Raw genomic sequence first — 115,343 nt, forward strand, 5'->3', positions numbered from 1 at the left:
GTACAAGGTCATGACACAAGTGTTTGAGTTGTAATACATAAAAAACCGGGCTTTTGGCCCGGTATTTCGTGTTAAGGCTTAATGGCTCTGGATATCGGATTTTGCAGGCTAATCAAGGTTTCTGTTGATTGGATTTCATCAATGGACTGGATGCGGTTTATGAGCACATGTTGAAGTCCTTCGATTGACTGGCACATGACTTTAACAAAAATGCTGTAATTGCCTGTGGTGTAGTAGGCTTCTACCACTTCTTCAAGGGCATTCAACTTGGCCAGTGCCGCGGGATAATCACCGGCGCTCTTGAGGTTAATGCCGATAAAACAGCAGACATCGTATCCCAATGCTTTGGGGTTGACCGTAATCTGGGCGCCGGTAATGATACCGGCCTGCTTCATTTTTTCTACCCTGACATGTATGGTGCCGGCGCTGACTCCAAAACGTTTTGCCAATTCAGCGAAAGGTGTTCTGGCTTCCTGCATCAGGGCTTCGAGAATTTGATTGTCCAGTTGGTCACGTTGAAATGCTGTATCCACAGAAATAGGCTCATAATTTCATTTAATGAGCACTAATTTACGCGTTTAACTGCAATTTTGCCAGAAAATGCTCACTGTTCACCGATTGCTTCCCAAAAAGGAACTGGGGCACTGAACTGCATGGGCTGTTTGCTGAAGGGGTGAAAAATACTGAGTTCTGCGGCATGCAACAATAATCTGTCCGCCAGTGAACGCGCCAGGGGATCGGCATAGAATCCATCACCCAAGATAGGATGGCCCAGAGCCAACATATGCACCCTGAGTTGGTGGCTGCGTCCGGTTACGGGCATCAAGCGTACCAAGGTCGAGCGTTTTCCATAGCTCACCACTTCGTAATGCGTGAGGGAGGGTTTGCCCACCTGCAAGTCCACTTTCTGTTTGGGGCGATTTGGCCAGTCACAGATCAATGGCAGGTCTACGGTGCCTGAAGCCTTCATATGGCCGGCGACCCTAGCGTAATATACCTTCTGGGTCTCCCTGTCCCTAAATTGGCGTTTGAGTTCGCTCTCGGCACTGCGCCTCAACGCCAGGACTATGACACCTGAGGTGGCCATATCCAACCTGTGCACTATCTGACTATGGGGATGAGCTTCTTTAACCCTGGACCATATGCTGTCGTGGTGCGCCGGATCCCGACCTGGGACGGACAGAAGACCGCTGGGCTTATTGAGCACTATGATGTCTTTATCCTGGTACAGCACATCCAGCCAGGGAGTAGTCGGTGGGCTGTAAATAAAGTCGTTCATAATTCAACCAGGGCAGGGATGGGGGCGCTAAGATACCCAAGAGTATCTTTAGAGGCAAGTGCAGGCAGCTTGTTGTTACAGTTCGGCCCTTCCACTACAGGCCGGTAATTGATTAAATACACATCCATAAAAATTGGGTAACACAGCGAACGGCATGTTTAATAATAAAAAATACCAGTTAGGTGATTACCTCATAGTCCCTGAACGCTGCGTGATCGACAGAGACGGTATCGAAAACAAACTCGAGCTTCGGGTTATGCAGGTATTGGTGTGTCTGTTGGAACGTGCCGGACGTCCTGTCAGCAGGGATGAACTCATTCAGGAAGTCTGGCGTGGTGGCATAGTTTCGGACAATGCCATTAACAGGATTATTGGCATATTGCGTACCAGTCTGGGCGATGATGCCAGAACACAGGCGGTGATAAAAACACTGCCCAAGGTGGGCTATCTATTGGTGTCAGACACACTTCAGCCTTTAACAATGAAGCTACTTAGTGAGTCGGAGTTAGCTTCCAATGAGACCATGATTCTCGGAAGTGATGCTAGCAGTCTTATGCCAGATGGGAGTTCGGCGTCATCTGAACCGGGAAATCGCGTCAGAAACAGACCAAATAAATATGTTATTGGCGCCGCGCTCTTGCTGTCGTTGTTAACCTGCTGGTATTGGTTTATTCCTTTCGTCTCAAGTCTACAGAACAGCAATCATGTGGCTGACAATATTCTTACTCTGGTACCTCTGACCAGTCTTGATGGTCAGGAAGTTGATCCCATACTTTCTCCGGATGGTAAAAAGCTGGCCTTTTCGTTTCGGGAACGGGATGGTTCTTTTTGGCGCATCATGACTCAGGATGTGGCTTCAGGAACTATTAATTTTGTCGAATCTATCCCTGAACCAGGAATGAACCAGCGCTATCCCGCCTGGAGTAATGATGGCGGACATCTGGCCTTTCTGAATTTCGATGGCCAAAGTCGCTGTGAAATGGTGCTATTGGACATGCTGACTCGCACCCGTAAGGTGTTGACGACATGCCATCCATCCTTGCAATCCGGTGCATTGGCGTTTCGTGGTAAAGAGTTGATTTTTATTGATACTGAAGGACTGGATAATTATAAGAAAATATATCGCATTAACATCGAAACCCTCAGGCGTGAGCAGCTAAGCCAGCCCCATAATATAGGTCGTGGTGACTATGGGCTTACCCTATCGCCAGACGGTGAAAAATTAGCTGTGCTGCGAAACTTTGGTTGGTTTGATACCTTGGTGATGCTTTTCGATTTCTCTACCGGAGAATGGCAGCAACTGTTCAAGGTTGGCTATCCATTAAAAAGTTTGGCATGGCATAAAGAAAATCATGGGTTAATTTATCGAGCCGAAGAAGGACAACTTCACCTATTTGATATTAATACTAAAAAAGTGGCTCGCCTTACTCACGCCTCTCAGGAGATCAACTCTCCCAGGTCCAGTGACAAAGGTGAAGTTGTTGCCGTTTCTGGTGATCTTATAAAGGAAGAATTGTGGCTCTGGTCATCGCCATTTATTAACGGAACTAAACCTGCACCTTGGGTAACATCTGACAGGCGTGATTTTCGTGGAGCAATCAGCTCCGATGGTACTTTTACTGCCTTTATATCTAATCGTACTGGTCTGCCTCAGATATGGCTTAAAAAACAAGAAGGACAAGAGCTTCAATTAACAAAATTCTCAAGTTTTTCCCATATCGATGAGTTAACTTTTTCACCGAGCAGCAAATTTTTAGCCGGCAGTATCAATGGTGCTGCTTTTAGACTGAATGTCGCCAGCAATGAAGTTGAATTTGTTCCCAATAGAAATTCCGTTAAGAATATTTCGTTTGGCATGACAGATGAAGACTTGGTGATCTTAACCTTGGATAATGGTAAACGCCAATTGCTGTTGATTGATGCTGATACAGGAAATACAAAGAAGCTATTAAGTGCAGATGGTTTTTCAGGGAAGTATGATAGGGAAACCGGATTGTTTTATTATTCAAAAATGCACCAGCAAGGAATATGGACGTTGAGAGATGGAGCCGAAGTGTTGGTGACGGATAAATTTACCCCATTTTTTTCCTGCAGCTGGCAAATTATAGATAATAGCATTTGGTACTTGGATCGAATTGATGAACAATTTTATCTAGCAATGATATCGATTTCATCAGGGGAGGAAAGACGTCAAAAAATAGAGGTGAAAAATCTTTCGACCAGAATCCTCTCTATGACCAATGATCATCGAATACTGTTGTCAGTGCTTGATGACGCCAATACTGATATTGTATTTTTAATGTAAACAGTGTGTTATGGGTTACTAACGTTTTCATCATCTTTCCATTATCGCCTTGATTACACTTCGAGGCTAATCTCTTTCACATCAACTGGCTCGGCAAAGCGCTAGCTAAAAGAACGACACCATACCCTGAGTCGCTAAATAGCATTGCTTTTTATCATTGGTCGCAAAGCAATGGCGTAACAGCGCAGCCGAGTCAGTTGAACCTTTTTAATTGATTTTTCGAACTGAATTTTGACGGAATAAGAGAGTAAAACCCAGTGTTGTGTATTCCGATGAATTCCAGTCGAGAACGTAAATAGTTTAATCGTAGCGATATCATTTGGAGAATATTTTATGAAAAAGCATACCACACTTGCCGCAGCCTTGGCTTTCTCTACCGCATTGGCTTTGCCATTCTTCTTGAATACGACAGAAACTCAGGCTCACGATGAGTCACAAAACACTTCTATTTGTGAGCCGTTTCCAGATTGTGTTATTTACTATGCAGATGAAGCGCCAGAAGGTAGCACTGAACTGTAAGTTTGCGTTGTGGTTTGAGGTAATACTTATGTTAACTATCGGTCTGTATTTCCTCGGTGCTTTCAGTGGCTTGATATTTATCTACTACGTGTTCTTAAACTTGGTTCTTGCGTCCGAAGAATCCAGTTTGCTTGACCAACAGGACGACTAAATCTCCCTTTCCGTCAAAGTGGGCACCTTGATTAATCAAGGTGCCGCTTTTTTATTTGATGCTTACACCACATCAATCATTGTTTATATCTGAGATTTATTCCTGATGTGCACTTGTGTCGCCACATTTTGCTGTCGTGAAGCATTTTTCTGCGGATGACTTGTGAGACTGGGGACAAGTTTTCACTTTTGCCCTACACTCGCCAGCTTTAGACTTGCCTAATGGGCCATGATTTGGGCGTGAGGGAGATTATGAGAATCGGCTTTTTCAGTGCCAAGCACTATGACATTCAGCACTTTGACAAGGTAAATAAGGCCTTTGGTGCTCACATCGAGTATTTCGATGCCAGGCTTTGCTCCCAGACGCTGAAGTTAGCCCAGGGATTCGAGGTTATCTGCGCGTTTGTTAACGATGAACTCAATGCCACTGTGCTGCAACAGTTGCATGAGCATGGCACGCGGTTGATTGCCATGCGTTGCGCCGGTTTCAATAATGTGGATCTGGATGCCGCGACCCGTCTGGGCATGACAGTGGTCAACGTGCCGGCCTATTCCCCAGAGTCCGTGGCTGAACACGCGATTGCCCTGATGCTGACCCTGAATCGGCGCATTCACAAGGCGTACCAGCGTACCCGCGATGCCAATTTTTCCCTCGAGGGTTTGGTTGGTTTCAATATGCATGGCAAAACCGTCGGGATTATCGGCACGGGGAAAATCGGTCTTGCCACCATCAAAATCCTGCTGGGATTCGGTTGTAAGGTGCTGGCCTACGACCCTTATATCAATGCCGAGCTGAGCAAGCTGGGGGTGCCCTATGTCGGCCTTGATGAGCTTTTTGCTAATGCCGACATCATCAGTCTTCATTGTCCGTTGACCAAGGACAACCATCACCTGTTGCGCGCCGAAACCTTTGCCCAAATGAAGCCCGGCGTCATGGTTATCAATACCAGCAGGGGAGGATTGCTGGATGCCTTTGATGCCATGGAAGCCTTGAAGCATGGACAAATTGGCGCTTTGGGACTGGATGTGTACGAGAATGAGAAGGAACTGTTCTTCGAAGATAAATCCAGCGAGGTGATTCAGGACGATGTATTTCGCCGCTTGTCCGCCTGCCACAATGTGGTATTTACCGGTCACCAGGCCTTTCTCACCGAAGAAGCACTGGATGCCATAGCCGGAACGACCTTATCCAATGTGCAGACTGTGTTGTCGGGTAAGGTCTGTGGCAACGAGCTCAGCTAATCAGGTACTTGCCGGACAAAGTCCAATCGCACCAATGCAGGAAATCAAACAGGAGAGTACAGATGCGGATAATTCAACACACTGAATGTTTACCCACGGCCACAGGCCCCATGCAGACAACTGTCTATCGCCCGGCTGCTGCCGGGGCGTATCCTGCTATCCTGTTTTACTCGGAAATTTTCCAGGAGACGGCGCCCATCAGTCGCATGGCCAGCATATTGGCAGGCCACGGTTTTGCCGTATTGGTGCCGGAGATCTTCCACGAACTCAATCCCATGGGCACAGTGCTGGGCTATGATGACGCCGGCAAAAACAAGGGTAACAGCGATAAGGCGTCAAAGCCCTTGGAGCAACATGACAGCGACACCGAGGCTATGCTGGCTTTTTTGGCCGCGCAGGATTGGTACTCGGGAAAAGTGGGCGCCATGGGCGTTTGTATTGGTGGCCATCTGGCGTACCGAGCCGCAGTCAATCCGGGGGTAGCCGCCGCATTTTGCCTCTATGCCACCGACATTCACTCGGGCACCCTGCCAAGCGCGCCCGGCAACGATTCTCTCAGCCGCACACAGGATATCCGGGGAGAACTGGTGATGGTTTGGGGCAAGCAGGATCCCCATGTCCCCCGTGCAGGCCGGGAGCTGATCCAGGCTCGCCTGGAAAAGTGCCACACTTGCTATAGCTGGCTGGAGGTCAATGCCGAGCATGCTTTTATGCGCGATGGTGATGCCAGGTACGATCCTGCCCTGGCGTTGCAGATGTTCCAGAATGCCATTGCCCTGTTTCAGCGTTGTTTGCGCTGAAGGTCCTCTAGGGTTTCGGAAGGCTGGGGGGGACCTGAGTTGGTGATTTTGGATTGTTGGCGCTTTCCTGGCTCAGTTTGAACACGGCTTTTTGCAGTATTTGGTTATTGGGATAATTGATCAAGGTGCCGTCTTCGCGACGAATTAGCACGTGAAAAAGTGCTATGTCTACAATTTCACCACTGATATCTTCGTCTTTGTCGACAACTTTGATTCTGTCACCTATTCGATATGGGAATACAAAAAAGATCAGTATTCCAGACGTAATATTACTTAAGATCGACCACTGTGCGACCAGTGCCACGCCCAATACAGCGAAGGCTGACGACACAAAAAGCGATATATCCTGATAGCCCAGTCCCAGTGATAAGGCTACCAACACCAAGGTGATAAAAAATAACAGGCCGTTGATGAAGCGCGTTACCAGAGTGGTTCTGGCTGCATTTACCTGCTTTCTTTGTGCCAGCAGTGCGATAGCCTGCTTTAAATGCCGGCGAATAAATACGAACGCGATGAGATAAAAACAGGCAAGCAGGATCTGATTTGTCATAATAGCTCCTTTGTCATGGACCCAAGCATTTTACCGTGATGGTCATAAGTCACCAAGGGTCAGAAAGGAACAGAATTTATGTCGCATTATCGCCTCTTGTGTCAGCAAGAAGACTCCCTTGGCCCCATTTGGGTGCTGGAAGATGATGAATACCGGGTGCTTGCCTTTGCCGAAAACGATGAGCAAAGTAAAATCAGCAAGAAAAGTCCGCACATCCCGGCCCATTCCTATGTCCAGGCCATGCTGCAGGTGCTGTTGTTCAGTGAGCCGCGCAGCGCCATAGTGCTGGGGCTGGGTGGTGGAGCCTTGGTGCACGCACTGCGCCGCTTTGATGCCGCCATCAAGATCACGGCCGTGGAGCTGAGGGAGCAGGTGATTACCCTGGCCCAGCGCTACTTTTATTTGCCCATTGGCAAAAAGGTGACCCTGTTGAATCAGGATGCGATGCAGTTCCTGAGCGAAAAGAGTCATAAAAGGGTCGATATAATCTTTGCCGATATCTACGGTGCCGAGGGCGTTGACGCCAAGCAGTTGGATCCAGACTTTCTTAACAATTGCGGTGGTTTACTTAAAGATAATGGCATCTTGGTGCTGAATTGTTGGCGTGAGCACAGCCAGAATGAGGCGCTCTATCGGCAGCTCAAGATGTTGTTTCCCGAACTGTACGGTTGCCTCACCAGTGGCGGAAACTGGATAGTCTTTGCTGCCCGCAGGCCTGGGCAATTGTCGCTCGACGGCATCAAGTCCCGTAATGCCGCGCTGTCCGAGCGCTTGGATTTTCAACTCGGCAAGACCAATATCCGCTTTGGTGTCTGGGACGGCCCACTGACCTGAGCCCCAGTGCTGGGTCGCCTGGGGCGGATTTTCATTGCGGTTCGTCATGTGTTTTTGAAAAAGCGATTAAGGCTATAGTTTTTATTCGTTATAAAAGATGATTTTTCTTGATTAGTATGCAGTTCAACAACAGAGCGCTGCCCATGGCCACGGTCTGAATGTACTGAACTGATAACTAACCAGGAGTAAATCATGACTCAATCCATCATCAACAGCACCATCAAGCCCTTCAAAGCCACTGCATTCCACAAGGGCGAATTCGTGCCTGTGACCGAGCAGGATCTGCTGGGCAAATGGTCCGTGGTGTTCTTCTACCCGGCTGACTTTACCTTTGTCTGTCCCACCGAGCTGGGCGACATGGCAGATCACTATGCCAAGTTGCAATCCATGGGCGTGGAAGTCTATTCGGTGTCCACCGACACTCACTTCACCCACAAGGCGTGGCATGACACGTCAGACACCATCAAGAAGATCAGCTTCCCTATGGTTGGCGATCCTACCGGCACCATCAGCCGCAACTTTGGCGTGATGATTGAGGAAGAAGGTCTGGCCCTGCGTGGCACCTTCGTTATCAACCCTGAAGGCCAGATAAAGGTCGCCGAAATTCACGATTTGGGCATAGGTCGCAGCGCCAGTGAACTGCTGCGCAAAATCCAGGCCGCTCAATATGTTGCTACCCACGACGGTGAAGTGTGTCCTGCCAAGTGGCAGCCCGGTGAGGAAACCCTGGCGCCGTCTCTGGATCTGGTAGGCAAGATTTAAGCCTCCAACGCCTTGCTCCGGGCCTTGCCCCTGTCCTGGCCCGGAGCCCTTGTCCCTCTTACTTTGCTTGCATCTGGAGTCACTATGTTAAATGCGGATTTAAAACAGCAGCTTGGAACCTATCTGCAAAATTTACGGCAAGACGTCAGGCTCGTGGTGTCTGCCGATGACAGCAAAAAATCCCAGGAGTTGCTCGAGCTGGCCAATGACATTGCTTCCTTGTCGCCCCTGGTGTCAGTGACCAGAGCCAAACTCGAGCTGACCCCGGCCATGCAGGTGACCAATGCCCAGGGAGCAGACATACGTTTTGCCGGTTTGCCAATGGGCCATGAATTTACCTCCCTGGTGATGGCGCTGTTGCACACCGGCGGCCACCCCCTGAAACTGGAGGCCGAGATCATTGAACAGATTAAAGCGTTGCCGGAACAGCTGAGGTTTGAAACCTTTGTTTCCTTAAGCTGCCAGAACTGCCCCGAGGTGGTGCAGGCGCTGAACATGATGGCAGCGCTCAACCCCGGGATAAGCAACACCATGATCGATGGTGCCCTGTTCCAGGACGAGGTGGAGTCGCGGCAGATCATGGCAGTGCCATCGGTTTACCTCAATGGTGAACTGTTCGCTCAGGGGCGCACCAGTCTCAAAGAGATATTGGCCAAGGTGGATAAGCATGCCGGCGCCCGCGAAGTTGAGGCCCTGGAGCGGCGTGAACCCTACGAGGTCTTAATCGTCGGCGCCGGCCCCGCCGGTGCATCGGCGGCCATCTACGCTGCCCGCAAGGGGCTGCGTACCGCGCTGGTGGCAGACCGCTTTGGCGGTCAGGTGACTGAAACCGTTGGAATTGAAAACTTTATTTCGGTTAAGGCCACCGAGGGACCCAAACTGGTGGCTAACCTGGAGGCCCATGTCCGCGATTACGAGGTGGATCTGATAGAAAATCAGAAAGCCATCCGCCTGACCCAGGATGGCCTCTATCAGCTGGATTTGGCCAGTGGCGCGCGGCTCAGCAGTAAGACGGTACTGATTTCCACCGGTGCCCGCTGGCGCGAAATGAATGTGCCAGGCGAGAAAGAATACCGCGGCCGCGGTGTGGCCTACTGCCCCCATTGTGATGGTCCCCTGTTCAAGGGTAAAAGGGTGGCGGTTATTGGCGGTGGTAACTCAGGTATCGAAGCGGCCATCGATTTGGCCAATATAGTTGAGCATGTCACAGTGCTTGAGTTCGACACCAAGCTCAGGGCCGACGAAGTATTGGTCCGCAAGGCGCGCTCCATGGGCAATATTGATATCATTACCCAGGCGCAGACCACAGAGGTGACTGGTGATGGTAACAAGGTCACCGGGCTGGTGTATACGGACCGCAGCAGCGGCGACAGTCACAGCATCGCCTTGGCGGGGATTTTTGTGCAAATTGGTCTGGTTCCCAACACCGAGTGGCTCAAGGAAACCCTGGAGCTGACTGCACGGGGCGAGATTGTGGTGGACCAGCGTGGCCAGACATCCTTACCCGGCGTGTTTGCTGCCGGTGATGTAACCAACGCGGCCTACAAGCAAATTATCATTGCCATGGGCAGTGGTGCCACTGCCAGTCTCGGTGCCTTTGATTTCCTTATCAGGCAAGGCGAAGAGCAGGCATCCCAAGCCGCCTGATATTAAAGTTCTGTACAGTAAGCCCCCGTATTGCCGGGGGCTTTATTATTTCCGCGCAGCAGAATCATAGGCTTAATCTTACATGCAGCGGTAGCGCAATAGCGGGCTTTGGTCTGTACTGAATCCAGAGATGGGTTTCTATGCGTGCACCTACGGCAATGGATCAGGATATTCCCGAGTTTAAAAGTCAACTGCGGCTGGAGTCTGCCCTGTACGTGCAAAATGGTCTGCAGTGGGTCAGTGCGGCCAGTTTGCTGTTGCTGGCGGCCATCACGCTTAACTGGCGCCTCAATGAGATAGGTCCGGCGGATTGGGGATTTTTCATGGCGGTACTGCCGCTGGCCTTTATCTGCCTGTTGGGGGCAATGTTCCTTGGCCATGGTGCCGTGCATCCTTATTCCCGCTGGTTGCTGCTGGTATTCCTGATGTTACTGGTGTGGTGCTGGCTGTTGTTTATTGCCGAGCTGCTGCAAGTCGCCCCCCAGTCCATTGCCGCCATGGAAGCCGTGGCGGACATCCTGGTGTTGCTGTTGATGATGGGACTGTTTCCGGACGCCCTGATGATAGCCGCAGGTCAGGTGCCCCTGGTGTGCTTCATTTGCCTGAGTCGCTACCAATCGATGCCGGAGAACCTGGCGTTTCCGCTGTCGAAATTTATCTGTCTGCTGGTGATCATAGCTGTGGGGCAGCAGGTGCTGTTCAGCTGGTTCAGCCGGGCCATTGCCGGCAGCGTTGAAAAACAAAAGTTACTGAAACAATTCAGGCGTTTGGCGTTGGTTGATGGTCTAACCAATCTGAGCAACAGGCGCCATCTGGATGAACTGCTGAAACAGGAGATCCGCGCTGCCCAGCGCAATGGTAGACCCCTGTGCCTGTTGCTGCTCGACATAGATTATTTCAAACGCCTCAATGACAGCCTGGGACACCAGGCCGGTGATGACTGCCTGGTTCAGGTGGCGGCCCTGTTGTCCGACGCCGCCTGTCGCCCGCGGGATCTGGCGGCTCGCTACGGGGGTGAAGAGTTCGTGCTTTTGCTGCCGGAAACACCCTTGGAAGGCGCTCTGGCCAAGGCGCAATCCGTGGCCGCTTTGTTGCATCAAAGAAATATCAGCCATCCCGACTCCCCCATTGCCGACCGGGTGACAGCGTCGCAGGGAATTTGCCAGTGGCAGCCGGGCATGGATGCCGACGCCCTGTTGCAGAGCTGCGATCGGCGTCTTTACCAAGCCAAGGGCCAGGGCCGTAACTGCATCATTGCCAGTGGCTGATATCACACATTTGTTATAAGGATGCTAAAAAAGCTTGTTTTAACGCAAGGAATCCACCAGGCATTGTTGCTAATTTCGGATTGTCAATTAGGCTTTAGTTCGGATGCACCTGACTATAAAAGGGTTTTCTATGAAACAATCGTTGGCAATATGTCTTGGCACTCTGTTGCTCAGTACAGCAGCGTCGGCCGAGGTTCACATTTCCGGGTTCGCCTCTGTGGTTGGCGGCCAGGTACTCGAGGGCAGTGGGGTGGAAGAGTTTGGCCTGGAGCCGACCTTTCTGGCCGATTATCCTCTGGTGGGCGCTTATACTGAGGAATGGAGTTTTGAACCCGACACCCTGTTCGGCTTGCAGTTCAGTGCCGATCTGATGGACGGTTTGTCTGCTACCGCCCAAGTGGTGTCCCGGGGCGCAGATAATTTCTCCGCCAGTTTTGAGTGGGCCTATCTGTCCTATGAACTCAATGAACACTGGACCTTGCAGGCGGGTAAAAAACGTTTACCTCTGTACTACTACAGTGACTTCTTTGATGTGGGTTACGCCTATCCCTGGATCAGGCCACCAGCAGACAATTACACCTGGCAGATCTTCAACTACACAGGTGCCAGTGCCCTCTATAACTACCTGATCGGCGATTGGACCATGACGGGCCAGATTTATTATGGCCGCGAAGACGATGAGCCAAACAAGCTGCTGTCCGAATTTTTCTTCGGGGCTTCCACCCGGGAGATCTGGAAGGACATTGGTGGTCTGGTGGTGCAATTCAACCGTGATTGGCTGGATATCCGTCTGACCCATATGCAGTACAACAACGAACGCTTCATCGGTGGTGAGCAGCGCATTTGGGATAATGGCAGCACGGAACGCAAGGGTAAGTTCTACGGTCTGTCGGTGAACGTCGACTGGAATAACCTGCTGGTGTTGACCGAACTGAACCGTTTGACCCTGGAGGGCTCAGATCTCGATACCTACCTGGTGACCCTGGGCTATCGCTTCGGTGATTTTCTGCCTTATGTCTCCTATTCAGACTTTGACGATGGTTCGGAAATTCACAATACCGCCTCTGTGGGCCTCAGATGGGACTTCCATCCATCGGCGGCATTCAAGATCCAGTACGATGACGTGACCGATGATGGTGTCGGTGCCGGTACCCCCGATTCATGGCGGGTGGCGGGGGATGCCAAGGCCATCAGTCTCGGCGTGGATCTGGTATTTTAGGAGAGCACTATGAAAAAACTATTGGGTTCTATTCTTCTGTGTTTGTGCTCCATGCAGGTCTTTGCCGGCGTTGCCGTGATTGTGCACCCCAGCAACGGCGATAGTCTCGACAAAAAAGACATAGAAAATATCTATCTCGGCAAGACCAAGTCCTTCCCTGGAGGAGGCCAGGCTGTGCCTGTCAACCTCGAAGGAGGGGCGGTCAGGGAGGCATTTGACAGCAACGTGCTGGGCAAGTCAGCCAGTCAGTTGAAAGCCTACTGGTCGCAGAAAGTCTTTACCGGTAAGGGCACACCACCCAAGGAAGTAGCCAGCGACGCGGAAGTCATAGGCTTGGTGTCATCCAACCCCAACATAATCGGCTATATTGATAGTAGCCAGGTAAACGGTTCGGTCAAAGTGATTGCCGAGTACTGAACAATTGGTGCCGGGAGCAATCCCGGCGCCCTTTTAGGGGCTAAGTATGAGATGGTTCAATAATCTCTCCATTTTCAAAAAAGTCGCCGCCATCTTCGTGTTGTCGGTGATTATCTTCGCAGTCAATCTTGGCATCAGCATAGTCTCCATCAATAAAAACCGTACTACCCTGAACTTCATGGGGGAAAAGGTGTACCAGAGAGTCGAGCTGGCCAACCAGAACGTGCTGTTGGTGCAGCGTTTGGATGAGGTCTATACCCAGGCCGTGTCTTTTGCCGACGAGGAATTGCTGGGTAATGCCGGTAATTTATACAGCTCGCTCAAGGCCAATTTGACCCAATTGCAGGATCTGGATGGTCCCAATGCCGATGCCTTGGCTGCCATGTTGTCAGCCCTGGATGCTTATAATCGTATGACGCTGGAATTGGCGCGGGGCATGTTGGACGGCACCCTGGACATGGCCAATATTGGTGGCATCAGCCAGAAAAAGTCAGCCGCGTACGATGGCTTACTGAAAAAAATCCAGGGATTCAAGAAAGATAAGGTCGCAGAATTCAAGGACACCATCCAAGAAGCCAGCGACAGATCCGAACAAAGCCTGTGGTTGACCCTATGGATTGGGGTGGCGCTGCTGGTCTTGATGGCAGTGGTCACCATTTCCATTGCCCGAGCCATAGGCCAATCGGCCGGCAACCTGGCTCATTCCCTTGGGGAACTGGCCGACGGCAAGGGCGATCTTAGCCACCAGCTTGAGGTGCACAGTCGTGACGAGCTGGGGCAGGTTTCCAGTAACTTCAACCGCTTCCTGCATCTGTTGGCCGAGGCGATTCAGCGGGTCGTCAATGTGACATCGCCGTTGCTTGACAGCGCCCACAGCCTCAAGGAAAAAATGGATATTGCCAGTGGTGCCACAGAGCGACAAAGTCGGGACGCGGGTACTGTGCAGCATTCGATGGAAGAAATGCGTCACTCGGTGCTGGATATTTCCCACAGTGCCAATCAAGCCGCCGAAGCTGCCCAGATTGCTGAACGGGAGGCCATGGAAGGGATGGCCGTGGTGCAGCGTACCATGGATATCTCCAAGGAGCTTAACCGGGAAATCGCCCTGGCGGCAGACTCAATCAACGAGTTGGCCCGGGATACTGAGAGCGTGGGGTCCATTCTCAATGTCATCACCTCCATTGCCGAACAAACCAACCTGCTGGCATTGAATGCTGCCATTGAAGCGGCCCGTGCCGGTGAGCAGGGCAGAGGTTTTGCCGTGGTCGCCGACGAGGTGCGGGCGCTGGCGTCCAAGACCGCCGATGCCACCAAGGAAATCCGTGAAGTGCTCACCCGGCTCAAGCAGGCTGCCGAGTCATCGGTCAGCACCATGGACGTGGCCATGAGCAAATCCAGTGAAAACGAGACCCATGCACAGCAAACGGGTCAGGCGTTGAAGACCATTCAGCAACAGATCGTCAGTATCAATGGAATGAACACCCACATAGCCAAGGCCACCGATGAGCAGTCCAAAGTGGCTTCCCAGGTGGTGGACAATGTGGTGGACATGAACGCCTCCTTCGAGCAGACCCTGGCTATTCTCAATCAGGTGCAAACCGTCTCGGACAATATGTCGGCCTTCGCCGATGAGCTGCAAAACGCAACCTCTCAATTCAAGCTGTAATCTCGCGACTCAGGGATGAGTTTCTCCCTTCTCCTTTTTTGGCCCACTCGGGACTTAAGTCGGCTATGTTTTCTCTCTAGCTTCAGGGTCATGCCCCGGGGTATGTGCGCGCTCAAAATAAAAAGCCCGGACAGGATCCGGGCTCAATGTTAGCTGTGTAACGGGTCAGGCCGTGGTGTCGATATTGTGGCCTGTGTTGCCCACCGGCGCGGATTTGGCAGGTGCGCTGGCCGCGTTAATGAGGTCGATAGCTATCTGACCTTCAGCTTCCTGCTGTCCCTTGGCGAGTTGCGCGACCTTAACGCCTATGGAGCCATTGGCGAGATTGGGGCTGATATTGGCTGAATTGACAGTGATTGCCATGCGTTACCTCTTGTTGGTATGACTTTCTGGTATGAATCGATACCTTTAATCGGCATCCTGTTCGGTTACTTTAATCGAAGGCCTGCCTAATTCAAGGACTATTTACCCGCCTTTTGGGTCGGCAACGGGGCTTTCCACTGAATTCAGTTGCTTATTAATTGGTCTGTCCACTGGGGTCAGCGATCGGCCACCAGGCTTTTGGGGGCGGAGTCGGATTCTTCACACCAAATCAGCTGCAGATTGCGGCTGGTGTCTGTCGCGGCGGTCCGGATAAGGCTGACCACAGGGGCAGCAAAGCCCTTGTTGCCCAGGTATTCCCGGACTCTGTCGATACGGCGCTGCGCAAGCCACAGATTGTATTGTCGCAGCTGTTCATCACCCTCATTGCTGTTAATGGCGAATTCCAGCCGTAAATATCCCGGCGCTGTGGGATCTAAGATGGCGTCCAGTAACTGACTACCGACCTTGCCGAAGTAGGAGCTATTTTTGTCAAAACTGATGCCGCCCAGGTCATTATTGCTGTCGCAATTGGCCCAGCTTTTTAGGCTTATCAGCATTAAAATCACAGCTAAAATTCTCATACCAACACCCTGTCGAAGAACAAAATCCTGCCAACGGCCCTAAGGCGGGCGCAAATGTAAGCCAATTCCGGGGCCATTGCAATTTTGCAGGGCTCATCCGGTGAAATTAAAGCCTAGTCGCTGCGGCCCTGAAGTGACAATTTTCTGCTTTGCTCCGCGTCATGCGGCGACCGGGCTCGCTTTTCATCCTCGGGGAAAGTATCTTGTGTACAAGATGATTGCCTGGCAACCAAGGCATGGAGACTCAGATGCACGATCCGCTGGCACTGGAAAATCAGGTGTGCTTTTCCCTTTATACCGCCGCCAATGCCATGGTGCGCGCCTACCGCCCCTTGCTCGACAAGTTGGACCTGACCTATCCCCAATACCTGGCCATGATGGTGCTGTGGCAGGAGGAGGGGATCAGCGTTAAAACCCTGGGGGGCAAGTTGCACCTGGATTCGGGAACCCTGACCCCCCTGCTCAAGCGGCTGGAGGCCAAGGGATTGCTGCTGCGGGAGCGCAGCAGTGAAGACGAGCGTCAGCGGGTCCTCAAGCTCACCGACGCGGGAAGGCACCTGAGACAACAGGCCGAAGGCATACCCCAGGCCATGCGCTGCCTGGTGGGCGGGGCCGCCGAAGAGTTGCAACAGCTTAAACTGTTGTGCGACCGCGCCAGTAAGCTACTTGACGGGAGCGACAGCTGATGCAGCACCTGGATCTGGTCGTTATAGGAGCAGGTATCAACGGGGTGGGGGTGGCCCAATTTGCCCGGGCTGCCGGCTATTCGGTGCTGTTATTGGACAGGGGCAAGGTTGGCGGTCAAACGTCGGCCAATTCCAGCAAGCTTATTCACGGGGGCTTGCGCTACCTGGAGTCCATGCAGCTGGATCTGGTGCGCAAGTCCCTCAAGGCCAGACGCGATCTGTTGCGTCTGGCGCCTGAGTTGGTGCGTCCCGTTCCCTTCTATATTCCCATTTATCGCCACAGCCGCCGCAGCGTCTTCACCATAGGCGCCGGTCTCAGCCTCTATGGTCTGCTCAGCGAATTTGATCCCCTTGGCCGCTTTCAGCGGGTTCCCAAGCTTGAATGGGCCAGGTTCAATGGCTTGAGGCAAGATAGCCTGCACACAGTGTTCCAATACTGGGATGCCCAGACGGACGATGCCCGTCTGACCCGGGCGGTCGCCGCCAGCGCCCGTGAATTGGGGGCTCTGGTGCAGGAAGATACAGAAGTGACTGCCATTCGCCATTCGGCAGCGGGCTGTGAACTGGAGTTGAGCTGCCATGGTGAAACCATCAGTGTGGCGGCCTCTGCGGTGGTCAATGCCGCCGGCCCTTGGGTCAATGAGCTGTTGCATCGGGTGCAACCTCCGGCACCCAGCGAACGCCTGCAGTGGGTGCAGGGCGCGCATCTGCTGCTGGATATTCCGGCATTTGACGGCATCTTTTACCTGGAGTCCTGCTTCGACAAGCGGGTGGTGTTTGTCATGCCCTGGTATGGCAAAACCTTGATTGGCACCACGGAAACGCCAATCGACAGCTTAGCCTCAGAGCCGCAGGTGACGGCCGCAGAGCAGGCTTACCTGTTGGGAATTTTTCGCCATTACTTTCCGGACGCCGGCAGTGAGTCGGAGCTGGCGCAAAAAATTGTGGCGCGTTTTTGTGGGGTTCGGGTCTTGCCCCGGGTGGCCAGCGATGCCTTCGATGCGCCCCGTGATACCCTTATCCATACCAGTCATTCCCATCCCAGGTTGTTGAGTCTGTACGGCGGCAAGTTGACCACCTTCAGGGACAGCGCCGCGGAGGTGTTGGGTTGGGTTCATGGCCGACTGGGCGCGAGAACTGAGCTTGCAGATCCCGACAAACTGATGCTGCACCCGGCGCCCGAGTGCCATTGGGATGATTTGTGTGTGCAAACGCGTTAAAGTGTGCGGCTTTTGATGTTGGAGGACTGCTCAGAGCAGGGCTCTGGCCTCCAAGCCGGCATCAAAGTCGCCAAGTTGTGCACCCTTTTACACTGAGGAGTCAGGTCTGTGCGTTGTGACTACTATTCCCAAGGTTTGTGCCGTTCGTGCAACCATTTGCCCGAGCCTGTTTCGGCGCAACTGGCCGCCAAGACGGCAACCCTGACTCAGTTGCTTGAGGGCTTGGCCGTGGAGCAGTGGCTGCCCCCCGTTTCAGGTCCCGAGCATGCTTTTCGTAACAAGGCCAAAATGGTGGTTATGGGGGCGGCCCATGCCCCTGTGCTGGGGATCCCGGGGCCCGATGGCCAACCTGTCAGCCTGTGCGATTGCCCCCTGTATCCCGCCGATATGCAGGCCCTGCTCCATGAATTGCAGGACTTTGTTCGCCGCGCCGGTATCCCGCCTTACCGGGTCGACAAGGCCAAGGGGGAGCTCAAGTTTATCCTGCTGACCCGCTCCCAGGTGCGCGGCGAATTTATGCTGCGCTTTGTGCTTCGCAGCCGTGACGCCATAGCCCGTATTGAGCGCGAGCTGCCGGGACTGCTGGCCCGTTGGCCAGGCATCAAGGTGGTGTCGGTGAACTTGCAACCCGTGCATATGGCAAGGCTGGAAGGGGAGGAGGAGATTTTTCTCACCGAGGCCACCCGGCTTGAGGAAGTGTTCAACGCCGTGCCGCTGTTTATCAGGCCCAAGAGCTTCTTCCAGACCAACCCCACAGTGGCTGCGGCCCTCTACCGCACGGCGGCCCGGTGGCTTGAGGAGATCAAACCTGCCAGTTTGTGGGATCTTTTCTGTGGGGTGGGGGGCTTTGGCTTACACTGCGCCTCGCCCAATGTCAGCCTGACCGGCATTGAAATCGAAGAAGAGGCCATCGCCTGTGCCCGCATGTCGGCCAAGGCGTTGGGGCTGGACAGGATCAGTTTCAGCGCCCTTGATTCCACCGGCTTTGCCGAAGGTCAGGACGCCACCGAGGTGCCCGATGCCATTATCGTTAACCCGCCCCGGCGTGGCATAGGCGAGAGTCTGTGTGCCCAGCTCAGTGCCTTTGCCCCCAAGGCAATACTCTATTCCAGCTGTAACCCCCACACCCTGGCCAAGGATTTGCGTGCCATCGAGGGATATAGGATTGCCAGGGTACAGCTGTTTGATATGTTCCCCCACACGGATCACTTTGAGGTGCTGTGCTTGCTGTTGCGTGAGGCGCGGCCGTAAAGCTGGAGGTCGGTCTGGCGGGCTTAAAGCGCCGGACGGCGCCAGCGCAGGCTGATGGCGGCGCCACCGAGTTCCACCGAGTCTTCCACCCTGAGTTTGCCCTGGTGCCAGATGGCGATTTTGCGCACTATGTAGAGCCCCAGGCCAAAACCGGCGCTGTTTTCACTCTCGCCACGGCGAAAGGCCTTTTTCAGATCGGCCTTTCCCTCACCAAAGCCCTGACCATCGTCTTCGATCATCAGGGTCCAATGGCTGGCATCGGCCATCAAGCTGATGCGGATCTGCTTTTGGGCATATCTGAGGGCATTGGCAATCAGGTTTTGCCCGGCCAACTCCATGCCCAGTGGGATGAGCCAGACCTTGCCGTCTGAGGCACGGCAATCGCAGTGGGTCAGCAATTGCACCTGTTCACCATAGATACTGAAATTTTCTGCCAGGGTTTGCAGCCAGTCGTCGGCATCCACCCACAGGCCCTGACTGCCGCTGTGGTGCTCCACCCTGGCAAAGGTCAGGTAGCTTTGGCTGAGGGCCTCTATCTGATCTATGTCCTCGGATAATCTGGCGGCGTAATTGGCCGGCAGCTGGCCCTTGGTCAACTCCAGCACAAAGCGCATCCGCGCCAGCGGCGTGCGGATTTCGTGGGACATGGTGCGCGACAGATCCCGATGCAACTGAATGAAGTCCACTATCTGGCGGGTCATGGTTTCAAAGCCCTGCGCCAGGGGATAAATGGCCGAGCGTTTGCTGATGTGGCTGTGCATCCGTTTCGGTTGACGGCCAAAGTCTATGGCCTGACGCTGCAGCAGACTGAGATCCCGGAATACCCGCCCAATCAGCAGCAAAATTGTCAGCGCCAGGCTGGCGTACAACAGGGGGATCAGCAAATTAATGGGGGAATCGCCGGGTCTTGGGCTCACAGGTCCCATTTCCCTGAGCTTGTCCCCGATAAGGGTATAAAAGTACAGCCTGTCATCGGCCTGGCGCAGGGCGATAACCTTGCCTTCGGCCAGCTGCGCCTTTAACTCGGGCGCAAAGGCAATACTCTCGGGAGCCAGATCGCGAAACCCCAACTGTCCTTGTTGCAGCAGCTCTTCGGCATCCAGGGCATAGCCATAGGCCTGATCCGACGCGCTGTAAATCAGGTTGAAAGACCAGACGATCAAACCACAGGAGGCGACTATCAGAATAAACAGCCGCAGCAGTTGTTTTTTCATGGGCGGGGGCCGTCGTGGTAACTGAGCAGATACCCCCGGCCGTGCACCGTTTTTATGGTTAAGGGGATGTCCAGACCGTCGAGTTTTTTACGCAGGCGGCTGATCTTGAGATCTATGGCCCGGTCGAGGCCATCATAGCTGCGACCGACAAATTGCTCGAACAAGTACTCCCGGCTTAGTACCTGATCCAGGGCGTGGACAAAGATCCACAGCAGGGTGGTTTCCTGGGTGGTAAGGGGGAAAGCCCGCTCACCGACGGTCAGTTGTTGCAGGCTGAGGTTCAGGCTGACCTCATGGTGTTGCCACTGTTGCGACTTGGGGTCACTGCCGCGTCTGAGTCTGGCCTTGATCCTTGCCAGCAGCAGGGCGGGCACCACGGGTTTGCTGATGTAGTCCACGGCACCCAGTTCCAGACCGCGGATCTCATCCTGGCTCTCCGCCAGGGCGGTCATAAAGATCACCGGTGCCTGGGTCAGGCGAGTTAAGGTCGGGTAAAAATCAAAGCCATCCTGCCCAGGCAGCATGATGTCGCAGATGATCAAATCAAATTCCTGTGCCGACAACAGGGGCATGGCGGCCTCAGCGGAACCGGCCAGCACCACCCGAAAACCCTCGGTCTCCAGGAAGGTGGCGATCAATTCGGCCAGGGCCTTGTCATCTTCAATCAGCAGAATAGTTACAGCAGATCCCAATTGAGCCCCCGTCGTTTGCGTTTTGGTGCCGGGTGATAAAGGGCGACCGACAGGGGCATGGAGGCCAACAGCTTGGCATTGGCGTCTCTCAGCTCCAGCGCGGTGTCCTCCTCCAGTGCCAGGGTGAGTTGGTCATTCAATTCGCTCAGGGATTGATAGCAGCGCAGCGGCTGGGAAGCATGTTTCAGCCACAGGCACAGATCCTGCTGTTGCTCACCCTGGAAATGAATGTCTATCTGTATCTTGCAGGGCAAATTTTCCTTGGTGGTGGCACAGGCCTGGGGATTGACGCTGAATTCATCGGCAAGCAGTGGCTGGCCAACCAAGGCGAACATCAAGATAAGCAAGCTTCTCATCCCCATGGCGGCCCCCTAGAATCCGTAACTTATGCCGATGAAACCGGCAAAGTAATCATCCTGATCGATAAGGATGCTGTTGCGGATCTCGCTGCCGAGCCAGGTGTGTTTGGCGGTGGCAACCAGGGTCAGGCTGTCGGTCAGAGGGACATTGAACACGGCCTTAACATACCAATTGCTGCTGGCATCCATGCGGCCACCGCGGGGAACCCTGCCGGCAAACTCCTTGGGGCGAATGCCATAGTAATAGGTCACCAGTTCTTCGCTTTTGTAGACTCCACCGGCTTCTATGCCGGCAGCGCCCCAGGACCAGGCGAAGGCTTTTTTCAGGCTCAATTGCCACTCGTAACCATTGTGCACACCGGTGACGTCATACATCAGTGCCGTAGTCATATCGAAGGCCGGGGTATACCAGGTGGCACTGGGGCCGCCCATATAGGACAGCTTGCGTTTGATGGATTCGGGTTTGAATTTGGCCCCTGGGCGCACTGTATCTCTTACCGGTGTAAAGCCCAGCACATCGGCCACCAGGAGTTTGCCGATACCGTCGTATTCGTAAAAAATGCCGTCCTCATTGAGCTGGCCCTGAATATCCAGGCTCAGCCAGTCACTTTCGAACAGGCTGTAGCCCAGGGTGAAGTTTTCGGCATAGAAATCGTCACCATAGTAATACCAGCTGGGCAGCACCCAGGTGGTAATGTCCTCGGTCTTGGCTCTGGGGTTTTCAAGCACGCCATAGCCCACAGCCACCGAGATCTGCCAGTCTCCCGGGCTCACTGTTTGCAATTCATCGGCCTGAGTAGCAAAGGCCAACGACAGCATCAGCAGTAACAGTTTGCAGCATTTCATCGTGAGTTGGTTTGGTTATCCGTTTGCCGTCAATGGCGGGTAATTATTGTTCGTCTGTGAGCACAGACTAGCATTTGAGACGTTTGTCTCCATCAATTTTCTGACAAAGGCTACAAAATGCTACAGGCTTGTTTGGTGTTTCTTTGTTGTTAAGTATGTAAACCAAAACTACAAAATGCTACATCAAAGTGCTGACGTTTTCGCCGTTTCCGGTGCTTAGATTGGTCTCCCGTCCGCGTCTCAACCCCAGCGTGGCTCGGAGCAGACAATCTAACGATAGTGGAGAAAACGTCTTGAAACTGAACCTGATAACAAGTGCTGTGGTGGCGACCCTTTACGGGGCCAGCAGCATGTATGCAGCCGCAGCGCTGCAGCATCAACAAGTCAACAAGCTTGAACCTCTCAAGCTGAGTCCCGAACAAATTGCCAATCTGCAGGCACCTGCCCAGATGACAGAAGATGCCCTGCCACAGGGTGAAGGTGTCAACCTGCAGATCACCCCTCAATATCGTAAATTCGAGTACGAACAGGGGCTGACCGGTGAGCATGTTTACATAGTCCGCCTGAACCAAAAACCACTGGCACAGTCCAGTATTGGTCAGCAGGCCCGCAGCGCCAAGGGCGGCAAGGGCAAAATGTTTGTTTCCGGTAAGCCGGTAAACAGTGAGGTTGCCGCCTATCGTGCCCAGTTGTTGGACAAGCAACAGATGGTGCTGTCCGAGGTAGCCGCCAAGGTGGGCCAGGCACCTGTGCGTCAGCAGTTCACCAATGCCATTAACGGTTTTACCATGTCCCTGACCCAGGAGCAGGCCGAGGCCGTTTCCAAGCTCGCGGGTGTGGCAAGCGTACAGCGCTCCAAGATCTATGAGCTGCAAACCGATGCGGGTCCTGAGCTGATCCAGGCCGACAAGATTTGGACTGGTGAAGTGACCCAATCAGTGCCTTACAAGGGTGAAGGCATCATCATGGGTATAGTGGATACAGGTGTGAACACCGACAGCCGCTCATTCGCCGATGTGGGTGATGACGGTTACGATCACACCAATCCCTGGGGCTCAGGTAACTATGTGGGTGACTGTACCCTGGAAGGTTTTGAAAGCCTGTGTAACGACAAGCTGATCGGTGTCCGTTCATACCCTGTTATCACCGACAACTTCACCAATGGTCTGTTCGGTGCCATAGTGCCGCCCGTGGGTGAAGATTATCAGGGCCATGGTTCTCACACCGCCTCTACCGCCGCAGGTAACGTGTTGCTGGATATGGACTATATCAGTCCTGAGCCAGGTGTTGCTTCAGACGGTGTCGTCATCAAGGAAAACCTGTTCCCGCACATGAGCGGTGTGGCCCCCCATGCCAACATAGTGTCTTATCAGGTGTGCTTCCCATCCAACAATGTTCCCGGTTACCAGGGTTGCCCCGGTGAGGCCCTGATTGGTGGTATTGAAGATGCCATTACCGACGGTGTTGATGTTATCAACTTCTCCATCGGTGGTCAGGATTCCCATCCCTGGACCGACGATATCGAACTGGCGTTCCTGGCCGCCCGCGAGGCCGGCATTTCTGTCGCCGTAGCGGCAGGTAACTCTGGCCAACCTCCAGGATACAAGGAATACTTCGGCGCCATCGACCATGCGTCCCCTTGGTTGCTGAACGTGGCGGCCAGTACCCATGGCCGTGAAATCGAGATTGAAACTAAACTGACCGACCCCATGGGTGGCGCCGAAGCGCCCAAGTGGAGCGAGATAGTCGGCGGTGCGGTCAACAAGGAATCTGTTACCGGTATGGTGGTACAGGCCAAGAACTTTGGTGACGAGTACTGCGGTACCCCATTCCCGGCGGGCACCTTTGATCTGACCGACAGCGGTGGCAACCCGGTTGATGTGATCGTGGTCTGTAAGCGTAACAGCCTCAGCGATCCAAACGGTATTGCCCGCAGTGCCAAGGCCGACAACATCAAGGCCGGTGGCGCCGATGGCATGATCATGTACAACTATGCCAATGCCGATGCGATAGTGGCGACTGCGGCCTACTCTGTGCCCAGTGTCCATATCACCAAGCAGGAGTGGGATGGCCTTTCCGAAAATGCTTACTATGGTCTGGCCGATTGGCTGGCCAAGGGCACGGATCATATGCTGACCATCAGCGCCACCGCCATTGATCGGATGATTGACCCTTCCAAGGCAGACTGGCTGGCAGCCTTCTCCTCCCGCGGTCCAAGTCCATCGACTCCTGAGGCACTGATCCCTGCGGTTGCCGCTCCAGGTGTTAACATCTACGCCGCCTATGCCGACGAGCATCCGTTTACCGGTTCTGCTTCAGGTGACTACGCCTTCCTCAGCGGTACCTCCATGGCCTCGCCACACGCCGCCGGCTCCATGGCGCTGCTCAAGCAAGCCCATCCGGACTGGACCGCTACCGAAATCCAGTCAGCTTTGGCCATGACTGCAGAGAACAAGGTGCAATACCATCGCCTTAACGACGCAAACGGTGATGTGGGTCTGGCCTCTACCTATCGCGCCGGTACCGGTCGTATCAACGTTGCCAATGCCGTGCAGGCGGGCCTCATCATGGATGAGACCGCGGATAACTTCCGTGCCGCCGATCCGCTGAACGGCGGTGCCGTGCACAAGCTGAACATACCTCAGTTGGTGAACTTTAGCTGTAAGCCCAAGTGTCAGTGGATCCGCACAGTAAAAGCCACCAAAGACGGCAGCTGGACCGTGACAGCGGACGATGTGATGAACTGGGCCTATGATATGCGTTCGCAGATGAAGCAGAACGGTGTCAATATCAAGGTCAGCCCAAGCGAGTTCACCCTGGCTGCCGGTGAGACCCAAGCCATAGTGGTTGAAGCCTCCATTATGGACACCCAGGAATGGTTCTCCAATGCCGAGGTGGAGCTGCACTCCAATCTGATCTTCACCGAAGCCAGTGGTAAATCGCCCGAGGCTCACTGGCCCGTGGTGTTCAAGTACGACATGAACGACATGCCGGCCCGTCTTGAGGCAACTGCCCATCGCAACGAAGGTGATGCAGTGCTCAAGGGAATTAAGCTGCCGGAAGGCGACAGCATCCATGGCCGCATATTTGCCCCGGTTAAAGCCGATGTGCAGACCCTGGTATTGCCCAAGGACAATGATGGCTTCTTCCCATGGACTGCAGGTGGCGAAAATGCCGCGCCCATGGAAGATCGTCTGGATGAAGCCACGGCAACCGTGCTTATCAACGTGCCGGCCAATGCCCGTCGTCTGATCGTGGAGTCCCTGGGAACCACAGAATCTCCGCTGGATGGCACCCTGGATAAGGGTAACCTGTTGGTGTATGTGGGCAAGGACTACAACGGCAACGGCCAACCTGATCCGTTTGAAGAGCTGCTGTGCGTCTCCAACCACATTGCTTACAACAACTTCTGTAACATCAACGAGCCGGAAGAAGGTCAGTACTGGGCTGTGTTCTATAACTCCCGCAAGGGCAGTGCACAGAACAACTACCTTGATTTCCCTGAGGAAACCTTCCAGTATGCCGCTGCCGTTGTCACCGATGACCTGGCTGGCAATATGAGTGTTGACGTGCCTGCCAGCAACGGTAAGGAGCCGGTAGACATTCAGGTGAACTGGAATATGCCGGAAATGCAGGCAGGGGATCTGTACTACTCCCTGATTGACTTCGGCACCTCAGCGGTCAATGCCGGCAACATAGGCAAAACCGCGTTCAAGCTCAACCGTGGCAAAGATGATGTCAGCCTGGATGTGCCTGTAACCGGAGCCACAGAAGGTGACTGGGTACCCTATACCTTTACCGTACTGCCCAATGACTCGGGTGCTGACCGTGCCTTTACCATTACTGCTGATGTACCGGCCGATCTGAGCCTGAGCGCCGAGGATATCCTGGCTTCCTCCAGCGCCATTGTGACCGACATCAGTCTGGAAAATGGCAAGCTGACCATCAGTGGTGTTCAGCCTGACACCCGCGATCTGGAGCCATCCTACAAGATCAGCACCAACGTTGAAGATGCCATGTGCCGTACGCCGAACTTTGGCAACAGCAACCCTGGTGGTTATGTGAACCTGGAAGAGTTCCGTCTCTATCCTCAGTTCGGTGGTTTTGCGCCGGTGGAATACGATGCCAATGGCAATGCTGTCAGAAACAAGGACAACCAGCTTCTGTACCGCAACGGTATTGAGCTGCCAATGGATGTGGTTTTCCGTGGTGCTTACGATGCCTTCCACCTGTACAACAATACCGACAACCTGAACGCCGGGCGTGAGAACTACCTGGACATCCGTGCCCATGGCTTTGTGTCTCTGTGGGGTGGACAGCCGCTGTTCTACCCATGGCATGACATCTTCCCGTACCAGAACTTCCCCTATGAAAGCATAGGTATGCTGTGGCGTGGGTTTGGATTGGGTGCCGGTGCGACCCAGGCCATTATGGCTGCGCCGCTGGTGAATAGCATGAATGAGCGCTCGGGTATGACCATCGCCAGTACCAATACCGGTTGGGCGATTCTGGAATATGACAATGCCCGTTCCTACAAGCCTGCCGGCCGTGACGCCAAGCGCGTTTACCAATGGGAGGAGCAGGATGACAGGTTCGACTTTGAGCTGATCTTCAATGCCAACACCCGTTACGGTGACGGTGAATACGAGCTGATGATGGCCTACGACAATATCGACTTCGGTAGTCAGGATGCTCGTGGTTCCATCGGTGTGCAGGGCTTCCGTGGTGGTCTTTATGCCTACGGTCCACTGGAGTCCTATCGTGGTGAGCAATTTGCCTTCAACGATCTGGATGAGAAGCTGAAGAACGGTCTGGTGATCTGCTATGACTACCAGGGCCCTGAGTCATCTCAGTTTGAAGTGACTGCCTGGACCAAGGTGAAGCCGTCTGCCGCAGGCAAGACCCTGGCCTTCAACGCCGTCAGTCAGGTTGAAGGTATGGCCGATATCGAAATTAACCACGATATCACAGTGCCGGGCAACCTCAGCATCGGTGGTATTGCCGACCAGAGCGTGGCCGAAAACACCACTCTGGAAGGTATCGAAGTGCTCTATGCCGATGAGCAGAACAGCGTCAACCAGATCACTGTGACCGGTGAGCACATCACCGCCACAGTATCCGGTAACACTTCTGGCAGCACCTTCAGCATCACCCCGGAAAAAGATTTCCACGGTGAAGTGGAAGTGACTGTGACCGTCAGCGATGTGGAAAACCCAAGCGATGCCTCGTCTACCAGCTTCATGCTGACCGTGGTATCCGATGGTGTTGAGCCACAGCCACCGGTTGTCACCCCTGAGCCTGAGCCAGCTCCTGCCGACAGCTCCGGCGGTGGTAGCACAGGTCCTCTGGCCCTGGCCCTGCTGGCCCTGATGGGCGGTCTGCGTCGCCGTCGCTGAGCCTGCAACATCAACCCTGGCACCGACGGAGTTTGAATATTTGACACAAGGATGTGTCACCCTTTTTGCCCCTTGGGGCTAACAGGGCGAGCCAGGCATGTATTCCCAAGACCAGGGCTTTGTCCCTGGTCTTTTTTATTTCCCCGCCGTCACTCTGCTGTGTTAAAGATGTCATAATCTGCCACTCTTTCCCCTTTGGCAGTTCGGTGGAGACCTAAGCTATGTGGTTAATCTTTATTCGCTTTTTGATGCTGGGGCTGACCAGCTTCGGTGGTCCGTCCGCCCATATAGGTTATTTTCGCCGCACCTTTGTTACCGAGCTTGGCTGGCTCGATGAGCGCCAGTTCGGTTCGCTGGTGGCCCTGTGCCAATTCCTGCCGGGACCGGGTTCCAGTCAACTGGGCTTTGCCATAGGCTATGGCAGGGCGGGATTGGGCGGCGCCCTGCTGGCGTTTCTCGGTTTCACCCTGCCATCCTTTACGCTCATGTACCTGCTGGCGGTCACCAGTGCCAACGCCCTGGGATTGGACTGGTTCGAGGGTGTGATCCACGGGCTCAAGTTATTGGCCGTGGTGGTGGTGGCCGATGCCTGTCTTGGTATGTACAAGCAGTTCTGCCAACGGTCGCTGACCCGCGGCATCATGCTCGCCAGTGCCCTGACTTTGCTGCTGGCTGGCGCCCTGTGGAGCCAGATGTTGGTACTGCTGCTGGCGGCGCTGCTGGGCAGCCGCCTGTTGGTGGGCGAGGTGGGTGAACCGGCTCCCCCGACCAAACTGCGCAGCCATTACCTGGTGATCTTCGGTCTCTTGTTGCTGGGCGCCTTTTGGTGTTTGTTCAGCCCGGTGGACCCACTGGCGCAACTGGCCGCCGGTTTTTACCAGGCGGGCGCTCTGGTGTTTGGCGGGGGGCATGTGGTGTTGCCCTTGCTGCAACAGACTGTGGGCGCCGAACTCAGTGCCGACCGCTTCCTTACCGGCTATGCCGCCGCCCAGGCCATGCCGGGTCCCATGTTTACCCTGGCGGCGTTTCTGGGGGCCGACAGCTGGCAACAAAGCCCGTTAATGGGCGCCTTGCTGGCCACAGCTGCCATCTTCCTGCCGGGCTTTTTACTGCTGCTGGGATTACTGCCTGCCTGGCACAGCCTCAGCCGCAAACCCGCCATTGCCGGTGCCATTGCGGCGGTCAATGCGGCCGTGGTGGGCTTGCTGGTGGCCGCTCTGTATCAGCCGGTATTTGTGTCTGCGGTGGCCGGTCCCCGCGACATGGCCCTGATACTGCTGGGGTTTGCCTGCCTGCAGTGGTTTAGATTGCACATAGTGCTATTGGTGGCGGGCTTTGCCCTCGCTGGCCTTGGATTTGAGTTGTTGGCATAAAACCTCTTATGAAAATTCAACAGATACAAGCTTTTGTGTTGGCCGCCGAACTGGGTTCGGTTTCTGCCGCGGCGCGACGGCTGGGCAAGCGTCAGCCACAGCTCAGTCAGTGGATTGGGGATCTTGAGCTGGATCTCGGGGTCGAATTGTTTGTGCGCAGCCAGAACCAGATTGTCCTGAGCCCGGCGGGGGAACAATTGCTGCCCAGGGCAATCTTGGCACTGGGCCAGTGTGATCAGTTACAGGCGGAGGCTATGAGTCTGGTCCAGCACGGCACCGGGGTCATCACCCTGGGGGTTGAGAACTACATTCCCATGGACAGACTGAGTCCGGTCATCGACAGTTATCTCAGGCAACTTCCCCAGTTGGATCTGGTTATCCGCAGTGGCTCCCAGGAGGCGCTGACGACGGCATTCAGTGATGGGGATTGCAACCTTATTCTGTTGCATGAGAGCCTGGCGCTGCACCAACCCCAATGGGGTTATTGTCGCCTGGGCGAGTATCAGGAGCTGATGCTGGTCAATGCTTCGCACCCGCTGCAGGGGGAGCCTGTTCAGGACCCGTCACGGCTCGCGGCCTATCGCGAGCTGGTGTGGGCCAGGGGTATGCCACAGGGAGACGAACTCGAAGTGGGTTACTCAGGCCGCTATTGCCTCATACCGGATCTGCATACGCTGTTGTCTGTGCTCAAGAGCAGTGACGGCTTTGCGCTGCTGCCGGAGGATCTGGTGCGTGGTGAACTGGATGCCGGTGAGCTGCGTGAGTTGAGGCTGAGCACAGAACTGTCGCCACGCGCACGCCGCCTGGAACTGCGCTGGCATCACGGTTTTGATACCAGCGCCCTGGGGGCGCCACTGCTGGCGCTGCTCAGGCAACACCTGGGACAGCCCTAGCCATGGCTTAGTTATCCGTATCGAATACCACTTCTCCTTCCAGCAGCGTCATCAGTATTTTGGTGTTGGCTATCTGCTCCGGTGCCAGGTGGGTGATGTCTCGCTCCAGTACCACCAGATCTGCCGACTTGCCCAGGCTCAACGAACCCGTGATGGTCTCGATTCCCAGAGCGCGGGCGGCATTGATGGTATAGGCCGCTATGGCGGCGTGCACATCTCCAAGACCGGCCTGCTGTAGATAGACGGCATTGGCAATGCCGACCAGGGGATTGATGTCGTTGACATTCCAGTCGCTGCTGAGGGTGACATTGGCACCGCTCTCGAACACGGGATTGATGGGCAGCAGGGCATGTGCCCGGTTTTTGCCGATGAAAGGCTCGGCCCAGCTGTGGTCCTGTGCGGCAATATAGTCACTGCCCAGCTGAAAGTCCGCATCCACATCCAGTTGGGCAAAACGCTGGATATCTGCCTTGTCTATCATCTCAAGGTGCGTCATGCCGTAGGGACGACTGACGCCTCTGGCACGCAGTGTCGCTATGGCATTCAAGGTGTTGCGCACCCCCGCATCGCCTATGGCATGGATATGGGCACCGAACCCCAGCTTGTCGAGTTCGGTGAGCCACCAGGCCATCTTGTCGGCGGCAATGTATTCCAGACCATAGGGAAGTTCAGGGGTATAACTCCAATCATAGGGGGCCAGGGTGCTGGCAGTACCGTTGACTATGATGCCATCGCTGTACAGCTTGACCTGATTGATCAGCAGCCTTCTGTTGGTATCGTCGCTGTGTATTTTGGCGAAAAAGGCCAGCTGCTCGGCGGGATCCACATCCGGGTACACCCAGGGCCTCAGGCTGACCCTGGCACTCAGTTCACCTTTCTGTTCGGCCTCAAGCCAGGTATCCAGCCAGCCGCGTTTCCAGTACAGGCGGCCATCGCCTATGGTGGTGATCCCATGGGCGGCGGCCTCGGCTAGGCCATTCATCAGTCCGCGATAGTTGGCCTGCCTGAGGTTAGGCTGTGCCAGCCAGGCCAGTTCCATCAGGCGATCGCCGGCGTTATCCAGCAGTACGCCCAACAGCTCACCGCTTTGCATGTCCTTGAGGTATTTGCCGCCCTGGGGATCCTGGCTCTGGGCATTTATGCCGGCCTTGGCCAGAGCCCTGGAATTGACCCACATGGAATGGGACGTTTGCTCCATGATGATCACCGGGTTGTCGGGAAACAGCTCGTCGAGAAGTTGCAGCGGTGAAGTCTTGTCATCACTGAGCAATACCGCCAGCTCGTGGCCATAGCCCAGTAACCATTCGTCCGGCGCCAGTCCCGCCTTACAACTTCGCAGGCGCCGGATATAGGCATTGAGATCTTTGTCCTTATCCAGCAGGCAATCGCTGCCTATGTCAGAAGCTGCCTCGAACACATGGTTATGATTGTCGATAAAACCCGGCATCAGGAAGGCACCCTGCAGATCCAGTAGTTGGGTCCGGGGGCTGGCATATTCCATCACCCTGGCCTTGGAGCCAATCTCTACTATCTTGCCGTCTCTGATGGCCAGACTGTCGGCCGTGTCATGGCCATAGATGCTGGCGTTGGTGATTATGGTATCTGCCAGTTCGTCGCTGGCACAGGCCGATAGGGTAATCAATCCACCGAGCATTAGCCCCTGAAGCAGGCGGCCACTTTTGGTCTGTCTCATTTTTGCTATCTCTGCTGGAATAAGTAGGCCTATTTTATTAGAACAAAGAGGTGGTGAAAGTTAGCTGCTATCCTGCTTTTGGGATAGCGATTGGGGCGCAGACTGTCTATGGTGAATCTGCCAATAGCAGGTATTTCAACGGGCCATCAGCGGGTCATCTTTTTCACAAATACCACCACGAACAAAGCGATTGTGAAACTGCCGGTGAAGGCTTCGATGGCGGCCGTCAGGCGTGAGAAACCTATGGGGGTAAAGTCACCATAGCCCAGGGTGGTAAAGGTCACCACGGAGTAATAGATGCAGTTGAAGAACAAATAGAAGTTCATCATAAAGGTATTTTCGGCGCGGAAAATGTGGATATTGCCGCCGTAACTGAGGCCGGTGAAGAAGTAAAATACCGCGCAGATGAGGATCAGCACCATGGAAAAGCCGATAACCCGCATAGGTGACTCGCCGTAACCGCAGAACAGGTCGATAAGCTTGGACACCATGCGCTTTCCCGAATACTTGGGCATCTGGTGCCGGCGCATGGTCAGCTCCTTCTGGATGAAATGCCCGGCCATGGCAAACAGGCCCTCACGCTCGGCGGCCTTGCGCAAATCCCGGTAGATCTCTTCCGCCTGCTGAAAATAATCCAGGGCGATTTCCATCTCACCGACCCGCTCGGCTTCCAGCGCCATTTTTTCCTGCTTCAGCAGTTTGCCGGTATTGATATTGTCTATCTTGCTGCCATTCCATTTAATACCCAGCAGATTGCAGTTGGTCAGGTTGGCGCAGTGAACATTGGCTTCCCGCAGATCGGCCTTCATCAGGCTGGCATTTTCCAGATTGAGGTTGAACATGTGGGCGCCCTGGAGATTGGCGCGATACAGCTCGGCGTGGCTCATATCAAAGCCGGTCTTGCTGTGGTGTTTGACCAAATCTATGCCGGCCAGATTGGCACGTTTGAGACAAATGCCCCTGAGCATGCCACCCCCGCGGGCGTATGCTTCCAACTTGGCTTTGTCATCAATGCCATCCTTGATGATGCGGGGATCATGCCAGTAACACAGGCCACTGGGACCGGCGGGTTCCGAGCAGGAAAATCCTTCATCTTCGTGATAGCAGCATATTGGGCTGTTTTCGCTCATGGCAAAAGTATAGTTGCCTTTTATCGGCCACAATGTGCCCGAGTCAAAAATAGCCATTGATAATTAACAAGTTGAATTCATGTTGAATTTAATTCCCATCCAATGGGGATAATTTGGGGGGGCCCAGCCCACCACAGCCCTGATGTAACTGGCGCCGGGCCTGGCCTTGGGGTAGAATGGCGCGTTTAATTATTCCCGAATATTTTCGCCATTAAGTTGATATAGCCATGTTTGAAGTCAATCCGGTTAAATTCAAAATCAAGGAGCTGGCCGAGCGCACAGATCTCCTTAGGGGGTATCTTTGACTACGACGCCAAGAAAGAGCGTCTGGAAGAAGTGACCCGCGAGCTGGAAAGCTCTGATGTATGGAACGATCCCGAGCGTGCCCAGGCCCTGGGTAAAGAACGCTCCAGCCTGGAACTCGTCGTCAAGACCATAGACGACATGGACAGCGGCCTCGAAGATGTCGAGGGTCTGTTGGAACTGGCCGTTGAGGAAGAAGATCAGGAAACCTTCGACGATGCCCAGTCCGAACTGGCCGATCTCGAAAAGCGCCTGGAAGATCTGGAATTCCGCCGCATGTTCTCCGGCCAGCAAGATCCCTCCGACTGCTACCTGGACATACAGTCAGGTTCCGGCGGTACTGAAGCCCAGGATTGGGCCGAAATGGTGCTGCGCATGTACCTGCGCTGGGGTGAAACCCACGGCTTCAGCCCAGAACTGATTGAAGTGTCCGATGGCGATGTGGCCGGTATCAAGAGTGCCACCATCAAGTTCACCGGCGAATACGCCTTTGGCTGGACCCGCACCGAAACCGGCGTACACCGCCTGGTGCGCAAGTCGCCCTTTGACTCCAGCGGCCGTCGTCACACCTCGTTCTGCTCGGTATTCGTGTATCCGGAAATCGATGACTCCATCGAAATCGATATCAACCCGGCGGATCTGCGTATCGACGTATACCGCGCCTCGGGTGCCGGTGGTCAGCACGTTAACCGGACCGAATCCGCGGTGCGTATTACCCACTTGCCCACCAATACCGTGGTGCAGTGTCAGAACGACCGCTCCCAGCACAAGAACAAGGACTCGGCCATGAAACAGCTGAAGGCCAAGCTGTTCGAGCTGGAAATGCAAAAGCAAAACGCCGAGAAGCAGGCGCTGGAAGAAACCAAGTCCGACATCGGCTGGGGCAGCCAGATCCGCTCCTACGTGCTGGACGACTCCAGGATCAAGGATCTGCGCACCGGCGTGGAAACCCGCAACACCCAGGCGGTGCTTGACGGCGATCTGGACAGATTTATTGAAGCCAGCCTGAAATCCGGGCTGTAATTTACGAGAAGAGACGATGACTGAACAAATCCAAGATGAGAACAAGCTCATTGCCGAGCGTCGCGCCAAGTTGGAGCACATTCGCCCCAACTGCCCAGCCAGTGGTCACCCGAACACCTTCCGTCGTAAACACAAGGCCGCCGAACTGCAGGCTCAATTTGGTGACAAGACCAAGGAAGAGCTGGAGGCCCTGGGCTTCAAGACCGCCATCGCCGGCCGTGTGATGGCCAAGCGTGGTCCCTTCCTGGTTATTCAGGACGTGTCCGGTCGCATCCAGGCCTACGCCGAAAAGAGCGTCCAGGCCGATCTGAAAGAGCGTTATGCCGGTCTCGACATAGGTGACATTATCGGTGTCGAAGGCACGCTGCACCTGTCCGGCAAGGGCGATCTGTACGTCAACATGGAACAATACCAGCTGCTGACCAAGGCCCTGCGCCCGTTGCCGGAGAAGTTCCACGGTCTGACCGATCAGGAAACCCGTTACCGTCAACGCTACGTTGACCTTATCGTCAACGAAGACTCACGCAACGCCTTTATGATGCGCTCCAAGGTGATCGCCGCCATACGCAACTTCATGGTGAGCAAGGAATTCATGGAAGTGGAAACCCCCATGATGCACGTGATCCCGGGTGGCGCCTCGGCCCGTCCGTTCGTGACCCACCACAACGCCCTCGACATCCAGATGTTCCTGCGTATCGCCCCCGAGCTGTACCTCAAGCGTCTGGTGGTGGGTGGTTTCGAGCGCGTATTTGAGATCAACCGTAACTTCCGTAACGAAGGTCTGTCGCCACGCCATAACCCTGAATTCACCATGATGGAATTCTATATGGCCTACGCCGACTACAACGATCTGATCGATCTGACCGAGGAAATGCTCTCCAGCATCGCCAAGGAACTGCTGGGCGACACCAAGCTGCCCTACGGCGAGCACACCATAGACTTCGGTGGTCCTTACGCCCGTATGACCATGCTGGAAGCCATCAAGCACTACAACCCCAACAACGCCACCATCCAGGGCATGAGCTACGAGAACGTCAAAGATCTCGAATTCATGCGCGCCCTGGCCAAGGACGTGGGTGTAGAGTACGAGAAGTTCTGGAGCTGTGGTCAGCTGCTGGAAGAGATCTTCGGTGAAACCGCCGAGCCCAAGCTGATGCAGCCCACCTTCATCACCGGCTACCCCGCGGACATTTCACCGCTGGCGCGCCGTAACGATGAAAACGACTTCATCACCGACCGCTTCGAGTTCTTCATCGGCGGCCGTGAAGTGGCCAACGGCTTCAGTGAGCTCAACGACGCCGAAGATCAGGACCGTCGCTTTAAGGCCCAGGTGGAAGCCAAGGACGCAGGTGACGACGAAGCCATGTTCTACGACGCCGACTACATCACCGCCCTGGAACACGGCCTGCCACCAACAGCGGGTCAGGGGATTGGTATCGACCGTCTGGTGATGTTGTTTACCAACACCCACACCATTCGTGACGTGATCCTGTTCCCGGCCATGAGGCCACAGGGGTAAGGATTGTTTGGCGTTTCCGCCATTGAATAAAAAAACCAGCCGCAAGGCTGGTTTTTTGTTGCATGAAGTTTTAGAACAATTGAGATTGTCGCATAACTAGCATTCATAAATTCTGATTTATTCTATAGGTCATTTGATTCTGAATGATCCCTCTAACAAGCCTTCTAAACCTTCAACATCAGATTCAAAATGTTCACTAAAAATATAGTCAAGCGGCTCCTTGCCTAATCCAAATGCCCAAAGAAATAGCTCAACCCCGCTAACAGTTGGTTGATAGATGATACCAGCCTCGCTGAACTCTAAATTAGGTGCGTAGGCTTTGATGTGTTCTGGATCTCCGAAGCCCCATCTATTTCCAATTAGCCCATCATTTGCTAGCCCATGGAATATGTGATGAAAAATTTGCGGATTACTCCAGTCTATTTTCTCTAGATTAAATGTTCTTTTAAACGCGGATATAGGTGTATAAATATAAAGCTTTTCTCTTTCTTCATATTTCAATACAGATGCTTCAGATGCCTTAAAGGTCTTTGCTAAAGTTGAGTATAGCAAATAATGTGCATGTAGCTGATATACTGAAAGATTATCAACTTTTCTTGATATTCTAGCTCCTCGATCATCAATAGATGAATCTCCTCTTGAAGAAGCTAGAATCCCACCAAAATACTCTATTGCGAGGCCTTCGTTTGAATATGAACCATCATTTATAATTGACTTTAATACTTTAGGCGATACCGAACCTGGTCTATCTAACTGGCTCCCAAGCTTTTTCTCTGCTGATTTGAATATATTACCTATGTTTTCAATTCGTCGCTTTGTAAACTCTTTAAGCTCTCCTCCAATGTATTCTGCCGTTGGTCCAAGTATCTTAGAGATACCATCTTTTCCTAAGTAGGCAGCTATTGCACTTACTCCAACAGTAGTAATCGGTTCAGCCATAATTATTTTCCTCAAGTATATTGTTCTGTATCTAACCTATTGTTAGGTGTTTTAAGTTGAATCGCTTTTAAAAAGCGTCTTGTGAACAATAATAATAGTCCTGTTACCTTTCTGATTTTAAAAGCATAAAAGATATCTATCAAAGTTTTTTGAAGATTAGCTTTTATATTGGTCGCTATTTAATTCGGGCCAGTTTAACTGTTTCAATGTTAATCATTTATAGAGCAATGGATGTTGTTTAGGTTTTATCCAAATGCTAATATTAATTATCGAGATTTAAAATCATTGGAACATCGAGCTTATAAGAATTCAGTAGTTATATATTGAGTAACAAGCTAGAGACTAGCAAAGTAAATATTTACTTGGCAATACATTGAAAACCAATGCCAATACTTGCGTAGGTTTTTTTTAAATGATAATATTGATTATGGAAATGATTTTCTATCATTTTATCCTAAACTCCACTTCTAAGTCTCATCTATTATTTTAAATTCATAGATTACACCAGTAATTTGTGATGCATTACTTATTTTAAAACATGAGGATAATATTATGATGTAATAACTATTTTTTCAAAAGGCCTTTTATGCCCTCTGCCAATGGAGCAAAAATATAACAGTCTACAACAATATAAATTACACAGAGGAAAAAATTTGAAAAATAAAAACAAAAAACGTGATAAAAGCAAGAAAGTTGTCTGTGAAAGTATGAAATATGATAAAATTCAAATACATTTAATATCAGAAATCACATTCACAATTCCATCCTTCTATAAGGGGGGGAACATTTTCAGTACAGCTGCGGAGTACTATAATCTACTGCAACAGCATCTTCTTAAATACTTAGTTTTATTTTTTATCAGAATCCAAAAATTATACATTCTTGAGATTTTTATAAGCCATGATTACTATGACATACCTAAAGGAGATTATTTTATTGATATTTTTATGTTTTTCTGTAAGTCGATCTTGATGTTAATTAACTATTTCTAACAATAACTTTAAATTTTTGTATATAATAAAATACAGATAATAGTCCATCCACTATATCACTGGGTATTTCCAAATCTTATTTTGTCAGACAGAGTCCAATATATCAGTACTCTCAAGAAGGCATGGCTACCGCACGGGCTGAAGTGGTTTTCTGCGTCCCCGAGACTTTCTTTATTCCTTTGAATCAACATCTTGGCAGAGATTGTTGCCGTACTGCAAGCGATAATTTGATGTGATTCTTTGTCTTTGGTGTGAGGCTGCACGTCTGCCGGAGTGGAACACCTTTGAACAAGCACTGCCGCACCAGTGACCATCGGCGACATGGATGTCGCCGTTGAGCCTCCAGGGATGGCTGATTTTTAAATCAAGAGCCGGCGTGTTACTGGGGTGGCAGTGCGAAAGCGCACCGCAGGTGATTAATTGCATCCGATGCTGGATGTTAAGACAAAGCACAAGATAGCCGCTGTGCCAGCGGCACAAAGTCGTGGGTCTCCAACCCACACCCGGGCAAGGGGCTTTGCTCATCCAAAGCCCCTTGCATCCCAAAGGATGCCCCCAGCCGGAGCCGAAAGCTCCTCGTCCTCCTGAGCTTGGTCTTGCTACAGCTTCGGACTCGCGTCCTGCTCGACCGAAGCAGCCTCGGTATCCTTACCTCGGCTACGCGCCCAAGCTCATCGTCCTCGGCGGCTCCGAAGGGGGACAGGTGTCATCTTCAAGCTTATGTGCAGATTTAACCAAGCTATCCAGGTCCATTAACTACCTGCGTGGAAAGCAACAGGTTCAGGGACGGTGGCTGTGGGGAGAGTGGGGCACAGCAGCAGATGCTGGATGCTGACGTGGAAGCGACAGGTTGCACTGTGTTGGTGGCAGAATTTTACCCTGAAGGGAGGTTATTTGCTGTGTTACAGGATCTCTGGCTGGCTTTGGTGTTGTTTAAATGTATCAAAAATGTTAATAAATGGTTGCTTTTGTTTTTGTGCATTTTTAATGCAGCTGTGCCATGTGATGCGATGCCAGGCAAGCGGGCGCAGAGCGAAGCAAGAGCGCAATAGACCTTGAGTAGTAGAAGGATAATAACAATAGCTGAATAGAGAAGAAGGGAATCCAATGGCATTTAAAAAATACCTGAGAACCAAAGACGATCTCGTGGTGGATATGACCCCCATGCTGGATATAGTGTTTATTTTGTTGATATTTTTTATTATCACCTCCGCCTTTGTCGATACCTCCGGCTTTGACTACAACAAATCCAGGCAGAGTTTGTTTTCCAAAGAAAAGAGCAGCGTCATCTCCATTAGCGTCAGCAAAGCGGGTCTGGTCAGAATGAAGGGCCGACTCATTGATATTCAAAGTGTCACGGCCAATACCCAGAGCATGCTCGCAGACATGCCCGGCGCCTCAGTGGTGATAGAGGCCGAAAGGGAAACCCTGCATGGCGTGGTTATTCAGGTATTGGATAATGTCAAAATGGCCGGTGTGTCCAGGGTGTCCATATCTGAATCCATGGAGTGAGCCCCACGCTTGACACCAAACCCTGGGGCTTACTGTATTGGCTAAGGGAGCCTGGTAAACGCGGATCTGGCAGCGTTCCCTTGAGCCCAAGGTGGGATCTGTAAATCAAACCACACCCTTGTGTCCGTTCGGGCCTGTGATGAAGGCCAGGTGAAGCATGCATGCCCTTGCCTCAATCCGGCAAATACGCAGGGAAGACTGGCTGTCCGGGGGAGAGTCTCCCCCGGTGGCCTGGATGAGGCAGCAGACCTCATCCCCGTGGCAAATTAACGGCGCCTTCTGCTGCGGCGGCGCATGCGGCCGGCGCTGTCGGCGGTGATTTCACGCTTGCCGCCTGTGCCCGTACCCGCTTCCAGCTGGTCGTCGTCGTGCTCATCATGATCCTCATGTTCATCAAGTTCATAAAGCTCGTCATGATCGTCCAGCTCGTCATTGCTGTGGGCCAGTGACACGGGTGACTCGGCGTTGGGCTGGCTGTCGGCCTCGGTCTTTTTGAACACGGATTTCAGTATGCTGGTGACCGCCTGCAATTTGGCCGGAGCCTCGGGTTTGGCTGCGGCCTTATCCTGGTCTTCGTCGGCAGAAAATTGAGTGTTATCAATTTTCTGCTGCGACTTTTTTGGCACCAGATCAGCAACCAACTCCTCCATGTCCACCCTTGGGGTGGCCTTTGAGGCTGAGCGTGAGGGCTTGATTGGCTGGGGATCCAAGGACACGTTGGCCGAACTGGCCACGGCCAGCTTATCCAACATGCCTCCCTTGGTCGCCACGGGATCCAAAGAGCCGGAACGGCTGGCAACGGGATCCAGGGAGATAGGCGCCAGGGGCGCAGGATTCCAGGAGGTTGGCTTGGCGGCGACTGGATCCAGCGAGCGCGGTTTGGCCGCGACGGGATCCGCCGGTTTGGCGGCGACAGGATCCATGGCCTGGGTGGCCACGGGATCGAGCACGGCCGGCTTGGCAGGCACGGGATCTATGACCTGGGGCTTGGCTGCCACTGGGTCAACCGAGACCAGGGTGGTGAACACTGGCTCAACGGTTGCCATGGTGCTGGCAACGGCGGTCGCTACCTGAGTGGCCACAGGTGGCGCCTTGGCTACCGGGACCGGGTCAAGGGCTTCCGGTATCACGGTTTCCTGAATTGGGTCCGGCATCACGGCTTCAGTTATAACAGCTGCGCTTGGCACAGCGGCCAGCTCCAGTTTGACCTGGGGCGGCGCTGGCACAAAGGCCTGATCTTTTGCCCTGGCTTCCAGGCGTTGGTCGAACTCGGTGATGACACCGGCCAATTCGGTTTTGGCTTCCGCCATGGCCTGGATCAGCTCTTCAAGTACCTTTTGGTAGCCGTGATACTTGTCTTCGATGCTGCTGATATTGCTGCGGACTTCATCACTCATCTTATGGGTCAGGCGCTTGTAGATGTTGATCTCCTGCTCCAGCTCATACAGATAAGTCTTGGAGAATTTGATTGCCTCATCCATCTCGACGATTTTATCTGTTAATGCCAGCCTTTTGTCGGTGAAGTCATCGATCAGGGCCTGGGGGATCTGCGCCGGGGACTCGGGGGGCGTCACCAGCGACGCAAATTCACCTATATGGCTGACGGGCAGCCATTGGCTCAATGAGGGATGCCAGCCATAGCTGCTTGGGTTGCCGGGCACAAAGGCCAAAGCCTCGGCTTGGGTAAAAGGTCCACTCAACTCACCATCGTGTGAAAAAAACCAATTTTTCATAATCTTAGTTCCAATTCGTTATTATCAACCTAATCAGGTGTCGTCATTATTTGATGGTGACACCGGCCAGCGTCCGTTGCAGGGCCTCATAATGTTCGTTGATGCTTTGGATGGTTGTTTTCACTTCCTGATTGAGTTTTTGGGTGACGGTTTTGGTCTTGTTGGTGTCACGATCAAAATCCGCCAGTGAGACGGTAATGGCATTCAGGCGGCTTTCGATACGGCCCAAAGCGCTATTGAGTTCCTGCTCCTTGGCAATAAAGCGCTCAATCAGTTGTGCCGGAATGGCGATTGGCGGCGGCGGTGGCGTGAACTTAATATCAAATTCTTCAACCTGACACACGGGAATCCATTGGGCATAGGAGGGGTGCCAGGCATAAGCATCGGGGTGCTTTGCGATAAAACGGTTGGATGCGGTCAGGCCCAGGGGCCCACTGATCTCGCCATTATTGGAGAAATACCACTCTTTCATAGATCCACTCTTATCCTTAATAGTGTTTGAGCTGATAGCCATGTTTACTCGGGTTTCGGTTGCCATTGCGTGACAATCTGCTTATTTAGTTGCCCCATCGCGTCGTTTGTTTTCCGAACGCGGTAAGGTAAAGAGATTACGACCATTTTTACAAGCCGATACATTAACCGATGTTTTTTAACAAGGCCACTGCTTGAAGAGTGTGGTTTGCATAAATTTTAATCTGTCCGCTGTGATGCCGGGCGGAAGATTCAGTGATGGGACTGACGAGCAACAGGCGTCGCGCCAGGGCCTGGTTATTGAAGTTATTTTTAAATCAGCCGCTTACCCAGATTGGTGCCAAGCGCTGTTCCCGGAGCCCGGCTGAATGGGGCTTCAGCAGTGCATTTTTATGGAACAGTACCTTGGCACTGAGTGTCATGCCAAGGAAAGCCGGAGTTTAGATACTGCTATTGCTGTAAATTCTGCAGTGAGCCATTTTTTACCGTTACGCTCTGATCTTCGTTTAGCTGAAAACTCAGCCGCCGCTCTATTACCCCTGGGTTGGCATAATAGTCTTCCCCTTTTTTGTTCAGTTGCGCCCGGGCGATCATGGCGAGGGCACATTTCGCTTGCCAACAAGAGCGCGGCTTGGATAAAGATGGGCACAGTTGTTCCACACAGAGCTGCCGGGGATCAGCCTTGCCTGACTATATCGACCGAGACTTCCACCGCCGGAATTGTGCCTCTGTTTTCAAGCCAGTGGGTGGTGTTCCTGTCTTCGGGCCAGCCCACTCCCGGGCCGTAATCCGTGGCTATGCCGTTTCTGTGATCTGTGATTGTACCCTGCAGTATGTAGACCATCCCCGGCCTGTCGATGTGGCTGTGAACCGGACCGAAGACGCCTCCGGGCGCTATGGTCACCAGGCGCATGCGCAGTTCACGGCCTTCCATGCCCGGGATCTCCAGGCCCAGATCCAGGCTGGACAGCAGCTCTACCTGAACTCCTTTGGTTTCCGGAAGCCCTTGTTCCTTGCTCATGGTGCTCACCTCTTTATGCTTGTCTGCAGGATGCGGCTTTGATGGGGCAGCCGAGGCCAGTGGTGCGCTGGAGCCCGTCGTTTCAGCCAGATTAAGTATGGATCCGTTGGCCGCCGATTGCCCTGTGCCTCTGACGCTGACAGACGACTTATCTCAAGGCCGGGGATGGGATAAACTCCCGTCAGTTGAGGATGAGCTTGAAAGCATCCGGGGAGCGCGCGGCTTAAGCGTCTTGTGTCTCAAGGTTGCACAAGGGAATGGGCAGCGGGCTTAAGCCTTGCTGTGGACCGGGTTTGCGGGGCGGTATATGAAAAAATGGCTTGTGGTCAGTTTGCTGTTATTCGGCCTGGTTGCTCGGGGCGAGGAGGCAAATCCGTCGCAGGATCCCAGAGTGCAGGTACTGCGGCTGGATGACGTGCCTCAGTCCAAACAGGTAGGGCGCCTGTCGGTCGAAATCAATCGCTTTACCAGGGATATCCGGGGCAGCTGCACCGCAGTGCTCATCGCGGAAGAATACCTGCTGACCGCAGCTCACTGTGTGTTTGATCATCTGGGTGCCCGGCCCGTGCTGGGTATTGAGTTTTTCCCCCGTTCTCTGGGCCTGGAACAGCAGCCCGTGTCGCGGGTATTTGTGCGTGAGGGTTGGATCCACAAGGGATACCTGGCCCAGGATCACTCGAACACGCTGCAATTTCCCAATGGCATGGTCGGTTTGGAACAGGAACCGAGTAACAAGGATCTGGCCATACTCAGGGTGCGCAGCGATGCCTCTGGACTGGGCAGCGGCAAGGAGCTGGGCTTCCTCAAGCCGGCGCCTCTCGACCAGCTTAAATCAGAGGCTGAGCCTTTGGCCATCCGGGTATTGAGCTACCCGGGTGACAAGGAGGGGCTGAGCCTTTGGTCCCAGGACTGCCAGCTCAAGGCCGCGATCGATTTCATCGGTGAATTTGATTGCCGTATCTTTCAAGGCGCCAGTGGTGCGGGCTTGCTGGCCCAGGACCCCCGCAGTGGCGAGTACAGGGTGGTCGGTATTACCTCTTCCAACAACAGTGACGCCGCCTATGCCGTGCTGTTTTCACCTGAGGTGCTCGCCGATATCGACAACATAATCCACGGTCAGGGAAGGCGGGCCAGCCAATTCGAGCCGGTCAGCTTTCACACCGAGAAGAAGGTATACATCAATATCCGCAACCACTGTGACAAGGCGCTGGAGGCGCTGATCTACAGTCAGCGTCTCGGTGAGCAAGACTGGAGCATGGTGCGGGTTCCCGTAGCCGCCAGGAGCACCCGGGCCCTGGATGCCATAGACACCCAGGCCTGGTATTACCATATCGAGGCCACAGATGGCAGCCGCAGCTGGGGCGGTCGGGATCTGATGTTCAGCGTCGGTGGCAAAAGCTATGGCTTTAAACGGCGCGAGGTCAACCTGATGACCCCAAGGGCAACCCCCTTTCATGGTGATGATTTCCTCGACCTCAAATGCTTCTGATGCCTTGGGCGGGTCCGAAATCATCCGGAACATGAGTAAAGTCCCATGCCGGGCCCAAGGCGACGTTCCCTGCTGCTTGGCATTGGCATTGGCATTGGCATTGAAATTGGCCGGTGCATGAAGCCTTTGCCTTGTAATGGTCCGGCGCAGTACCATGGGCCAATCCCATGACGCACCAAGGTTAAGCTATGTTTTCATTCCAATCCGGTCCAAGACGCCAACTGTCAAGCCAGAGGGGCTTCACCGGTGTCCAGGTGCTGCTGATGCTGCTGGCGACCGTGGTGATTACGGTCGCTGTGAGCTTTTTCGTTATCCGCGCCTATATCTTTCCCAAGCCCCTTGAGCCCGTGACCCTGAGTGCCAAGGAAGAACAAAAACTGGAACAGAAATTAAGCGTGCTGGGCTGGCAGAGTGACAGTGGCTCACGCACTGACTCAAACAAGAGCTCGGGTAAAGGCACCGCGCGCCGTGGCAGCAATGATCTCACTCCCGAACCCTACCGCGAAGCCGATGGCGACCGGCGGGTGACCTTCAGTGAGAAGGAGGTCAACGCCATGATTGGCCGCAACCCGGATTTCGCCCACAGGGTCGCCATAGACTTTTCCGACGACCTGGCGAGCGCCAAGATCCTGGTGCCCATTCCCCAGGACTTCCCCGTGATGGCCGGTGAAATTCTGAGGGTCAATGCAGGGCTCGATATCCACCTCGACAGCAGGCGCCGCCCCGTGGTGGCCCTGGTGGGCGTGAGCCTGATGGGGGTGCCCATTCCCAATGCCTGGCTTGGCAATATCAAAAACGTCAACCTGGTCAGCGAGTTCGGTGATCGCGGTTTCTGGAACACCTTCGCCGACGGGGTCGAGGACATACAGATAAGCGAAGGCGAGCTGTACATCAAGCTGCGCAAGTAGCAGCGGTCTCCGACTGCACTATTTTGGGGCTTTAGCTTTGCCGGATGACTTGCACAGCAAGGCTATCTGGTACAAGGTATTGGCCCAGACGGCAGAGCATCTCTGCAAGCCCCTGAAACAAAGGGAATAGAAAAGGAATAACAAGATGAAAAAATCCACCCTGGCACTGGTGCTGGCGAGCCTGCTGGCCGCACCGGCCCTGACTTTCAACGCTGTCGCCGCCGATACCGAACATGGGGCTGCCGCCTATGACCTTAAGGCCCAACGGGCCAAGATAGTGCCTGTGCCCATGAGCGCCGACACCAGCTTTTTGAGCGCCGAGGAGAAGCAGGTGGTCAACAAGCTGATTCAGGCCGCCCGCCTGATGAGCGAGATTTACCTGCGCCAGGTGAGCGAGCAGAACCCGCAGATCCGCGCCGCCATCGAGGCCGACAAGAGTGGCGATCGCGACCTGATGCTGGATATGTTCGATGAACATTTCGGCCCCTGGGACAGCCTGGCCGGTGGCCATGCCTTCTTCGGCGGCAAGGAAAATGCCCCCGGTGCCGGTTTCTATCCCCAGGACATCAGCAAGGAAGAGTTCAACGCCTGGCTGGAAAAGCATCCCGAAGATAAGGAGGCCTTCACCAGCCTGTATACGGTGATCCGCCGTGACGGCGCCAAGCTGGTGGCCATCCCCTATTCGGTGCATTACAAGGAGTGGCTGGAGCCCGCCGCCAAGCTGCTGGAGGAGGCCGCCGCCATCACCAGCAATGCCAGCCTCAAGCACTTCCTCAGCCTGCGCGCCAAGGCGTTCCGCAGCGATGACTACTTCCAGTCTGAAATCGCCTGGATGGATCTCAAGGACACCCCCATCGAAGTGGCCATTGGTCCCTACGAGACCTACACCGACGGCCTGTTTGGCTACAAGACCGCCTTCGAAGCCTTCGTGACCATCAAGGATCCGCAAGCTTCCAAGGCCCTCGACCGCTTCAAGAAATATTTGAAGGACATGGAAGCCAACCTGCCGGTGACCGAGGACTACAAGAACTTCAAGCGCGGCTTTGAATCCCCCATTGCCGTGGCCGATCAAATCCAGGGCGGCGGTGACAACGTCCCTGGGGTGCAGACCATAGCCTTCAACCTGCCCAACGACGAGCGGGTACGCGAGGCCAAGGGTGCCAAGAAGGTGCTGCTGAACAACGTGATGGCCGCCAAGTTCGAACGCATCATGAAGCCGATGGCGGCGCAGATTTTGGTGCCCGAGCAGGCCGCCCTGCTGGATCAGAAATACTTCGGTTACGAGACCCTGTTCCACGAGCTGTCCCACAGCCTGGGCCCTGGCTCCATAGTGAAAAACGGCAAGCCCACCACGGTTTCCGCCGAGCTGCAGGAGCTGTACTCGGGCACAGAGGAAGGTAAGGCCGACGTGATGGGCGCCTATAACATACTGTTCCTGATGCAAAAGGGCGAACTGCCGATGGCGGAGAAGAACAACCTGCTGGCCACCTACGCCGCCGGACTGTTCCGCTCCATGCGCTTCGGTGTCCATGAGGCCCACGGTATAGGTGCCGCCTTCCAGTACAGTTACTTCGTCGACAAGGGCGCCCTCAAGCTGCAGGCGGATGGCCTTTACCGCATCGACTTCGCCAAGCAGGAGCAGGCGATCACCGATCTGGTGCACGACATAGTGGTAGTGCAGGGTGACGGCGACTATGCCGCCGCCAAGGCCTTCCTCGATAAATACGGTAAGATCGATGCCGGCGTGCACGCCGTCAACGAGCGGGTGAGTCAGGTACCAGTGGATATTCAGCCTCTGTACCCAGCTCATATCTGAGCTAGTCTTTGCGTAAGGCAGAAAAAATGCCGTCCAGAGGGACGGCATTTTTGATGTTTCTAGTTGCTTGATATGGAGTATTTATTACTGATTGACTGCCATAAACACTTGTTAGGATTTATTTAATTAGAGTCGATGGAATTACGGGTAGTCCACACCACTCAGCTACTTTATTATATTTTTTTGCTAGTTCACAAAGTATTTCCCAGCCAGACTCAATACTTTTTATTGTATTGTTAAGATCAGTGCCGTGTTCTGTAGCTCTATCAATTAATCTTTTAAACTTACTCATAACTGGTGATCTTCTAACAGCCTCTGGGTTATTATCTGATTCTATAGTGGTCAGAGATTTTTTCAACTCATTAAGTTCAAAATATGCATCATTTGAGTTAGGTAGCTCATTCATTAATTCATTTATATTACTAAGTGCGGCAGCAATGTTTTGGTTGATGGAAAGATTGTTGGATAGTGTTATATTTGGTTTGAAATCAACCATTAAACGATTTTTTTGGGAAAGTCCATCTCCTATAATATTTAGCAACTGATCAATTCTGCCATTTTGCATGCCAATTAAATCTTTCTGAGATTCAATTCTAAACTGAGCTATTCTTAGTTCATTTTTTAGCTCTAAAATAATTTTGTCATTACTTAATATACTAGCTGGTTGTTTTGCGCCAGTTATTATAAGTTCGTATTCGTGTAGTGCTTTTTCAACAGTTTCTGTTTGACCATCTTCAGATTCAATCACCATTCTAACTTTTAGCCCATTCTGTTCAATTTTTACAGAGGCATTTTCTTCTGGATATTGCTCTCTTAAATATGTGCCGAAATAACTTAAAATATTTAGACCAGCTTGATAATATTCTGGAGTAAAATGGATGCTTCGTTCAACTGTTCGTTGCTTTGTATTAAAAATAAAATCGCTCTCAACTTCTTTATGAATCGTTAAAATTAAATTAGATACTTCACTGTATATAGACTTAAGTGTTACAGAGACGTCTTCTATTGGTAAGTTTATTCCGATTCCGTTATATAAGTCATAAATAGGTTCTCCGGTATGTTTTTCGTAGTCATAAATATCACAGCTAATCTGTGCATTTGAAATAGATTCAACCTTTTCAAGCAAGTTATAAAAGTATTGCTTAACAGACCATGGTTTATCCCACTCTTCAATTTCAAAATTTAATACCGCTGAAGCCCAATAGTCTTTTGTTTCTTGGTAATCTTTAGGCTCTATTTGAACATTTAAATTAAAGTCATCAACAACTTCAATCACAATACTAATTCGATAAAAAAATTTAAATAAATCTCTTACTTCATATTCGCTAAGTGCGTCAAATAACTTTTCATCGTAAACGTAAAGAATCTTTTCTCCATAACAGTAACTTTCAACGCAATAATTAATGTTATTGACTAATATATGGCTGTAATCTTTTTTTATATCCACATGTTCGATATTTAACTTAGTCATTTTTGTTCTCAAATATGTAAGAGATATTTCTAGTGTTCATTGCAGTGGTATAGTATTCATACTACAATATAAAAATTACTACAAATATTTAAAATGTTTAGTTGATTAATTTAGCTTAGATTTTTTAAATTTTATATGAATAGTGTGCAAAGTTTGCGATCGTTTATAGTACTTTTTTGTAGAACTTAAATACGACAGTATGAAACTACTATACATAATTAGTTTCGCTTGTTTTGAGTATCCATTGTAATCGTGTGGTAAAGGTATCGAGTTAGTACTAGCCACTGCACTTTCTATCATTGCGGTCATTTGGGCTAACAGCTGGCATAGCTACCGCACGGGCTGAAGCGCTGCATTTCATCCCTGAACTCCGTTTTATACAAATGGATCAGTATCTTGTCAGAGGTTGTTGTGGTTAGGCAAGTGTTAAAAATGATATGTAATAGCGCTTTCCGAAGGTCACTCAATTGCCGGAGCGGAACACCTTTAATCAAGCACTGCCGCGCCAGTGACCATCCGAGCCATGGATGGCGAGGGGAGGCTATAGGGACATATTCACGCCGTGTCACTGGAGTGGCAGTGCGGAAGCGCACCGCAGGTGTTTTATTGCATCCAGAGGTGGATGCTCTTGTATGTTTGAAAGATAGCCGCTGTGCCAGCGGCACAAAGTCGTGGGTCTCCAACCCACACCCGGGCAAGGGGTATTGCTTGTCCAATACCCCTTGCAACCCTAAGGACACCCCACCGACGCCGAAAGCCCCTCGGGTTTATGGGCGAAACGGCCAACGCGACAGACTCTCGGATTTACATCCTTGTAAATCTATTCCAGCTCGGCTCCATGCCTCGCGTTCGTAAGCTTGTCGCTGCGCGACACTCACCCTGCTCGACCGAAGCAGCCTCGGTATCCAAATCCATCCGTGGACAACAGCCAGCTCGGCATCCATGCCTCGCGCTCATGAGCACGCTTGCCGTGGGCAAGCATTCGCCCTCGCCACGCCATTTTCAGCAACGTCCTCGGCAGCGTCGGAACGGGGAATCGGTGCATCGGTCCGACTAGTTCGAGGCTGGTCGCCCTTATGCATCTGACCTCCATGGATGGAGGAAATGCCTGTTTTGTCGGGAACAAAGCAGGTCATGCGTCCGCGACATTGGTGCATCCATGCACGGCACCCACGGCAAGTGATTAATGGCATCTAATGCCGGATGTTAAGACAAAGCACAAGATAGCCGCTGTGCCAGCGGCACAAGGTGCTGGGCGACTTTGACTGGGAAACAGAAAGCCACCTGAATTAGGTGGCCAAAATGCAACGACTTGATGCATCAAGCCTAAAGAAGCTGACAAGCTTCATCGAAATCCAACCTGGGTGCCCTTGGGTGCAGCTGGCTGGCGTCGCCGTAGCCAAGGTTGCAGAGGAAGTTGGAGCGGGTGCAGCAGGTGGTGAAGAACTCCTGCTCGTCGGGGTAGGCCTGTTGGCCGGCGCCGAAGAATTCCTGATCTACCTTGGCATTGTCGAAGCCGGACATGGGGCCGCAGTCGAGCCCCAGGGCGCGGGCGGCCATGATGAAATAGGCGCCCTGCAGTGAGCTGTTGCGCCTGGCGGTGATCTCCGCCAGTTCCGGGGCTTTGATAAACATCTCTTTCATTGCCGGATTGTGTGGAGCCAGCTTGGGCAGCTTGTCGTAGAAGCGCAGGTTGTAACCTATGATGGCGGTCACCGGCGCGCTCATGGTCTTGTCGATATTGCCCGAGGCCAGCGCCGGTAACAGTCGCTGTTTGGCGGCTTCGGTGCGCAAAAACAGGATCCGCGCCGGGCTGCCGTTGACGCTGGTGGGGCCCCACTTCATCAGCTCGTACAGTTCGTGCAGGGTGGCATCGCTGACCGGCTTGTTCAGCCAGTGGGTGTGGGTGCGGGCCTGGCGGAACAGCAGGTCCATGCCTTCGTCGCTCAATCTGGTGCTCATAGCTTTCTCCCGGGCTTATGGCTGTCTATTGCTGTGCCGTGATTCGTGGCAGAGGCTTGCTCATTAGGTATAAACCCCAAGGCCTTTCCTTGCCATTGCCCACAGAGCCACAGCGCCGGGAGTCCAGGTTTCCCCGTTAGAGCCTCTTGCGCACATAGCTGCCGGGGGCGGCTTCGAGCACCGGCAGTTCGCCATCGCCGGGATGCCTGGCGGGCACCTCGCCGCCGCGCAGGGGCGTCAGCCAGGCCTGCCAGTGTGGCCACCAGGAGCCGTTGTGGCGCTCGGCCGCCTCCTGCCACGCCAGGGGCTCCAGGCTAAGTTCGGCGCAGGTGCTGTAGCCGTATTTTTGCGCCTCGGGGGGATTGATGACCCCGGCAATGTGGCCCGAGCCCGCCAGCACAAAGGTCTTGTCGCCGCCGTGGGCTTGGGCGCCCTGGAAGCAGGCCTGCCACTTGGCGATATGGTCCTTCTCTGTGGCCAGGAAGTAGGAGGGGGCGCTGATGCGACCGAGGCGGATATAACGGCCGGCGAGCTTCAGCTGCTCCTTCACCAGCTTGTTCTCCAGGTACATCTGCCGCAGGTAGAAGCCGTGCATGGCCGCCGGTAGGTTGGTGCTGTCGCTGTTCCAGTACAGCAGATCGAAGGCCGGTGGCAGCTCGCCCTTGAGGTAGTTGGTGATAAAGAAGGACCAGAAGAGGTCGTTTTCCCGCAGCATATTGAAGCCGAGCGCCATCATGCGGCCATCGAAATAACCCAGCTGCTGCATCTGCCGCTCCAGGGCCGCCACCGACTGCTCGTTGATGAAGACCCCAATCTCACCGGGATCGGCAAAGTCCAGCAGCGTGGTCAGGTAGGTGGTGCTGGCGATGCGCTTGCTGCGTTTGGAGGCGAGATAAGCCTGGGTGCAGGCCAGCAGGGTGCCGCCGATGCAATATCCCAGGGCATTGACCTCCTGCTCGCCGGTCGCCTGGGCTATGGCCTCCAGGGCCGCCAGCGGGCCTTCCTGCATATAGTCGTCGAAGCTCACCTCGCAGAGATCCGCATCCGGGTTAACCCAGGAGATCACAAACAAGCTATGACCTTGATCCACCAGGTATTTAATCAGCGAGTTCTGGGGCCTGAGGTCGAGCACGTAAAACTTGTTGATCCAGGGCGGCACCAGCAGCATGGGGCGTTTGGCGACGGTCTCGGTGCTGGGGCTGTATTGGATAAGCTGCATCAGCCGATTCTGGAACACCACCTGGCCCGGAGTGGCGGCAATGTTTTCCCCCAGCTTGAAGGCGTTCAGATCCGTCATCGGCAGGTTCAGCCCCAGGGGGCTGTTTTCCAGATCCTCCGCCAGACGCTTGAGGCCCTCGCTGAGGTTCTTGCCGCCGGAGGCCAAAGTCTGCTCTATCACATCCGGATTGGACCAGGGGAAGTTGGTCGGCGCCAGGGCATTGATGTATTGGCGGGCATTGAACTGCAACTGCTGGCGCACCTTGGGGTCGAGCTCAGGCAACTCGGCAAACAGGGCATCCAGGTATTCGCTGTTGATGAGGTAGGCCTGCTTGATAAAGTCAAAAACCGGGTGGTTTTGCCACTGGGGATGGTTAAAACGCTGATCGCCGGCCCTGGGTTCGGCGACAGTCTCATATTGACCGCCCAATAGGCGCTGGCTGGTCTGTTGCCACAGCAGTTGCTGCTTCTCCAGCCACTGGTTGTAGAGGGAAAACAGCCCGCTGGGATTGCCGAGCCATGCCTGGTTGGCTTGGTTGACCGCTTCGGCCCACTGCTCGGCGCCGCTGCCCTGCCAATAGCCGCTGCCCTGTTGCCAGAGGTTGTCGAGCACCTGCCAATAGCATTTGCCGAGCTCGAACAGATCCTGATCCCAGTCTTTATGCGCCTTCATTTGCCACCCGCTGCGGTTGATTCCATGCCGCTGGCCACCGGGGAGGATGGCCACTGGTATGGAGGCTGTGCCCCGGCCCTATATAGGTGTGGGCCGAGACACAACCGAAACCCTTAAACGGCCTTGGCCGGTGCCTTGGCGGCAGGCTTCACCGGGTTGTTCTCACCCAGGATCTGCTGCATCTGGTCACGAAAGCGCTGACCCATGTCGGCCAGGGTCTTGCTGTCTTCCACCATTTGCTGGTTGACCTTGACCATGAAATCCATCTGGCCCTTGACGTAGCTCTGCAGGCTGTCGGGATCGCGGATCTCGGTGGCGCTTTTCCACTGCTGCAGTTGCAGATCCGTGTAGGTCTTGAGTGTGGTCAGCTGGAAGTCGGTGACCATCTGGATGTTGTCCACCATCAGGCGGTTGATGTCGCTGACGGGCTTGAACATTTTCTGGGCCTGTTCGCTGAAGCTGTTGAAGAGATTTTGGTCCATCGTCATTTCCTTATTGCGTGCTTGGGTTGGTTGGATTGCTCGGATTAACAGCATCAATACATGTGCTGACCGCCGTTGATGGCCAGCTCGCTGCCTGTGATAAAGGCGGCGTCCCGGCTTGCCAGGAAGCTGACGGCGCGGGCGATTTCTTGCGGTTGTCCCAGGCGACCGACGGGGATCTGGGCCACTATTCGATCCAGGATCTCGGCGGGGATCTGGGTGACCATCTCGGTGGCCACATAACCTGGGGCCAGGGTGTTGACCGTGATGCCGTGGGGCGCCAGCTCCTGGGCCAGGCTCATGGTCAGGCCGTGGATGCCGGCCTTGGCGGCGGCATAGTTGACCTGGCCGAACTGTCCCTTGCGACCGTTGATGGAGGAAATATTGATGATGCGACCGTAACCGCGGCCCAGCATGGACTTGGCCACTATGGAGCTGAAGTTGAACACGCCGGTGAGGTTGACGTCTATCACCTGCTGCCACATCTCCGGGGTGAGTTTCTTGATGCTCTTGTCGCGGGTGATGCCGGCGCAATTGACCAGCACTTCGATGGGACCCTTAACTTCTTCTATATCGAGCACGGCGCGCAGGCATTGCTCATAGTTGCGGACATCGGCGGGGAAGATGGCAAAATCGAAGCCCAGTTCCCTTTGCTCGTCCTGCCACTGCCTTGCCTTGGCCTCATTGCTGTAGGTGGTAACCACCCGGTAACCGTCGCGGCATAATGTCTGGCAAATGGCGCTGCCTATGCCGCCCGTTCCGCCGGTAACCAAAGCCACACCTGTCATAAACTGCTCCCTGTTATCTGTGGTTCTGTCAGGCGCTATTATCAGTTGCGGCAAATGACAGGGTCGTGACGCTTGGACGAAGTTTAGGTATCAGTCAGGCGACACTTAGGTGACAGGGAGACGACGGCATGATGACAGCTGCCTGCTGCCATCTTGCGCTGGGCTGTGCTAGCTTATTTCGATTAGCTTATTGCAACTAAAAGAAAAATTTATCGCCGCTCAATGGGCTGCAGAGGAAGGAAGCAAATGACAATGAAATTCAAACCCGTTCTGCTGGCCCTGGCGGGGCTGGGTCTGCCAAGCGCCGCCGCTGGTCTGGATGTGAGCCAGTCCATGCCGGCGCTGGAGCAGCTCTATCTGCAACTGCATCAGCACCCCGAGCTGTCCTATCAGGAAAAGGCCTCGGGGCAGACAATGGCCAAAGAGCTGAAACGGCTCGGCTTCAAGGTGACCAGCGAGTTTGGCGGTCATGGCGTGGTGGCCATATTGAAAAACGGCGCCGGCCCCACAGTGATGATCCGTGCCGACATGGATGCCCTGCCTGTGACCGAGGAGACGGGCAAGTCCTACGCCTCCAAGGTCACCACAGTGGATGCCAATAACAATCAGGTTGGGGTCATGCACGCCTGCGGTCATGACATTCACATGACCAGCCTGGTGGGCACGGCCGAGCAGTTGGTCAAACACAAGGATCAATGGCACGGCACCCTGATGTTGGTGGGGCAACCGGCGGAAGAAGTGGGTGGCGGTGCCAAGGCCATGCTGCAGCAGGGGCTGTTCAGCCAGTTTCCGACCCCGGACAAGGTGCTGGGCCTGCACGTGAGTGCCAACCTGCCGGCGGGCTCCGTCGGTATAGTGCCCGGTTATGCGCTGGCCAATGTGGATTCTGTGGATATCAGCATCAAGGGCAAGGGCGGCCACGGTGCCTATCCCCACACCACCATCGATCCCGTGGTGCTGGCGGCCCGCACCGTGCTGGCGCTGCAAACCATACCCAGCCGGGAAATCTCGCCCCTGGAACCCAATGTGGTGACTGTGGGCTCCATTCACGGCGGCTCCAAACACAATATTATTTCCGACGAGGTCAAACTGCAGCTGACCCTGCGCTCCTACAATCCCGAAGTGCGGGCGCAGCAGATTGAAGCCATCAAGCGCATCACCCGTGGCATAGCCATCAGCGCCGGGTTGCCGGAGGAGCTGATGCCCGAGGTGCTGGTTCACGAGGACGAGACCATTCCGTCCACCTATAACGATCCGGCGCTGGCGGCCCGGGTGCAGGCCAGCATCGCCGCCGAACTGGGTGAGGGCAAGGTGCAGGAAGTGCCACCTGTGATGGCCGGTGAAGATTTCGGTCTTTATGGTCGCACCGACGCCAAGGTGCCCATTACCCTGTTCTGGCTTGGCGGCGTGGCGCCGGATGCCTATGCCGAAAGCCAGGCCAAGGGCACCAGTTTGCCGTCGCTGCATTCGAGCAAGTTTGCCCCCGATTATCCCCTGACCATAAGCACAGGTGTGCGGGCCATGACCCGGGCCGCCATGGATCAGTTTAATCAGGACCAGTGATCCTGAGCCTGGACCATTGATATCCATAAATAAAAAGACCCGCAGTAGGCGGGTCTTTTTATGCGGGAAGAGGTTCAGACGCAGATTCTGCGCAGCACCAGATCCAGCTGCGCCGTGGTCGCCTGTTGCTGCTTTGCCTGATCGGCGCTGAGCTTCAGGCTGGCATGCAGTTCCTGACCCAGGCGGGCTATTTCACCGGCCCTGGTGTTGATGGCGGCGGTGGCGGCCTGCTGTTCCTGAATGCTGTGGTTCATGGTGCCGGCCAATTGGTCTAGAGCCGCGAAAGCGGCGCCTATGTCGCCAAAAGCCCGGGTCACCCGCAGGCATTGCTGCAGGCTGTCCTGACTGATGCGCTGGCTTTGGGTGATGGCGCTGACCGCATTGCCGGCGCGGGATTGCAGCTGGGCGATAATGCCACGGATTTCAGAGGTGGAGTCCTGGGTACGACCCGCCAGGGCACGCACTTCGTCGGCCACCACTGCAAAACCCCGGCCCTGTTCCCCGGCGCGGGCGGCTTCAATGGCGGCATTGAGGGCCAGCAGATTGGTTTGCTCGGCGATGGTGCCAATGACCTCCAGCACCCGGCCAATCAGCTGGCTGTCCTGATTTAACTGCTCCAGATCCGTGACCATGCGGGCAATGCCCTCGGCAAACTCATTCATGGCATCTTGGTTATTTTCGGCATCCTGAGTGCCCAGTTGCAACAGTTGCTGCACTTCCACCGAGGTGGTTTTAAGTTCGGCGGCACTGATGGACAGGGCATCGGCGCTCTGGGCAATTTCACCAAGCGACAGGGTGATCTGTGCATTTTCGGCGGCACTCTTGTCCACCGCAGCCTCCGCTTGGGTCATCTGCCGCGCCAGGTTTTGGGCATCCTGACTGAACAGCCTGGCATCGCGGCGCACCTCGGTCAGTACCTCTTTCAGGCCCTCGATAAAGCCGCTGAGATCGTTGCAGATGCTTGCCAACTCGTCATCGCCCTTATCCCTCAGCGGTTTGGCCGGGGCCTCTTCGGTGCTGATCACCAGTTGCAGGTATTGGTCCAGTGCCGTCAGGCGTTGCCCCAGCAACCGCCGCAGCAGCCACAGTCCAAGGCCCAACTGGGCCAGCAGGGCGCTTAGCAACAGGGCAGTTATCCAGCCTCTTTCAAGAGGCAATAACCATAGCAGACCCAGGGCGAAAACCAGGGGGCAGAGCAGGGGGAAGAGGATCTTTCCAGGCAATTTATGCTTGTTATTCTGCTGCATGGTGCTTATCCGTTGGACTTTGGTGTTGTTGCACTAATTTGACGCAGCAGAATATAAGTGAATTAACAATTTGTCTACAATTGCAGCGGTGGGTTTGGAAAGTGGAAGCAGGGGAGACGCCTGTCTCCCCCAATTGGCCTAGCCCAGCAACAAGGGGCTGTGGGTTTTGGCTATGACCAGCATCAGCACAAACAGACCCTGGCTGGACATCTTCAATGTTTTCTGCGAGTTTTTAGCCAGTTTTCACAGGACCATGATCCTGTGACTCATTTTGACGGCGGGAGAGCATGGTTATGTTGATAAGGATGTTTGCGTCTGTAGTGCTGGCGCTTTGCCTGTTACCCAGAGGGTGGGCTGCCCCATCTGAGCCGCAGGAAATTGTCCTGCCCGGCAAGGGTATCAAGCTGTACCTTTTTACCCCTGAGCCGGGCCGGGGGAGCGGTAGCGCGGTTGTGACAGTTCATGGTGGCGGCTGGAAATGGGGTAAGGCGGCTTGGACTTTCGATGATGCAAGACGATTTGCTTCGGCGGGCATGTTGGCCGTGGCGCTTGAGTATCGGCTCTCGGACGAGGTTGTGACCCCGGTTGATGCCCTGGAAGATGTATGTGATGCCCTGGGCTGGGTGCGGGAGAACGCTCGGAAGTACCAATTGGATCCCAAACGAGTGGCGGCCTTTGGTGTTTCTGCCGGTGGTCACCTGAGCGCTATGGTTGCCAGTCGTGGTTGTGGCAATAATCTGGGGGCTCAAGGCAATGGTGGCCCGGATCTCTTACTGCTGTGGTCGCCGGCGTTGGATATGGAGCGTGATGGATGGTTTTTACGACTGTTGCCTAAGGGAGCCGCTGCTGCTGACTATTCACCGCTGGCCAGCCTACACTCGGATATGCCGCCGGTGACAATAGTGCAGGGGGACAGGGATACCCTTACTCCGGCCGTCGGTGCCAAGGAGTATTGCCGCCGGCTGACAGAGATGCGGGGCAGCTGCGAGGTGAATCTCTATCCCGGTGTGGGTCACCTGCTCACTCGCAACTTGGCCATTCAGGAGAGTGATTTTGACCCGGACCCAGTGTTGGTTGCGGCAGGTAACCAAGCATTGATGGAGTTTCTTGCTCGCAATGACTTTGTCGCCACGACTAAGACCGTTGGGATAAAGGAATGATAATTGGCCTTTGTACTGGTCTTTTCCATCGACAGAAACTACAGCGGCACAGGGCGAAGAGCATTTATATAGTTGCTACGGCGGGGTTCGCTGGTGGACGCAGGGGAGACGCCTGTCTCCCCCAGTTAACTTAACCCAGCAGCAGGGGGCTGTGGGTTTTGGCTATGACCAGCATCAGTACAAACAGGCCACTGGCGATACCGCCAAGTACCAGTCTTTGTGGGGCGGCGGCGCGGGGCCTGAAGGCCGCCATGGCGAAGCCGACATAGATCACCAGTAAGGCCAGTTTTTCGGTGAGCCAGGCATCGGCAACCGGATATTGGCCGACGGCAATGCACAGGGCAAAGGCGCTGACCAGCATCAACAGGGTCAGCAGCTTGTGGGCCTTGAAGGCCATGGCATTGTCGAGCATGACGGGCTTGCGCAGCCCCCAGTAAGTACGCAGCAGGAAGCTGAGAAAGGCGAGCGCCACCAGGGCCAGGTGGGCTTTGAGCAATATAGGGTACATGTTTGTCCTTTGTGTGTGGTTAAACGCTCGTTTAAATTATCTGCGACACAGCCCGCTGATGTTGATCCAGATCAAGTTTTATCGGGAATGGTGATCCGTCCTTGGACTCGCCATTGCGGCAGTTTGACTTGAGTGGTCGGAGCTGTTTGGCCATAATCGGGATCCACTTGTCAAAGGATGACCCATGTTCACATTGCACAGACTTCAGGGACACATACAGACCATCTACCTGGCCGAGTACGCCGACCGCCTGCTGCTGCTCGATGGTTGCTGCCGTGCCGATGTCGGTCCCGTGTGTGACTTTATCCGTCAGCAGTTGAAGCGACCACTGACGGATCTGCACCTGATAGTGGTGACCCATATGCACCCGGATCATGCCGGTGGTGCCCACAAGCTGGCCCGCTTGAGTGGGGCGCTCATTGCCGCCGCCGATGTTCCGGGTCAATGGTACCGGGGCCTGGACGGTTTTATGATGCACCTGAGCGACATACTGCTGGCCAAGTGGGTTGCCAGCCGCATGAAGCGCCCCCAGCGCTGGCTCTGGTATCCACGGTTTCTGCGGCCGGATCTGCTGCTCAAGGATGACGAGCCCCTGCCGGGCTTTCCCGAGTGGCAGGCCTATCACTGCCAGGGACACACGGATCGGGATCTGGCACTCTTACACCGGCCTTCGGGCGAGCTCTATGTGGCCGATCTGCTGGTGCGGGTCAGGGGAAGGTTTATCGCCCCCTTTCCGCTGTTTTATCCCAACCGATACCGCAGTTCACTGCTCAAGGTCCAGGCCTTGGCTCCGAGCCGGGTGCTGCTGGCCCATGGCGGCGAATTCCCGCTCTCGGAAATCAACCTGGAAGAGGTGCTGGCCTCGGCGCCCACAGTACCCATGACCCACTGGCGCTCGGTCAAGGCCAAGGTGCGCCAGGCGCTGTTCGGCAAGGATGCGGCCTGAATTGCCTTGAGTGCTAAATAAAAAAGCCGCGACCTGGTCGCGGCTTTTTCTTTCAAGGCCTATCAGCCTCAAGCCATTACTCTTCGCCGAGCAGGGCCTTGGCCATCTTCTGACCCAGTTCCACATGGTGCTGCAGGGTAGAGAACTGCTTGGTGACGCCGTAGGGACCGAAGGCAAATACCGGCACCGGGGCGGCTGTGTGAGTACCTGTACCCCACACCACGTTTTGATCTGCGGCCAGGGCGCGACCAATCAGGTTGGCATGAACCTCGTCGGCGTACACGTAGAATTCCTTGAAGTCATTGACCTTGGGGAACACGGTAGCGGACAGGTAACTGTGGCCATCGACCCAGTATTCGTTGGGTTCGCGCAGTGCCACGGGGGCAGCTTGCTCTGCTGTGACCTTGAAGTCGCTGTAGTGGTTGATGGCGGCGGCCCAGTCATCACCGGTGGTGCCGTCGAAGGTCCAGTCGGCGCTGACCATGTCCATCATGTTATAGAAGGTGCCGGTCTGGGCGTAGAGCCTGTCGAGCTTGTTCAGGGACCCGAAGTTGAAGGCGGGCTTGTAGTCGGCACCTTGCATGCCATCACCGGGCAGGGATTGGGCCTCTGGCAGATCCTTGCGGCTGTAGCTCAGGCCAAAGCTGCCGGTTTCATGGTCGGCGGTCACTATCACCAGGGTATCGTCCCGGTCCTTGACCCACTCGTATACCGCATCGACGGCCTCGTCGAAGCGCAGCAGTTCGTGCAGCATCCAGCCGGCGTCGTTGATATGACCGGCCCAGTCAATCTGGCCGCCTTCCACCATCAGGAAGAAGCCGTCTTCATCCTTGGACAGAATATCCAAAGCCTTGAGAGTCATTTCCCGCAGTGAAGGTTCGGTGCAGGAATCGGTTTTGGCACAGGCATCGTAGGCGATGGCATCCATCATGCCCGAGTTGGCAAACAGACCCAGCAGGCGCTCACCGTCGGCGGCATTGAGCTGCTCGCGGTTGAAGGCCAGCTGATAGCCGTGGTTGTCCTTGGCTTCGGCCAGCAGGTTGCGGCTGTCCTTGCGCTTGGATTTTTTGACTATGGATGCCGGTGCCCCCATGGCGGTCAGGCTGGTTTTTACCGTCTCATTGCTGGCAGCATCGGAGGGAATAAATTCACGGGCACCACCGGAGAGCATCACGTCCACCACTGAGGCATCGATCATTTCTGCGGCAATGGCCGACTCATAGGAGCGGTGCGGCTGGTGGGCGGCAAAGGCGGCCGGGGTGGCGTGGGTCAGACGGGTGTCGGACACCAGACCTGTGGCCTTGCCCTTGGCCTTGGCTCTTTCCAAAATGGTGGCAACTTTGTTGCCCTGATTATCCAGGCCGATCATCTCGGAACCCGAAGCCATGCCCGTGGCCAACTGGGTGGCAGAGCAGGCGGAGTCCACCACCAGGCTGCCTTCATTGCCCCAGGGCGCGTTCAATGACAGACCCACTTGGCCGGCATCGCCCAGCTTGCTGATGGCGGTCTTATTGCCCTTGCTGTTGTAGGTAGATTGCGGGGCGCGGCGGGCATAGTCTTCCAACAGGCCAACCTGTTGTGGGCCCATACCGTCACCTATCATCAGGATCACGTTTTTAACCGAGGTCACCTCTTCGGGCGCCACTTCCTTGATGACTTCAACTTCCTTGACCACTTCCTTGGTGTCGCTGTTACATCCACTGATAAGGGCTGCACCTATGGCGGCCGCGAGCAGGCTTATATGTTTCATCGTTATTCTCTGTAAGGGCTGTTGGGTGATTTAAACGGGGCCCAAGCCTAGGGGCGGAAGATGACAGAGTCACGACAGAAATATTGCAGTTTGGGTAAATACTCAGTTTGCGGCTTACCGCATAACAAACTGAAAAGTATGGTTAAAGATTGTTAGCTTGCTGGAGGAAAGCCAGGGCATGACACCCTGGCCGGAAATAACTTGTGCTTTCGGCTCTGGCCCAATTACCAGGGCCTTGGTTACCAAAGCCTTCGTTACCAAAGCACCTTGATAACCACCTTGCGCACCGGCGTGCCATTGCCCGTGCCCGGCATGTGCATATCGCCGGGGAAGAAGAGGGCGAACATGCCGGCCTTGAGGGTGACGAAACTGGCGTCGCCCCGGTTGGCTTCCCAGGCGTATTCGGTATAGTCGTGCTTCTCGTGGTAGGGGGCCAGAGGCTCCTGCTGCGCCAGCGGCAGGTAGCCGAAGGACTCCTCGCCGCTGACCACAAACTGCACGTCCACGTAACGCTTGTGGGTTTCAAAGGGCTCGGTGCCCGGCGCCTTGGTCTGGTAGTCATTGACTATGACAAACAGGTTCTTGCCGTCGAGTTCATAATTGCCCGGTTGCAGCAGGCTGAAGTCTGTGGTGGCCAGGTGTTCCAGAGCCTGGTGCAACCTGGGATGCAGCCCCTGGTACAGGGCGCGGTTGCTGAGGGTATCAACTATCATGGGGATTCCGATGCTGAGGGGAAAGCCTGGATTATAGCGGCTCCCGGGTACCTTGGGCAGTGGTCTTGCAGGCCCTGATTCAGCGCGTGATTCAAGGGGCGTTTTGGCAGTGGGCTCCTGCCTTGTTATAGTGGGCCGGATATCGACCGAACCGGAGTAATAGATTGAAAGCACTGAGATTGCTGGCGGGCCCCCTGGCCATGGACGCCCTGAAGCGCGATGGCCTTAAGCCCGGCATGTTTTCCCGCCTGCTGGCGGCCTCGGGCGGTCCCAAGTGGCTGGGGATCGCCGGGCTTGATCGCTTTCTGTTCGGTGAGTTTTTTCGCGGCCGGGAGACGCCCCTCTATACCCTGGGGGCTTCATCGGGGGCATGGCGCCTGGCCTGTTTGGGTCAGCAACATCCCTTGCAGGCCTATGAGCGGCTGGAAGCCCTGTACATAGGTCAGCGCTACGAAGGCAAACCAACCCGGGAGCAGATCTCAGCTCAGGTGGCCCAGGTGGTGGCAGGTATTTTGGGTGAGTCGGGTGCAGGCGAGTTGGTGGACAATCCGATATTTCGCAGCCACTTTCTGGTGTGCCGCGGCCGCCACCTGAATCGTCTGTCCTCCAAGAGCCTGTTGGCTTTGGGATTATCGCTGACCGCCGGCTCCAATTTGCTGAGCCGCCGCACCCTGGGCTGGCATTTCGAGCGCTGCGTCTTTGGCCCCGAGGGACCTGACTCGCCGTTTCGGGATCTTAAGGATTTGCCTACCCGTGATTATTCACTGACCCGGGATAATGCCGCCGAGGTATTGCTGGCAACGGGCTCCATCCCCCTGGTGCTGTCACCGGTGGAGAAGATAACCGGCCTGCCACAGGGGCACTACTATGATGGCGGCATCACCGACTATCACTTCGACCTGCCGCTTACGGCCAAACCCGGTCTGACCCTGTACCCGCATTTTTACCCCTTCGCCAGTCCGGGATGGTTCGATAAATCGCTGCGCTGGCGCCGGGCCAAAGGCAACTACGCCAATGCGCTGATGTTGGCGCCCAGTGCCGAATTTATTGCGTCCTTGCCCAATGGCAAGCTGCCGGATAGGGATGACTTCAAACTGCTGGATACCGCCAGTCGCCAACTGGCCTGGCGCCGGGCGGCGGATATGAGCCTGAAATTGGCCGATGAACTGAACCAGCTTATCCACAACGGTCGCTGGCAGGAGCGGCTGGAACCCCTGTAAATTCGGGTCTGGCAGCCCTTTCCTGTGCAACAAATCCTTGCTGGCAAAGGTCTAATTCGTGAGGCTGATAAATTTTGGACTGTGTGTAGACTTTTTACACAGCTGCTAAACTTTAAAATGCGACACGGTTTTGCTCCTGAGTGGAGGTTACCATGCAAACACAGGAAATGGCGTTATTGACCCATGATGCCTTGTTGTTGCCAGATGGACGGCTGGAGTTGAGGATCATTGAGCCGCGCTATCTGCGTATGGTAGCCGATGTGTTCAAGGGGCGTTATCCCCTCGCTTTTGGCATGCTCAAGCCCAATGGTCATCCCCCCTGCTATCCCGAAGCCACACAATGCAAGATTATCGATTTTAACCAGCTGGAAGACGACTCCCTCAGCATAGTGCTGGAAGGCGAACAGCGGGTACGTATCATCTCGGCCGCCCAGGAAAGGGACGGGCTGTGGAAGGTGCGGGCCGTGCCTTGCCAGAACTGGGCCCACGAGCCCATTTTGGGGGAATTCACCATCATCAGCGCGGCACTGGAGCAGTTTTATCAGGTCAATCCCGATCTGCTGCACCTGTACCATGACATGCATCTGGAAGATGCGGCCTGGGTCAGCCAGCGCTGGTTGGAAGTGCTGCCCATGTACAACCAGGACAAGTTTAAACTGGTCAGCCAGCCCGATTGCCACAAGACCATGGATTTTGTGTTGCGACTGATCAAGTCCCACGCCGGATAGCGGGACGGGTTAGCCTGTTCACATACATGCGTCCCTTTGCGGGCGGCAGTGTTTGGCATTACACTGACGCCCCGCTTTTTTGCTTTGGATTTGGCCCTTGACCCCATCGACCACCGCCCGTGCGGCCCAGCCATCCTTCGTGGTCCTGCCGCGTGACTTATCTCCGAGTTTGACGGTATTTGCCTTTCTCGCCGAGCACTTTGCCCGCATCGGCGAGGAGGTGTGGCGTGCCCGCATTCAGAGTGGCAAGGTGCACTGGCAGGATGGCAGCCCCATAGATCTCGACACCCTCTGCCGGCCCACGGCCCGGGTCTATTATTACCGCGAGGTGGAGGCCGAAACCCAGATCCCCTTCAGGGAAAAAATCCTCTATCGGGACGAGCAGATCATGCTGGTGCACAAACCGCATTTTCTGCCGGTGACGCCGAGCGGCAACTATGTCAATGAATGCCTGGTGCACAGGTTGCGGATTGCCACCGGCATCAGCACAATCGCGCCGGCACACAGGCTCGATAGGGAAACCGCCGGGGTCATGCTGATGAGCCTCAACCCGGAGACCCGCCACAGATACCATGAGCTGTTTCTCAGCGGCACCATTTGTAAGGACTATCAGGCGGTGGCGGCGCTGACCCCTGAGCTGGCGGCGGCCCATAGTGAAGCCTCCAACAGTGAGGTTCGGGACTTGCCGCGGCACTGGACGGTGAAAAATCGCCTGCACGCCGCCGAGCCATCCTTTCTGATGCAGGTAATTCCGGGGGAGGCCAACAGCCACTCGGAAATCAGCCTGATTGCCGTCAAGGACGGTCTGGGTCTGTTTGAGCTCAGCCCCATCACAGGCAAAACCCATCAGCTGCGGGTGCACATGCAATCCTTGGGGATGCCGCTGCTGAACGATCGCTTCTATCCCACGCTTAAGCCCAAGGGCCCGGATGACTTTGACAAACCGCTCAAGCTGGTGGCCAAGCGCCTGAGGTTTCGCGATCCCATCAGCGGCCGCGATCACGATGTCAGCTGCGAGGGCTTTGACGCCGAGTTCCTTGAAACAGGGAGTCGCTGACACAGGGAGCCGTTGAAACAAGGAGCCGTTGACACAGGGAGCCGCTCCTGTGCCTGGCTGAAACACAGGCTGATACAAGGGATCAAGCATTGCGTGGCGGCAGAAACTCAGTCTCAGTCATGTCCGCGTGCAGCACGGCGATGCGCTGCGGCGCGCCATCCTCCGCCAGCGTCAACAGGCCAATGCCGCTTTGATTCACCAGGCGCTGACTGCGGTGGCCATTGGGTCTGCGGCCGCGGATCAACATGCGCTTGCGCTTGGTAAACCAGTTCAGCGGCGAGAAGTGGCCATAGAGCCAACCGTTGAGACGGTCAAACCAGGGCAGCAGCTTTTCCGGGAACTGGTTCTTGAGGCCGCTGGCGGTGATCTGAAAGATATTGGGGCTGGCGTGACGGAAGCGGATGCTGATGTCGTAAGCGAAGGAGTAATGCACGTCGCCGGAGAGGATCACAAACTGCTGCGGTGTGCGCCTGTGCATAAATACCGACAGCAGGGTATTGGCCGAGCCCGGGTGGGCCATCCAGTTCTCCGCATCCACCAGCAGCGAACCGCCCAGCAGGGTGGCAGTGCGCTGCACCGCCTCTATCAGCTTGACCCCGAATATCGGCGCCGCCGAGACTATCACCACCTTCTCCTGTCCCAGCAGCTCCTGCTGCAGATCCATCAGCCCCTCCCAGTCCAGCAGCCCCGAGGGTTTGGTGGGATGTGACTCGCTGCGCCAGCGGCGGGTGCGGGTGTCGAGCACCACCAGTCTGGGCTCAGTATCCAGGCTGTAATGCCAGCGCTCGAAGCTGAGCAGCTCATTTATCAGTTCATCCTGTAAGCCCGCATCCAGCCGGCCCTGGCCCGGCGTCAGCAATTTTCGCATTGCGGGCATGAGGTCCGTGAAGGCCCCTGGCCCATTGCCAAGGCCCTGACACAGGGTATAGGCCATCAAGGCATTGCCTATGATGCGGCGGGAGAAGGCATGACCATAGGCGGCCCGCTCCCAGTTGGCGGTCAGGTTCCAGTCGTCGGTGATGTCGTGATCATCAAAAATCATGTAGCTCGGAACGTTGGCCAGCAGGCGTCGTACCTGGCCAAGGCCCGCCTTGAATTGCAACAGCCGCTCCCACTGGGTTTGCCACTGGACCAGACGGGCCCCTTTCAGTCCCTCCGGTGAGTGGGGGATATCCAGCAAATGCCACAGCTCCGGCGACCAGACCAGGAGGTACTGGGCCAGCATTTCACTCAGGCTCACCAGATGGTTTTCGGCGATAGAGGAGGTAAATATGGGATGGTTGATGTACCAGTGCCACAGGGCGCTGGAGGCCGGGTAATTGGTACGCGGCAGCAGTGTCGCCGGTCTTTGGTACATGGCGGCCGGGCTGTAATCCAGGGACTCGCTGTTTGCCAGCGGCGCCCCCTGAAAGTCTTCCTGCCACAGTCCCAGCAAGCGGATCACCTGGGATATGGCATGCAGCATGGGGCCGGCCACATCGTCCATGTAGACCTGATCGCCGCTCAGCATCAGCAGCGCCGGACGCGCATCCGGATTGGCGGCAAGCCGGGTGTCGGCCGCCACCAGGGCATCACCACTGTGATGGTGTGGATTGCGGCAGCTGCCATGCATCAGGCTATCGAGTCTGTTGCTGAACCTTAGGCTGGGCCCTCGGTAGCCTTGGTAGGCCAAGCCCTCGACCTGAGCCAGTATCGAGCTCTGCCCATGCTTGGCATCCTGCTCCAGCAGGTCGTATTCCAGACACTCAGGCTCAGCCAAAAGCCCCTCGGCCTCCACCGTCAGCAGGTACTGGAACGCCCTTTGCCCAAACGGCAGGCACTGGCTGTCTGTGATGGCAATCGTCTTGTCACCCAGTCTCAGGAGCAAGTCATCCAGTGGCCGGGAACTGACCAACCACAGGGTCATACTGCTTGGTGTACAGCGGCGCAAAATTGGGCCGGCAATAATCAGGGGTAAAGGCAGGGCTGTCATGGCCTAAGAGCAAGTCCTTATGGTGCTTTGATTTTTGAATCTGATTTTTTAAATTTGGCTTGCACCAAGGGTATAGATTCAACCGCCTTTAATAAAGGCTTTCCAAATCCTAAATCCGGTGTCAGCACACTGGGATACATGCAGCAATCAAGTCTGAAGGAAATGAGATATGCCTTGGTTGTAGGAAGATTCAGTCGCTTTTCAAGCGACGAAAGTCGTGGTGTTCCACACCACACCGGGCAAGGGGCTTTGCGCGTCCAAAGACCCTTGCATCCCAAAGGACGCCCCCGACGGTGCCTAAAACCCCTCGGGCTTATGGCGCAAATAGGCTAACGCGCCAGACGCTCATCCATGATTCGACTGGCGCTGCTTCGGCATCCATGCCTCGCCACGCCATTTGCACCAACGCCCTTCGGCGGCACCGATGGGGAATTGCCCCTGCATTCTGCAAGTTAAGTGTTGTACCTTTCCACCCCCACTTTGCTACAAGCCAACGGCATCGAAATTCGAACCTTCCTTCGACCTCAAGCTTTTGAATAAAAGGGCTAATATTCTACAGACGACGGTAAAAAGCTGTGTTAGCTTTCTCAGCATAAGATGTGTGTAGAGCCAATCTTGCAAGATAGCTCTAGCTTGTCAGATTGAATTACCTTGCAAGGTCACACTATTAAAATGTTATATTTTAAATATGAAATATTTACTACTTTCAGTTTTGCTAGTTAATTTAGTGGGCTGTGACTCGTTCCCAAGGGCAAGTTATAGCCTAGGTTCGTTTTCCGAATATAGTGCCAAAGGTGAAATAGAAGCTCTATGTAGTCTGCTTGGGGAGATTGCTATTCGTAACTCACTTTCTCTCAGAGAACGAGATCGGCCAGAAACTCAGTGCTACTTTTCAGAATCGGAAATGAATAGTCTGGTTATCGGTGCGCGAAAGCTAAATGACCAATTGGTAATTGACGTGCAGGCTTTTAATCATAACAAAGAGTTTAAGGTAATTGATGCCCAGGTTGAACAATTGCTTGAGCAGGAATATACGGGTAAGTTTCTACATGTATCTAACTAAAAAATATAACAAGTTGCTGTTGTCGCCGCTGCGCGGCTGGGACAGCCTGCACGTCGCTTCGCTCTGTTTCAGCCGCCCCAATGCAAAGCGTTAGCCGCCAAGAAAATTCCCATGCCATCGTCAAAAGCTGAACTCTCACAATTTTTCGGAGCCTACTTTCATCAGGACTGGGTTGATGAGCATTCCTCGTGGGAGCAAGTTGCGGAGCACTATGCAAAGGACTCCGGCCCATTGCTTACGCGACTCGTTGCTTCTGCAGTCGCCAAGCTTTCGGAGGCCCCAATCTCAGAAAAGGAATTGTCCGCTCAGGTGCAAGCGCTGGGTTGCTACTACTGGCCAGGCACTGATGAAGGTTATCGTTCGTGGCTCAGAGAACTTGCCGCCCACATGCTGGTGTTGGCGGCTAACCATTCGCTGCAGAGTCTACGGCCCTAAGCTCAAACGTTATGTGTCTTTACAGAGGCAGTAAGTGCTAATCATAAATTTATTACTATCAGGCTTTATTTTATTTGTCATGTACGTTAGTTATACATTCCTAATTTACAGCACAAAAAATAAGACTAAATTTGGCATTAATTTAGCTGATATAAAATGTCCAGACTGTGGCACAATCCAACCCAAGGTACGCAAACCTCGAAACTTAAGACAAGCTTTGTGGGGGGGCATCACCTGCACGTGTGGATGTGAAATAGATAAGTATGGCAATAAAATCAACACATAACCAGGTGCGGCATGTTTGCCCTGCGGGCTGGATTCGCGGCTGCGCCGCTCCTCCATGCGCACGGCGTTATATATTCAGGAACTATGCAGCAATTTGAGATAAAACCTTTCTTCGGAATGGGTCCAATTAAGCTCGGGAGTGCATACACAGATGTCGAGTCCGTGTTGGGCAGCCCTGTTTCTAAAGTAAAGCAAGATGAAACCACCCAATACCATTACAAAGCGTTTTGTATTCACTTCAACGATGCGGGTAATGTTGAGTTCATAGCTGCAACCTTGGATCCTGACTATGAAATTAACTTCCTAGAAATCGATCCTTTGAGAACGCCCGCATCGGAAGTTATTGATCGAGTTTCAGGCTCCTACCGGTTCGACGAAGACGATTGGGAGTTAGGCTACAGCTACATTTTTCAAGACATACAAGTCTGCTTTTATCGGCCAACGATACCTGAGAACGACGACGATACAGACGGTAAGTTTTTTGAGGTTGTCAGCGTAGCAGAAAAGGGCTATTGGCAGCAGAATGCATAACAAGTGACAGTAGATTTCCGGCAATTGTTATTTCTCCGATTCAGCTAATTGATCTCCCTAAAGAGTCCTATTTTCACTTTGGGCTGCTTGCAGGTACAACTCGGTACTTGCTGGTTGCACCTGAGCTCTCCATCGAAGCTGCTTTGGTGGTTGGGCTGAGTGAAACGGCCAAGCCGAGATAGGAATATCGAGGCAATGACCGTCGAGCAGGATGCGAGTCGGTCATGGTGGTCGTTTTCAGCCCAAAAGCCAAAGCGCTTGGCTTCGTCGGGGCGTCCTTTGGGATGCAAGGGGCTTTGGACGAGCAAAGCCCCTTGCCCGGAGGCGGCCTGGAAGGCCGCGACTTTTAGCTGCTGAAACTGAGGAAGTTATTAGAGTGAATGAATGTCGGAGACCCACGACTTTGGCCGCTGCTACTGAGGCATCACTCACAGCTTGCGGCACAACTAGCCAGGTGCTTTTGCCGCACTTGCGGCAACAAAAAACCACCCATTGGGTGGTTTTCTTAAATAAGCCGGGTTAGCTATCAGCCTTCTTTCGAACGGCGTGGTTTGCGATTGGATGGCGCCTTGCGGTCGCTGAACTTTCTTTCACCGTGGCCAAAGCGCTCACCTTGTGGTTTGTGCGGACGCTTGGGAAAAGATCCACCAGGACTTTGGGAATTTGACCGACCCGGCCTTTTAAAGAGGCGGCGGTAGAGTCGCTGAAGGCCTCCTCGGCAGCGCTGGCCAAGGCTGGGCTGTCACTTTGATGGCCTGTTGCTCACTAGTAAAAAAGCCCCATGCATGGGGCTTTTTTAATTTAACGACTTAATCCGGTTAATGCCCTGAACCGCTTGTCAGCGGTGGCAGTCCGATAGAGAGTAAGCCATCGCGGCCAACCGGCCCAACCAGAGTGCTGTCTGGTGGATTTGTATCAATGTTGCAATCATCACCGTAGCACGCCAGGTAACAGGTGATTGACCCCGACGATGCTGCTGGATCGTAATGGCGACATAAAGGGTTGTCTTTGCTGCCGCCCACCACAAACAGGTTAAAGGCCGTTATGGCATCCACACAGTATCGATACTCAGATAGAAAGCGGTTAATTTGGTTGACTTGGTTCATAGCATAGGGTTTATCGTCTGGACAGGCTTTGGTTTGCCCCAAGACCAGCTCCAAATCAGTGCAGGGCTCATTGGTGGCGAGCTTGCCACATAGCAATGCCACTGTGCCTGGCCGATTGGCTTCCATCAGCACGACTTGTACCTCTCCCTTAGTCTCTGCGGTTTGCAGATTGGCATCCGTTACTTTTAAGGTCAGCTTGAGGCGGTAATCAGCCGCATCTCCGCGTCGGGTTCCCAAATTATCTGGTGACAGAGTCGGATTTTGTCCGGTTGCCGTCAGGTCGGGTAAGTTAAATGAGGATCTACCAGCAATCGCCACCACTTCCGGGTGCGCTAACCATTCAAAGGTATAGGGCGGCGTTCCGCCACTGGCATCTGCTTGCAGGGTGATAGGTGCGCCCAAGGCAATGCTTACGGGCACAGACAGATTGGGGACCAAGGGAGGAACGCTAGGCAGGGGAGGTGCCTTGACTATCACTTCTTGGGTTGTTTTAACGGTATTCTCGACGCGATCTCGGCTGGTCAGCTCAAATTGCAGCACAGCGTCGGCAGCGCCCGGTGCCAGGGTGGGCGCAATAAAGGTCCAATGGCTTGCCCGCTCATCGGCTTGATCGTCAGTTGGGGTAAGGGTGACTGTCGGGGTTCCTAACACCTGTGCAATGGCATAACGGTAATGATCCCTGGTCGGAAATTGAATGCCCCCCGTGGGTTCGGGTGCACTTATACTCACGGACTGACCGCTGTCGACAGTGATAGGTGCCAGTGCGCCGACAACCAGAGAGGCGGAGACATCGTTTACCTGCACCAACCCATCCCGTTGGATGGTTTGGGCGCCATCGGTGATTTGCACATTGAATCGCAGCAGGGTTGGCCTGTCGACTCCGGGCGCGGTAAATATCATTCTGGCGGTGTCGGTGTGGTGAAGGGTGATATCCGGGCCGTCATCATCCTTCAGATAAGACCAAAGATAACGATAAGAATCACGACCTTTACCGCCTTGAACCGCAACCGCCAAGCCCCTTGTGGAGCCTTCATTGACTATCACCCCGGTTACACCACCAATGATAACCAAAGGGTCGTCCTGTTTTGGCACCTGTTGTGGCGGTAATACCTGTGGTGGGGCTTCCGGCGCCGGGATCACCGGCAGCGGGCGCATGATGAGAATCGGCACCACATAATGCAAAGGCTGTCCCTTGGGATCTTTACCGGTAACAGTCAGGGTGGCGTGGGCCGAGTTGTCCTTGAGGAGCGGGGCCGTGACGCTTATCTGGGTACCAGTATCACCGCCGTTTGACTGCTGTGATATTTGCAATTCGGGCCCCGAGGTCTGGGTCACTGTCACATCCGTTAATGGCGTACTCATCACGGGGACAGTTTCGTTCACCACCACCAGACGGGGTTCCAGTGGGGTGATTGGCGTTGGTGTTGCACCACTTGCCGGCCCTGGGGGTAGGGTGGCGTGCACCACGGCTTCAGCGGTACGCTCATTCCCCTCGGCATCAATAAGGCTGGCCTGGAAAGTCAGTGCCTGCGCGGAATCCACACTGGGAAGCTCGACTGTCACCACTTCTTGGGTGCTGTCCAGGAGCGTTGCCGCAGGACCGCCGGTCTGAATCCAATCCCACTGATAGGGCTCCTGACCACCACTGGCGGTCATGCCTAATTGAACGCTGGTTCCGCCCGTGGCGGTTACCACTGGTGGTGCCAATAAGACCAAGGCCTGTGGCGGTACTTTGGGGGGCACCAACACCGGATTGGGTGAAGGTACCAATTGAAGCGGTTGGGGGACCTGCAAGGGTTGTGCTATTTGCAGTGGCATCAGTAAGGGGGCTGCAATAGGTATCGGCGTGGGCACAGGATCCGGCGTTTGAGACGGTTCCAGTATCGGGGTTAAGGTTGGCACCGCATACTGAACTTGGATGGCCGTTCGTGCACTGGCATTTTTCCCGGTCACAGGATCTGTAACAGTGACGTCGAAATGCAATACGCCCCCTTGGGGAATGGAAGGGGCAATAAAACTGGGATTGGCCGTGTTTGCATTATTCAGAGTGACGACCGGTGAGTCGGGGGATATTTGTCGCCATTCATAAGTCAGATTGCTATCACTGCCTCTGGCGTGCAAGAAGACCTCATGTCCCGCTTGGACCAAACGCGATGTTGCCCCGGCTTTGACACTGACATTATTTGCCGGCACCACGGTCACAGCCACCTTGGATGGCCGGCCAATGCCATTATCGTCCTGGGTTCGCAGTTCGAATGACAGCAGGGTGTTTATCGTGACCGTCGGCGCGGTAAAGGTTAATACCGAAGTGTCGGCGCCTGTCAGCGTGACTTTTGGGCCACTCTCCTGGGTCCAGCTCCATGAAACTGGCCCTACAGCATCGTGGGCAAAGGCATGTAACGTGGTTGTCAGTCCCGAAATCACCTGACGGCCATCATCGCCTATATTGGTGGTCATTTGCGGGATGTCTGCAGGAATGGCTTGAGACGCGGCGATGGATGCTATTACGCTGCCACACACTTGTGCCTCAAGATCGGCGCAGGCGCGCAGGTGATAGACGTAGGCCTGTGGTGCAGTCAGCGGTGGCAGGTCGGTGAAACTGAGTTCAGTGGTGATCGCAATGGGATCGCCGCAATTATCAATCGGTGCCGCGGCAACCAAATCCTGGGTGACGCCATCGGGAACCTCGCAACGGTAAATGGCGTAACTGGTTGCAGTCTCAACACTCGACCAGGTAAGGGGAATACCTTCCTGGGACCCCCGCACAGTATTTAACGTGACAGGTATGGAAAGTGCTGAAACATCAACAGGCGCTTCTTTATGGTGGTGTCTGCCACAGGCCGTCAGTGCCAAGACCAGTATCAAACTTAATGTTTTCAAGCGAGTAGATAGATACATCGTCCTTGTTCCCAATTTGAACTAATCGCTCTGAGATTAGTCGATTTTCAATTCATTTTGATTTCACCCAATTTAAACCGGCACGGATTTCATGTCCATTTTTTCAGTGTTCTATACACTAACCTGCTGATTTTATATTCATAGATGCGTTCCAGTATCGGATATGGGCACGGTTGAATCTTTTCGCTGTGCTTAGCAGCAGGAGGCCCCCATGCTCGGTAAGCTTTATTTTGCTTTTTAAGCTAACAAGACCGCGATTTTGCTAAAGTCGGTCGCGAAGCGGAGACCCTCGGTGATAGCGCTGTTGCAGCAAGATTTATAGGGGCAGGCAAGATTCATCTCCGCAATTGCGGCAACAAAAAACCACCCATGGGGTGGTTTTTTTATTCAGTCTGGTTAGCTATCAGCCTTCTTTCGAACGGCGTGGTTTGCGATCGGATGGCGCCTTGCGGTCGCTGAACTTTCTTTCACCACGATCCGGGCGTTCGCCTCGGTCAGAACGCTCACCGCGCTCAGCAAAACGCTCACCCTGGGGCTTGCGTGGACGCTTGGGCACCGGGCCGCCGCGGCTGAAGTCTTCGCCGCCTTCGGCGCCCACTTCGCGGATGTTCAGCGGCTTGCCACAGACGCGCACCTTCTTCAGGTGAACCAGTATGTCCTTGGGCATGCCGTCGGGCAGGTCGACCGTGGTTTGCTGATCGTACAGTTGGATCTGGCCAATGTATCGGCTGTCGATGTTGGCTTCGTTGGCGATGGCGCCGACGATATTGCCCACACCCACACCGTGCTCACGACCCACGTCGATGACGTAGCGGTTCATCTTGATGTCGGGATTGTCCTTCAGTGCCTCGGCGCTGCCCAGGTTGGCGGGCAGGGGACGTGAGTCACGACGACGCTCATTGCGTTCGCCACGCTCGAAGCGCTCACCACGCTCACCACGATCACCGCGGCCGCTGCGCTCATCATGGCTGTCACGCTGACGCTCCTGGATGGCGGGCAGTTGCAGCGGACGCTCCTGTTGCACCAGCTGCAGCAGGGCGGCGGCCAGTACGTCTGTGTCCACTTCCAGCTGTTGGCACAGCTGAGCCACGGCACCCTTCATAAAGTCCAGGTGTTCGTTGGCGATGACTTCGCCCACTTGCTCACCCAGACGGGACAGGCGGCGCTCGGCCACTGTCTCGGGGCTTGGGATCTTCATTGGCGAAATACGGCTGTTGGTGGCGCGCTCAATGGTGCGCAGCATGCGCATTTCACGATGGGTCACGAACAGAATTGCCATGCCGGTACGACCTGCGCGGCCGGTACGACCGATACGATGCACGTAGGCTTCGGTATCGTAGGGAATATCGTAGTTAACCACGTGACCGATACGCTCAACGTCCAGACCACGGGCGGCCACGTCGGTGGCGATAATGATGTCCAGCTTGCCGGACTTGAGCTGATCCACGGCGCGCTCACGGGCCTGCTGGTTCATATCACCGTGCAGGGGCGAGGAGGCATAACCGCGGGCTTCCAGCTTCTCGGCCAACTCGACGCAGGAATTACGGGTACGAACGAAGATGATGATACCTTCGGTGTTTTCCACTTCCAGCACCCGCACCAGGGCCTCCAGCTTGTTGTGCTGGGATACCTGCACAAAACGCTGCTCGATGGAGTCCACTGTGGTGTGGCTGGCGGCGATGCTGATGTTGACCGGGTTTTGCAGGTGCTTGTTGGCCACGCGCTTGATTTGCTCAGGCATGGTGGCGGAGAACAGCGCCAGCTGACGGCTTTCCGGAGTGTGTTCCAGGATCCATTCGATATCGTCGATGAAGCCCATTTTCAGCATTTCATCGGCTTCGTCCAGCACCAAGGCCTTCAGGGTATCGAGCTTGAGTGTGCCACGACGCATATGGTCCATAACACGGCCCGGAGTACCGACTATCACCTGGGGACCGCGGCGCAGGGCCTGCAGCTGTTGGTGCATGCTCTGGCCGCCGTAGATGGGCAGCACGTGGAAGCCCTTCATGAACTTGGCGTAGCTGGAGAAAGCTTCGGCCACCTGTACCGCCAGTTCGCGGGTCGGTGCCAGCACCAGGATTTGCGGCGCGTTGAGGCCGGCATCTATGTTGGACAGCAGCGGCAGGGCGAAGGCGCCGGTCTTGCCGGTACCTGTCTGGGCCTGGCCGAGTATGTCCTGACCGGCCATCAGGGGCGTGATACTCGCAGCCTGAATTGGGGTAGGGTTCTCGTAGCCGAGTTCGTCGAGGGCACGCAAAAGCGCCTCGGAAAGGCCGAGTTCACGGAAGGTTTTTTCACTGAATGACATGGGTTGTAGCCTTTGACGGTGCAGAATGCACCTGTGTTGAGTTTCTATGACAGAAAATCAACCCCGTGTCGATTTCCCGTACCGAAAACGCCAGAGTATAGCAGGGCCGGCGCTGTTTGCCTATGTAAAATGTGTTTTTTTGCCTGATATGGCCTGAAATGGCGGTATACGGCCCGAAAAGGCATGTTAACTAGTCGGTTTTGGGCACCAGGGGCTTGGACAGCAGCGGATAGACAGCCTCTACCACGGCCGCAAGAAAACCATAATCCAGCCGATCCGGAGTGTCGTCCATGCTGTGATATTGGGGATGGGGCGGCACCCCGAAATACAGCCAGGGAATACCTGCCTGATGGAAGGGGTAATGATCCGAGGCCTTGAGCCAGTTGATATTGCCGTTGCCTTCGCGGTCGAGGCGGGAATGACTGAGGCGTACACACAGACCATGGTTCTTCAGCCCTGGCAACAGGGCGTCAATGTTGCTGAAGTTGCGTGCCCCTTCGAGGTAAATGGCGTAGGGACGGCCGGGGTGGCCCACCATGTCCAGATTGATGGCGGCTTCCACCTCAAGTCCCTGTGCCAGCAGCCAGTCCACCAGAGCCTTGCCGCCGTAGAGGCCCAACTCCTCGGCATCGGTGGCGGCAAACAGCCAGTTGATGTCGGCGGCGCGCTCTGTATCCGTGGCGCCATGGCTCGCCAGCGCCAGCAGCGCGGCCGTGCCCGAGGCATTGTCGTCTGCGCCGGGGTAATAACGCCTGCCCTGGCCTCCCAGGTGATCGTAGTGGCCCAAAATTACCCGCCAGCGCTTGCTGGGCGTGGCCGCGGGCAGGATCCCCACCAGATTGGCGCCATGGCGGTCGGAAAAGCCGTGGCGAAAGTCGAAGGGCTGCAGATAGCCCTGGGTGTCCTTGAGGCCAAGGGCCGCAGCAGGCATAAGCCCCGCTTCTTCAAAGCGGCGCGCCAGCAGTTGCTGGGCCAGGCGGGAGCCCTCGGTGCCGTTCTTGCGCCCGGCAAAGGGCTCGGAGGCCAGTTCGGCCACGTCCTGTCGCAGCTGCGCCATATCGACCCACTGGGGCTTGAGATCCCGCGGGCAATGGCTGGGGCCGGAGGTGCAGCCTGTCAGCAACAGCAGGCCCAGGCTCAGGCCCAGGTTCAGGCTTGAGCGTAAGCCTGAATCCCTCAAGCCACTGAAACCCCAGGCCCGGATCTGCATCAGCGCTCCAGCAGTGGCTTGAGGAAGCGCGCCGTGTGGGAGGCGCTGTGTTCGGCCACCTGTTCCGGGGTGCCCGTCACCAGGATAGTACCGCCGCCTGAGCCACCCTCTGGGCCCAGATCCACAATCCAGTCCGCGGTTTTAATCACGTCCAGGTTGTGCTCAATCACCACTATGGTGTTGCCGTGGGATTTGAGGCGGTGCAACACGTCCAGCAGCAGCTGGATATCGGCAAAGTGCAGACCTGTGGTGGGTTCGTCGAGTATGTACAAGGTCTTGCCGGTGTCGCGCTTCGACAGCTCCTTGGCCAGCTTGACCCTTTGGGCCTCACCGCCGGAGAGGGTGGTGGCGCTCTGGCCTAGACGGATATAGGACAGGCCCACGTCCATCAGGGTTTGCAGTTTGCGGGCGATGGCGGGCACGGCATCGAAGAAGTCGCGGGCATCCTCCACCGTCATCTGCAGCACCTCATGGATATTCTTGCCCTTGTATTTGACCTCCAGGGTCTCGCGGTTGTAGCGCTTACCCTTACAAGAGTCGCAGGGCACGTACACGTCCGGCAGGAAGTGCATTTCCACCTTGATCAAACCGTCACCCTGACAGGCCTCACAGCGGCCGCCCTTGACGTTGAAGGAGAAACGGCCCACCTGATAGCCGCGGGAGCGGGCTTCCTGGGTACCGGCGAACAGTTCACGGATCGGGGTGAATATGCCGGTATAGGTGGCCGGGTTGGAGCGCGGGGTGCGGCCGATGGGGCTCTGATCTATGTCCACCACCTTGTCGCAGTGCTCCATGCCCTCGACCTTGTCGTAGGGGGCTGGCTCATCCACCGTGGCGCCGTTGAGCTGCTTGTGGGCAATGCGGAAGAAGGTGTCGTTGATCAGGGTCGACTTGCCGGAACCCGATACCCCGGTGACGCAGGTGAACAGGCCCACGGGTATGGTCAGGTCAACGTTTTTCAGGTTGTTGCCGCGGGCACCATAGAGGGAAATGACCCGCTCGGGATCGAAGGCGGCGCGCTCGCCTTCGACCTGAATTTTACGCACGCCGCTCAGGTACTGACCCGTGACCGAATGTTCGCAGTCGGTGATGTCCTTGAGCGTGCCGTCGCAGATGACCTCACCGCCGTGGACCCCGGCGCCGGGGCCTATGTCGATAATGTGGTCCGCCATGCGGATGGCATCTTCGTCGTGCTCCACCACTATCACAGTGTTGCCCAGATCCCGCAGGTGGGTGAGGGTGCTGAGCAGCCGCTCGTTGTCCCTCTGGTGCAGGCCGATTGAGGGCTCGTCGAGCACGTACATCACCCCCACCAGACCGGCGCCAATCTGGCTCGCCAGACGAATGCGCTGGGCCTCGCCGCCGGAGAGGGTTTCCGCCGAGCGCGACAGGCTGAGGTAGTTGAGGCCCACGTTCACCAGGAAGCCGAGGCGATCGCGCACTTCTTTCAAAATCTTCTCGGCGATCTGTGCCTTCTGGCCATCGAATTCCAGTGCCATGAAATAGTCCAGGGCCTCGCCTATTGACCAGGTGGTCAGCCTTGGCAGGTTGAGGTCCTTGATATACACGTGGCGGGCCTCTTCGCGCAGCCTGGAACCTTCACAGCTCTGACAGGCCTGGGTGCTGATGAATTTGGCCAGCTCCTCGCGCACCGCGGTGGACTCTGTCTCGCGGTAGCGGCGGTCCATGTTGTTGAGTATGCCCTCGAAGGGGTGCTTGCGGACCACCACATCGCCACGGTCGTTGATGTAGCGGAAGGAGATCTCATCCTTGCCGGAGCCGTACAGTACCGTCTTTTTCACCTTCTCCGGCAGGGTGCCGAAGGGGGATTCGATATCGAAACCGTAATGGTCCGCCAGGGAGGTCAGCATCTGGAAGTAATAAAAATTGCGTCTGTCCCAGCCGCGGATGGCGCCGCCCGCCAGGGACAGATCGCCGGAGACTATCACCCGCTCGGGGTCGAAAAATTGCTGTACCCCGAGACCGTCACAGGTCTGGCAGGCGCCGGCTGGGTTGTTGAATGAGAAGATCCTCGGTTCCAGCTCGGCCATGGAGTAGCCGCAGTGGGGGCAGGCGAAGTTGGCGGAGAAGATCAGCTCCTCTGTCGCCCCGTCTTCCATGCTGGCTATGGTGGCTATGCCCCCGGACAGCTCCAGGGCCGTCTCGAAAGATTCCGCCAGGCGCTGCTGTATGTCGTCACGGACCTTGAAGCGGTCGACCACCACTTCAATGGTGTGTTTGACGTGCAGATCCAGGGTTGGTGGATCGGACAGATCGCACACCTCGCCGTCGATGCGGGCGCGGATATAGCCCTGGGCCGCCAGGCTGTCGAGCAGCTTGACGTGTTCGCCCTTGCGGGCCTTGATAACCGGCGCCAGCAGCATCAGTCGTTCGCCCTCGGGGCGCTCCAGCACCTTGTCCACCATCTGGCTCACGGTTTGGGCCGCCAGCGGCTGGCCATGGGTGGGGCAGCGGGGCTCGCCGACCCGGGCAAACAACAGCCTCAGGTAGTCGTAAATCTCTGTGATTGTGCCCACCGTGGAGCGCGGGTTGTGGGAGGTGGACTTCTGCTCGATGGAGATGGCGGGGCTCAGGCCTTCGATATGGTCGACATCGGGCTTTTCCATCAGGCTCAGGAATTGGCGCGCATAGGCCGACAGGGACTCTACGTAGCGCCGCTGGCCCTCGGCATAGAGGGTGTCAAACGCCAGGGACGACTTGCCCGATCCCGACAGGCCGGTGATCACTATCAGCTTGTTCCTGGGGATCGTCAGGTTGATATTTTTGAGATTGTGGGTACGGGCCCCGCGGATTTCAATCTTGTCCATCTGCCACATCAAACGCCGAATAAAAAGAGCCCAAGTATCGCATAAAAGCGCCGCGAACCACACTGCCAGTTTGCCCACAGTGCCCGAAGGGAAAATCACGCTTTGCCTCGGGAGCGAATCGACCTTACAATCTGGGCCAGTATTTTATTGGCCCACGGGCCGCCTTTGGGACGCGCAACGACAAGACTCTGGCTGCGCCCCTTTTTTCTTTGATTTTCAAGGCAAGGTTTCAAGGCAAGAGTATGGCAAACACCGGGCTTTCCGCCTCCGAAAAAAGAGTGGCCTTTTCACTGGCCAGCGTATTTGGCCTGCGTATGATGGGCCTGTTTATGATCATGCCCGTATTCGCGCTTTATGGTCAGCACCTGACGGGGTACTCCCCCCTGTGGGTCGGCATTGCTATAGGTGCCTACGGCCTGACCCAGGCGCTGTTGCAGATCCCCATGGGCATTTTGTCGGATAAATACGGTCGCAAGCCGGTGATCCTGGCGGGTCTGTTGCTGTTCGCCTTCGGCAGCCTGGTGGCCGCCATGGCCGACAGTATTTACGGTGTGGTGCTGGGAAGGGCATTGCAGGGCATGGGCGCCATAGCCGCGGCCGTGCTGGCGCTGGCGGCGGATTTGACCCGTGACGAGCAGCGCACCAAGGTGATGGCCGTTATCGGCATGTGCATAGGTTTCTCCTTTGCCCTGTCGCTGCTGGTGGGCCCCATAGTGGCACAGCATCTGGGGCTCACTGGTTTGTTTATGTTGACCGCCGGCCTGGCGCTGCTGGGTATGCTGATAGTGCAGTTGCTGGTACCCAATCCCGTGACTCACGCCCCCAAGGGCGATACCGTGGCGGCGCCGGCCAAGCTGTGGCGCCTGCTGACCGATGCCCAGCTGTTCCGCCTCGATGCCGGGATCTTTATCCTGCATCTGGTGCTGACCGCGGTGTTTGTGGCCTTGCCGCTGGATCTGGTGGATGCGGGGCTGGCCAAGGAAAAGCACTGGATGCTGTATTTTCCGGCCTTCGTCGGCGCCTTCTTCCTCATGGTGCCGCTGATCATCATCGGCGTGAAGCGCAAGAATGCCAAGGGCATGTTCCAGCTGGCCTTGCTGCTGATGCTGGCCTCGCTGGCGGCCATGGCGCTGTTTTCCCACGAGCTGTGGGTACTGTCGGCGGCTGTGGTGCTGTTTTTCACCGGCTTCAACTACCTTGAGGCCTCGCTGCCGAGCCTGATCGCCAAGTTCTGTCCCGTAGGGGAAAAGGGCTCGGCCATGGGCGTCTACTCCACCAGCCAGTTCTTCGGTGCCTTCTGCGGCGGTATTCTGGGAGGCAGTGCCTATCAGTTGCTGGGGGCGACCTGGGTGTTCTTCGCTGCCATGATACTGATGCTGTTGTGGTTGCTGCTGACCCTGGGGATGCAAAACCCCGTGATGCTCAAGAGCTACACCCTTGAGGCCCGGGTAGACGGCCGCGAGCAGGCCCGCGAGATGGCCAGCAGGTTGGCGGAATTGGCCGGTGTGGCGGAAGCCATTGTGGTGCTTGAGGAAAAAGTTGCCTATCTGAAAGTGGATGAGCATTTCGATTTAAGAGAAGCCAGAGCTGTGTTAGGCTCTGCAGATTAATATGCGTTAACGTGCAAAATTGCAGGAGAGATTGATGGCCAGTCGTGGTGTGAATAAGGTGATTCTGGTAGGCAACCTGGGACAAGATCCCGAAGTTCGCTATATGCCCAATGGCAACGCCGTTGCCAATATCACAGTTGCCACCAGCGAAAGCTGGAAAGACAACCAGGGTCAGCAACAGGAACGCACCGAGTGGCACAGGGTGGTTATGTTCGGCAAGCTGGCCGAAATTGCCGGTGAATACCTGCGCAAGGGCTCCCAGGTGTACCTGGAAGGCAAGCTGCAGACCCGTAAGTGGAAAGATCAGAACGGCCAGGACAGATACACCACAGAGATAGTGGTCGATCAGAGCGGCAGCATGCAGATGCTCGGTGGTCGTGCCCAAGGTCAAGGTCAAGGTCAGGGCGCCCCCATGGGTGGTCAAGCTCAAGCTGGCCAGCAGGGTGGTTACAGTGCCCCGGCTCAGAACCAATACGCTGCAGCGCCACAACAGGGCGGTTACAGTGCCCCGGCTCAGGGTGGTTATCAGCAACCTCAACAAGCTCAGCCGCAGGCTGGTTTTGGTCAGGCACCTCAGCAGGGCGCCTATCAGCCCAAGCCACAACAGGCGGCTCCGGCTTATCAGCCACAGCAGGCCCCACAGCAGCGCCCAGCGCCCAAGCCGCAGGCCCAGCCACAACAGCAAAGCTATACCCCGGATCTGGATGACGGCTGGGACGATGATATCCCGTTCTAACCGGTCAATGACCCAAGTGAATGACAAACCCCGCCAATGCGGGGTTTGTTTTTTCTGTTTCCAGTGGCTTGTAAGCTATGGGATCAGTGTTCTTCGTGGCCATCGGCCAGGTAGACGTGGTGCAGGGTCAGGGTGCCGTCCTCTTCCGCTTCGGCCCAGATTTCGAAGTGCTCGTTACCATAGATCCTGTGTCCCAGTCCGAAGGCCCTGGAGTTGCATTTCCTGCCCTTACAAGTGCTGGGGGGCTCGGAGCCTGTGGCATAGCTGTTGTAACTATCTAAGTGACCGTAGATCGTTGCCAGTTCCTCGTAGTCGTGGGCATTTGGCCATTGACTGTTAATGTCCGAACTGTAGTCCATGCATGTACCCTGGCTGGTGCCGTCTTCGCTGGTGTGGCCGAGACCAAACACATGACCCACTTCCTGGCACATGACGTGGTTCTTTTCTTCCGATGTCCAATACCAGCTGTAGCTGTCGTTCATCTTGGCTGTGCCCTTGGTGATATGGCCCGAGCTGTCGAGGTTGATGGACGCCAGGCCCAACCAGCCATTTTGGCCATAGGCCGCATTACAGACCCGCATCTGACCGGTCACCATGGAGCAGCGTTTGCGGGTGCGGGAGTCAGTTTCACCCTGCACCGGTGTCAGGCTCAAGACTTTGGATGCGTTCCAAGCGTTCACGGTAGCGTCCAATTCACTGCTCCATTCGGGACTGGTGCTGTCTACAACAATAAGCGGTAATGGGTTGGAGGTTCTTGCCCAGTGATAGTTGTTCCAGCTGTGTGTGGCCGAGGCCAAGCCTGAGAGCATTAATCCCGGAAGTATTAATGCCAAGGCGAGTTTCTGTTGTTGCTTCATAATCTGTTCCCGCAATTGACCGGTTTCGCAGAGGGGGTTGCCCTGTCCTTGGCCGCACTAACTCTGCAGGAGTCTTTTAACCATAGCCAAAAGTACGCACTTTGCTAGCAGCAAGGCGGCTGGGATATGGGTCTTTAATGCCGGTCAGCGCATGGCTGTCGGCATATTGGGATAATCGGGAAGCGCAGCGCCAGGTCGGGCCTAGCGAGGATGTAAGGAGGGTGGCTTTAGTTGCCGCTGTCTTTCAGGGAACGCAACAGCAGCCCCAGGCCGCCAACGGCGAGCACTAGTATGACTATGAGGTCAAAGGCCGTCATGGCACGCAAGTGGAAATGCACCGAGGATATGACGCCAAACACCAGAGCCACCAGGGAGCCTATTCCAAGCAGCCAGCCCAAGGGATTCTTGGCGTTGAAGAAGATGATGCCAATTCCAAACATGAAGGGGAGCATTATCATGCCGCCGGTAATGCCGTAATTGCCGCCCCAGGCCGAGATGCCATACAGTCTGGCACCCAGGCCAAAGCTTGAGGTCACACTGATGGCATTGAGCAGCAGGTATACACCGCCGCAGAGCATGATAAGGCCGATAAAAAATTGTCCTATGCCACCGGACGTTCCACCCGCTCCATTCATCACTTGCTTCCTTCTAAAAATCGGTACAGATCACCGGGAACCTGTATCTTACACCAGTTGGCTAATCCTGTAGCAAGTGGTTGATTTAAATGTGTCATGGTAAGCAGGGAGACAAACAGGGACAGAAGGCTGATTAGCGTCAAGACTGCGACGGCAGACAAATAAAAAGCCCGCTCATGCATAGGGCGGGCTTTTACTCTGATAACAAAAACAACATCTTGGATTCCAGATTAGGCTGACAATTCACGGCCGCCAACCGTAGCCACTTGCAACTTACAAGTGTAACCGCATGACTGTCTTGCTTGCTGTATCTTGGACGCTTCACAATGTCACTGTGTCATACGTCCTCGGGTTTTGCCGGTTACACTTTAAGACTAGAACCACTGTATATTTTGTGCAACCTTCGGGTGAAAAATAATGTGCCAGTACCCCAAGGAAAGGGGAATCTGCGCCCCTGGAGTACAGCGCTATACGCAAATCCGATTGCGACCTTGTTGTTTGGCCATATACAACAGCCGATCGGCCCGGCCTATGACGTCTTCGAATGAGGCATCGCCGGCTGAGAATTGACTCAGGCCTCCGCTGATCCCTCTTTCTTTGATGGCGTCATTTGGGTTGTTGCGGGAGTGCAGTGGCTGTGAGCCCATGGCCGAGACGATTGCCAGTCGCAGCCGCTGCGCCAGGTGTTCGGCTTGTTCCACCGATGTCTGTGGCATCAAAATCACAAACTCATCACCACCGTAACGGGCCGAAAAATCCTGTTCTCTGAGGTGTTTGCGACAGCAGTCGGCAATCAATCTCAGCACTCTGTCACCCATCAGGTGGCCACAAGAATCATTGATGGTCTTCAGGAAGTCCAAATCAAACAGCAGGATAGCTGTTTGGGTTTGGTAGCGTTGGAAAAGGGAGAACTGGTTGCGCAGCTGCACCATTAAACTGCGCCTGTTATGTAATCCGGTTAATTCATCAATCTCGCTCTTGTGGCGCAGTTGGGCTTCCAGTTCGTGCCGGGCACTGATATTGCTGGCGACCCACACCACGGCATCTTCTCCATCAATAGTAAAGTCCAATGCCTGTATGCGTCCTTCAAACCAGATAACAGTATCCGGCCCATCGTTTCCCAGCCCCTTCACATCGGAGCCGGCCAAGCCATATTCCACCACCAGCAATTGGCGTGATGCCAGTGCCCGCTCAATCTGCAGCATGAACCAATCGGCCTTCTCCGGGATCAACACATCCTCGATTTTTTGGCCGATCAGCATACTGCCGTCGTGATAATAGCGGCTGTCACTGCCACCAAGAATGTCGGCATAGCGGCCACTGCGGGTAAGAATGAATACAGGATCCGGCAGCGCCTTGAATATGGCCTGTTGTTGTTCGCTAGAGAACATGGGACTCCTGGGACTCTGGGGGATTTTTATTAAGGTATGGTATTCCGATAAATTTGGAAAGCTCTTACCTGACAAGCTGTTGCCCCATAGCAATCACACCCGCCGCTTTGGCTGATATGGACTAGACTCTAATTCTTGGCTGCATCGGCAACCAAGCCTTAAGGAGGCTGTTTTTATGAACATGTCAGCTTATATGGCAGGTACGCTGCTTATCGGCGTTGCCGGCCTGAGTGCTTCTGCCATGGCAGAAGATGAAAAAATGGGCGCCATGATGGACCCACAGATGAAGCAACAGATGCTGGACGATGCCCTGAGCGCGGCGCCACCCACCTTGCGTGACAAGGTGACTGTGCTGGACTGGGACAAGAATGTATTGCAGCAAGGCAGTGTGGACTACACCTGCTTCCCGACACCGGCCCAGATGACGGGTAAGTCACCCATGTGCATGGATGGTCCCTGGATGGAATGGGCCCATGCCTGGATGAACAAGCAACCCTTCGAGGCCAAGAGTATCGGCATTTCCTATATGCTGGCCGGCGATGGCGGGGCCAGCAACACAGATCCCTACGCCGAAATGCAGACCCCGGATAATCAATGGATAGACGAGGGTCCCCACCTGATGATCATTACCCCGGACAAGGCGCTGCTGGACAGCCTGCCCACTGACCCCTATTACGGTGGTCCCTATGTCATGTGGAAGGGGACACCCTACGCCCACATCATGGTGCCTGTGGGGGCCAGGAAATAACAACAAGCCCGGCGTTGCCGGGCTTTTTTTAACTTCGCCTTGTCGTCTTGAGCCAGCTTTGGCCTATCCCGGCGGCGATGATCACAGCCGCGCCTCCCCATTGCAGTGTTGACATGGGTTCCTGAAACAAGATCCACCCAATCAGCAGTACAGTCACAGGTTCCAGATATGACAGGGTGCCGAAAATCCGCGCCGGCAGGGCGGCTATGGCCTGCACCGCAAATAGGATTGCCAAAAAGCCGGGAAACACGCCGGCAATCAACAGCCAGCCCCATTGCTCTCCCGTGGGATGTGGTTGTTCAAGCACCAGGGGCAGGGCGCACAGGGCGCCGGTCAGCAATTGCCAAAAGGTCTTGCCGTAAGCGTGCTGGCTGCGCGGAACCCGCTTATTGACCAAAATAAAGCTGGCATAAGCACCGAGGCAGGCGAGTGCATACCACAGGCCCTGCTTTTGCCAGGCCGATGTGTCGAGGCGAAACTCCTGCAGCATGGCAAAACCGAAGAAGGCACCGCCGATGCACAGTAACATCCAGCGATTGAGGCGCTCGTGAAACACAAAGTGGGACACCAGTGCCGCCAGCGCCGGCGCCAGGTACACCAGCATGATGGCCAGCGACATGGGAATGGTTTCTATGGCTTTGAGAAAGCTCAGAATAAAGCCGGCCAACAGGGCGCCACCGGCAATGACCGCCGGATGGGGGCGGCGCCACAGATGGCGATTCCTGCGTTTGGGTAACAAAAACAGCAGTAAAATTATCGCACCCAGCGCCAGTCGATAAAAAGTGAGACTGGCAGCATCTATGCCACTGTAACGGGCGATGAGACCTATGGTGCCCATCAGGGCGGCAGACAGGGCTGCCATCAGATAAAACTGCATCCGGATACGACTTAAAGGAGAACAGGCAGACACTCTAGCGCCGGTGGATTTTTTGCTCAAGCTTGCCTTGGGGCTGAAACAGGAATTTTATTCAGGCTCTGGCTCGGATGGGGGAATGGCAACACCGGGCTGGTTTTGCGGATTATCGCTGGCGGGCGTTTCCTCGTGCTCCATTGGCTTTGGCAACAGGCTCAGGGGCGCGGCGTCATAGGGCTTGGTTGGATTGGAAACCAAGGTCATATCATCCTGATACTTTTCATGCAGTTGTTGCCAGCTGCCATCGCTTTTGAGCTGTTTCAATCCCCTGTTGAAGTCATCGCGAATACGTTCGCTTTGAAAGGCGAAGCGGTATTCTGTGGGAGGGAATATCTCGTGGTAGACAAGGGATTGCTGCAACTCGGCAGCATTCAAGGCATTTTGCAACAGGGCCTGTTTGCGGTAGTAGTTGAAAATATGCCGGTCCATGACCACGGCATCCACCCTGTCCTTCATCAGCATGTACACCTGCAGTTGCTGGCGGGCGACCTCGCTGTATTCGTCATTGGCAGTCACAACCTGGCTGAATTCCGGCCCGAGCAGTACCGAGGCCCGCTGAAAGGCGACTATGCGTTTGTCCTTGAGATCGCGGATGCTATCAATCTTGAGCTGGTTCTTGGCCAGGCTGATGGCGCAGTTCTGGAACACTATGGCCACATCCGAGTAAAACACCTTGTCCACCATGCCTTCGTGCACATTGATGATGCCGTCAAGCTTACCTTCCCGCAATTCATGGAAGGTGCGCGCCAGTGGCAGATAGGTGATGTTGACTCTGTGACCCGAAGCGGCCAGGGCCATGTTGAGCAACTCCAGCTCCAGGCCGGTGTTGTTTTCCTGAATCACGTAGGGGGGAATAGAGAAGCTGACGCCTATGGTCAGTTCATCGGCATGGGTACCGGACAACATCAGTCCCAGCGACAGCGCCAGACCGCGCCTGGCGGATCTGCGTCGTAGCTTGTTTGCATGTCGGCGGGCGACCATCCGCGCTTGATACGTCATCTCAGGGAATTCCTCTGGGGAATGGGCCAGTAGCCTTTAATTATTTTAGCTCCATCCCTGGCGCATGGCATAAAGCTCCTTCAGGCCGGTCTTGCTGTCAAGCCGTCTGTTATGAAAATGTGAATTTCGATGGCTTTTGCTTAGCCCTGTCAGGGCTGCTCTCCATTTTTCGCCTAGAAAGAGGACCCCGGCTGGGCCAGAAAGGCCAGTTCCTCCTCGGTGGAACTGCGGCCCAATATGGCATTGCGGTGGGGATAGCGGCCGAACCTGTCTATGATGGCCTTGTGGCGCCGTTCAAATTCCAGGTTGCCGCGGGTGGCATCCTGATCGAACAATATCATGGCTGTTTCGTGGATAAGCGCCGATTCACTGTGCATATAGGGCATGTACAAAAAGGCCAGCCAGTCGGCCGGCAGCTGACGGTCGGCGCCCTGGGCCACCGCTTCCTGGGCCAGCACCAGCGCTATGGGATCGGCGGCAAAGGCTGCCGGGGTATCCCTGTGGATGTTGCGCGAAAACTGATCCAGCACCAGCACCTCCGCCAGTCGACCCTCGGCACTTGCCCGCCAGCTGAACAGCTCACCGCGGACAGCACTCTCAAGCAGGGCGCCAAAGCGGCTGCGGATCAAGTCGTCGAACCCGGGATCCTTGGCCCACCATTGTTTGGGGCTGATCTCGACGAACCAGAAATGCAGCACAGCCTCGGCTTGAGGGGGAAGAGAGGTCGACATCTGTTGCTCCTTGCCAATCACAGCTTGAGCCCTATTGGACTTTTGTCTTGGCCTATTGGTTATGGGCTGAAAATAAAGTAGTTTTAAGGCATATCCAGCTATGGGAGCCTGCTCAATGCCTGTCGTACCCGAGGTCAGTAAAGCCCATAAGGCTTTTCTGCGCAAACTCTATCTGGCACACCTGATGGATGATGCCCGCCACAACCTGTTGTCCCTTGGCAAACTCACCGGCATGCCGCGCCGCACCCTGCAGGATGCCATCGCCAGCTTCGGCGATCTGGGGATCAAGGTGGAATTCGTCCAGGATGGCGAGCGCCACAATGCCGGTTACTACAAGGTGCTGACCTGGGGGCCCATCAGCAGTGCCTGGGTGGACACCCATGTGGACGATATTCGCGCCTTGTTAACGACCGAGTGACAGTGGTTTAAGGCAATCATCTGGCTCGGCTATACTTTGCCGGAACGCCCTGGCCATCCGGATAAAGCAGGCATGCAAGCTTACGAAAAATTATTGATGGATCTGCTTCACAGTTCCCTGGATGGCTACGCTCTCTTTGGTTCTGATGATCGGCTGGTCTATGCCAACGATGCCTTCCTCTCACTCATGTATGTATTTCGTGATGAAGTGGGGCGACTGACCTTTGATGCGATTTTGCGGCGCAATTTCCACGAAGGCCGGGCAGCCCATATCGGTTCTGGTGACATAGAGCAGTTTATTGCATACGTGGAAAGCGTCAGACGCTCCAAACCCTACCGCCTGTTTGAGGTTGACTATCTGGATGGCCGCTGGTTCCTGATGTCGGAGCAGACGGATGCCATGGGCAACATGTTGTTGCAAATCAAAGATATCACTAAACAGAAGCAGTCAGAGCAACATTTGCAGGCGGCATTATACAAGTATCATGTGATGGCATTGACCGATGAGCTGACCGGTGTTGCCAATCGCAGGGCGATTCAGGACTCGGTCAGCGCCGAACTGGCCCGCTGCAGCCGAACCGGCGCCGCCATGACCATACTGCTGGTGGATTTGGATCACTTTAAAAGGGTCAATGACACCTATGGTCATCATATCGGCGATTTGGCGCTGAAACATTGTGCCGAGGTCATGAAGGCCAGCTTGCGGCCGTTCGACATGATAGGTCGCCTTGGCGGCGAAGAATTTGTGGTGTTTCTTGGCAATACCGACAGCCAGGATGCCATGGTGATCGCCGAACGGATCCGCGCTCAGATCCAAAGTCTGCCATTGCAAACCCCTGGCCGAGAGATAGCCCTTTCTGTGTCTATCGGTGTTGCCACCCAGAACAACAATCCTACCTTTGAGTCCCTTTACCTGGAAGCGGATCAGGCCCTGTATGAAGCCAAGAGTCAGGGCCGTAACCGGGTTACCTTGCGCTGACTCCGGGTTGCAGCGGTCCACTGGCGCTCTGTCTGGCCCATTGCAGTAATTGCAGATCGGCGCGAATGGCATCCAGGTGACGGCCTTTAACAAAGGCATCGAAGGCTGCCTTGTCCGGTACACAGCTTGGAAACAGGCCGGGGCGGCGGGCGCGCACCTCACCAAAGGGTGGTAACTGCTGGTTATAGCCGACAAAGTATTTGTGTCCCAGGGGCTGCTGCCAGTAATCGCCCCAGTGCAGTTCGGGGCAGCCCGGTACAGCCTCGGCCATGGCGGCCAGGGTGGCACGGGCCAGACTCAGGCGAATACTGTCCACAGAGGCTGCCGGGGTAGCGAGCACGGCACACAGGCCGGCTTGGGGTGCTGCCAAATCGGCGCTGACCGGCCAGTCATCAATCCTGTCGTGAATGGTGAGCACACCGCGAAACCCCCAGCCCAGATAGTCGACCAGGGGGGCGAAGGCACGCTTCCAGGCCACCAGCTTGGGGCCGTGATACACGGGTGCCACGTGGGCCGGAACACTGACATCCTCGGTTAAGTGCATCAGGGCCCCGAGAAAATACCAACGGTAATCATCGCCATAGCGCTCAAAGCCTTGAGTTGCGTTATTCCAGAGCCGCGCCATCGACATGTCGGTGCGACCCTCCAGTGTCAGGGCCGGGTCCTGCTTGTCCGGGCTGAAGAAGTGCCAGTTGTGGACCCGTCTTGCCATGGGAAACAGGGCATCTGCCTCCGGCAGCTTGAGCAGGGGGCGGGGCAGGGCGGTGGCGCCCTTGTCCATGGCGTGGTTGGCGCTTAACACCTGGCTGGCCCTGCTGTCGTTTGGAACAGTGAGGCCGCTTTGGTAAAAGCTGTCGCCGGTGCAACTCTCAAACAGGGCCAAGGCCTGGCGCGCCAGCGGCAGGTGGCCTGTGTCCGGGTTATAGGCCAGGGCGGGGGCAGGCAGCATGATTGTCAGCAATGAGAGCCGCGAGGCTTGCTGCGCTTTTCGCCAAACTACTCGCAAAAAGAGCAGCAGCCGGCCGCTTATTGGCTTGGTCGTGAGTCTTTGCTTGAAACCAAGCCTGCTGGGGCGCACTTGAACGAGGTGCTCTGGAGAGAGTGGCATGGCACTTCCCTTTATCTATCCGGATTCGCCCAAGAATAACAGCAAATGCGGCTTTCGCCTCAGCCCATTTTCATTATGACAACAATGGCTTACCACCAGGCGGCGTACAGTCCCGCCAGCACCAGGCACAGGGCCACAGAAGCCAAGTTAAAGCCGGCGCTGGTGCGGTAGCTCAGGCTGTCCAGATGAATCGCGGCATGGTGATTGTCCCGTGGCCGCTCAATCAGCTTGACCACTGTCACCGCCACCAGGATGCAGCACAGGAACACCAGTCCCACCCTGTCCATAAAGGGCAACTCAGGCCACAGCAGTTTCAGTGTCAGCGACAGCAACGCCGAGGCGATGGCGGCGGCCAGCGCCGCATTGGCGGTGGTCTTCTTCCAGAAGAAACCCAGCAAAAAGATGGCCACTATCCCGGGGGTAAAGAAGCCGGTGAATTCCTGTATGTACTGGAAGGCCTGATCGAGACGGCCAAGCAAGGGCTCGGCAATCAACACCGCCAGCGAGAGCGACAGCAGCGCCGAGCAGCGCCCCACCCACAACAGGCGTTTATCGTTGGCATCGGGATGCAGCAGCGGCTGGTAGATATCCAGGGTGAAAATGGTGGCCACGCTGTTGGTCATGGAGCTGACCGAGGAGGCGATGGCGGCCACCAGGGCGGCAAAGGTGAGTCCGAGCAGGCCCGCCGGTACCAGCTTAAGCATCTCGGGATAAGCCTGGTCCGGCTTGGCCAGATCCGGCAGCAGCACGGCGGCGGCTATGCCCGGCAGCACCACTATCACAGGCATCAGCAGCTTGAGGAAAGCGGCAAACACCACCCCCTTCTGGGCCTCCTGCAGGTTCTTCGCCGCCAGCGCCCTCTGGGTGATGTATTGGTTAAAGCCCCAGTAGGAGAAATTCATCACCCACAGGCCACCGAAGAGCACGGACAAGCCCGGCAGATCGCCGTAGTGGGGATGGTTGCTCGGCAGGATCAGGGTGAACTTGTCCGGCACAGTTTCGAGCAGTGTCCTGGTCCCCGCCAGCACCCCCTGGCCCATGCCTATCTTGTCCAGCGCCAGGAAGGACACCAGCAGGCCGCCGACTATCAGCAGCAGCACCTGGATGATGTCGGTGAAGGCCACGGCTCGCAGGCCGCCGTAAAGGGAATAGCTTAAGGAAAACAGTGCCAGGAACAGCAGCGCCGGCATCAAGCCTATGCCCGTGATTGTGTCCATGGCCAGGGCGCCCAGGTACAGCACAGAGGTCAGGTTCACCAGCACATAGACCCCGAGCCAAAATACCGCCAGCGTGGTGCGTACCCGCCTGTCGTACCTCTGCTCCAGAAACTGCGGCATGGTGGCGATACGCTTTTCGAGGAAGATGGGCAGGAAGAATTTGGCTACCAGGATCAGGGTCAGGGCCGCCATCCACTCGTAGGAGGCGATGGCGAGGCCTATGGCATAGCCCGAACCCGACATGCCTATCATCTGCTCGGCGGAGATATTGGCGGCTATAAGTGACGCGCCTATCGCCCACCAGGGCAGGCTGTTACCGGCGAGGAAATAATCCTGGCTGCTGGTTTGCTGTTTGGCGTCGCGGCGGGATACCCACCAGGCTATGGCTATCAGGGCGACGCAATAGCCGCCGAAGGTGACAAAATCCCAACTGGACATGGGTCTCTCCTGTTAACAGTGTTCGAGCAAGTGGGCCCCGCCGACCACGGCCGGGGTGTAAAAGTCGGCATTGAGGCCGGTTTGGGCCGGGTATTCCCGGTTGATAAGCGACCGGGCCTCGGGCAGCAGCTCCCTGGGCAACAGGGACACCACGCAGCCACCGAAGCCGCCGCCGGTCATTCGGGCGCCGCCGCGAGTACCTGCGACCGAGTCCAGCAGTTGCACCAAGAGATCTATCTGGGGGCAGGTTATCTGGAACAGATCCCGCATCGAGGCATGACTGGCTGCCATCAGGGCCTTGATGGCAGCCCTGTCATCCCTGGCAAAGGCCCGCGCCAGTGCCTGGGTGCGGCGGTTCTCTCCCAGCACATGGCCGGCGCGCATGCCGGGCAATTGCGGCAATTGACCTATGGCTTCACCGAGGGCCGACTCATCCAGATCCCTGAGGCTGGTCAACCCCAGGAGGTTGGCCGCCTCGCGGCACTGTTGGCGCCGCAGGTTGTATTCGCTGTCCACCAGGCCGCGGCGGACGTTGGAATTGACGATAAGCAGCGACAGCTCCCGGGGCAGGGCCACAGGGCTCAGGCTGTTGTCGCGGCAATCGATAAGGCTGGCGTGGCCGGCAACGGCGGCGGCGGAGATCAGCTGATCCATGATGCCGCAGGCGCAGCCGACGAAATCGTTTTCGGCCATCTGGCCGAGCCGGGCCAGCTCGGCGGGAGGCAATTGCACCCCGATAAGCGCCGTCAGTGCCAGCAGCAGGGCGATTTCCAGCGCCGCCGAGGAACTGAGTCCTGCGCCCTGGGGCACATCCCCCAGAATCATCAGCTCGCAGCCGGGCAGCTCCAGCCCGCTCCGGGCGAGCACCTGGAACACGGCCCTGACATAACGACCCCAGCCTGGCCCTGGAGTGGCCTCGGGAGCGCTTAAGTCGAAGCTCTCTTGCTCGCCCGGGTAGTTGAGCGCCAGCACCTGCACCTTGCGATCCCGCCGCGGCCGCACCGCCACCAGGGTATGAAAATCGATGGCGCAGGGCAGCACGAAGCCCTGGTTATAGTCAGTGTGCTCGCCGATGAGATTAACCCGCCCCGGCGCCTGCGCCACCAGGCTCGGCGGCCTGCCGAAGGCGGCGGCAAAGGCCCGGCTCAGCACCTGGCTGTTCTGGTACTGGCTGCTCTGGTACTGGCTGCTCTGGTACTGGCCCTTGCCAGTGGTCTGGTCTGCAACTGCCAGTGTCATGATCTGTCTCCGAAAGTCGGCTCTTTAAGCAAGTAGTGTTGTGTCGGCTGTTGCCGCAGCAGGGCGGCGGCCTGCTCGGGCGTCAGATCCCGCTGGGATTCCGCCAGCATCTCGTAGCCGACCATGAATTTGCGCACGCTGGCGGAGCGCAGCAGCGGCGGATAGAAGTGGCAGTGCAACTGCCAGTGGCCCTGGTCTTGGCCGTCGAAGGGGGCGCCGTGCCAACCCATGCTGTAGGGGAAGGGGGTCTGGAACAGGTTGTCGTAACGCACGCACAGTTCAGTCAACAGTGCCGCCAGGCTGCTGCGCTGGGAAGTGGTCAGCTCGGGCATGCGTTGCACCGCAAAGCGCGGCAACACCAGGGTCTCGAAGGGCCAGCAGGCCCAGTAGGGCACCAGCGCCAGCCAATCCTGGTTGTGGCACACCAGGCGTTGCTGCGCCTGCCATTCGCGCTCGGCGTAGTCCAGCAACAGCTTGCTGCCATGGTCGTCGGTGTAGTGGCGCTGCTGTTGATCTTCCCGGGCCACCAGGGTCGGCAGCCGGTCGCTGGCCCAGATTTGCCCGTGTGGATGGGGATTGGAACAGCCGTTGATGGCGCCTTTATTTTCAAACACCTGCACCCAGAGGTACTCCTGCCCCAGACGCTGGTATTCGTTACACCAGGTGTCTATCAGGGCGGCGACTTTTTGCTGGCCCAGAGTGGCCAGGGTGGCGCTGTGGGATTCGCTGTAGCAGATGACCCGGCTCAGACCGCGGACGCTGTCGCTGGCAAACAGGGGATCCTGTGCTGTGTCCTGTGACTGCTGCGCCGCGCCGTCTGGCTTTAACGCAGCACCGTCCGGTTTAAGCGCCGGAAAGTCATTGTCGAACACCCAGGGGCCGCGGTAGTCGGGGTTATTGGCGCCCTGAATGCGGCGGTTGCCGGGGCACAGGTAACAGCCGGCATCGTGCTCCGGCAGCCTCTCCCGGGCCGGGGGTTCTTCCAGTCCCTGCCAGGGGCGCTTGGCCCTGTGGGGTGACACCAGCACCCAGTCACCGCTCAGGGGATTGCGGCGCCTGTGTGGCTGCTCGTTCTGATCAAATTCCTGGTTAACATTGGGGTCAACATCGGGGGCAAAGTCGGTCATGGCTGCTCAAACTTGTGGCGGATTGCGAATGGCCAGAAGTTAGCCCCGGGCTTTTATCAGCGTCAACGACAGTCGCGGCTTAGGTGACTAAACGGGAATACAAAGTTAATAAGCAATAGTTTCAGTTAGTTGTGCCAAGAGTCGCCGAGTCTTGGCGGGGCAGAAAGCGGGAAACAATGGCGTGAAATACGGAAGGGGGCGCCGGGGCCCGTTTTGCAACACTTTTGTTACAAGGAGGCGATTTTGGCCAGAGAGCGGCCTTAGTTTTCAAGAAGCAGGGCTTGGGATTGCGGAAGAGATGCGTCTTGGCCAGGAGGATAAATGGGGGGCTTTGGCGCGCCGTTGGCCTGCCGGGCACAGTTCCCATTCTTGTTCATACCCGTTGCCGGTGGTCGCCAAGGGCGCGGTGCGGGCGTAACGGCTCTAGGCTTATGAGGCAATAACATGAAGAAATCCTATTTGGCACTGCTCATTGGTGCCGCCCTGGCGCTGCCGGCGTACGCGGCGGATGAAACCAGCAAGGAAACCGGCAAGACCCAGGATGAAACCGCCACCACGACCGAACCTGTGGAGCAGGTCGATGAGGTGATTACCGTGCGCGGTATTCGCAGCAGCCTCAAGGAAGGGCAGGAAATCAAAAAGTTGGCCGACAACGTGGTGGACGCCATAGTCGCAGAGGACATAGGCAAGTTCCCCGATGAAAACGTCGCCGAAGCCCTGCAGCGCATCCCAGGCGTCAGCGTCACCCGGGTCAACGGTGAAGGCCAGACTGTGACAGTGCGCGGCCTGACCGGCAACTACAACATCACCACACTCAACGGCCGCAAACTGGCGTCGGACAACGCCAGCCGCGACTTCAACTATGACGTGATTGCCTCTGAGCTTATCAGCGGTATCCAGGTGCACAAGACGCCCCAGGGCCATCTGCCCGAGGGCGGCATAGGCGCCGTGGTCAATGTCAGCACGGCGCGGCCGCTGGACATAGGCGAGTTCGCCATGGTGGGCTCGGTCCGCGGTGCCTACAACGAGCGCTCCGAAAGCCTGGACCCCCGCGCCTCATTTATGATCAGCGACACCTTCAACGACGACACCCTGGGGATACTGCTGTCTTTGACCCACTCCAGCTACACCAACCGCCACGACAGCTACCAGGCCTGGTCCTTCCACGAGCGCGATGTGGACTTGGGCGGCGACGGCACAGTGGACTACAGCGGCGTGCGCTTCCCAGGTTATGCCCAGCTGACCACCTATGAGGATCAGCGCGATCGTACCGGTGGCACCTTCGCCCTACAATGGCGTCCCCAGGATAACCTGGACATCACACTCGACGGTCTCTACAGCGTCTACGACATAGACTCCCACGGCCGCCAGTTGTCTGTGGTGACCTACTCAGAGCCCTGGCTGCCGGCCGCCAACGGCAACTACACCGACGTGCATGTGGGCACCGATGGCTGGGCCGAGGATCTGGCCTGGGAAGGCCCGGCGCTGATGGACATAGTGGACACCCGGGATCCGCGCCGCAACACCACCTATCAGGTGGGGCTGAACTTTAACTGGATGCTCGACGACCTGACCCTGGTACTGGACATGGCCCATTCGGAGGCCAAGAACGAAAACAACGGCGACAACAAGTACGTGGTGGCCCGCACCGGCGTCAATGCCGCCCGCATCGACTGGAACACGGGCAATGCGGTGCCGGATATCCAGCTGTCGGAAGAGGTGACCCCGGACAAGGTATTCGGCGCCTGGTATACCAACACCGACGGCACAGGAGTGGAAGATGCCACCAGCAGCATCACCTTTGACGGCACCTGGGAGCGTGACGGCCTGTTCAGCAAGCTGTTCTTCGGCGCCGGTTACAACAGCCAGGAGAAGCAGCGTACCACCTTCAGATCCCGCAACCCGTCGATCTTCGCCGGGGAAAACCTCGACAAGGTCAACGCCGACGCCTCCCATCTGGTGAACTTCTATGGCCACGAATGGTGGCAGCTGCCATCCAGCGTCATGTTGCCGGGCAATGTCAGCAACTTTATGGGCAGCACGGATGCCGACATTCCCGCCAACTGGGCGGCGATAGATCTCGACGGCCTGTACGACTTCCTGCGGGAGCTGGATCCCGTCTCGGCGGATCTGCTCAACACCGACGTGTACCTGTCCGAGTCCTTCACCATCAAGGAAGAGATACTGCACGCCTATGTTGAGACCAATCTGGAAGACAGCCTGTTCGATATGCCCTTCCTGCTGAACCTGGGGCTGCGCTATGCCCAGACCCGGGTGACCTCCAGCGGCTACAGCCAGAACATTCACAAGCTGAAATTCGGCCCAGACGGTGAGCCTGTGGATGACAGCTGGAAGGAGACCCAGCCGGTGTCCGAGGACTACAGCTACGGCGACTGGCTGCCGAGCATGAACTTCAAGCTGTCGCTGACCGACGAGCTGGTGTTCCGCACCTCGCTGTCCCAGGTGATTTCCCGTCCGTCGCTGTGGGAGCTGTCGCCCTATACCTCGATCAATATTGAGCCCAACGAGCAGGGGGTGCGCAGTTACTCCATGTCGGTGCCGGATCTCAAGCCCTATACCGCCGATCAGTGGGATACGGCGCTGGAATGGTACTACTCCGATGAAGGCACCCTGGCCTTTGCCACCTTCTACAAGGAAGTGGCCAGCTTTATCAAGTGGGACAAGACCCAGGAAGAGATAGACGGTCAGCCGTTCGAGGTGTGGAAGCCCTACAACGACGACAGCAAGAAGGCGCTGATCCGCGGCCTGGAGGTGGCCTGGCTGCAAACCTTCGACGAACTGTTGCCGGAGTATCTGGCCGGTTTCGGGGTCCAGGCCAACTACACCTACAACGACAGCGTCTCGGGTGAAAAGGATGACGAGGGCAAGGACAAGCCGTTCCGCGGTCTGTCTGATCACCAGTACAATCTGGTGGCCTTCTACGAGAAGGATGGGCTGGAGGCGCGCATCGCCTACAACTATCGCTCCGGCTACACCGCCTGGGACAACTGGTCCAGGACCGCGGACGGCTGGATCTCGGAGCCCGTGAAGGCCAACCCCTTCAGCTGGCTGGATCTTAGCGCCAGCTACGCCATCAACGATCACTTCACCCTGACCGCGGATGTCAGCAACCTGCAGGATAAGGTGGACTCCCACTATCTGGGGGACCCGTCCCATATCCAGTACGCTGCCACCTATGGTCGCCGTTTCTCCCTGGGGATCCGTGCCAGTTTCTGATGCTGTTTCCCCGTCGCCGGGCGGCGGGGCCAGTCAGGCATAGCCCTTGTTGGACCGCAGTTGCGGTCCTTTTTTATGCGCCCGGCTTTTAACGCCCCCGCCTTGTTGGGATGGCTGTAAGTGGCCCGGCATTCCAGCCTTCCCGTTTCCTTGACTTTGATTCCCGAAAACTCAGCTTTGGCTTGAGCTGTTTGCATGCAATATTTAATATCCTTTGTCATTAGGTGAGGAGGACAAACCCATGTTGGAGTGGATTAACAGAATCGCTTTTGACAGCAGCAGTCCGCTGATCATGCAGGGTAACGAGCATCAATTCGGCTTTCAGGTGCATGAGCCCGAGGTCATGGCCCACAGCCATTGGCACGGTCACATAGAGATCAATTACCTGTTCGGCTGCGCCGCCGACTACCTGATCAATGGCCGTCGCATCAGCGTGCCCGAGGGCAAGATGATCATTTTCTGGGCCTCCATTCCACACCAGATGACCGCCAGCAGCGGTGACGGTCACATGGTCAACATCTATATTCCGCTGCAGGCGTTTCAGGCCTGGAAGTTTCCCCCCGAATTTGTCGGCCTGCTGCTGCGGGGCGAGGTACTGGTGTCGGAAAAACTGCACCGCAGCGATTACGAGCTGACCCGCCAGTGGGAGCAGGATCTGCAGCGGAAGCAGGCGGCACTGACCGCCCAGGTAATCAGCGAGATCCGTGGCCGCATCCGTCGCATGGCGGTGGAGAATTACAGCCGCTATGGCTTGGGCACAGACACGGCGCGGGAGCTGAAGAACCCTGTCTCAGGTCTGGGCCACATAGACGCCATGCTGCGCTATATCGCCGATCACTATGACCAGAAGATCACCATAGAACAGGTGGCAGCGGCCACCGGGCTGCACCCCAATTACGCCATGAAGCTGTTCAACCGGGTGATGAAGATTTCCATCAAGCAATACATCAACCGGCTGCGGCTGCAACATGCCCAGGCGCTGCTGGTGGACACGGATCAGGGGGTGCTGAACATCGCCATCGAGGCGGGGTTCGGCTCCATCAGCCGTTTTTACGACATATTCCAGCGGGAGCTGAAGATGACGCCCCAGGCGTTTCGCAGCCAAACCCAGAAGATGCTGGCCGGCCAGGCCGCAAGCCACTGAACATGGGCCCCGAGCCCGGGAGAACAACAATGAAAAAAACCACCCTGGCCCTGCTGGTGCCATGTCTTGTCCCATTTTTGTTGTCTGGGCTGACGGGTTGCGTGCAGGACAGCTCCGCCTCCCTGGCGGCCAGCCTCAAGGATCGCTGGCAGCTGCAGGACTCAGGCATCCGCTGGCAGGTCAGCGATGTGCACCAGGATCAATTGGAGTTCAGCGGTGAGCAGGTCTCGGCCATCATAGATTACGGCACCCGGGCCGATGGCAGCCTGCTGCTGAGCCGCAAGCTGGTGTGGCCCATGCTGCGCACCATTCCCAATGACACCCATGCCAGCCTGAGCCACAGCTTTGACAGGTCGCCGACTCTGCTGATCAACGATGCTCCGGTCGGGGCCGAGCGGCTTGAGAGCGTGAGCTTCGATGGCATTCTGACCCTGGAAAGCGAGTTGCAGGCGGGGCAGGGGCAGTCGGAGATAGACGGCCTTAAGCTTATCCGCACCCTGGCACCCGCCACCACGGCGCCGCTGCTGGTGGAGCGCCACGAGCTGCGCAACCTGGGCAAGCAGGCTATCAGGATCAGGGTGAACGCCCTCAATGAGCAGTTCGATACCCCAACGGATGCCGGAGTCTATGGCAGCTATCGCATCAGTGCCCACAGCGATTTCGACGGTGAGCGCCTCTTGGGCCCCGGCGACAGCCTGAGTTATTTCTTAAGCTTCGAGGCGCAGATAGTCGCCGAGGCTGCCAGTTCTGCTACCCAGGAAACCAGCCAAAGCCCGGCCGAGGCCCTGGCGGCGCGGCGCCAGTATCTGGCGTCTTTGAATGACAAGCTGGTGCTGGAGACCCCGGATCCCGTGCTTGACCGCATGTTCGCCTTCGCCAAGCTCAGGGCCGCCGAGAGCATTTTCCGCACCCGTGGCGGCCTGATGCACGGTCCCGGCGGTGGCCGCTACTATGCCGCCATCTGGGCCAACGATCAGGCCGAATACGTCAATCCCTTGTTCCCCTTTTTGGGCGATGCCAATGGTAATAGCTCCGCCATGAACAGTTTCCGGCATTTCGCCCGTTTTATGAATCCGGAGTATCGCCCCATTCCCTCGTCGATCATCGCCGAGGGGCAGGACATCTGGAACGGTGCCGGCGATCGCGGTGACTGCGCCATGATAGCCTACGGCGCCAGCCGCTATGCCCTGGCCTCCGGTGATGAGGCCCAGGCGCGACAGCTGTTGCCACTGATCCAGTGGTGCCTGGAGTACAACCGCCGCCAGTTAACACCCGAGGGCATAGTGGCCTCGGACAGCGACGAGCTGGAGGGTCGCTTCCCCTCAGGGGATGCCAACCTCAGCACCAATATGCTGGCCTATGGCGGCCTGATGGCGGCGGGGCATTTGTATGACTCCCTGGGCCTGAATGGTGACGCATTGAGAGCCGAGGCCGGGCGGCTGCGCAGCGCCATAGATAAGGCCTTTGCCGCCAGGGTGGAAGGTTATGACACCTATAGATATTACGATGGCAACGACAAGCTGCGGGCCTGGATAGCCCTGCCGTTGGTGATGGGCCTTAACGAGCGCCAGCAGGGCACCCTGGAGGCGCTGCTGTCACCCAAGCTGTGGAATGAAAACGGCATCTATTCCGAGTCCGGTGACGACACCTTCTGGGACCGGGCCACACTGTACGCCTTTCGCGGCATCTTTGCCGCCGCGCGCACCGATACCGCCATGGACTACTTCCGCTATTACAGCCGCAAACGCCTGCTGGGTGAGCATGTGCCCTATGCGGTGGAGGCCTGGCCCGAGGGGGATCAGCGCCAGTTGTCGGCGGAAAGCGGTCTCTACGCCAGGGTGATCACCGAGGGGCTGTTCGGCATAGAGCCCATGGGGCTGAAGCAGTTTGCCCTGGCGCCGCGCTTGCCCAGGGACTGGCCGTCCATGTGCCTGAAGCACGTGCAGGCCTTTAACGACAACCTCGACATCTGCGCCGAGCGCCAAGGCGCCAAGACCCGGGTTAAGGTCAGCCGCGGCGATGCCGTGCTGCTGCAACAGGACTGGGATGGCGGCGCGCCGCTGCTGCTCAGTCTTTGATGGGAAACCGTCGAAACATATCAGGATAAACGCCGGACAGGGATGCCCGGCTCCATCTCATTAAATAAGTGTCAGTAGAAAAACCAAGGCAGGAGCCGCGAGCAGCCATATGTCTTCACATCCACCATCTTCTTACCAGGAAAGCCGCTCTGATCCGGAAAGCCTTTCTTATCCTGAAAGCCAACTGCATCCTGAAAACCGGCTGCACCCGGAAACCCTGCTGTGCCAGAGCGGCGGCGATGCCTTTGGCGCCGTGGTGCCGCCCATCTACCAGAATTCGCTGTTCACCTTCGACTCCTGGGAGGCCATAGCAAGCGCCTTCGAGGACAAGATCAACACCCCCATCTACAGCCGTGGCCATAACCCCACTGTGGTCGAGGCCGAGAGGGTACTGGCGGCCTTTGCCGGTGCCGAAAAGGCCAAGCTGTTCGCCTCCGGCATGGCCGCCATCAGCGCCGGAATCCTGCACTTTCTGCAACCTAGCTGCCATGTGATCTGCGTTCGCAACGCCTATGGCCCCGTGCTGGCGCTGCTGGAGCAATACCTGGCGCCCAAGCTCAATATTGAGCTGAGTTTTGTCGGCGGTGCCGAAGTGGAGGAAATCGCTGCCTGTATCCGCGGCAACACCAAGCTGATTTACCTGGAGAGTCCGGGCTCAGGGCTGTTCGGTCTGCAGGACTTAAGCACCGTTGCCGCCCTGGCCAGGGCCCACGGCATAGCCACCATGGCGGACAACACCTGGGCCACGCCGCTGTTCCAGCGGCCCTTGGCGCTGGGAATTGATCTCGAAGTGCACTCCTGCTCCAAGTATCTCGGCGGCCACAGCGACATTATTGCCGGCGCTTTGCTCGGCTCGGCGGCGCTGCTGGACGCCATCCACAGCCGCGAATTTGAACTCCTGGGCGCCCGCATCGCCCCCATGGAGGCCTGGTTTTTACTGCGCAGCCTGCGCACCCTGCCGCTGCGGATGGCACGCCATCAGCAGAGCGGCCTGGCGGTCGCTACCATGCTGGCGGCCCATCCCAAGGTGGCACGGGTGGATTACCCCGGTTTGCCGGGGTTTCCCCAGGCGGAATTGGCCCGCAGGCAGATGTCGGGTTTTAGCGGGCTGATGGGCTTTCGTTTAAAGGCAGGCTTAAAGGCTGGTTTAAAAGAGGGGTTAGCGGAAGGTGCTCATACAGAGAGCGCCGAGGCGGGGAGCGCTGACGTTAGGGATGCGGAAGCGGCAGCGCGGCGTTTCGTCAACGCCCTCAGGCTTATACGCATCGGCGTCAGCTGGGGCGGCCACGAGAGTCTGATCTACGCCCCGGCGATAGGTTACCAGAAGGAGCTTGACCCAGAGCGCTTCGCGGCTCTGGGCCTGAGCCCGGCCCAGATGCGCCTGTCTGTGGGCTTGGAACACGTCGGCGATCTGATCGCCGATTTGCAACAAGCATTGGAGAAAGTGTGAAGGTATTAGACGTCACATCTAATTTCTTGGAGTCAGCAGCGATTCAGGGGCTGGGCTGAATTCAGCATGCTTTATCTGATTTATTTGTTAGCTCTAATAGTCATTTATTAATAATCACTCTTAAAAAATGACGCAAAAATAATTTATGGATAGACGGTATTGAACTTAAGTGTGATTATTATATTTTTTAGTAAGTAATTTGTATTGGTGAATATAGCAAAATTTCGTAGTTGTATTTCCATGTTGTAATAAAGTCTATGTTGTTAGTTATTTTGTACTGTTTTTGATATTAAAAAAATTAATCGTTGACAAAATAAATGTGCAAAAATAGATTCATTTAAGCCAAATGTTGATCATTAAATGGTTAATGATTGGCTTTAATTTAACTTTGATAAAACAGAGGAATGCGATACATGAAAATGATTAAAGTTGCACTTGCTGGAGCTCTTGCTGCAGTTATTGCCTTAGGCTCTTTTGCGGCTTATGCCGGAAGCACTTGTCCTGATCCTGATGATCGTTGTCCAATACCTCTGCTCTGCTCATGTAAGGTGTTTTAGTAATTACAACTTTAAAGCTCGGATTCCCAATAAAAGGACCGAGCTTATTTGATATGTGCAAAAGTTCATTTTAGTCATGGTTGTGATTAAAGTTATTTCAGTTTTTGATAATGCATTTTTTAAATTTAATCAATGGATAATATTTTTTGTTAAGTGAATATACTCCTTGTTATAATAAATAATCCGCACTCTAATTATAGTCTGGTTATTAAGTGTTGCATGGTAATTTTAATATTGAAATTGTTATATAATTTTTAGTGGTTAGTCCAGACTATTTATGAACATTACAGTTTGGAATATTAAATATTTAGTGCTTATTGCTCCGTGATATTCCCCCATACTTAGGTTGTTGTCTTTTCTTGTCTATATATTTAATTCTGGCCTCTACTTCATTTTAACTCATGCATCCATGCATCCATTTGGCGTCGGTGAGCCTCTAAGGACGGATTCACGCCGTGTCACTGGGGTGGCAGTGCGAAAGCGCACCGCAGGGGGACAAGCGTGTCGCCAGACAATGCGGTGAATGGTTTCACCGCATTAGCGTTTCCCGAAGGCCTCTGGCCGCCACGCGGAGATTGATAGCATCCAGTGCTGGAAGTTAAGACAAAGCACAAGATAGCCGCTGTGCCAGCGGCAGAAAGTCGTGGGTCTCCAACCCACACCCGGGGAAAGGGGGCAGTGTGGACTTGCCCCCTTATCCAATCCCCCAGCCACCCCCGACGGAGCCGAAAGCTCTTCGGTCTCTTGAGCGTGGTCTTGCTACAGCTTCGGACTCGCGTCCTGCTCGACCGAAGCAGCCTCGGGTTCCCTCCCTCGGCTACGCGCCCAAGCTCATCGACCTCAGCGGCTCCTGATGGGGGCAAGTAGCGGTGCAGCATTTCATCTTGGGCATTCTTCTTCGATAGTTGATGCCAGTTCAACCAATGTCGGAGTGGAACGCCAATGATTAGCACTGCCACACCAGTGACCGTCCGAGCCATGGTCGCTCAAACACATCTGACCTCCATGGACGGAGGAAATGCCTGTTTTGTCGGGAGCAAAACAGGTCCTGCGATCGCGACATTGGTGCATCCATACGCGGCACCCACCGCAGGTGATTGGTAGCATCAAGGCGTTGATGTTTACGCAAGCAGTAAAGAAAGCTGCATCGCTAGCCTCTACGTGTTCGAAACTTGGAGATGAACCCCAAGAAAGCCCGCTTTTCTTTCGGGCATGAAAGAAAAGACCCGATTGGTATCGGGTCTTGGACGGGTTACAGCGGCGTAACCTTCGCCGCCCATCCACCTCCGGGGGCGAGGGTGATGGCGAGCCTGTCGCCGGCGTTAACCTCGCGGGTTTCGATGCGGTAGTCCTCGGCGTTTTCATCGGCGTTGATGCCGTCGCGGCACAGGGTCAGGCGGTAGCGGCCCGGTGCCAGGAAGCCGAGATCCAATTGGAAGTCCCTCGGCTGCTCATTGGTCATGGCGCCGATAAACCAGTCCTTGCCGGCGCGGCGGGCCATCACCAGGTAGTCGCCTATGCTGGCCTCCAGCACCCTGTAGTCATCCCATACTGTGGGGATGGCGGCGATAAAGCGCGGGATCTCGGGTTCGGCCTCGTAGCTGCTGGGGGTGTCCGCCAACATTTGCAGCGGGCTCTCGTACAGCACGTACATGGCCACCTGATGGGCGCGGGTGCCCAGGCTCATGGGGCGGGAGAATATGGCTGCAAAGTTCTTGCGCTGGGCGTTGCGCATGGCGCCGGGGGTGTAGTCCATGGGACCTGTGATCATCCGGATAAAGGGCAGATGCAGGTTGTGGGTTGGGGTGATGCTGTCGGACCACTTATGGTTTTCCAGCCCCTTGACGCCCTCGCGGGTCAGCACGTTGGGGTAGGTGCGGTGGATGCCTGCGGGCTTGTAGGCGCCGTGGAAGTTGACCATCAGCTTGTACTTGGCGGCGGTGGCGGCGGTGCGCCAGTAGAAGTCCACCATGCGCTGGCTGTCGCTGTTCATAAAGTCTATCTTGAGGCCGCTGATCCCCCACTGGGCATAGCGCTTCATGGCCTGCTCCATCTGGGGCTCCAGACCGCTCCAGGGCACCCACAGCTGGACCTTGACCCCTTTCTCTTTGGCGTGGGCGAGAATCGCCTGCATGTCGATGCCGGGCAGCACTGTCAACACGTCCTCGTGGGTGGACCAGCCATCATCCAACAATATGTTTTCTATGCCGAATTTGGCGGCGAAGTCGATAAAGTACTTATAGGTGTCTGTGTTGATGCCGGATTTGAAGTCTACGCCCTTGAGGTGGTTTTCGTTGTACCAGTCCCAGGCGATTTTGCCGGGTTTGATCCAGCTGACATCCTTAATCCTGGAGGGTTCTGAGAGCAGAAAGCTTAACTGGTTGTCCAGCAGGGCGGCATCGCTGCGGGCCACCCCTATGATGCGCCAGGGGAAGCTGCGATTGCCTTCGATGCTGGCGTGGCTGTCAATTTCATTGCCTTCCTTATCCAGCTCCCTGGGGTGGACCCCAAAGACGCCGCCCCGGCCATCACCCCTGAGCCAGAGGCCGGGGTAGTGCTGCAGATCGGTTTCGGTCAGCAGCAGGTTGACGCCCTTGCTGACAAACAACGCCGGCAGGCTGCCGAGCTGATCGCCGCCCAGGCTCTTGGTGGCTGTGGGGGTAAACAGCGGCTGGGTGGCACTGCGGAAATTTTTTTCGAACGGGAAATAACCGAAGCTGCCCTTGGCGAGGTTGAATTCGGCGGTTTCCCCTTTAAGGCCCGTGGCCGGGTGTTTGCCGGCGATAAAGCGATATGCCACCCCTTCATTGAAGGCCCGCAGCTCCAGCTGGAAGCCAGTATCGAAGCTCAAGGTCAGGCCGCGATAGTGATTGCGGATTTTGGCCTGGCGCAGCGGTATTTCGGGGAGCACTTCTTCGTCCACCTCAACCGGAGTCTGGTCCGTGACCCTGGCTCCGGGGCCGAAGGCGCTGCCATCGTCAAAGGCCATGGCGATCCGGGACGGCTGTAGCTGCTGCTGGCCATCGACCCAGAGCTGGTATTCCAGCCCCTGAACTGTGCCTGTTTCTGTATGTGTACCTGTGCTCAGGCGGATTTCCAGGCTGTCATCGGGGGATCGAAGGCTGAATTGCCCGGCCAGCGCCGTGCTTTGCCACAGCATCAGGGCGGCGCCGATCAGGCCGATTTGAAGGCGGGATGCGCGTGATGGGCGCAACAAGGTGGGAAACATAGGCTTCTCCATGAGTGAATGATGTGCCATTGAAGCAGTTTTGCCTGCAACGGCGCTCATGCATTAGCCATCAAAGCTTCCCGGAAACTCAGCTTCCCAAAAACTAAGCTTCCAAAAAACCGCTCCGGGGGATAGATGTTGTTTATGCTGGCCTTATCAACGTGCCAGCAGCCAGGCGGCAAAGCCGAGCCAGCTGACCAGCAGCAGGCTCCAGGGTATATATGCGTTTTTATACCAAGCGCTGTCCGGCCAGTCCTGTTCGAGTTCTTGTTCGAGCTCGGTCTCATCCAGCAGGATTTGGCGGTCTTTAAGCTGGCGCTTGCGCAACTTGTCGCGCTCCCGGGCCTTGGCCTTTTGCTGTTTCTTGAACTCGGCTATGCCCTTTTCTATGCCCTGGGCGATAAGCCGGGTCTGTTCCTTGGTTTGGCCGGGTTTCTGGGTGGCGCTGGCGACCTTCATCGCCTGTTCGCGGGTTTCGGGTGAAGCTGGGGTCATGGGGATGCTCTGTTTTTTCTGATAAAAACCAATGGCGTCCATGATACCCCTTAAGTGCCATGATTTCCCTACTGTTGCGCTGGCTCAATCCGCCGCTGCCATTGCAATTGGCCAAGGCATACCCCATGTTAGAAGTTACCAGCCGCGCCGCCGTCATAGAGAAGGGCGCGGTCTCTTTTCTCAAGCGGAGCCACTATGGACAGCAAGACACCGCGGGCGGATGTGCTCGGTTGGATCCTGGGATTTTTACGCCCCTATAAACTCAAGGTGGTTGCGGCATTGCTGTGCCTGCTGCTGGGCTCAATTGCCTGGCTTGCCCTGGGCCAGGGGGTGCGGCTCTTGGTAGACGAGGGCTTTGTCAGCGGCTCGGTGGAGCGCCTTAATCAAATCATCCTTATGCTGCTTGGGATCACCGCCGTCAGCGCCAGCGCCGTCTATTGCCGTTTTTTCCTGATGACCTGGCTCGGTGAGCGGGTCAGCAATGACATACGGCTGAATTTGTACCGCCAGTTGCTGACCCTGTCGCCAAGCTTTTACGCCAGGCTGCGCACCGGCGAGGTGCTGTCGCGCTTTACCGCCGACACTACCTTGCTGCAGACGGTAGTGGGCTCCAGCCTGTCGATGGCGCTGCGCTCGGCGGTGACAGTTCTGGGGGGCATGCTGATGATGGCGGTGACCAGTCTCAAACTTACCGCTCTGGTGCTGCTGGCGGTGCCCGCGGTATTGGTGCCGGTATTCTTTTTCGGGCGGCGGGTGCGCAGCCTGTCGCGGGAGAGCCAGGACAGGGTGGCAGACCTCGGCGCTTACGTGGATGAGAGCCTGCACGAGATCCACACTGTGCAGTCCTATGGCCATGAAGCTGTGGATCGGGCGCTGTTCGGCAACCATGTGGAGGCCGTGATGGCCTCGGCCAACCGCCGCATCCGGGTGCGGGCGGCGTTGATCGCCCTGGTGATGTTTTTATCCATTGCCGCCATCGCCCTGGTGACCTGGGTTGGCGCCCGGGACGTGATGAGCGGGGTGGTCAGCGCCGGTCAGCTGTCGGCCTTCCTGTTTTATGCCGTGATGGTGGCCGGCGGTACCGCCACCATCAGCGAGGTGGTGGGGGATATCCAGCGCTCCATTGGCGCGGCGGAGCGACTCAAGGAACTGACCGAAGCGCAAAGCGACATTCCTGAGCTGGCCGAGCCCAAACAATTGGCCAAGCCGGTGCGCGGTGAGCTGCAATTGCAGGCGCTGCAATTCAGCTATCCCGGCAGTGGCTCTGGTGGAGAGAACGGCAATGGCGTCACAACCCCGGCACTGGCGGATCTCAATGTCCATATCCGTGCCGGTGAAAAGGTGGCGCTGGTGGGCGAGAGCGGGGCCGGCAAGAGCACCCTGTTCCAGCTGTTGGCGCGCTTTTATCAGCCCACAGGCGGCCGCATCCTGCTCGACAACACAGATATTGCCGAGTTGTCTTTGGATGAGCTGCGGCGCCAGTTTGCCCTGGTGCCGCAGGAGTCGGTGATCTTCGCCACCAGTGTGCTGGAAAACGTGCGCTATGGCGATCCGCAGGCTTCAATCGAGGCGGTGCGCGCTGCCTGTGTCGCCGCCCGCGCCGACGAGTTTATCCGCGAGCTACCGGACGGCTACGACACCTATCTTGGTGAGCGCGGCGTGCGCCTGTCCGGTGGCCAGAAGCAGCGCATCGCCATCGCCCGCGCCATACTGGCCAATCGCCCCGTGCTGCTGCTCGATGAGGCCACGAGTGCTCTGGATGCGGTCAGCGAACTCAAGGTCAAGCAGGCCCTGGATGTGCTGATGCAGGGGCGCACCAGTTTGATCATCGCCCATCGGCTGTCGACCGTTATCAATGCCGATCGCATCCTGGTGCTCGACAAGGGGCGGCTGATAGCCCAAGGCAGCCACAGTGAACTCCTGACAAGCAGCGAACGTTACCGGGAATTTGCCAGCTTGCAATTGCTCAGCGAAGAGGCGCCGCTGTCAGTGCCGGGTTAACCCGGCAAATTCAGGCCGGGTGGGAAATCGTAAAAGCATGATCCGGCTCAGCCCAAGCGCCTGTCTTTACTGCTATAACAGCAAGGTCTTATTCTCACAAAGGAAAGGCCATGGCGCCACGGCACTGCAACACAGCCCTTGAGGCTGTGTCACTGATAGACAACAACGAGTACATCTGGACCCATTCCATGGGGGCGACCCCGAGGATTATGCTGGAAGCGCTGGCGCTGCACGCCCGCAACCGCCGTAATCTGACCCTGCTGCAACTGCATACGGAGCAGGCCGAGTGCCTGAGCAGTCCCGAACTCAAGGGCCATTTGCGCCACCGCTGTTATTTCGGCGGTGTGCCGACCCGCTCCCTGCTGCAACAGGGGGACGCCGATTATGTGCCGATTTTCCTGTCGGAAGTGCCCAAGTTGTTCCGCAGCCGCGAGCAGCGCATCGACACCGCCATAGTTCAGGTGTCACCACCGGACAAGCACGGTCTTTGTTCCCTGGGGATCTCGGTGGAGGCCACCCTGGCCGCCTGTGAGGTGGCCGGCAGGATCATTGCCCATATCAATCCGCAGATGCCCCGCACCCACGGCGACGGCTTTGTCCATATGGACAGGTTTGCCGCCGTGTACGAGGAAAGTGTGGCCCTGCCGGAGCATCCCATGGCCGCCGGTGATAAGGTCACCCGTGCCATAGGTGAGCATGTGGCGACCCTGGTGCGCGACGGCGATTGTTTGCAGATGGGCATAGGCGGCATTCCCGATGCCGTGCTCGGTTGCCTCCATGACAGGCGCGATCTGGGGATCCATACCGAGCTGTTTTCCGACGGCATACTGTCGCTGGTGGAGCGAGGTGTGGTGACCAACAAGTGCAAACGCTTCCGCCCCGGCAAGCTGGTGACAGGTTTTGCCCTCGGCAGCCGCCGCCTGTATGACTTTGTCGACGACAATCCCGAGGTGGTGTTCCTCGATATTGAGCAGGTGAACGACACCGCCATTATCCGCCGCAACCCCAATGTAATGGCCATCAACTCGGCGCTGCAGGTGGACATCTCCGGTCAGGTCTGCGCCGATTCACTTGGCACCCGCATTTACTCGGGTGTCGGGGGCCAGATGGACTTTATCCGCGGCGCCGGTCTGTCCGAGGGCGGCCGCTCGGTAATTGCCATCCCCAGCACGGCGGCCGGTGGCAAGGTGTCGCGCATAGCCCCAGTGTTGGCCCCCGGCGCCGGGGTGGTGACCACCCGCGCCCATGTGCACTACATAGTGACCGAATATGGTGTCGCCAACCTGCGCGGTCGCTCACTGCGGGAGCGGGCCAAGGCTCTGGTGGACATAGCCCATCCGGATTTTCGTGAGCAGTTGTGCCGGGAAACCTTTGAGCTGTGGGGCTTAACCATTTAAGGCTCAGGGTTTAATGGCAATAAAAAAGCCCCGGCATTGCCGGGGCTTGTTGTTATGGGCTGGCTGTTGTGATGGCTTAGCTGCTAATGGTCTCGCTATTAATTGCTTAGTCTTAGCTGCGCAGCGCCCGGCGCAGCACCTTGCCGACCGTACTCTTGGGCAGTTGGGGGACAAACTCTATCTGCCGCGGCAATTTATAGCCGGTGAGATTGGCCTCGCAGTGCTGCATTATTGCATCCCTGGCCTGCTGCTGATTTTCCACCTCTGGGGTCAGCACGATAAAGGCCTTGACCGCCTCGCCACTTTTCTCGTCGGCCACACCTATGACGGCGCACTCCAGTACCGCCGGGTGACCGGCGAGTACGTTCTCCACCTCGTTGGGATAGACGTTAAAGCCCGAGACAATAATCATGTCTTTTTTGCGATCCACTATCCGCAAAAAGCCCTCGGCATCGGCCACGGCCACATCGCCGGTGCGAAAGAAACCATCGGCGGTAAACACCCGGGCATTTTCTTCTGCCTGCTGCCAGTAGCCACTCATTACCTGGGGGCCGGCCACCGCCAGTTCCCCGGCTTCGCCAAGTGTCACTTCGACATCGTTGCCATCGAGGATTTTCACTCTGGTATTGAGCACGGGTTTGCCTATGGTGCCAAGGCGTTCCAACCCCGGGGCATTGAGGCTGACCACGGGGGAGGTTTCCGACAGCCCATAGCCCTCGCTGATGGTGCAGCCGGTGGTCTGTTGCCAGAGCTTGGCGGCCGCCTCGGTCAGGGCTGTGCCACCTGAGATGGTGACCTTGAGGTGACTGAAATCCAGGGCCTTGAATTCGGCCTGATGGCACAGGCCCACAAACAGGGTATTGAGGCCGGCAAAACCGGTAAAGGGATACTTGGCCAGGGTCTTTATCAGGCCGGCGATATCCCGCGGATTGGGGATCAGCACTGAGCAGGCGCCGCGCTCGAAATAGAGCACCAGGTTCACCAGAAAGGCATAGATGTGATAGATGGGCAGGGGGGCGACAAAGATGTCCTGTCCCTCGGTTATCACAGTCCCCAGCCGGGATTGGCACTGGGCCGCGTTGGCCAGCAGGTTGCCATGGCTGAGCATGGCTCCCTTCGACACACCCGTGGTACCACCCGTGTACTGCAAAGCCGCCAGACTGTTGTGGTTGGCAGCGACGGGTTTAAGTTCCAGGCCCATGCCCTGTTGCAGCACCTGCATGAATTCCACATTTTTCAGCCCTGTCTTGGGTTGCACCTGGGGTGCCAGCAGATCCAGCGGATGGGTGGATATCACCAGTTCCACCGGCGTGTTGGCCACCACCTTGGCTAATATGGGTAACAGATCCGACAGTACCACCAAGGCCTTGGCCCCTGAGTCTTTGAACTGATGGATCAGCTCGCGCTCGGTATAGAGGGGATTGGTGTTGACCAATACCAGCCCGGCCTTGAGGGCACCGTAGGCGGCGATAACAAACTGGGTCAAATTGGGCAGCTGAATGGCAATTCTGTCGCCCGGTTGCAACAGAGGTTGCTGTTGTAACCAGGCACCGAAGGCGTTGGCCAGGGTATGGATTTCGCGAAAACTGTGCTCTTTGCCCTGACAGGCAAAGGCGGGCTTGTCGCCATAGCGCTTGCAGCTGGCATCTATGAGATCCACCAGGGATGAGTATTCAATTTTTAATTCTGATTCAGTGTCATACAGCATTGGAATTGTCTCTTGCCCCACGAGCGGAAATGCATGGTGAACCTGGGCTGCAAACTGAATGCTAGCCTAGAGCCGGGTTTGTGTCAGGGTCAATGACCTGCGATAAATTTTGTCCATTCTTCCATCACTATTCCCCCCTCCATCACATGTTCGGACGTCAGGCAAGCCCTTCGGCCATGAAATGATTCGTAAATTTATTATGTGATCCGTGTAATAAAGTGTTGGTTTTTGTGAGTGACTTGTTATAAAAAAGGAGCGTGAGTGTAAATCTAGATTTCACTTCCCAGGGAGTGGCTGACGGGAAAACTCCGGAAACACGGAGTAAGTCGGCATACAGAACAATAAATAAGCAGTTGAGAGCACAAATGATGACTTTACAAAACAAAAGAAAGTTCGGGTTCAGCTCACTGAGTTTAGCTGTTTCGCTTGCCCTGACAGGCACTCTGGCCAGCCAGGTCGCATTCGCCGAAGAAGAAGCTCAGGCCGAGGCACAAAATATTGAAAAAATTGCCGTAGTAGGTTCCCGTGCCGCTCCCCGCTCAGTAGGTGAGTCGCCTGTACCCGTTGACATCATTGGCAATGAAGAATTCACCAAGAACGGTGCCACCGACATGAACGATCTGTTCAGCAAGGTGGTGCCTTCCTATAACGTAAACGCCCAACCCATCAGTGATGCCTCGACTCTGGTGCGCCCCGCCAACATGCGCGGTCTGGCGCCGGACCACACCCTGGTATTGCTGAACGGCAAACGCCGCCACCGCTCTTCAGTGATCGCTTTCCAGGGCGCCGGTATCTCCGATGGTGCCCAGGGGCCTGATATTTCCGTTATTCCCGCCATCGCGCTGAAGCAGGTGGAAGTGCTGCGTGACGGCGCCGCCGCTCAATACGGTTCCGACGCCATTGCCGGCGTGATCAACTTTCAGCTCAAGGACAACTCTGACGGCGGCACCATAGAAGCCCGCTACGGTGAGTTTTATGAAGGTGATGGCTCCAGCCCCATGATTGCCGCCAACGTGGGTATGCCACTGACAGACAACGGTTTCTTTAACGTCAGCGGTGAATACAAGACCCAGGACCCCACCAGCCGCAGCGTGCAGCGCGATGATGCCCAAGGCCTGATCGATGCCGGCAACACTGCCGTGCCTGTACCAGCCCAGGTGTGGGGTACTCCGGAAACCAAGGAAGACTTCAAACTTTTCTTCAACGCCGGTCTGGATCTGAATGCCGATCAAACTGCTTATATGTTCGGTAACTGGGCCCGCCGCGATGTCGAAGGTGGCTTCTATTACCGTAACCCAACCAACCGTGATGGTATCTACAGCGCCGATGGCGGTAAGACCCTGCTGGTAGGGGATTTGACCGGCGACATGTCGGGTAATTGCCCCACCATTAATGTAGTGGGCGGAGTACCTGATCCAGATGCACTGGCCCAGGTTAAGGCTGATCCCGATTGCTTCGTGTTCAATGAAATGTTCCCCGGTGGCTTTACCCCACACTTTGGCGGTGTGGTGGAAGACAGCTCGCTGGTGGCCGGCCTGAAGGGTACCACCAAGAACAGCATTAACTACGACTTCAGCCTGTCCTATGGCAAGAACACCTCTGACTACTACATCAAGAACACGGTTAACGGTTCCTTGGGACCTATGTCGCCAAACACCTTTAACCCAGGCAAGTATGTGCAGTTGGAGCGCGGTGCCAGCTTGGATCTGAGCTACTTCGAAATCGACACCTGGAGCTTCGCGGCCGGTTTGGAATACCGTCGTGAAACTTTCGAAATCTACAACGGCGACCCGGCTTCGTTCGAAGTGGGCCCGCTGGCGTCCCAGGGCTTCGGTATAGGATCCAACGGCTTCCCCGGCTTCAAGCCCGAGGATTCAGGTTCCTGGAGCCGTGGCAACGTGGCCGCCTATATAGATGTTGAGAAAGAAATCACCCTCGACTGGCTGGTAACCGGCGCCGTGCGTTACGAGCACTACGACGATTTCGGCTCAACCACCAACTGGAAGCTGGGCTCAATCTACAACGTGGCCGAGTCCTTCTCACTGCGTGGTGCGGTCAGCACAGGTTTCCGTGCCCCAACCGTGGGTCAGAACAATGTGCGTAACGTGACCACGGCCTTCAGCCCGAATGGTCTGCAGGATCAGGCCACTCTGCCACCCACCAACCCAATTTCGGTTCAGAAGGGTGGTAAACCACTGGATCCGGAAACCTCCTTCAACTACTCCCTGGGTGGCGTTTTGACCCTGGGTGAGTTCTTCCTGACCCTGGATTACTTCCATATCGAACTGGAAGACCGCATCACCCAGACATCACCTCTGGATCTGACTCAGGCCGATAAGGATGCTCTGTTGGCCCAAGGTATTCTGGATGCCAGCAGCTTCTCAGCTGTGCGTTACTTCACCAACGACTTCGATACCACCACCCAGGGTATCGATCTGGTGGTCAGCTATGCACCCGATTGGCTCGACGGTGCCAACTTCGCCCTGGCTTACAACTGGACCCAGACCGAAGTAGATGATTGGAACCCTGAGAACATCAGTGATGCCAAGGTGAAGGCACTGGAAGAAGCCCTGCCGCACCACAAAGGTACCCTGACCTGGACCCAGGAACTCAGTGCTGACTGGCGCTCCATGCTGCGTATGAACTACTACGGTTCTTACTGGGAAAACCACCTGGATTCAGACGGCGAACTGCCAATTGATGTCAGCTCTGCTGTGACCTTTGATGCCGAGCTGAGCTATGACGTCAATGACAACTGGAGCCTGTCCGTGGGTGCCCAGAACCTGTTCGACAAGTATCCCGATGACAACCCATGGGCTGGCATCGCCGGTGCCCAGTACCCAGTCACCTCGCCCTATGGCTTTAACGGTGGCTACTACTATGGCCGTGTCAGCTACAGCTTCTGATAGCTGCTGCTGAAATGAAAAGGCTGCCTCAGGGCAGCCTTTTGCTTTTGTGGATAAAATTTGATGTGCTTCTGCTTTAAGATTATGAAATTAAATTGCTTTTAGTCACGTTGTGAGCTGGTTCAAAAAATTTGTACAATTTCACCCACAGACTTGTTCACAATTTCAACAGATAGTCTATAGTTGGAAGTTCCCGTAGGTGGTTTTGCCATTCTCAGGCTGTGGCGGGCTTGGTCACTGAGGCTCTGGTCTCGCTGCATCATGCTCCCCCGGTAGTTGGTAACCGACTTGGTTGCCGCCGGAAAACAGTCTTCCCCTGAATGGCGCTGGGCTCGTGAGAGCCTTGATTGACTTGCTGGCGCAAGTGCAGTCTTCTCCCGGCGTTTTCCCCCGGATAGTCCCATTGATCTTCCTGGACTATTCGGGGTTTCTCCCTTTTATACCCTATTCAACGCGCGCCTGTGCCATGGCTGCTACTGGTCTGCGCCAGTTGCTCGCTGTCGATTAATTGCAACAAGCCCTGCCAATCGGGTTCATCGACGCTGGAGATGATGATGTCGGGTTGGGTTCCCACCGCTGACAGCAATTGGCCGTCGGCAGCAAATGCCAGCGACTGGCTGAAGGAAACCCGGATGCGGGAATTGGGCAAAGTCAGGCTGTAAAGCTTGCCAAGATCGCCGCTGGTGGCCTCACCGAGGATCACGGCCCTGGCCCAATGCTTGGCGCTGTGCACTATCCATTCACATTCCTGGCGGCAATTGGGGCCGGCAATAATGGCCAGCCTGGTATCGGGTGCGGAAGCGAAATCGGGCCGGCTTCGGGAGGATTGGCCCTCAAGGCTGCGACTGTACCAGGGACCGAAAGCTTCACCACTCTCCGGCAAACCTGGCTCCACTGCGCCAGGCAGAATTCGAAAGGCGCCACTGCCAAAGAAGTCGCTGCGGGTATCACCGCGGCGGTAGTGGGCAAACCCCAACAGTGAGCCTGACTCACCGGCATAGCCGGCCAGCATACTGAGCAGCTGGGGGCTGTGGCCGTGGGCGTGACGCAAATCCACAATCAGCCTTGGCGATGCCAAGGCCTGACTCAACAGCGCTTTGCTTGCCTGGGTATCCAGGGCATCGAGATTGTCCACTGTCAGCGACATACTGCCGGGATCCAGCCGCTGTAAACTCGGCATTGGCCTTGGCTCGGGTGCCGGCTCTTGATTGCCGCCCCGCAACATCAGTGAGCCTAACAGGGGCTGCAGCAGGGGCTTAAACGCCGGATAAGTTGCCAACCATGCCGTGGCCTGGGGGAACTCATCCTTGTTTTGGATTGAGGATTCTGCTGCCAGCGCCAGGGAGTGGAAGCGGGAGGCAAATTCACCATCGCTGAGCCCAAGCAACACAGAGTCCGTGTCCGGCAGGCCGAGATCCCTGCGCAAAATGCCCAGGCGTCCAAGCCAGGGCTGCAACAGACCGGGACTGTTTTTGGAGCCCGATGGCAGGTAACGCTGAGCCGCTCCTATCCAGCGTTCCAGGGGCAGGCCATCTATGTGGGTGATAAAGGGAAAATCAGCGTCCAGCGGCGCGCCGGTTTCATTCAGTGCCAACCACTGGTGTTCCATGGGCCGCAGTTGCAGCGGTAATTGACGACAATCGAGCGACTCTGCGGCCAGGTGCAGACCGGGATCCTCCAATGGCGCCAATAGCCGCAGCAGTTCGGCAGCAAAACGCCTGTTGCTTAATTGGCCATCCACTTTTTTAAGCAGTGCCTGACTGGCCCGGCCCAACTTGTCTTCGGCACTCTTT

Annotated in this window: 88 protein-coding genes (2 of these 88 running past the window's edge); 45 read left to right on the forward strand and 43 right to left on the reverse strand. The window is 55.8% G+C overall.

Annotation, left to right across the window (positions count from 1 at the left end; all coding sequences use genetic code 11):
- Nucleotides 1–34, forward strand: partial view of a succinylglutamate desuccinylase/aspartoacylase family protein gene (locus tag JYB84_RS02550; protein ID WP_207321892.1) — the end only. It extends 1,073 nt beyond the left edge of the window; the window shows 34 of its 1,107 coding nt (coding positions 1,074–1,107); its start codon lies beyond the left edge, outside the window; the stop codon is at nt 32–34.
- A 37-nt stretch (nt 35–71) separates the two neighbouring features.
- Here the strand turns inward: JYB84_RS02550 and asnC are convergent, their stop codons facing one another.
- A complete protein-coding gene (asnC, locus tag JYB84_RS02555; protein ID WP_207321893.1) occupies nt 72–533 on the reverse strand; it encodes a transcriptional regulator AsnC in 462 nt (153 codons plus the stop codon).
- A gap of 71 nt (nt 534–604) precedes the next feature.
- Nucleotides 605–1,279, reverse strand: a complete 675-nt coding sequence (gene rluA / locus JYB84_RS02560) for a bifunctional tRNA pseudouridine(32) synthase/23S rRNA pseudouridine(746) synthase RluA (RefSeq protein WP_207321894.1) — start codon at nt 1,277–1,279, stop codon at nt 605–607.
- Nucleotides 1,280–1,433: 154 nt separating this feature from the next.
- Here rluA and JYB84_RS02565 point away from each other — a divergent pair, with 154 nt between their 5' ends.
- The 4 genes from JYB84_RS02565 to JYB84_RS02580 all read left to right on the forward strand — a co-directional run bounded on the left by JYB84_RS02565 (nt 1,434) and on the right by JYB84_RS02580 (nt 6,295).
- Nucleotides 1,434–3,584: a winged helix-turn-helix domain-containing protein gene (locus tag JYB84_RS02565; RefSeq protein WP_207321895.1), complete on the forward strand. Its 2,151-nt coding sequence runs from the start codon at nt 1,434–1,436 to the stop codon at nt 3,582–3,584.
- Between the two features lie 333 nt (nt 3,585–3,917).
- Nucleotides 3,918–4,103: a hypothetical protein gene (locus JYB84_RS02570; RefSeq protein WP_207321896.1), complete on the forward strand. Its 186-nt coding sequence runs from the start codon at nt 3,918–3,920 to the stop codon at nt 4,101–4,103.
- A gap of 402 nt (nt 4,104–4,505) precedes the next feature.
- On the forward strand, nt 4,506–5,495 hold the full coding sequence (locus tag JYB84_RS02575) for a 2-hydroxyacid dehydrogenase (RefSeq protein WP_207321897.1): 990 nt from the start codon (nt 4,506–4,508) through the stop codon (nt 5,493–5,495).
- 62 nt (nt 5,496–5,557) lie between these two features.
- Nucleotides 5,558–6,295: a dienelactone hydrolase family protein gene (locus JYB84_RS02580; protein WP_207321898.1), complete on the forward strand. Its 738-nt coding sequence runs from the start codon at nt 5,558–5,560 to the stop codon at nt 6,293–6,295.
- 7 nt (nt 6,296–6,302) lie between these two features.
- On the opposite strand, the gene JYB84_RS02585 is transcribed toward JYB84_RS02580, so the two are convergent.
- The gene (locus JYB84_RS02585) at nt 6,303–6,845 is read right to left on the reverse strand and encodes a mechanosensitive ion channel family protein (protein ID WP_207321899.1); all 543 of its coding nucleotides are present in this window, start codon (nt 6,843–6,845) and stop codon (nt 6,303–6,305) included.
- A gap of 78 nt (nt 6,846–6,923) precedes the next feature.
- Between JYB84_RS02585 and JYB84_RS02590 the strand changes: the two genes are divergently transcribed.
- The 7 genes from JYB84_RS02590 (at nt 6,924) to JYB84_RS02620 (ending at nt 14,658) form a co-directional block, all read left to right on the forward strand.
- Nucleotides 6,924–7,679 carry a spermidine synthase gene (locus JYB84_RS02590; protein ID WP_207321900.1) on the forward strand — a complete coding sequence of 252 codons (756 nt, stop codon included), beginning with the start codon at nt 6,924–6,926 and terminating at the stop codon, nt 7,677–7,679.
- A gap of 192 nt (nt 7,680–7,871) precedes the next feature.
- Complete coding sequence (gene ahpC / locus JYB84_RS02595) at nt 7,872–8,441, forward strand: alkyl hydroperoxide reductase subunit C (RefSeq protein ID WP_207321901.1); 570 nt, start codon at nt 7,872–7,874, stop codon at nt 8,439–8,441.
- An 84-nt stretch (nt 8,442–8,525) separates the two neighbouring features.
- Nucleotides 8,526–10,088: an alkyl hydroperoxide reductase subunit F gene (gene ahpF / locus JYB84_RS02600; protein ID WP_207321902.1), complete on the forward strand. Its 1,563-nt coding sequence runs from the start codon at nt 8,526–8,528 to the stop codon at nt 10,086–10,088.
- Between the two features lie 140 nt (nt 10,089–10,228).
- Entirely contained in the window at nt 10,229–11,356 is a 1,128-nt protein-coding gene (locus tag JYB84_RS02605) for a GGDEF domain-containing protein (protein WP_207321903.1), read from the forward strand.
- A 130-nt stretch (nt 11,357–11,486) separates the two neighbouring features.
- Nucleotides 11,487–12,575, forward strand: coding sequence for a porin (locus JYB84_RS02610; protein ID WP_207321904.1), 1,089 nt, complete (start codon nt 11,487–11,489; stop codon nt 12,573–12,575).
- A 9-nt stretch (nt 12,576–12,584) separates the two neighbouring features.
- Nucleotides 12,585–12,992, forward strand: coding sequence for a type 2 periplasmic-binding domain-containing protein (locus JYB84_RS02615; protein WP_207321905.1), 408 nt, complete (start codon nt 12,585–12,587; stop codon nt 12,990–12,992).
- 46 nt (nt 12,993–13,038) lie between these two features.
- On the forward strand, nt 13,039–14,658 hold the full coding sequence (locus JYB84_RS02620; RefSeq protein ID WP_207321906.1) for a methyl-accepting chemotaxis protein: 1,620 nt from the start codon (nt 13,039–13,041) through the stop codon (nt 14,656–14,658).
- A gap of 165 nt (nt 14,659–14,823) precedes the next feature.
- Here JYB84_RS02620 and JYB84_RS02625 read toward each other — a convergent pair whose 3' ends face one another.
- Together JYB84_RS02625 and JYB84_RS02630 are read right to left on the reverse strand one after the other, a co-directional pair.
- A complete protein-coding gene (locus tag JYB84_RS02625) occupies nt 14,824–15,021 on the reverse strand; it encodes a cytoplasmic protein (protein ID WP_207321907.1) in 198 nt (65 codons plus the stop codon).
- Nucleotides 15,022–15,197: 176 nt separating this feature from the next.
- A complete protein-coding gene (locus JYB84_RS02630) occupies nt 15,198–15,602 on the reverse strand; it encodes an OmpA family protein (protein WP_207321908.1) in 405 nt (134 codons plus the stop codon).
- A 248-nt stretch (nt 15,603–15,850) separates the two neighbouring features.
- Between JYB84_RS02630 and JYB84_RS02635 the strand changes: the two genes are divergently transcribed.
- The 3 genes from JYB84_RS02635 (at nt 15,851) to rlmC (ending at nt 18,759) form a co-directional block, all read left to right on the forward strand.
- Nucleotides 15,851–16,288 carry a MarR family winged helix-turn-helix transcriptional regulator gene (locus JYB84_RS02635; RefSeq protein WP_323128525.1) on the forward strand — a complete coding sequence of 146 codons (438 nt, stop codon included), beginning with the start codon at nt 15,851–15,853 and terminating at the stop codon, nt 16,286–16,288.
- Complete coding sequence (locus tag JYB84_RS02640; RefSeq protein WP_207321910.1) at nt 16,288–17,508, forward strand: glycerol-3-phosphate dehydrogenase/oxidase; 1,221 nt, start codon at nt 16,288–16,290, stop codon at nt 17,506–17,508. Before JYB84_RS02635 ends, JYB84_RS02640 begins: the two co-directional genes overlap by 1 nt.
- A gap of 108 nt (nt 17,509–17,616) precedes the next feature.
- A complete protein-coding gene (gene rlmC, locus JYB84_RS02645; protein WP_207321911.1) occupies nt 17,617–18,759 on the forward strand; it encodes a 23S rRNA (uracil(747)-C(5))-methyltransferase RlmC in 1,143 nt (380 codons plus the stop codon).
- Nucleotides 18,760–18,782: 23 nt separating this feature from the next.
- Here the strand turns inward: rlmC and JYB84_RS02650 are convergent, their stop codons facing one another.
- From JYB84_RS02650 to JYB84_RS02665, 4 genes are read right to left on the reverse strand one after another with little or no spacing between them, the layout of a single operon-like run.
- The gene (locus JYB84_RS02650; protein WP_207321912.1) at nt 18,783–19,973 is read right to left on the reverse strand and encodes an ATP-binding protein; all 1,191 of its coding nucleotides are present in this window, start codon (nt 19,971–19,973) and stop codon (nt 18,783–18,785) included.
- A complete protein-coding gene (locus JYB84_RS02655) occupies nt 19,970–20,665 on the reverse strand; it encodes a response regulator transcription factor (RefSeq protein WP_207321913.1) in 696 nt (231 codons plus the stop codon). The genes JYB84_RS02650 and JYB84_RS02655 overlap by 4 nt, the downstream gene beginning before the upstream one ends.
- Nucleotides 20,650–21,027, reverse strand: coding sequence for a DUF3019 domain-containing protein (locus JYB84_RS02660; RefSeq protein ID WP_207321914.1), 378 nt, complete (start codon nt 21,025–21,027; stop codon nt 20,650–20,652). Before JYB84_RS02660 ends, JYB84_RS02655 begins: the two co-directional genes overlap by 16 nt.
- Before the next feature lie 9 nt (nt 21,028–21,036).
- Nucleotides 21,037–21,870 carry a MipA/OmpV family protein gene (locus tag JYB84_RS02665; protein WP_207321915.1) on the reverse strand — a complete coding sequence of 278 codons (834 nt, stop codon included), beginning with the start codon at nt 21,868–21,870 and terminating at the stop codon, nt 21,037–21,039.
- 293 nt (nt 21,871–22,163) lie between these two features.
- Here JYB84_RS02665 and JYB84_RS02670 point away from each other — a divergent pair, with 293 nt between their 5' ends.
- From JYB84_RS02670 to JYB84_RS02680, 3 genes are all read left to right on the forward strand, one after another.
- A complete protein-coding gene (locus JYB84_RS02670; RefSeq protein WP_207321916.1) occupies nt 22,164–27,266 on the forward strand; it encodes a S8 family serine peptidase in 5,103 nt (1,700 codons plus the stop codon).
- A 221-nt stretch (nt 27,267–27,487) separates the two neighbouring features.
- A complete protein-coding gene (chrA, locus tag JYB84_RS02675; protein ID WP_207321917.1) occupies nt 27,488–28,639 on the forward strand; it encodes a chromate efflux transporter in 1,152 nt (383 codons plus the stop codon).
- Between the two features lie 8 nt (nt 28,640–28,647).
- Complete coding sequence (locus JYB84_RS02680; protein ID WP_207321918.1) at nt 28,648–29,532, forward strand: LysR family transcriptional regulator; 885 nt, start codon at nt 28,648–28,650, stop codon at nt 29,530–29,532.
- Between the two features lie 7 nt (nt 29,533–29,539).
- On the opposite strand, the gene JYB84_RS02685 is transcribed toward JYB84_RS02680, so the two are convergent.
- Complete coding sequence (locus JYB84_RS02685; RefSeq protein WP_207321919.1) at nt 29,540–31,225, reverse strand: amidohydrolase; 1,686 nt, start codon at nt 31,223–31,225, stop codon at nt 29,540–29,542.
- A 146-nt stretch (nt 31,226–31,371) separates the two neighbouring features.
- The gene (locus JYB84_RS02690) at nt 31,372–32,355 is read right to left on the reverse strand and encodes an ion channel (protein ID WP_207321920.1); all 984 of its coding nucleotides are present in this window, start codon (nt 32,353–32,355) and stop codon (nt 31,372–31,374) included.
- A gap of 227 nt (nt 32,356–32,582) precedes the next feature.
- Between JYB84_RS02690 and prfB the strand changes: the two genes are divergently transcribed.
- Nucleotides 32,583–33,681, forward strand: a protein-coding gene (prfB, locus tag JYB84_RS02695) for a peptide chain release factor 2 (RefSeq protein WP_207321921.1) whose coding sequence is annotated in 2 segments (ribosomal slippage) — nt 32,583–32,657 and nt 32,659–33,681 — 1,098 coding nt in all. Because the reading frame shifts where the segments join, the coding sequence is not laid out codon by codon here.
- Between the two features lie 16 nt (nt 33,682–33,697).
- On the forward strand, nt 33,698–35,200 hold the full coding sequence (gene lysS, locus JYB84_RS02700) for a lysine--tRNA ligase (protein WP_207321922.1): 1,503 nt from the start codon (nt 33,698–33,700) through the stop codon (nt 35,198–35,200).
- 129 nt (nt 35,201–35,329) lie between these two features.
- Here the strand turns inward: lysS and JYB84_RS02705 are convergent, their stop codons facing one another.
- Nucleotides 35,330–36,139, reverse strand: coding sequence for a hypothetical protein (locus JYB84_RS02705; RefSeq protein WP_207321923.1), 810 nt, complete (start codon nt 36,137–36,139; stop codon nt 35,330–35,332).
- 1,828 nt (nt 36,140–37,967) lie between these two features.
- Here JYB84_RS02705 and JYB84_RS02710 point away from each other — a divergent pair.
- Together JYB84_RS02710 and JYB84_RS02715 are read left to right on the forward strand one after the other, a co-directional pair.
- Nucleotides 37,968–38,183, forward strand: a complete 216-nt coding sequence (locus JYB84_RS02710) for a hypothetical protein (protein ID WP_207321924.1) — start codon at nt 37,968–37,970, stop codon at nt 38,181–38,183.
- Nucleotides 38,184–38,238: 55 nt separating this feature from the next.
- On the forward strand, nt 38,239–38,643 hold the full coding sequence (locus JYB84_RS02715; RefSeq protein WP_207321925.1) for an ExbD/TolR family protein: 405 nt from the start codon (nt 38,239–38,241) through the stop codon (nt 38,641–38,643).
- Nucleotides 38,644–38,909: 266 nt separating this feature from the next.
- On the opposite strand, the gene JYB84_RS18460 is transcribed toward JYB84_RS02715, so the two are convergent.
- From JYB84_RS18460 to JYB84_RS02730, 3 genes are all read right to left on the reverse strand, one after another.
- Nucleotides 38,910–40,376: a GYF domain-containing protein gene (locus JYB84_RS18460; protein ID WP_207321926.1), complete on the reverse strand. Its 1,467-nt coding sequence runs from the start codon at nt 40,374–40,376 to the stop codon at nt 38,910–38,912.
- Nucleotides 40,377–40,422: 46 nt separating this feature from the next.
- Complete coding sequence (locus JYB84_RS02725) at nt 40,423–40,848, reverse strand: DUF4339 domain-containing protein (protein WP_207321927.1); 426 nt, start codon at nt 40,846–40,848, stop codon at nt 40,423–40,425.
- A 675-nt stretch (nt 40,849–41,523) separates the two neighbouring features.
- Nucleotides 41,524–41,868, reverse strand: coding sequence for a cupin domain-containing protein (locus tag JYB84_RS02730; protein ID WP_207321928.1), 345 nt, complete (start codon nt 41,866–41,868; stop codon nt 41,524–41,526).
- A 307-nt stretch (nt 41,869–42,175) separates the two neighbouring features.
- Between JYB84_RS02730 and JYB84_RS02735 the strand changes: the two genes are divergently transcribed.
- The 3 genes from JYB84_RS02735 to JYB84_RS02745 all read left to right on the forward strand — a co-directional run bounded on the left by JYB84_RS02735 (nt 42,176) and on the right by JYB84_RS02745 (nt 46,081).
- On the forward strand, nt 42,176–43,357 hold the full coding sequence (locus JYB84_RS02735; protein WP_207321929.1) for a trypsin-like serine peptidase: 1,182 nt from the start codon (nt 42,176–42,178) through the stop codon (nt 43,355–43,357).
- Between the two features lie 188 nt (nt 43,358–43,545).
- Entirely contained in the window at nt 43,546–44,265 is a 720-nt protein-coding gene (locus JYB84_RS02740) for an arginine N-succinyltransferase (RefSeq protein WP_207321930.1), read from the forward strand.
- 145 nt (nt 44,266–44,410) lie between these two features.
- Complete coding sequence (locus JYB84_RS02745; RefSeq protein WP_207321931.1) at nt 44,411–46,081, forward strand: dipeptidyl-peptidase 3 family protein; 1,671 nt, start codon at nt 44,411–44,413, stop codon at nt 46,079–46,081.
- A 118-nt stretch (nt 46,082–46,199) separates the two neighbouring features.
- Here the strand turns inward: JYB84_RS02745 and JYB84_RS02750 are convergent, their stop codons facing one another.
- From JYB84_RS02750 to phbB, 5 genes are all read right to left on the reverse strand, one after another.
- Nucleotides 46,200–47,552 carry a hypothetical protein gene (locus tag JYB84_RS02750; protein ID WP_207321932.1) on the reverse strand — a complete coding sequence of 451 codons (1,353 nt, stop codon included), beginning with the start codon at nt 47,550–47,552 and terminating at the stop codon, nt 46,200–46,202.
- A 1,326-nt stretch (nt 47,553–48,878) separates the two neighbouring features.
- Nucleotides 48,879–49,514: a malonic semialdehyde reductase gene (locus JYB84_RS02755; protein ID WP_207321933.1), complete on the reverse strand. Its 636-nt coding sequence runs from the start codon at nt 49,512–49,514 to the stop codon at nt 48,879–48,881.
- A gap of 136 nt (nt 49,515–49,650) precedes the next feature.
- The gene (phaC, locus tag JYB84_RS02760) at nt 49,651–51,405 is read right to left on the reverse strand and encodes a class I poly(R)-hydroxyalkanoic acid synthase (protein WP_207321934.1); all 1,755 of its coding nucleotides are present in this window, start codon (nt 51,403–51,405) and stop codon (nt 49,651–49,653) included.
- A 113-nt stretch (nt 51,406–51,518) separates the two neighbouring features.
- Nucleotides 51,519–51,887 carry a phasin family protein gene (locus JYB84_RS02765; RefSeq protein WP_207321935.1) on the reverse strand — a complete coding sequence of 123 codons (369 nt, stop codon included), beginning with the start codon at nt 51,885–51,887 and terminating at the stop codon, nt 51,519–51,521.
- 53 nt (nt 51,888–51,940) lie between these two features.
- On the reverse strand, nt 51,941–52,675 hold the full coding sequence (phbB, locus tag JYB84_RS02770) for an acetoacetyl-CoA reductase (RefSeq protein ID WP_207321936.1): 735 nt from the start codon (nt 52,673–52,675) through the stop codon (nt 51,941–51,943).
- A gap of 246 nt (nt 52,676–52,921) precedes the next feature.
- Between phbB and JYB84_RS02775 the strand changes: the two genes are divergently transcribed.
- Nucleotides 52,922–54,238, forward strand: coding sequence for an amidohydrolase (locus JYB84_RS02775; protein WP_207321937.1), 1,317 nt, complete (start codon nt 52,922–52,924; stop codon nt 54,236–54,238).
- Between the two features lie 74 nt (nt 54,239–54,312).
- On the opposite strand, the gene JYB84_RS18430 is transcribed toward JYB84_RS02775, so the two are convergent.
- The gene (locus JYB84_RS18430; protein ID WP_207321938.1) at nt 54,313–55,485 is read right to left on the reverse strand and encodes a methyl-accepting chemotaxis protein; all 1,173 of its coding nucleotides are present in this window, start codon (nt 55,483–55,485) and stop codon (nt 54,313–54,315) included.
- A 293-nt stretch (nt 55,486–55,778) separates the two neighbouring features.
- On the opposite strand from JYB84_RS18430, the gene JYB84_RS02785 reads away from it, so the two are divergent.
- Nucleotides 55,779–56,645 carry an alpha/beta hydrolase gene (locus JYB84_RS02785; protein WP_207321939.1) on the forward strand — a complete coding sequence of 289 codons (867 nt, stop codon included), beginning with the start codon at nt 55,779–55,781 and terminating at the stop codon, nt 56,643–56,645.
- A 130-nt stretch (nt 56,646–56,775) separates the two neighbouring features.
- On the opposite strand, the gene JYB84_RS02790 is transcribed toward JYB84_RS02785, so the two are convergent.
- Nucleotides 56,776–57,153 (reverse strand): SirB2 family protein, encoded by a 378-nt coding sequence (locus JYB84_RS02790; protein WP_207321940.1) that lies wholly within the window; start codon nt 57,151–57,153, stop codon nt 56,776–56,778.
- 184 nt (nt 57,154–57,337) lie between these two features.
- Between JYB84_RS02790 and JYB84_RS02795 the strand changes: the two genes are divergently transcribed.
- Nucleotides 57,338–58,099, forward strand: a complete 762-nt coding sequence (locus JYB84_RS02795; RefSeq protein WP_207321941.1) for an MBL fold metallo-hydrolase — start codon at nt 57,338–57,340, stop codon at nt 58,097–58,099.
- A 76-nt stretch (nt 58,100–58,175) separates the two neighbouring features.
- Here the strand turns inward: JYB84_RS02795 and JYB84_RS02800 are convergent, their stop codons facing one another.
- On the reverse strand, nt 58,176–59,849 hold the full coding sequence (locus JYB84_RS02800) for an alkaline phosphatase (protein ID WP_207321942.1): 1,674 nt from the start codon (nt 59,847–59,849) through the stop codon (nt 58,176–58,178).
- Nucleotides 59,850–60,103: 254 nt separating this feature from the next.
- The gene (locus tag JYB84_RS02805; protein ID WP_207321943.1) at nt 60,104–60,562 is read right to left on the reverse strand and encodes a YhcH/YjgK/YiaL family protein; all 459 of its coding nucleotides are present in this window, start codon (nt 60,560–60,562) and stop codon (nt 60,104–60,106) included.
- A gap of 164 nt (nt 60,563–60,726) precedes the next feature.
- Between JYB84_RS02805 and JYB84_RS02810 the strand changes: the two genes are divergently transcribed.
- The 3 genes from JYB84_RS02810 to JYB84_RS02820 all read left to right on the forward strand — a co-directional run bounded on the left by JYB84_RS02810 (nt 60,727) and on the right by JYB84_RS02820 (nt 63,567).
- Nucleotides 60,727–61,782, forward strand: coding sequence for an alpha/beta hydrolase (locus JYB84_RS02810; RefSeq protein ID WP_207321944.1), 1,056 nt, complete (start codon nt 60,727–60,729; stop codon nt 61,780–61,782).
- Between the two features lie 152 nt (nt 61,783–61,934).
- Nucleotides 61,935–62,510 carry an LON peptidase substrate-binding domain-containing protein gene (locus JYB84_RS02815; RefSeq protein ID WP_207321945.1) on the forward strand — a complete coding sequence of 192 codons (576 nt, stop codon included), beginning with the start codon at nt 61,935–61,937 and terminating at the stop codon, nt 62,508–62,510.
- Between the two features lie 97 nt (nt 62,511–62,607).
- Complete coding sequence (locus JYB84_RS02820; RefSeq protein ID WP_407696008.1) at nt 62,608–63,567, forward strand: pseudouridine synthase; 960 nt, start codon at nt 62,608–62,610, stop codon at nt 63,565–63,567.
- Between the two features lie 82 nt (nt 63,568–63,649).
- Here JYB84_RS02820 and JYB84_RS02825 read toward each other — a convergent pair whose 3' ends face one another.
- Nucleotides 63,650–65,539, reverse strand: coding sequence for an alkaline phosphatase D family protein (locus JYB84_RS02825; protein ID WP_207321946.1), 1,890 nt, complete (start codon nt 65,537–65,539; stop codon nt 63,650–63,652).
- Between the two features lie 1,174 nt (nt 65,540–66,713).
- On the opposite strand from JYB84_RS02825, the gene JYB84_RS18510 reads away from it, so the two are divergent.
- Nucleotides 66,714–67,037 carry a contact-dependent growth inhibition system immunity protein gene (locus JYB84_RS18510; protein WP_207321947.1) on the forward strand — a complete coding sequence of 108 codons (324 nt, stop codon included), beginning with the start codon at nt 66,714–66,716 and terminating at the stop codon, nt 67,035–67,037.
- 297 nt (nt 67,038–67,334) lie between these two features.
- Nucleotides 67,335–67,853 (forward strand): hypothetical protein, encoded by a 519-nt coding sequence (locus JYB84_RS02835; RefSeq protein WP_207321948.1) that lies wholly within the window; start codon nt 67,335–67,337, stop codon nt 67,851–67,853.
- 818 nt (nt 67,854–68,671) lie between these two features.
- Here the strand turns inward: JYB84_RS02835 and JYB84_RS02840 are convergent.
- From JYB84_RS02840 to uvrA, 4 genes are all read right to left on the reverse strand, one after another.
- Complete coding sequence (locus tag JYB84_RS02840; protein ID WP_207321949.1) at nt 68,672–71,725, reverse strand: PKD domain-containing protein; 3,054 nt, start codon at nt 71,723–71,725, stop codon at nt 68,672–68,674.
- Between the two features lie 535 nt (nt 71,726–72,260).
- Nucleotides 72,261–74,165, reverse strand: a complete 1,905-nt coding sequence (locus tag JYB84_RS02845; protein ID WP_207321950.1) for a DEAD/DEAH box helicase — start codon at nt 74,163–74,165, stop codon at nt 72,261–72,263.
- A gap of 190 nt (nt 74,166–74,355) precedes the next feature.
- Nucleotides 74,356–75,375 carry a M28 family peptidase gene (locus JYB84_RS02850; protein WP_207321951.1) on the reverse strand — a complete coding sequence of 340 codons (1,020 nt, stop codon included), beginning with the start codon at nt 75,373–75,375 and terminating at the stop codon, nt 74,356–74,358.
- On the reverse strand, nt 75,375–78,203 hold the full coding sequence (gene uvrA, locus JYB84_RS02855; RefSeq protein ID WP_207321952.1) for an excinuclease ABC subunit UvrA: 2,829 nt from the start codon (nt 78,201–78,203) through the stop codon (nt 75,375–75,377). The genes JYB84_RS02850 and uvrA overlap by 1 nt, the downstream gene beginning before the upstream one ends.
- 242 nt (nt 78,204–78,445) lie before the next feature.
- Between uvrA and JYB84_RS02860 the strand changes: the two genes are divergently transcribed.
- Together JYB84_RS02860 and ssb are read left to right on the forward strand one after the other, a co-directional pair.
- Entirely contained in the window at nt 78,446–79,813 is a 1,368-nt protein-coding gene (locus JYB84_RS02860) for an MFS transporter (protein ID WP_207321953.1), read from the forward strand.
- Nucleotides 79,814–79,847: 34 nt separating this feature from the next.
- On the forward strand, nt 79,848–80,549 hold the full coding sequence (gene ssb / locus JYB84_RS02865) for a single-stranded DNA-binding protein (protein ID WP_207321954.1): 702 nt from the start codon (nt 79,848–79,850) through the stop codon (nt 80,547–80,549).
- An 83-nt stretch (nt 80,550–80,632) separates the two neighbouring features.
- Here the strand turns inward: ssb and JYB84_RS02870 are convergent, their stop codons facing one another.
- From JYB84_RS02870 to JYB84_RS02880, 3 genes are all read right to left on the reverse strand, one after another.
- The gene (locus JYB84_RS02870) at nt 80,633–81,406 is read right to left on the reverse strand and encodes a zinc metalloprotease (RefSeq protein WP_207321955.1); all 774 of its coding nucleotides are present in this window, start codon (nt 81,404–81,406) and stop codon (nt 80,633–80,635) included.
- A gap of 227 nt (nt 81,407–81,633) precedes the next feature.
- A complete protein-coding gene (locus JYB84_RS02875) occupies nt 81,634–82,041 on the reverse strand; it encodes a hypothetical protein (protein ID WP_207321956.1) in 408 nt (135 codons plus the stop codon).
- Nucleotides 82,042–82,508: 467 nt separating this feature from the next.
- Nucleotides 82,509–83,432: a GGDEF domain-containing protein gene (locus tag JYB84_RS02880; protein WP_207321957.1), complete on the reverse strand. Its 924-nt coding sequence runs from the start codon at nt 83,430–83,432 to the stop codon at nt 82,509–82,511.
- Between the two features lie 175 nt (nt 83,433–83,607).
- Here JYB84_RS02880 and JYB84_RS02885 point away from each other — a divergent pair, with 175 nt between their 5' ends.
- Complete coding sequence (locus tag JYB84_RS02885) at nt 83,608–84,180, forward strand: hypothetical protein (protein ID WP_207321958.1); 573 nt, start codon at nt 83,608–83,610, stop codon at nt 84,178–84,180.
- Nucleotides 84,181–84,208: 28 nt separating this feature from the next.
- Here the strand turns inward: JYB84_RS02885 and JYB84_RS02890 are convergent, their stop codons facing one another.
- From JYB84_RS02890 to JYB84_RS02900, 3 genes are all read right to left on the reverse strand, one after another.
- Complete coding sequence (locus JYB84_RS02890) at nt 84,209–85,042, reverse strand: DMT family transporter (RefSeq protein WP_266097107.1); 834 nt, start codon at nt 85,040–85,042, stop codon at nt 84,209–84,211.
- 102 nt (nt 85,043–85,144) lie between these two features.
- A complete protein-coding gene (locus JYB84_RS02895) occupies nt 85,145–86,092 on the reverse strand; it encodes a substrate-binding periplasmic protein (RefSeq protein ID WP_228290861.1) in 948 nt (315 codons plus the stop codon).
- Between the two features lie 173 nt (nt 86,093–86,265).
- The gene (locus JYB84_RS02900; RefSeq protein WP_207321959.1) at nt 86,266–86,823 is read right to left on the reverse strand and encodes a DUF924 family protein; all 558 of its coding nucleotides are present in this window, start codon (nt 86,821–86,823) and stop codon (nt 86,266–86,268) included.
- 115 nt (nt 86,824–86,938) lie between these two features.
- Between JYB84_RS02900 and JYB84_RS02905 the strand changes: the two genes are divergently transcribed.
- Both JYB84_RS02905 and JYB84_RS02910 read left to right on the forward strand, forming a co-directional pair.
- Nucleotides 86,939–87,241 carry a winged helix-turn-helix domain-containing protein gene (locus tag JYB84_RS02905; protein ID WP_207321960.1) on the forward strand — a complete coding sequence of 101 codons (303 nt, stop codon included), beginning with the start codon at nt 86,939–86,941 and terminating at the stop codon, nt 87,239–87,241.
- A 72-nt stretch (nt 87,242–87,313) separates the two neighbouring features.
- Nucleotides 87,314–88,219, forward strand: coding sequence for a GGDEF domain-containing protein (locus JYB84_RS02910; protein ID WP_207321961.1), 906 nt, complete (start codon nt 87,314–87,316; stop codon nt 88,217–88,219).
- On the opposite strand, the gene JYB84_RS02915 is transcribed toward JYB84_RS02910, so the two are convergent.
- From JYB84_RS02915 to JYB84_RS02930, 4 genes are all read right to left on the reverse strand, one after another.
- Complete coding sequence (locus JYB84_RS02915; protein WP_207321962.1) at nt 88,206–89,168, reverse strand: phospholipase C/P1 nuclease family protein; 963 nt, start codon at nt 89,166–89,168, stop codon at nt 88,206–88,208. The two genes, JYB84_RS02910 and JYB84_RS02915, sit on opposite strands and share 14 nt — an antisense overlap.
- A 248-nt stretch (nt 89,169–89,416) precedes the next feature.
- On the reverse strand, nt 89,417–90,982 hold the full coding sequence (locus tag JYB84_RS02920; protein WP_207321963.1) for a sodium:solute symporter family transporter: 1,566 nt from the start codon (nt 90,980–90,982) through the stop codon (nt 89,417–89,419).
- Between the two features lie 12 nt (nt 90,983–90,994).
- On the reverse strand, nt 90,995–92,221 hold the full coding sequence (galK, locus tag JYB84_RS02925; protein ID WP_207321964.1) for a galactokinase: 1,227 nt from the start codon (nt 92,219–92,221) through the stop codon (nt 90,995–90,997).
- Nucleotides 92,218–93,348: a UDP-glucose--hexose-1-phosphate uridylyltransferase gene (locus tag JYB84_RS02930; RefSeq protein WP_207321965.1), complete on the reverse strand. Its 1,131-nt coding sequence runs from the start codon at nt 93,346–93,348 to the stop codon at nt 92,218–92,220. The genes galK and JYB84_RS02930 overlap by 4 nt, the downstream gene beginning before the upstream one ends.
- 444 nt (nt 93,349–93,792) lie before the next feature.
- Between JYB84_RS02930 and JYB84_RS02935 the strand changes: the two genes are divergently transcribed.
- The 4 genes from JYB84_RS02935 (at nt 93,793) to JYB84_RS02950 (ending at nt 101,257) form a co-directional block, all read left to right on the forward strand.
- Nucleotides 93,793–96,585, forward strand: a complete 2,793-nt coding sequence (locus tag JYB84_RS02935; RefSeq protein ID WP_207321966.1) for a TonB-dependent receptor — start codon at nt 93,793–93,795, stop codon at nt 96,583–96,585.
- A 241-nt stretch (nt 96,586–96,826) separates the two neighbouring features.
- Nucleotides 96,827–97,729: a helix-turn-helix domain-containing protein gene (locus tag JYB84_RS02940; RefSeq protein WP_207321967.1), complete on the forward strand. Its 903-nt coding sequence runs from the start codon at nt 96,827–96,829 to the stop codon at nt 97,727–97,729.
- A gap of 29 nt (nt 97,730–97,758) precedes the next feature.
- Nucleotides 97,759–99,807: a hypothetical protein gene (locus JYB84_RS02945; RefSeq protein ID WP_207321968.1), complete on the forward strand. Its 2,049-nt coding sequence runs from the start codon at nt 97,759–97,761 to the stop codon at nt 99,805–99,807.
- A gap of 109 nt (nt 99,808–99,916) precedes the next feature.
- Nucleotides 99,917–101,257, forward strand: a complete 1,341-nt coding sequence (locus tag JYB84_RS02950; protein WP_207321969.1) for a trans-sulfuration enzyme family protein — start codon at nt 99,917–99,919, stop codon at nt 101,255–101,257.
- 1,809 nt (nt 101,258–103,066) lie between these two features.
- Here JYB84_RS02950 and JYB84_RS02955 read toward each other — a convergent pair.
- Entirely contained in the window at nt 103,067–105,043 is a 1,977-nt protein-coding gene (locus tag JYB84_RS02955) for a glycoside hydrolase family 97 protein (RefSeq protein WP_207321970.1), read from the reverse strand.
- A 156-nt stretch (nt 105,044–105,199) separates the two neighbouring features.
- Entirely contained in the window at nt 105,200–105,580 is a 381-nt protein-coding gene (locus JYB84_RS02960) for a DUF2956 domain-containing protein (RefSeq protein WP_228290862.1), read from the reverse strand.
- 153 nt (nt 105,581–105,733) lie between these two features.
- Here JYB84_RS02960 and JYB84_RS02965 point away from each other — a divergent pair, with 153 nt between their 5' ends.
- Together JYB84_RS02965 and JYB84_RS02970 are read left to right on the forward strand one after the other, a co-directional pair.
- On the forward strand, nt 105,734–107,539 hold the full coding sequence (locus JYB84_RS02965) for an ABC transporter transmembrane domain-containing protein (protein WP_207321971.1): 1,806 nt from the start codon (nt 105,734–105,736) through the stop codon (nt 107,537–107,539).
- 110 nt (nt 107,540–107,649) lie between these two features.
- Nucleotides 107,650–108,936, forward strand: coding sequence for an acetyl-CoA hydrolase/transferase family protein (locus tag JYB84_RS02970; protein WP_207321972.1), 1,287 nt, complete (start codon nt 107,650–107,652; stop codon nt 108,934–108,936).
- A gap of 112 nt (nt 108,937–109,048) precedes the next feature.
- Here the strand turns inward: JYB84_RS02970 and JYB84_RS02975 are convergent, their stop codons facing one another.
- Nucleotides 109,049–110,644 carry an AMP-binding protein gene (locus JYB84_RS02975; protein ID WP_207321973.1) on the reverse strand — a complete coding sequence of 532 codons (1,596 nt, stop codon included), beginning with the start codon at nt 110,642–110,644 and terminating at the stop codon, nt 109,049–109,051.
- A gap of 368 nt (nt 110,645–111,012) precedes the next feature.
- On the opposite strand from JYB84_RS02975, the gene JYB84_RS02980 reads away from it, so the two are divergent.
- Nucleotides 111,013–113,550 carry a TonB-dependent receptor plug domain-containing protein gene (locus JYB84_RS02980; protein WP_407696023.1) on the forward strand — a complete coding sequence of 846 codons (2,538 nt, stop codon included), beginning with the start codon at nt 111,013–111,015 and terminating at the stop codon, nt 113,548–113,550.
- A 448-nt stretch (nt 113,551–113,998) separates the two neighbouring features.
- On the opposite strand, the gene JYB84_RS02985 is transcribed toward JYB84_RS02980, so the two are convergent.
- On the reverse strand, nt 113,999–115,343 hold the 3' portion of the coding sequence (locus tag JYB84_RS02985) for a S41 family peptidase (protein ID WP_207321975.1). 224 nt of this gene lie beyond the right edge of the window; the window shows 1,345 of its 1,569 coding nt (coding positions 225–1,569); its start codon lies off the right edge, out of view; its stop codon occupies nt 113,999–114,001.

It is taken from the genome of Shewanella cyperi, assembly GCF_017354985.1.
Lineage (GTDB): Bacteria > Pseudomonadota > Gammaproteobacteria > Enterobacterales > Shewanellaceae > Shewanella > Shewanella cyperi.

What these genes read in the sequence shown, in the direction of transcription:
- JYB84_RS02580 (WP_207321898.1), top strand. Translation starts at nt 5,558, where the DNA reads ATGCGGATAATTCAACACACTGAATGTTTACCCACGGCCACAGGCCCC.
- JYB84_RS02775 (WP_207321937.1), top strand. Translation starts at nt 52,922, where the DNA reads ATGACAATGAAATTCAAACCCGTTCTGCTGGCCCTGGCGGGGCTGGGT.
- chrA (WP_207321917.1), top strand. Translation starts at nt 27,488, where the DNA reads ATGTGGTTAATCTTTATTCGCTTTTTGATGCTGGGGCTGACCAGCTTC.
- JYB84_RS02585 (WP_207321899.1), bottom strand. Translation starts at nt 6,845, where the DNA reads ATGACAAATCAGATCCTGCTTGCCTGTTTTTATCTCATCGCGTTCGTA.
- JYB84_RS02705 (WP_207321923.1), bottom strand. Translation starts at nt 36,139, where the DNA reads ATGGCTGAACCGATTACTACTGTTGGAGTAAGTGCAATAGCTGCCTAC.
- JYB84_RS02725 (WP_207321927.1), bottom strand. Translation starts at nt 40,848, where the DNA reads ATGAAAGAGTGGTATTTCTCCAATAATGGCGAGATCAGTGGGCCCCTG.
- JYB84_RS02755 (WP_207321933.1), bottom strand. Translation starts at nt 49,514, where the DNA reads ATGAGCACCAGATTGAGCGACGAAGGCATGGACCTGCTGTTCCGCCAG.
- JYB84_RS02960 (WP_228290862.1), bottom strand. Translation starts at nt 105,580, where the DNA reads ATGGACGCCATTGGTTTTTATCAGAAAAAACAGAGCATCCCCATGACC.
- lysS (WP_207321922.1), top strand. Translation starts at nt 33,698, where the DNA reads ATGACTGAACAAATCCAAGATGAGAACAAGCTCATTGCCGAGCGTCGC.
- JYB84_RS02870 (WP_207321955.1), bottom strand. Translation starts at nt 81,406, where the DNA reads ATGAAGCAACAACAGAAACTCGCCTTGGCATTAATACTTCCGGGATTA.
- JYB84_RS02735 (WP_207321929.1), top strand. Translation starts at nt 42,176, where the DNA reads ATGAAAAAATGGCTTGTGGTCAGTTTGCTGTTATTCGGCCTGGTTGCT.
- JYB84_RS02845 (WP_207321950.1), bottom strand. Translation starts at nt 74,165, where the DNA reads ATGTCATTCAGTGAAAAAACCTTCCGTGAACTCGGCCTTTCCGAGGCG.
- JYB84_RS02890 (WP_266097107.1), bottom strand. Translation starts at nt 85,042, where the DNA reads ATGGCAGCCCTGTCTGCCGCCCTGATGGGCACCATAGGTCTCATCGCC.
- JYB84_RS02785 (WP_207321939.1), top strand. Translation starts at nt 55,779, where the DNA reads ATGTTGATAAGGATGTTTGCGTCTGTAGTGCTGGCGCTTTGCCTGTTA.
- JYB84_RS02640 (WP_207321910.1), top strand. Translation starts at nt 16,288, where the DNA reads ATGCAGCACCTGGATCTGGTCGTTATAGGAGCAGGTATCAACGGGGTG.
- JYB84_RS02790 (WP_207321940.1), bottom strand. Translation starts at nt 57,153, where the DNA reads ATGTACCCTATATTGCTCAAAGCCCACCTGGCCCTGGTGGCGCTCGCC.
- JYB84_RS02935 (WP_207321966.1), top strand. Translation starts at nt 93,793, where the DNA reads ATGAAGAAATCCTATTTGGCACTGCTCATTGGTGCCGCCCTGGCGCTG.
- JYB84_RS02860 (WP_207321953.1), top strand. Translation starts at nt 78,446, where the DNA reads ATGGCAAACACCGGGCTTTCCGCCTCCGAAAAAAGAGTGGCCTTTTCA.
- JYB84_RS02980 (WP_407696023.1), top strand. Translation starts at nt 111,013, where the DNA reads ATGACTTTACAAAACAAAAGAAAGTTCGGGTTCAGCTCACTGAGTTTA.
- JYB84_RS02750 (WP_207321932.1), bottom strand. Translation starts at nt 47,552, where the DNA reads ATGACTAAGTTAAATATCGAACATGTGGATATAAAAAAAGATTACAGC.
- JYB84_RS02590 (WP_207321900.1), top strand. Translation starts at nt 6,924, where the DNA reads ATGTCGCATTATCGCCTCTTGTGTCAGCAAGAAGACTCCCTTGGCCCC.
- JYB84_RS02660 (WP_207321914.1), bottom strand. Translation starts at nt 21,027, where the DNA reads ATGGGGATGAGAAGCTTGCTTATCTTGATGTTCGCCTTGGTTGGCCAG.
- JYB84_RS18510 (WP_207321947.1), top strand. Translation starts at nt 66,714, where the DNA reads ATGCCATCGTCAAAAGCTGAACTCTCACAATTTTTCGGAGCCTACTTT.
- JYB84_RS02905 (WP_207321960.1), top strand. Translation starts at nt 86,939, where the DNA reads ATGCCTGTCGTACCCGAGGTCAGTAAAGCCCATAAGGCTTTTCTGCGC.
- JYB84_RS02885 (WP_207321958.1), top strand. Translation starts at nt 83,608, where the DNA reads ATGAACATGTCAGCTTATATGGCAGGTACGCTGCTTATCGGCGTTGCC.
- JYB84_RS02620 (WP_207321906.1), top strand. Translation starts at nt 13,039, where the DNA reads ATGAGATGGTTCAATAATCTCTCCATTTTCAAAAAAGTCGCCGCCATC.
- galK (WP_207321964.1), bottom strand. Translation starts at nt 92,221, where the DNA reads ATGACACTGGCAGTTGCAGACCAGACCACTGGCAAGGGCCAGTACCAG.
- JYB84_RS02805 (WP_207321943.1), bottom strand. Translation starts at nt 60,562, where the DNA reads ATGATAGTTGATACCCTCAGCAACCGCGCCCTGTACCAGGGGCTGCAT.
- JYB84_RS02615 (WP_207321905.1), top strand. Translation starts at nt 12,585, where the DNA reads ATGAAAAAACTATTGGGTTCTATTCTTCTGTGTTTGTGCTCCATGCAG.
- JYB84_RS02970 (WP_207321972.1), top strand. Translation starts at nt 107,650, where the DNA reads ATGGCGCCACGGCACTGCAACACAGCCCTTGAGGCTGTGTCACTGATA.
- JYB84_RS02690 (WP_207321920.1), bottom strand. Translation starts at nt 32,355, where the DNA reads ATGAGCGAAAACAGCCCAATATGCTGCTATCACGAAGATGAAGGATTT.
- JYB84_RS02825 (WP_207321946.1), bottom strand. Translation starts at nt 65,539, where the DNA reads ATGACAGCCCTGCCTTTACCCCTGATTATTGCCGGCCCAATTTTGCGC.
- JYB84_RS02630 (WP_207321908.1), bottom strand. Translation starts at nt 15,602, where the DNA reads ATGAGAATTTTAGCTGTGATTTTAATGCTGATAAGCCTAAAAAGCTGG.
- JYB84_RS02915 (WP_207321962.1), bottom strand. Translation starts at nt 89,168, where the DNA reads ATGCTGCCTGCCCCCGCCCTGGCCTATAACCCGGACACAGGCCACCTG.
- JYB84_RS02930 (WP_207321965.1), bottom strand. Translation starts at nt 93,348, where the DNA reads ATGACCGACTTTGCCCCCGATGTTGACCCCAATGTTAACCAGGAATTT.
- JYB84_RS02685 (WP_207321919.1), bottom strand. Translation starts at nt 31,225, where the DNA reads ATGAGACAGACCAAAAGTGGCCGCCTGCTTCAGGGGCTAATGCTCGGT.
- JYB84_RS02955 (WP_207321970.1), bottom strand. Translation starts at nt 105,043, where the DNA reads ATGTTTCCCACCTTGTTGCGCCCATCACGCGCATCCCGCCTTCAAATC.
- JYB84_RS02665 (WP_207321915.1), bottom strand. Translation starts at nt 21,870, where the DNA reads ATGAAATGCTGCAAACTGTTACTGCTGATGCTGTCGTTGGCCTTTGCT.
- JYB84_RS02965 (WP_207321971.1), top strand. Translation starts at nt 105,734, where the DNA reads ATGGACAGCAAGACACCGCGGGCGGATGTGCTCGGTTGGATCCTGGGA.
- JYB84_RS02795 (WP_207321941.1), top strand. Translation starts at nt 57,338, where the DNA reads ATGTTCACATTGCACAGACTTCAGGGACACATACAGACCATCTACCTG.
- JYB84_RS02680 (WP_207321918.1), top strand. Translation starts at nt 28,648, where the DNA reads ATGAAAATTCAACAGATACAAGCTTTTGTGTTGGCCGCCGAACTGGGT.
- JYB84_RS02575 (WP_207321897.1), top strand. Translation starts at nt 4,506, where the DNA reads ATGAGAATCGGCTTTTTCAGTGCCAAGCACTATGACATTCAGCACTTT.
- JYB84_RS02875 (WP_207321956.1), bottom strand. Translation starts at nt 82,041, where the DNA reads ATGAATGGAGCGGGTGGAACGTCCGGTGGCATAGGACAATTTTTTATC.
- JYB84_RS02605 (WP_207321903.1), top strand. Translation starts at nt 10,229, where the DNA reads ATGCGTGCACCTACGGCAATGGATCAGGATATTCCCGAGTTTAAAAGT.
- JYB84_RS02765 (WP_207321935.1), bottom strand. Translation starts at nt 51,887, where the DNA reads ATGGACCAAAATCTCTTCAACAGCTTCAGCGAACAGGCCCAGAAAATG.
- JYB84_RS02625 (WP_207321907.1), bottom strand. Translation starts at nt 15,021, where the DNA reads ATGGCAATCACTGTCAATTCAGCCAATATCAGCCCCAATCTCGCCAAT.
- JYB84_RS02920 (WP_207321963.1), bottom strand. Translation starts at nt 90,982, where the DNA reads ATGTCCAGTTGGGATTTTGTCACCTTCGGCGGCTATTGCGTCGCCCTG.
- JYB84_RS02715 (WP_207321925.1), top strand. Translation starts at nt 38,239, where the DNA reads ATGGCATTTAAAAAATACCTGAGAACCAAAGACGATCTCGTGGTGGAT.
- JYB84_RS02570 (WP_207321896.1), top strand. Translation starts at nt 3,918, where the DNA reads ATGAAAAAGCATACCACACTTGCCGCAGCCTTGGCTTTCTCTACCGCA.
- JYB84_RS02730 (WP_207321928.1), bottom strand. Translation starts at nt 41,868, where the DNA reads ATGAGCAAGGAACAAGGGCTTCCGGAAACCAAAGGAGTTCAGGTAGAG.
- rluA (WP_207321894.1), bottom strand. Translation starts at nt 1,279, where the DNA reads ATGAACGACTTTATTTACAGCCCACCGACTACTCCCTGGCTGGATGTG.
- JYB84_RS18430 (WP_207321938.1), bottom strand. Translation starts at nt 55,485, where the DNA reads ATGCAGCAGAATAACAAGCATAAATTGCCTGGAAAGATCCTCTTCCCC.
- JYB84_RS02635 (WP_323128525.1), top strand. Translation starts at nt 15,851, where the DNA reads ATGCACGATCCGCTGGCACTGGAAAATCAGGTGTGCTTTTCCCTTTAT.
- JYB84_RS18460 (WP_207321926.1), bottom strand. Translation starts at nt 40,376, where the DNA reads ATGAAAAATTGGTTTTTTTCACACGATGGTGAGTTGAGTGGACCTTTT.
- JYB84_RS02850 (WP_207321951.1), bottom strand. Translation starts at nt 75,375, where the DNA reads ATGCAGATCCGGGCCTGGGGTTTCAGTGGCTTGAGGGATTCAGGCTTA.
- JYB84_RS02650 (WP_207321912.1), bottom strand. Translation starts at nt 19,973, where the DNA reads ATGAAAAAACAACTGCTGCGGCTGTTTATTCTGATAGTCGCCTCCTGT.
- JYB84_RS02975 (WP_207321973.1), bottom strand. Translation starts at nt 110,644, where the DNA reads ATGCTGTATGACACTGAATCAGAATTAAAAATTGAATACTCATCCCTG.
- JYB84_RS02945 (WP_207321968.1), top strand. Translation starts at nt 97,759, where the DNA reads ATGAAAAAAACCACCCTGGCCCTGCTGGTGCCATGTCTTGTCCCATTT.
- JYB84_RS02880 (WP_207321957.1), bottom strand. Translation starts at nt 83,432, where the DNA reads ATGTTCTCTAGCGAACAACAACAGGCCATATTCAAGGCGCTGCCGGAT.
- phaC (WP_207321934.1), bottom strand. Translation starts at nt 51,405, where the DNA reads ATGAAGGCGCATAAAGACTGGGATCAGGATCTGTTCGAGCTCGGCAAA.
- JYB84_RS02950 (WP_207321969.1), top strand. Translation starts at nt 99,917, where the DNA reads ATGTCTTCACATCCACCATCTTCTTACCAGGAAAGCCGCTCTGATCCG.
- JYB84_RS02835 (WP_207321948.1), top strand. Translation starts at nt 67,335, where the DNA reads ATGTTTGCCCTGCGGGCTGGATTCGCGGCTGCGCCGCTCCTCCATGCG.
- ahpC (WP_207321901.1), top strand. Translation starts at nt 7,872, where the DNA reads ATGACTCAATCCATCATCAACAGCACCATCAAGCCCTTCAAAGCCACT.
- JYB84_RS02910 (WP_207321961.1), top strand. Translation starts at nt 87,314, where the DNA reads ATGCAAGCTTACGAAAAATTATTGATGGATCTGCTTCACAGTTCCCTG.
- JYB84_RS02895 (WP_228290861.1), bottom strand. Translation starts at nt 86,092, where the DNA reads ATGACGTATCAAGCGCGGATGGTCGCCCGCCGACATGCAAACAAGCTA.
- JYB84_RS02815 (WP_207321945.1), top strand. Translation starts at nt 61,935, where the DNA reads ATGCAAACACAGGAAATGGCGTTATTGACCCATGATGCCTTGTTGTTG.
- JYB84_RS02745 (WP_207321931.1), top strand. Translation starts at nt 44,411, where the DNA reads ATGAAAAAATCCACCCTGGCACTGGTGCTGGCGAGCCTGCTGGCCGCA.
- JYB84_RS02900 (WP_207321959.1), bottom strand. Translation starts at nt 86,823, where the DNA reads ATGTCGACCTCTCTTCCCCCTCAAGCCGAGGCTGTGCTGCATTTCTGG.
- JYB84_RS02800 (WP_207321942.1), bottom strand. Translation starts at nt 59,849, where the DNA reads ATGAAACATATAAGCCTGCTCGCGGCCGCCATAGGTGCAGCCCTTATC.
- JYB84_RS02940 (WP_207321967.1), top strand. Translation starts at nt 96,827, where the DNA reads ATGTTGGAGTGGATTAACAGAATCGCTTTTGACAGCAGCAGTCCGCTG.
- phbB (WP_207321936.1), bottom strand. Translation starts at nt 52,675, where the DNA reads ATGACAGGTGTGGCTTTGGTTACCGGCGGAACGGGCGGCATAGGCAGC.
- ssb (WP_207321954.1), top strand. Translation starts at nt 79,848, where the DNA reads ATGGCCAGTCGTGGTGTGAATAAGGTGATTCTGGTAGGCAACCTGGGA.
- uvrA (WP_207321952.1), bottom strand. Translation starts at nt 78,203, where the DNA reads ATGGACAAGATTGAAATCCGCGGGGCCCGTACCCACAATCTCAAAAAT.
- ahpF (WP_207321902.1), top strand. Translation starts at nt 8,526, where the DNA reads ATGTTAAATGCGGATTTAAAACAGCAGCTTGGAACCTATCTGCAAAAT.
- JYB84_RS02610 (WP_207321904.1), top strand. Translation starts at nt 11,487, where the DNA reads ATGAAACAATCGTTGGCAATATGTCTTGGCACTCTGTTGCTCAGTACA.
- JYB84_RS02565 (WP_207321895.1), top strand. Translation starts at nt 1,434, where the DNA reads ATGTTTAATAATAAAAAATACCAGTTAGGTGATTACCTCATAGTCCCT.
- JYB84_RS02740 (WP_207321930.1), top strand. Translation starts at nt 43,546, where the DNA reads ATGTTTTCATTCCAATCCGGTCCAAGACGCCAACTGTCAAGCCAGAGG.